The sequence below is a fragment of the Actinoallomurus acanthiterrae genome (assembly GCF_054775715.1).
The window spans coordinates 4,917,998-5,033,340 of the sequence record NZ_BAAHCO010000001.1; the positions used below are offsets into that span (position 1 = coordinate 4,917,998).

Below are 115,343 nucleotides of genomic sequence, written 5' to 3' on the forward strand. Positions count from 1 at the left end.
TCGTTCCGGCGGACCTGCCCGGACGTGATGTTGTCCGCGACGGTCTCCGCCTGGTCGAGGGCGTTGCCCCAATGCTCGAAGGAGACCGGGCCGACGTCGAACCTCGGATGCCGCCAGTGGGCCACGTCGCCGGCCGCGTACACGCCGGGCACCACGCGCCCTCCGGCATCGAGCGCGCGGCAGGCCGCGTCGCACAGGACGCCGCGCTCGTCCGCGATCAGGCCGCTGCCGCGCAGCCACCCGGTGTCGCGCACCGAGCCGGTGGCCACGACCGCGACCCGCACGTCCAGCGTGGTGCCGTCGGACAGCCGTGCCCGCCGCAGCCGGCCGGACGCGTCCGCCTCCAGGTGTCGCACCGTGGTACGCACGCGCAGGTCGACGCCGTGCGCCCGTTGCCGTGCGCCGATCGCGGCGCCGACCAGGCCGCCCAGGGCGCCGGCGAGCGGCGCGGGCCCGCGCTGCGCCACGGTCACCGGCAGGCCGAGGTCACGGCAGCTCGACGCGACCTCCGACCCGGTGAAGCCACCCCCGACCACAAGCACCCGGCCGCCGGTCGCTGCGGCCTCGGTCAGGTCGGCGCGCAGCCGGTCCGCGTCGTCGCGACCGCGCAGCAGGTGCACCCCGCGCAGCGCGGCCTCGGTCGGCACCGGCCACGGACGGGCACGGGCTCCGGTGGCGATCACCACCCGGTCGAACCCGACGGCGCGGCCGTCGGCCAGTGCCACCGTCCGGGAGCGGAGGTCCAGGCCGGTCGCGGGCACGCCCAGGAGCCAGTCGGCGTCCAGATCGCGCGTCCGGGGGAGCGGCAGCCGGTCGGTGCCGAGCCGGCCGGACAGCACCGTCTTGGACAGCGGGGGACGGTCGTAGGGTTCGTACGGCTCGTCGCCGACCAGCGTCAACGTTCCCGTGAACCCGCCCCGGCGCAGCGCCTCGGCGGTGCGCAGACCGGCCAGCGACGCGCCGACGATGACCACCCGCTCAGCGGTGGCGGTGTGCAGAGTGATCGCCTGGACCGGGCAGGCGAGCGCGGCGCGACGCACGGCCGCCTCCGATGCCGCGCCGGGAGCATGGTCGTATTCCAGCGATTCTTCGCCGCGGAAATGGAACACCTCCGGTGCGGCGAACACGCACTGCCCGTAACTTTGGCAGCGATTCAGGTCGACAACGATACGCACGACGGCCTCGCAGTCCTCGGTTGACTCGATACGGGGTGAAACGGATTCCGGACCGGCGGCCCTGGACTCGCTTCGTCGGCGACGCTATGGCCTGCACCGATGAGCTGTCGTGGGGCGGCAGCCCCAACGCGGGTGGAGAACTCCTCCACCCGCGAATACGGCGGACGCCGCACGACGATCCGACGCGATTCTCGTAGCTTCGTGGGCAGTGGAATTCCCTCCACATTTGCAGCTCCATCGGCGAAAGGAAAAATCCGTGGGTTACGTGCGAGGCTTTCTTCCCTGGATCGCGTTCGACGCGGTATCGCTTTTCGGGTCGCAGTGGGCCGCGTTGGTCGCGCTCGTGATGAGCGCCTGCTTCCTGGTGCAGGACCGCCGGGCGGGGGTGACCGCGGACGCGCAGATCCTCGACTTCGGCACGATCGTCTACTTCGGCATGCTGACCGCGGTGGCCTTCGCCGATCCGCACTCGCCGTTGCTGAACTACGAGAGCGGGCTGTCGTCGGCGTGGCTGGCGCTGATCGCCGGGGTGAGCCTGCTGGTGCGGCAGCCGTTCACGCTGGGCATCGCCAAGCGCCGTACCCCGCCCGAGATCTGGCGCACCCCGCGTTTCCGGCGCACCAGCACGGTCATCGCGCGGGTCTGGGCGATCAGCTTCGCGGCCGGCGCGGTCGGCACGCTCGTCTGTGAGGCGACCGGCACCGGCCAGGTGGTCCGTGCCGTCATCCAGGTGCTCGCGTTCGGTGTCCCGGCGACCTTCACGCACCAGTACGTCAAGAGGGTCCGTGCCCGGAACGCGGCCACTGTCACCGCCGGCACCACCGCGAGCGTCCCGGCGGCCGGCGAATGACGGCCGCCGCAGCACCGTGCCGGACTCGGCCGATGCCGTCGACCAGCGCCCACGTGCGGGCGGCGTCGCCGTCCACACGGCCCCCTGCCGGCGCCCCGCGGGCCACGTCGCCCGGGGCGTACGTCCGACCCGGGCGCAGACGGTTCTCCACCCGGAGATACGGCGCTCGCCGCACGACGGCGACGCCGGCCGGCCGTAGTTTCCATCGCATCGGAACGAACGTCCTGAGCGGAGGCGAATCCAGATGAGCGGACCCGTGGAGATCGTGTTGATCGTGGCCGCGGTCGGCTATGTGCTGGTCCGGCGCCTGATGGGGGAGCCCGCGCAGGCCAAGCGGATGCTGGTCCTGCCGGCCGTGTTGAGCGTGATCGGGCTGTCCGACGTCTCGTCGCAGGTCAAAACGCCGTTGTCGCTGCTGTTCCTCGTCGCCACGGTCGCGATCAGCGTCGTTCTCGGTCTCCTGCGCGGCGTCAGCGTGCGGATCTCCGGCCGTGACGGCCTGGCCTTCGTCCGGTACACCTGGGTCACGGTGGTGTTGTGGCTGGTGAACCTGCTGATCAAGTTCGGCGCGAACGCCTGGCTCGCCGCGGCCGATCCGAAGGACGGCGGCGCGGTCGGCAACAGCCTGCTGTTCACCCTCGGGCTCGGCATCCTCGCCGAGGGTCTCGTGGTGCTCTACCGCGCGCTGCGCGCCGGCCACACCGTGATGTGGGCCCAGGGTCAGGATGGCGCCCCACATCGGATGTCCCCGTTCCTGGACGACCTGCGGCGCGGCCTGAACGACCGCGGCGACGGCCCCTACGATGACCGTGCGGCCGCGTGGAACAGCCGTCCCGGCCGGACGCGCGACCGCCGTCGATGATGATCGGATCCCCGGAACCATGACCACGCCGCAAGAGCGGTCGGCGGCTCGACCCGAGTTCTTCCGGGACGAGCTGATCCGGCCGTTCGTCACGCTCGCCGCGCTCGGTGTCGCCGTCGTCCAGTGGCCGCAGACGCAGGTCCTGTGGCCTGCGGTCGCGGTGCCACTGTTCGTCCTCGCCTCGATCGCCGCACTCGGCGCGCTGTTGCCGTGGACACGGCTGACCGGCCGTCAGCGGCTCGGCGCGGCGACCGCCTCCATGCTGCTCGGCGCGTTGTTGCTGCCGCTCGCGCACCACACGGCGACCACGTCACTGTTCCCGTACGTCGCGGCCGCCACGGCGGGCGCCAAGCTGGCCTCGCGCAAGGCCGCCGCCGGCGTCGCCGTGGCCGGTTCCCTCGTCGCGGCGGGCGCGACGTGGGTGGACACGTCGCTGGCACCGGGATCGGAACAGTGGCCGTGGTGGCTCGCGCTGACCGTCGGCCTGCCCGTCTACGTCGGCATATCGCATCGCGATCGGCTCGAAGCCCTGCGCAGCGCCCGGCACGCGGCCGAAGAGGCCCACCGGGCCAGGGAGGCCGAGGCGCGGGAGGCGGCGCTGATCGAACGCGGCCGCATCGCGCGCGAGATCCACGACGTGCTCGGTCATTCGCTGTCCGGGATCGCGCTGCAGTTGGACATGGCCGACGCACTGCGCGACAAGGGCCGTGACGAGGAGGCCACGGCGGCGATCCGCAAGGCCCGCGCGCTCGCCGTCGACAGCATCGGCGAGACCCGCCGCGCCGTCCACGCCCTGCGCGAGGACACCCTGCCGCTGCCCGAGACCCTGCGCCGGCTCGCCGACCACGGCGAGGTCGCCTTCGCGCTCACCGGTGAGGTGGCCCCGGTCGGCGCCGAGGCGGCGCACACGATGGTCCGGACCGCCCAGGAGGCGCTGACCAACGCGGCCAAGTACGCCCCGGGCGCCGAACGCACCCTGCATCTCGCCTTCACCGCCGACCGCGTCACCCTGACCGTGCACAACGGGCCGGCCACCCGGGCCCGCCGCGCCGATCTTGCCGGCGGCACCGGCGTCGGCCTCGTCGGCCTGCGCGAACGCGCCGCCCTGCTCGGCGGAGCCCTGCGCGCCGGGCCGGCGCCCGAGGGCGGCTGGACCGTGGAGATGGAGCTACCCCGATGACCGAGAACAGCCCGATCACCCTGGTGGTCGCCGACGATCAGGCGACCGTCCGCGAGGCGCTCGCGGTGATGCTCGACCTGGCCGACGACGTGACCGTCGTGGCCACGGCGACGAACGGCGCGCAAGCCGTCGAGGCCGCCGAACGGCACGGCCCCGACGTCCTGCTCATGGACCTCAATATGCCCGTCATGGGCGGGGTGGAGGCGACCAGGCGGATCCACCAGGCCGGTCCGGGCACCGCCATCCTCGTGCTGACCACGTTCGACGACGACGAGTCGATCCTGGCCGCCCTGCAGGCCGCGCCGGCGGCTACCTCACCAAGGACGCCGACCGCGACACGATCCTGAACGCCGTCCGCACCGCCGCCCAGGGCCAGACCGTGCTCGCCCCCGCCGTCCAGCGGCGCCTGCTCGCCCTGGCCTCCCGTTCCGCGCCGGCCGCAGCGTCCCACGACGACGGCCTCGGCCTGACGCCTCGCGAACGCGAGATCCTCGGGCTGATCGGCGAGGGCCTGCGCAACCCGGAGATCGCCAAGAAACTGGTGATCAGCGAGGCCACGGTGAAGACCCACATCAACAACCTGTTCACCAAGGCCGGATTCCATTCCCGCGCCGACGCCGTCCGCTACGCCCTGCGTCACCAGCCCTCCGGCGACCGGCGCTAGCGGCTCGAATCGAAGAATCGCGGATGATTCGGCCGGGGCTACGCCGACGGCCTTTGTGGTCCGCCTTATCCCGTTCCTTGCACCCCTGGGGAGCCGGTGTCGCCAGAGATCATCTTCACCTTTGATGATCGGGTCCGGGCTCTCAACGGCGCCTGCATGCTCGGCCCCGGAGTGATGGCCATCGCCGACTGCTTCGCCGGTCTGATCTGGCGCGTCGACCTGGCCGCCGATATCCGTAGCGCCACGGCACGGGTCTGGCTGGCCCACGACACCATGGCCTTCGACCCCGACAGCGGAGTGGCGCCGCCGCCCCAGCCGGGCGTCAACGGGGTCCGTTACGGTGCGAGGACCGGCTACCTGTACTACACCTCTACCGCGCAGAAGGTGTTCATGCGGGTCCCGGTGGATCCGGTGAGTCTCGATGCGGTCGGTGACGCGCAGGTCGTCGCCGCGATCAGCGACGGCGACGATTTCTGCCTGGATGAGGACGCCGGGTTCGCCTACGTCACCCGGCACCGCGCCAACACCCTGGACCGGGTTCCGCTGGAACCGCGGCGTGGCAGCCAGGTCCGGCATCTGGTCGGCGACCCGTTCGACCCTGTCCTGGCCGGCCCGTCCAGCGCCGCCTGGGGTCGCGGGCCCGGCGAGCACGGCCGGGTCGCCTACATCACCACCGATGGGGGCACCACCGCGCCACCCGACGGAATCGTCCGCAAAGCAGCACTGCTGCGCGCCGAACTACACCCGGCCGGGACGCCGTCATGACCCGGCGCGGCCAGATCGTCACCGTCGGCCCGGTGGCCGTCGAGACATATGCCGACGGAGACACCGACGGCCTCGACGTCGTCCTCCCGTCCTACGGCCGCGATGGCGGGGAGGATTTCGACCGGTTCGCCGCGGCCCTGGCCGGTGCCGGCCACCGTGTCCTGCGGCCCCGGCCCCGTGGCATCACCCGCTCTGCCGGGCCCGCGACCGGTGTCCCTGTTCATCCCGCCCCGCCACAGCGTCAGCGGTGCGTACGGTCGGGAGATGGCCGTTGCCGCCGCGAGAACGAACGGCACGAGTAGGAACAGCCCAGGCACCGAGCACGCGGCACACGCCTACGGGAACGAGCCACCAGCTGGTCGCGGCCGTGGTGATGCGGGAACGGACGCGCGTGCCGTTCGCGCCGCGCGGCTCAGTCGAGTGCGGCGATCGCGGCATGGAGTTCGTCGAGTGCCTGGCGTGCGAGGTCGGCGAGCGTGTGCTTGTCGGCCGGGTCGGACCAGTGGTCGAAGGCGCGGTGGAAGGCGCGGACGCCGAGTTCGGCGGCGAGACTCGCGGTGGGGTCCGGCACGCCGCGTTTGTGGAGTGCCTCCGTCAAGGCCTCGGCCAGGGTGGCGCGCTTGGACGCCGCGCGTTCTTGCAGTTCGGGGTTGGCGGCGATGACCGCTCGGACCTGGGCGCTGAACTCGCGGCGGTCGTCCGTGAAGCCGGCCGTGAGGGCATCGAGCGCCGACGCGACCGCCTGAAGGGGAGTGGCCGAGTCCGGTGCCACCGCGACAGCGTCGGCTATAAGCCGGCTGTGGACCTCCTGCCCGGCGAACAGCACCTCCCGCTTGTCGGAGAAGTGGCGGAAGAAGGTGGTCTTGGTCAGGCCGCCGGCACGCTCGGCGATCTGGTTCACGGTGGTGGCGTCGTACCCCTGCTCGGCGAACAGGTCGATCGCGGCACGCACGAGCCGTGTCCGCGCGTTCGGTTCCCATCGACCCATGGGGACAGCATAGGTGATGTGACTCGGTCACGTCACGCTGCTACAGTGACGTTACCAAGTCACATCACGCCCACCCCGCGCGGCGGGGCGGACGCCTTATCCCGGGAGAAGTGCTCATGCGTGTCTTCGTCACCGGCGCCAGCGGCCATATCGGCTCTGCCGTGGTGCCCGAACTGCTCCAGGCCGGGCACGAGGTCGTCGGCCTGGCCCGATCCGACGCCTCGGCCGCCGCTGTCAAGGCCATGGGTGCCCAGCTACGCCGCGGCGATCTCGACGATCTGGACGGCCTGCGCAAGGCCGCGGCCGAGGCCGACGCGGTCATCCATCTCGCGTTCGACCACGGCGCCGTCGCGGCGGGGAGGTTCGCCGACGCCGTGGCCGCCGACCATGCCGTCGTACGTGCCTTCGGCGAGGCGCTGGCCGGCAGCGGCAAAACCTTCATGGGCATCGGCCTGGGGGAGACCGGTGACGCGCAGCGCGATGCGGCGATCAACGCCAACCCCCGCTCTGCCGTCGCGCGCACCATCGCCGGGTTCACCGAACGCGACGTACGTGCCGTCCTCGTCGGGATCCCGCCGGTGACCCACAGCACGCGGGACCGGCACGGCTTCATCCCCATGATGATCGGGATCGCGCGTGAGACGGGCGTGTCCGGCTACGTCGACGACGGCGCCAACCGCTGGCCCGCCGGTCATGTCCTGGACGTCGGCAGCCTCTTCCGGCTCGCGCTGGACAAGGCGCCGGCCGGGGCCCGGCCGATCGCCGCGGCCGAAGTAGGCGTGCGGGCGCGTGAGATCGCCGAGACCATCGGACGCCACCTGGGGATCCCCGCCGTGAGCGTCCCGGCCGAGCGCGCCGCCGACCACTTCAAGGGATTCCCGTTCGCCGCGCTCGACATCACAATGTCCAACGAGGACACCCGGCGGCTACTGGGCTGGGAGCCGGTCCACCCCGGCCTGATCGCCGATCTCGAGCTGGGCCACTACTTCACCACCGGCTGACCCCCGCCGAGGGACCTCCCTGGTGACCGGCGCACGCGTCCCCGGCGCCATAGCCGACAACGCCCACCATCGGGCGCCTTCGCCTGCGGTGCGCCGTCGGCAAAGGCGCGCGATGAAGGGCCTCCTCCTGCCGATCGGGCCGGGATGCGCGGGGCGGCGCCGCTCGGCGAGGCTCGACCGCCGGCGACCGCGGCGGAGGACGAAAGCGGCGAGGGCCTGGAACTCCGGTGGGGCATCGCGGCGGTCAACACGAGACTGCCACGCGGACCGAGGAGAGCCTGGGCGTCAACATCGAGGGCCTGGACCTCGCCGGTCGCCGCTGTCTCGTCCAGGCCAAGGGCGCGCACCAGGGACCCGCCACCGCGGCCAGGCACGTAAGACCACGTGCTGGAGACCGTGTGGCGCAGAAACCGATGCACATTGAGCGACAGCCGGGTCGACTCGGACGCGTCCTCATGGCCGGTGCCGCCCGTGACCGGACTGCCACCCCCGGCTCGACCCAGACGAGATCGCCCAGGCCGCCGCCTGGCTCCTGAGCGACCGCGCCTCCTACGTGAACGGAACAGCCCTTCCGGTCGACGGCGGCATACAGGCATGAGGATCTCCCGGTGCCCGTCGGCGTTCACCCCGGTCGCGACCAGCACGTGAAAGGAGTCCGATTTCGTGGCGCGGGTCAACAGTCTGGCCCGGGCCGGTACGCGACCGGGCGCTGCCAGAGGAAGGCCGGCGACGCCGACCTCCTAGCGGATCAGCCGGCCGCGATGGCTTCTTGACGAACGCGCAGCCGGTAGCGCCGCGGTGCCTCGCCAACGACCCGTTTGAAGGCGGTGCTGAAGGCGCTCTCCGAGCCGTAGCCCAGCTCGGCGGCAAGCGTCGCGACGCGGACGTTGTCGTCGCGGAGCGCCCGCTGCGCCAGCAGCATCCGCCAGTGGCTGAGATAGGTGAGGGGCGGTATTCCGGCCACCTCCCGGAAGTGCTCGGCGAACGTCGTCCGCGACATGGCCGCCGCCCGCGCGAGCTCGACCAACCCCCAGGCCCTTCCTGGCTCGGCGTGGATCAGCTCCAGAGCGGGCCGGAGCCGCTCGTCGGTGAGCAGCCGCAGCCAGCCCGGCGGAAGATCGACCTGGCCGACGTATGCGCGCAGCGCATCGAGCAGCAACAGTTGACCGTACTGTCGGATCGCGAACGCCGAGCCGATCTGGTCACCGGTCACCTCGTCGAAGAGCCGTAGTAGGTCGGCCCGCAACGGCTCGGCGCCGGAGACCGATGCGCGCACGTGCGCCACCGGCGGGAGAGCGCCGAGCAGCAGTGCCCGGCCGGCCTCGTTGACGTCGACGCAACCGCCGATGAGCACGTCGTCGGTGTGATGATCGGCGCCGACGAACTGGGCCGCGGAGAAGTCGGACTCCGGCTGGACCTCATGGCGAGGCTCGTCGCCCGCCTCGAAGGCCACATAGGACCGCCCCATCAGGATCGCCACGTCACCGGGCTCGAGCTCGACCGGGCGGTCGACACCGTCCGTCGTGAGCCGAGCTCGGCCGCTGACCATCGCGAAGAACTTCACCGGGTCCACGAGCGATCCGCGCGACCACCAGCCACCGCGCGCCGCGATGCCACCAGTCAGGACACTGCGCACCTGGACCAAGTCGAAAATCTGCGATAGCCGATCAATCGCCATGTTCGTACTCTCGCGCAATAAATCCGAACGGACAAGTATTCATAGTACGCCGCTGGGGGCGCAGGCTGGGAGCGACACTGACGGAGAAAGAAGGAGCCCATGCGCTACCGCAGCCTCGGTCGGACCGGCATCAAGGTCAGCCCCTACGCTCTGGGTGCGATGATGTTCGGCGCCATTGGTAACCCCGACCACGACGAGTCGATCCGGATCATCCACAAGGCGCTCGACGCCGGGATCAACTTCGTAGACACCGCCGATGTGTACTCCCACGGCGAGTCGGAGGAGATCCTCGGCAAGGCGCTCCGGGGTCGCCGCGCGGACGTCGTACTCGCCACGAAGGCGCGGATGCCGATGAGGGACGAGCCCAACCACCAGGGCGCGTCCAGGCGCTGGCTGATGCGCGCGCTGGAGGACTCGCTGCGCCGCCTGGAGACCGACTACCTCGACCTGTACCAGATTCACCGGCCCGACCCCGACACCGACATCGAGGAGACGCTCTCAGCACTCACCGACCTGCAGCGCGCAGGCAAGATCCGCGCGTTCGGGACCTCCTCACTGCCCGCCTCGGAGATCGTCCGTGCCCACTGGGTGTCCGAGCGGCGCGGTCTGGCACGGCTGCGCACCGAGCAGCCGGTCTATTCGATCCTCAACCGCGGGATCGAGCGCGAGGTGCTCCCGGTCGCGCAAGAGTTCGGCATGGGCACACTCGTCTGGTCCCCGCTCGGCGGCGGGCTGCTCACCGGTCGGTACCGCAAGGGAGAGCAGGCCGCCACGCATCGGTCGCGGTACGGCTTCCAGCACCTCAGGGACGACCAACGCCTCGACGTCGTCGAGCAGTTGATCCCACTCGCCGACGAGGCGGGACTGTCGCTGACCCACCTGGCAATGGCGTTCGTCCTCACCCACCCGGGGGTCACCTCCGCACTTATTGGTCCGCGGACAATGGAGCAGCTCGATGACCTGCTCGCCGGTGTCGAGGCCGCCGTTGGCGACGACGTCCTTGACCAGATCGACAAGATCGTGCCGCCGGGCGCCGACGTCGGCACCCTCGATATGGCCTACCAGCCGCCCGCGGTTCTCGTCTCGACTCTGCGTCGACGTCCGCACGGTGAGCGCTCAGCCGCTTGATCGGATGCCGTTGTCCGTCGCGGGTGTGTACAGCCACTAGTGCCGCATCAGGCAACGTTCGCCCTGTTGACGACCTCGCGTAGGCGTTCGTCGGCGGAGGAGACGAAGGCGACGTCGCCGGACGCCACGGCGGATTCGAGGGCATCGATGGCGTCGCGTAGCGGCGCGAGGTGTGGGTGCCGAAATCGTGGGCCGGATCGGTGGCCGTCCTGGCCCGTGCTTGGGGTAGATCCGGCGCCGTTTCACGAGGTCGGCATGCCAGCGTGGGGGCGTCCGCGGTGTGATGAACAGGCGATGTCGGGGGAGTAGCCGCGCGAGCGCGGAAAGGATCGCCGAAAGAGTGACAGAGCAGTTAACAATCTGGACAGACCCCGCCAGGGGCGGCGGCCCGGGTTCACAGGCTCGGTATCAGCGAGTAAATTTGAACGTACAAATTCTGAGGTCACCCTGCCGGGCCGAGCCGGGGCCGTCGGCGGTGAATGGCGAGGACCACAGGGGATCGGGAGAGGGAAACGAGGAGAGCGTGGCCGAGAGGGGACAGTGGCAGGGGAAGTCCGATCCGGGGCAGTCCGATGCTGCGGATGCCATGGGGGCGGCTGCTCCGACGCTCATCGACGTCGCCAGGGCGGCGGGGGTTTCCCGGCAGACGGTCTCCAACGTGCTGCATGCGCCCGACCGTGTCCGCCCGGTGACACGGGAGCGGGTCGAGAAGGTCATCGCCGAGCTCGGCTATCAGCCGAACCGCCTGGCGCAGGCGCTGCGCGCCAACGCGTCACGAATGATCGGCTATCGCATCAAGCCCCTTGCGCCGGGCGCACTCGCCTCGTTCCACGACCGTTTCCTGCACACGCTCGCCGAAGTCGGCCTGAGCACCGACCGCCGTCTGCTGCTGTTCACCGCCGACGATCCGGAGTCCGAGGTCGCCTCCTGCGCGCGGCTGCACCGCAGCGGCGAGGCGGACGGCTTCGTGCTGTACGACCTGACGGCGAACGATCCACGGCCGCAGGCTCTGCTCGAACTCCGCGTGCCCTTCGTCGCGTTCGGCCGCACCTCGGAGGGGACGGACGGGTATTCCTGGGTCGATGTGGACAACGCGTCGGGTACTGCTGCGGCGGTCGACCACCTGATCCACCGCGATCACCGGCGCATCGGCTTCATCGGCTGGCCTGCCGGCGACACCATTGGCGACCGTCGCGCCCAGGGCTGGCACACGGCGATCGACCGGCATGGGTTGGGCGCCGATTGCCGTGCCCTCGACGTGCGGGGTGACGACTCCGTCGGTGCTGGCGCCCAGATGGCGCTCGCCCTGCTGGGACGGCCGGAACCGCCCACGGCGATCGTCACCGCTACGGACACGCTCGCGGTGGGTGTGCTGCGCGCCGCCCAGCAGTGGGGAGTTGAGGTCGGCCGGGACCTCGCCGTCGTCGGCTTCGACGACACACCCACGGCAGCGGCCCTGGACCTGAGCAGCGTCCGTCAGCCCATCGAATTGGTGGGGCAACGCGTCATGGCCGCGCTGCTCGGCAGTCCTGCGGGCCTTCCGGCGGACGTCCGGGGCCGGCTGAACGGCGCGAGTGACAATCGCGTTGAGGCCGGCACGCGCGGTGAACTGCTCACGCCGCAGCTCGTCGTACGGTGGTCGAGCGCCAGCCCTGCACCGCGGACCCGTCCCAATTCGCTCAACGGTCGCTGAACCCGATCGGGATCGGCGATCCCGCTGACCGGCACGCCATGTTCCCCGCCGCCCCGATGAGGCCACCGCACGACTTCGAGATCGGCCGCTCAACCAAAAGACCGTGTTCAGCGAGCTCGCCGACGAGTGAAGATACCTTCGTGCGGCACCGCACAGTCAGCTCGGACGGTCATAGCGGGACAGCATGACCCGCCCAGCTCACCTGCGTCAATACCTCGATAAGAGCTCATGCATTCGTTTTATGAACGTTCCAATAGCAGTGAGTGGCCATATTGACACTTAGTGCAATATTTTGCGGTATGGTCAGCCGACGGAACCTCCAGCGGGGACCGAGCTGTATCGGCGGCGGCCGACTGCGTTGACGGTCGAGCAGGGCCGCAAGCGCGTCGTCGTGGCGAATCTGATCTCTGTGTGCGTGCATCGCCATCTCGTCTGAGCAGGTCAGCCCGCTTTTGGGCGCATCACCGCCGGGCGATTCGTGAGGCTGCAGACAAGAGCGGATTTCGGGCGAGTTCTAACCATGCTCTTGATTTGCACGTTCAAATATGTCATCAATCACGTACCCGCCGGACTGCCGGTGGCGACGGTCCTTCCCCCAAGGAGTGACATGAGACGACGACGCAGCAGATTGCTGCTGGTGGCGAGCGCGGTGCTCGCCTGCGCCAGCGGCTTGGTCACGGTGACCGCGGTGACATCACAGGCGAGCGCGACGCCTGCATCTTGTGTTGTCGGCGTGCTGTGCGAGGCCGAGCAGGCCACGCTCACTGGGGCGGTCGGCACGGGGTCCGACCACAACGGGTACACGGGCGCCGGGTTCGCCGCGGGGTTCACGGCGACGGGCGCCGCCCTGACCGATGGCCTGGACGTGGCGACGGCAGGCACGTACGAGCTGCGGGTGCGGTACGCCAACGGGACCGGCGGTGACGGGCAGCACGCCACTCGCACGCTCAGCGTCTCCCTCGACGGCGGCGCGCCCACCACGGTCACGCTGCCGACCACACCGAGCTGGGACGACTGGGCGATCGCCACCGTCCCGTCATTGACGCTGACCGCCGGCAAGCACACGCTGGTGATCACCCGCGGCAACAACGACTCCGGCAACGTCAACATCGACAGCTTCGCCGTCACCACCCCAGGCATGCCATATCCCACCCCGCCCCCACCTCCCAGTTACATCTGCGGCAGCACGACCAACTCGGAGTGGGCGCACGGCACCACGGCCTCGGCAATAGGCTGGGCCGGCAACCATCAGGGCGTCGTCGCCTGCCTCGCCGGCAGTTTCGTTGTGAAGAACACTCAGCAGCTCTACGGGTATGGCGTCTACAACAAGACGACCACGACCTGGAAGAACGCGGAGGGCTACCTGCCCGCGCTGATCACCAGCTTCAAGGCAGACGGCGCCAAGGTCAGCATCACCAACTTCGGCGACAAGGTCACCATCGGCGGCAAAGACTTCGTCGCCGTCTACAGCCGAGTGGCCGTCACGAACAACAGCACATCCACGATCACGGTCGACCCACAACCCACGCCGGGCCTCGTGGCGTTGAACAACGCCTCGAACGACGTGCCGGCCGGGCGGACCGTCGTCCACGACTACGCGGTGTTCTCCGACGAGTTCGGCGCCACCGTCCCCTACCCCTCGGATACGCAGCTGCGCGCCGCCGGTGGCTGGGCCCAGCACTACGCCCACATGCGCACTTACTGGAACAAGCAGTTGCGTGGCATCGCCGAGATCAAGGAGCTACCGGACCGCACGCTCATCGACGCGTACAAGACAGGGTTCATCTACACCCAGATAACGCGAGACGGCCCCGTGCTCAAGACTGGTGTCAACGGCTACGACAAGGAGTACAGCCACGACGTCATCGGCATCGTCGCCAACATGCTCACGCAGGGTTTCCAGCGCGAGGACTCGCTGACCGCGCTGGACCTACTGCTGCGGTTGCGCGACGTCGTCGGTCCGCAGGCGCAGTACGACGACGGCATCTGGAAGTACGCCTGGCCGTGGGCGATCTACCTGCAAAAGACCGGCGACCTGGCCGGCGTCAAGGCGAACTTCGCCACGCCGGGGCCGGCCGGGGACGCCGCACAGCCAAGCATCAAGGCCACCGCCCACGCCATCGCCGCGGCCCGCACCGGACCAGGCGGGATCATGCACATGACCTCTGACATCGACTCCAACGGCTACTGGACGATCGACGACTACTCGGCGCTGATGGGGCTGGCGGCCTACCGCTGGCTGGCGGAGCAGGTCGGCGACAAGACCGAGTCGCAGTGGGCGACTAACGAGTACACCAGCCTGCTCAACGCGGTGAACACCACGCTGACCAGTACGATCACGAAGTACCACTTGAATTACCTGCCGTGCTCGATGGTCGAACCCAACGACAAGAACCGGTGCTCGAACCCCAAGGACGCCAACTGGGCCGCGCCGTTCCTGTTCGGCCGCTGGGCCTGGGACGGCTACCTCTTCGGCGCCCCGATCCATGGTCCCGGCAAGGATCTCATCGACGCGACGTACGACTATGGTTTCGGGCGGCTGGCCGGGATCCTGCCGCCGAACACCTTCGGTGGGTACGGCAGCCAGGACTACACGACCGCCTACAACGCCGGCTACGGCGAGTGGGGTCTGGCCGGCAACGCGCACCGTGACCAGAGCATCCTCAGCTACCAGTTCATGATCGCCAACGCGCAGTCCGGGCCGTACTCGTGGTGGGAAGAGATGAGCGGGCCGGACCCGAAGTCGCCGTGGGTGGGCAACCACCCCGCAGACGGCGGCGGTTCCTCCCCGCACGCCTGGGGTGCCGCGGACGCCAACATGGCGCTGCTCGACTCGCTGGTCGTCGAGCGCGGTGACGGCACCCTGATCGTCGGACGGGGTGTGCCGAAAGCCTGGATCGGCAACAGCCGTAAGCCGATCACGGTGGACAACATGCCGATCACCGGCGGCAAGCGGCTCGCCCTCTCCATCGTCAGCCGCGGGAAGCAGGTCGTGCTGACCCTCAAGGGCGACCCCAGCGCCGGACCGATCCTGTTTCAGCTGCCGGCGTTCGTCGGCAACATCGAAGGGGCGAGCACGGGCAAGGTCGACGCGAACTCCGGCACAGTGACCCTGCCGGCCGGCACGCGGTCCGTCGTGGTGACCCTGAACCACGTGACGTCCTAAGCCGTCACGAACAGGTGCCTGTGTGCCGTCACGTTCCAGAGTGACGGCACACAGGCGCCTTCTCAGCGTTGATGTCGGCGGCTGCACCGTGCGGGAACGGTGCGGGCGATGGGCTCGACATCAACACCGAGTGGGTCTCGTTCTTGACCTACGATGGCTCCGCGATCCCATCAACCCGCCCGCCACCAAGCTTCTCCGCGGATTCCGCCAAAACGGGGGACGCTACTTCAACACCGACGAACGCGACTTCGTCGCCGTCTACAGCCGTTAGCCTTGCACGAATTCGTAGGTGTAGAACACCAGGCCGTCACCGATCTTTCGTGTGTTGACCAGGTGCATCGGCTTCTTGTCGCTGGTCTCGTCGAAGATACGCAGCCCGGCTCCCAGCACGATCGGGAAAGCTACCAGCCGTAGTTCATCAGCCAAGTTGTGTTCTATCAGTGTGCGAACGAGTTGATAGCTGCCGTAGACCAGGATTTCCCCGTCCACTTTCCGCTTCAGCTCCGAGACCTCTTTCACCATATCGCCGCCCAGGACCGTGGCGTTGCTCCACTGAGGATCCTCGAGAGTCGACGACACGATGTACTTGGGGAGGCTTCTCACTCTGTTCGCCCATTCGGGGCTCACGCGGCCTTCCGCTTCATTGCGCGCAATCATCCGGTCCGCGAACCACTCACTGGTCCGCCCGCCCAGCAGTAGCGCCTCGGCACCCAGCGCTTCCTGCGTCTCGCGGGCGACCCAGTCTTCGAGGTCGTTGGCCCCCACGTACTGGTGGAACCAGCCGCCCCGCTCGAAGCCCTCCTCGCCGTCCGGGTCCTGCACCACGCCATCGAGTGTGACATTCGAGGTGATGACGATCTTTCCCATTTCCGTACTCCTTTGACAATGTTGTCGGTCATTACTGGTCTCGACGGTGCGCCGTCGATGCGGTCATGGCGTCGCTCACGAGGCGGCGGTTTCCATCGCGGGGCCGACTTCGACCCCGCCGCCGACCCGCAGCACCGGGCAGTCCTTGGCCAGCGCGAGCGCGGAGTCCATGTCCGCTGCGGACACCACCGAGTGGCCGATCATTCGGGAGCCGCTGCCGCCGACCTCGCCGAGCGAGGCGTAATCGGTCACCGCGTGGCCGATGTCCACCAGGGCCGCGCCGAGCCCGCCGAACCAGGCTTGCCAGTCGGCCGGTGTCCCGGCGTTGGGCCTGTAGCCGGAGGGCACGCGGTAGGAGAAGACGTAGTTGGCCATGATCTGTGGTCCTGTTCTGTGTCCGGGGCCGCGCCCCGGGACTGGGACCGCCTCCAATCAGGTAGACGCCGGCGCGGCCATGAATTTGGGCGCGGAGACACCGCCCAATTCGCGGGCTCGACGGCGTCAGTATCGGTATGCAAGCCGAACGCGGCGCTGCGGAAAGTAGAAGTGCGAGGATGCGTGCCGATGGAGATGGACACCACGGATCTGATCGCTCGGGCTCGAGCCGGCGACCACGACGCGTTCCGCGACCTGGTCCAGGGCCACTCCCACGAGTTGCAGGTGCACTGCTACCGCATCCTGGGATCCCTGCAGGACGCCGAGGACGCGCTCCAGGAGACCCTCGTGTCCGCCTGGCGTAACCTCGGCGAGTTCGGCCAGCGGTCCTCGCTGCGGACGTGGCTCTACAAGATCGCGACCAATCGGTGCCTGGACATGTTGCGCGCCGACAGCCGACGCCCCCGCATCGCGCCCCCGCTGCCCGAGGCCACCCTGCCCGAGCCCACCGGTGCCGGCGACCCTGCCTGGTTGGAGCCCTACCCCGACGTCCTGCTCGACCACCTCGTCGACCAGCGCCCTGGACCGGAGGCCCGCTACGAGACGACCGAGGCCATCTCCCTGGCCTTCATCACCGCCCTGCAACTGCTGCCCCCGCGCCAGCGCGCCGCGCTCGTCCTCCGCGACGTCCTGGGCTACCACGCCGCCGAAGTCGCCCAGATGCTCGATGCCACCCAGGAATCGGTGCAAAGTGCCCTCAAACGCGCCCGCGCCACCGTCGACAACCACCTCGCCGACGACGGCAGCACCGGCAGTGGCAGGCCTGCGCGCCAACCCGACACCGCGGCCGAACACCGGCTCGTCGCCAGGTTCACCGACGCCCTGGAACGCGCCGACCTGGACGCACTGATCGAACTGCTCGTCACCGACGTGAGACTCTCCATGCCCCCGGTCATGCTGGAATACCGCGGTCTCGACTCAGCTCAACGCCTCTTCTCCGCCGTCGTCTTCCGCCCCGGCCGCACCTACCGCGTGGTACCCACCCGCGCCAACGGACAGCCCGCCTTCGGCGTGTACCTGGCCGACCCCCACGCCGGCGTCTATCGCGCCTACACCCTCCTGGTCATCACCACCGCCGGCGACACCATCACCGCCATCACCGGCTTCAGCAACACCAACCTCATGACGCGCTTCGGACTGCCCCGAGCCCTTCCCCAAACAGACTGACGGACTTCTGCGGGGCGCCACGCCGTGGCGTCTGTTCACTGGGGTATCGATTGATCGGATAGACAGCCAGCCTTGCTCCGGCAGCGCCGGGCACCGAACCCCGGCGCGGCCGCGATCCACCCCGCAATCGGCTACCCGGTTCGATCAAGGAAGGAACGAGGTTATGCGGAAGGTAATCGAGTACGTTCTGGCCTCGGCGGATGGCGTCACCGAAGACCCCGTGGCCATGGGGGTCGGCAACTACCAGGATGAAGCCTACCTGCGGGATGGCCTCGGTCTACTCGAGTCGTGCGACGCCCTGTTGTTGGGCCGCAGCAGCTATGAAGCCTTCGCCAACCTGTATGGCGGCGGCGGTACTCACAAGCCGATGTGGGCCGACCGGCTCAACGAAATCCCGAAGTACGTGTTCAGTTCCACGCTGGACAAGGCTGACTGGGGCGACCCCACCATCATCCGAGGCGACGCCGTCGCCGAAGTGGCACAACTCAAGCAGCAGGACGGAAGAAACCTGCTCATTCTCGGCCACGGCCGGTTCGGGGAAGCATTGCTCCGCGAACGGCTAATCGACGTGATCGACCTCACTATCTATCCCTTGTTGGTAGGCAAAGGACAGCAGCACTACTTCCGCGCCGGGCAGGACGCCGCATTGAAACTCGCAGCTGTGAAGGCTTTCTCACAGGTTGTCAAGCTGACCTACGAGGTGCAGTGATAACCGACCGGCAAGCCGCGATCACGTCACCTTCGAAGAAGACCGTCTCGGCGCCGAGCCAGTACACCAGGTAGGTGAGGGTCCGGATGTTCTTGGTGTAGTCGGGTCGGCTTTCTAGCTGGTAGCGGCCGAACTCCTCCACCAGGCGCTGGGCGGCTCCCGTCAGCGGAAGTTCCTTGAAAGACATGCTTCGCTGGTTCGTCGCCCGCCGGGAACACCGGCATCGGCCCGCCCTTGCCGGTCGGCAGATCGAGCATCAGCTGCATGGCTCTCCTCATGGCGGGCCTGGCTTCGTCGAGCAGGCGGTACGGATGGCAGTCACGGCAGCGGCCTTCAAACGCTCCGCCGTGATCGCTCTCAGCCAACGGCCGGGGGCAAGGACGCCTTTGACTTCAACGGCGGCGTGAAGGCCGGCTTCTTCACCGCGGTCAGCACCGCGGGTGCGGTGGCCTGCACGGCTGGGGTGGTCAGCCAGTTCAGCTGGTCATCCTGCGCAGCTCCGCGACCGGCTCCAGCGGCCCGTCCAGGTCCCCGCGCATCCGCCCTGTGAGCAGATGGCCGACTCTCTGCGAGGCCAACGCGCCCGCGTCGGTGGGGGTTGCTCCCGCAGTATCCATCAGCGCGAACAACCCCGGCCAGATCACCTTGGTCGACGAGGTGTACCCCCTGGTGCGGCGGCGTCGTCCGGACTCGGGCTGATCCGGCCGGACGGCTGCGGCGTGACGGCGGGGCGGGTCAGCGCAAGATGTTCGGTTTCGTGCGGGGCTGGTTCCAGATCTGGAGGAGGCACCCGGACGGCTTCGTGTGGAACCGCAGGCGGTAGTCGCCGTGGCCCGCGGGGAGCGGCGGCAGGGGCAGCCTCCGTCCGGCGAGTTCGTGCAGGACGGCGTGGCCCGTGCCGAACCGGCAGCTCAGCTCCACGATCCGGTCGTAGGACCGGTCGGGTTCTGGGGGTGTCGGGGAGATCGTCACGGACAGGGCTAGCTCGCCGTCGTGGATGGGCGGCCAGAACAGCGCCGAGCCCGGAACGGCGTCGATGAGGTCGGCGGACTCGGCGTAGGCGGGGACGGGGAGGATGTCGCCCACCGAGCGGGTGCGGTCGAGCAGGGCGAACTGGCCGGCCCGGATCCGGAGCGTGAGGTCGAGGTGCTCGACGTACGCGGTGGTGCGCCGGTCGGGGGCGAAGTCAGCGGGGACGCCGCCGGGGAACCCGCGCGCGGCGATGAAGGCCGTGAGTTCCGAGTCGGTCACCTGGAGGGCGCGTTCGGCGAGGCCGGGGACGTCGCCCGGTTCTGGTCGCTCGAAGGTGGACATCACGAGGAAACCGCGGGTGCCCGGCTCCGGGGGCCGCCAGCGGCTGACCTGGATCATTCCGCATCTCCGGCACGCGGTGCGGTTGATGTTGACGGTCCGTCCGTCCTCATCGGTGTCCGTGGCGGTCACTTCCAGGCGGTTCTCGTCGGGGATGTCGTGGTCGTGGCCGCAGGCGCGGAGGATCTGCTCCATCGCCACGTCGTCCCGGTTCGGGAAGGGCATCATCGGTGGTCACCTCGCGGGCGGGAGAGGAGAGCCCGGCGGCGCTCGGGGGTGAGGGCGGCCGCGACGGCGGGGTCGGCGAGCAGGGCGACGGGCGCGATGTGGTCGGCGCTTCGCGGCCGCCAGTGAGCGAACGCGGCCTCGACGTCCCGCCAGAGGGCGTCGGGGTCATCGCCGTGCTCGTCCACCGCGGCCCTGACGAGGGCGTCGAACTCGGGATTGCCGTACGTCATGTGGGGCTCACCGCTTCGGAGGCGGGCCTGGTACTCGCCGATGAGCAGGTGGAAGTCCGGACGGTCGGCGATCATCGCTGAGTGGAGGACCGAATTGGTGTTGGGGAAGGTGTTCTGGGCGTGCTGGGCGAACAGCAGGGGCAGGAACTCCTCGGTGAACAGCGGATCGGTCAGAAAGCCGTCGAGCATGAAATGGGGAGACACCAGCCGGCCGAGCGACTGCCCGGCGGGATGGTCGAGGAAGAGCTGGAGCTGGGCGCGGAGCGCGGTGGCGCGGTCGCTGCCGAACTCCTCCGCCTTGGCCAGGGTCTCCTCGACGCCGTCGACGCGGCCCGCGAGGGTGTCACGGCGCGCCTGTTCGACCGTGGCGTCCCACGCGTCCCGGACCTCGCCCTCCGGTTTGCGCATCCGGTGGAACTCGGCGTAGAGGTCCTCCATCAGCGCGTAGAAGGACCCGAACCGCTCCGGTGGTGCGGCCTGCCAGGAGAACAGGCTGTAGGCGGCCCATTCGCCATCCTCACCGGCGTCGCCGGGATCGAGGAACAGGATCCCGGCGTCCGCGTCCCGGGAGATCAGCAGGCCGCGGGAGAGACAGGTGCCCTCCTGCGGATCATCGTCGCAGAGCTCCGCCCAGCTGTCCGCCCAGAAGGGCTCGATGTCGCGGAGCCAGCCGATGTCGGACGTGTCGCGCATCCGCCAGACGAAGATCCCGGCGTCGCGCCAGCCGTCCGTCGTCAGGAGGAACTCGCGGTAGGACGGGGGCAGCCGCATGCCGATCCGCTCCTCGGCCGCGGCGACGGCGTCCTCGGTGGCGGGATCGAAGCCGAGCCAGCGGGTGCGCGTCACCTCGGGGTCGGGTTCGGTGTCGGCGCTCCGCACCCATTCCTCGCTCCAGCGCGTCAGCCACGGTCTCCATTCCATGGCGGGCATCCTGCCGACCGCGTACGACATTTCCAGCGAGTATGGGCGGCCACCTGGCGGTGGTGGTGAGCGGTCACGGTTCTGGCAACCAACGGTCGTCGGAACTGGCGGTAGGCGGCCAAGCCGATGTGGTGTGTGGGTGCGGGCAGTGCAGCGTGTACGTCGGCGGTGAAGGCGATGAGGGCATCGGTGCGGGGGTCGTTCGGGGCGAGCATGCTGCTGACCAGGTATTGGCCTTCCCGCAGGGCCCGGGCGTTGCCGGTGGTGTAGGCGCTGGGCCGGCAGTGCAGGACGTGTCCGTGCCCGGTCATACCGTCGATGTGAAACGACGGCGCGGCGATGTACTCCTCCACCATCCACTCGTCGGGCCGCTTGTCGAGTGCCGGCGCCGCTCCAGATGAGCATGACATCACCCTGCTTCATGTCCGCGCCGTTGCGCGATACGAGTGGACATTCACCGGCGACAACCCCTAAGTTTGCGGCTCCTTTAGGGGTTCCGACGGTCGTTCCGGCGCGATATGAATGGCGTTGAGCGGACTAAGAAATCGGTGCGGGAATGACGTTGGGCAACGAGAACGCGAACCTCGTCTGGCAGCTCATTGAGGCTGCGAACCTGAACGACGAGGAGATCCTCGGAGTCGCCCACCGACTGCCGTACGGGAACGCCTCGGAGGTGTCGTGTAAGGAGCTGTTTCTCGACATCCTCCCGCAGTACCTGATACCTGACTATCCGGTCCCGAAGGGCTCCTCGCCCATTGATGAGACGACATGACCAGGCGGGCGTTGATCACTGGCATCCGTGGCCAGGATGGCTCGTACCTTGCCGAGCATCTGCTCGCCGAAGGCTACGAGGTGTGGGGACTGGTTCGCGGGCAGATCGAGCCGCGGATGCCACTCGCTCCCCACCTGGGTGACGAGGTCCACCTGGTCCGCGGTGACCTCCTTGATCGGGACAGCCTGATACGGGCGATCGAGCAGTGCGAGCCGGACGAGGTGTACAACCTGGGCGCGATCTCGTACGTGCCGCTGTCCTGGCGGCAAGCGGAGATCACCGCCGAGGTGACGGGTGTCGGCGTGTTGCGGATCCTCGAAGCGATTCGGGTCGTCTCCGGCGCGCGCGGCTCGCAATCGACCACTGGGCGGCAGATTCGCTTCTGCCAGGCGTCTTCGTCGGCGATGTACGGCAAGGTGCGGGAGACGCCGCAGAACGAGCTCACGCAATTTCACCCGCGTAGTCCGTACGGCGCCGCGAAGGCGTACGGCCATTACATTACGCAGAGCTATCGCGAGTCGTACGGTATGCATGCCTCGTCCAGCATTTTGTTCAATCACGAATCACCGCGGCGGGGTCGAGAGTTCGTGACCCGCAAGGTGTCCCTGGGCGTGGCGCGGATCAAGCTCGGCCAGGCTACCGAGCTTCGGCTGGGCGACCTGGACGCACAGGTGGACTGGGGTTTCGCTGGTGACTACATACGTGCGATGCACCTGATGTTGAGCCAGGACGTGGCGGACGACTATGTGGTCGGCACCGGGCGCATGCACAGCGTTCAGCAGTTGGTGGAGCTTGCGTTCTCGTGCGCCGGGCTGAAATGGCGCGACCACGTGCGCGTCGACCCCGAACTCGTGCGACCAGCCGACGTGGTTTTGCTGTGTGCCGACTACAAGAAGGCAGAGCTCAAGCTGGGCTGGCGGCCGTCGATGTCCTTCGAGGACCTGGTGGCGCTGATGGTGGAGAGCGACCTGCGACTGCTGTCCACGACATGACGAGTACGGGCGAGAAGGAGCTGCGCGGGGTGAAAGGGCTCAACGAGATGAACTGTCAGATCTGCTCTAGCAAGGCGCTCGTACACGTCAGCTCGCTCGGGCATCATGCGCTGCCAGACGTGTTTCTTACACCACGCCAGGCGACTGAGTCATTCACGGTCTACCCGCTGGACCTGTACGTTTGCAGCCAGTGCTGGCTCGCACAGATCGGCTACACCGTCGATCCAAGTCTTCTCTTCAGGGACTTTGTCTACACCACGGAGTCCAACCCGGCTTCGAAGCCGCATTTCGAGGGGCTGGTCAAGTCGTTCATCGAGCGCTTCCAGCTCGGCCCGAACGATCTCGCGGTGGATCTCGCGAGCAACGACGGCACCCTGCTCGAGCAGTACGGGAACGCGGTTAAGATCCTGGGCGTAGACCCCTCGTCGGCGGCGGAGAGAGCCATCGCAAAGGGTCTGCCGACAATCGTAGATTTCTTCACCGAGGACACAGCCCGGCAAATCTTGGCGACGCATCAGCCGGCCAAGATAGTCACCACTATGAACGCGTTCGCCCACATCAAGGAGCTGGATGCCTTCATGGGCGGCGTGCTGGCGCTGCTCGCCAAGGACGGTGTCTTTGTAAGCGAGTCTCACCATCTTCAGAACGTCATCGCCAAGATGCAGTACGACCTAATTCACCATGAGCACCTCCGATTCTATTCCTTGAGGCCGCTGATGGTGCTATTTGCTCGTTATGGACTCGAGATCTTCGATGTTGAAGAGAATGAGATGCAGGGCGGGTCTATTCTGGTCTATGCCGCCCGTAATGGCGCCTATCCGGCCTCTGCGAACGTCGCGAGGATGCTCGAGCAGGAAACGGCCGCCGGCCTCTATTCGGCCGTGACCTATGAGACCTGGGCGCTTCGACTGATTCAGTCGAAGCAGCGGCTCATGTCTCTCTTGTACAGTCTCAAAGCCAAGGGAGCGAGGATCGCCGGTATCGGGGCGTCTGCCAAGGGAAATACCATCATCAACTACTGTGGCATTCGACCGGACATACTCGACTTCATCACAGAAATCTCCGAGCTGAAGTTGGGGAAGCTCGCTCCTGGTTCGCTGATTCCTGTGGTTGCTGACCAGGAGCTCCTGGAGCGGCAGCCGGAATTCGCGCTGATCCTGACGTCGAACCTGAAGGATATCGTCATTCGGAAGCTGAGAGAAAGAGGGTACAAAGGTAAGTTCATTGTTCCTGGTGACGTGCCTTCTATCGAATAGAAGACCGCATGGGCCTGAGAGGATCAACATGAAGAGGGCTCTGATTACCGGCATCGCCGGGCAGGATGGCAGCTATCTGTCGGAATATTTGCTGTCCAAGGGCTATGAAGTCTGGGGTATCGTTCGGCGTAACTCGGTTCCGGAGAATCAAAGCTCCAGAATTGGCTCGCTCGGCGAGCTTCATATCGAGTACGGGGACCTGCTCGACGTCTCATCGCTCGAGCGGTGCATGCGGCTGGCGTCGCCAGACGAGATCTACAATCTCGCGTCCCAGAGTCATGTCCGGATCAGCTTCGACATCCCGCAGTTCACGGTTCAGGCAAATGCCGTGGGCCTGCTGAATTTGCTGGAGGTCTATCGAAGGCTCGCGCCCGAGGCCCGCTTCTACCAGGCGAGCTCATCGGAGATGTTTGGAAACTCGGTGGACTCGGATGGGTTTCAACGCGAAACGACTCCCATGAACCCGGTGAGTCCGTATGGGTGCTCCAAGGTCTTTGGCTACAACATGGTTCGCAACTATCGAAACAGCTTCGATCTCTTCGCGGTCAACGGCATCCTATTCAATCACGAGAGCCCTAGACGAGGGTCGAACTTCGTGACGAATAAGGTGGTGAAGTCTGCCGTTCAGATCAAGTACAAGCTCGCGCAGCAGTTGGTCCTCGGCAATCTGGATTCGTACCGAGATTGGGGTCACTCAAAGGACTATGTGCGCGGGATGCATATGATCCTCAATCATGACCTGCCGGGTGATTATGTGATCGCCACTGGGCAGACACACTCGATCCGAGAGCTCTGTGAGTACGTCTTCGGCCGGCTGGGGATGGACTACCGAGAATATGTCGTCCAGGACGCCAGGTACATGCGCCCAGAAGAGCTCACGTATCTGCGAGGCGATTCGTCCCTCTTCCGGAAGACGTTCGGATGGGAGCCCGAGTACACCTTCGAGGCGTTGCTCGACGAGATGATCGAGCACTGGGAGTCGGTCCTCGGGACATCCCGACACGCCTGGAGGAGAACGGACTTCCGGCAGGGGCAGCGCTTGTAGGCGGGTCCGTTCATTTGCTGTGGTTCCGTGAGTGGTCGCGCGTGCTGCCGGCTGTCGGACTGATCGCCGGTCCGCGGTAGGCCGAGCAGGCACAGCACGTCGGCGGCCAGGATCCGGACGCCTCGCTCGACCCGGATGGTGCCGGTGGGCTGGAAGTCGCCCCGGTTCCCGCATCCCGAGCAAGTCATCGACCGCCAGTCCACACCGCGCGGGCCAGCACGGACACCACCACCCAGAGAAACGCCCTCCACCCGGCCGCTTCCAGGCCCGCCCAGGTCAGGGGCCAGATTCGGCTGCCCAGATCACGGGTGACCTGCCGCCGGTACGGGCCGAAGGACGGCTGACGGGCCGGGGCCCGGCCCGTCAGCCGTCCTTCGGCCCGGCCACGGTCTCCTGGCGGAACAGCGTCAGCTCGGGGCCGAGCCGGTCGCGCAGGGCGTGGTCGGTCACGCCCAGGCCTGGCTCCGGGCTGAGGCAGCGGATGCCGATCTTGCCGACATGGGCGTTGCGCTGCACCGCGCGCACCCCCTCCGCCGCCTCGTCCAGCGGATAGGTCATCGACAGGGTGGGGTGCACCCGCCCCGCCCGGATCAGCTCGTTGGCGCGCCATGCCTCCCGGTAGTTGGCGAAGTGCGTGCCGATGATCCGTTTCAGGTTCATCCACAGGTAGCGGTTGTCGAAATAGTGGTCGTAACCGGTGGTCGACGCGCACGTCACCACCGTTCCGCCACGCCGTGCGACGTAGACGCTCGCCGCGAACGTGTCCCGGCCCGGATGCTCGAACACGATGTCGGGGTCGGCGCCGCCGGTGAGCTCGCGGATCTGGGCGCCCAGGCGACGCCACTCCTTGCGGTTCGGGGTGTGCTCGTCGATCCAGAAGTCGTAGCCTTCTTGGCGCCGGTCGATGACCAGGTCCGCGCCGAGCGCCCGGCACAGGTCGGCCTTGCCGGGCGAGGAGACCACGCAAACCGGCGTCGCGCCGCCGTTGAGCGCGAACTGCGCCGCGTGTGAGCCCAGCCCGCCGGCGCCGCCCCAGATGAGCACGACGTCACCCTGCTTCATGTCCGCGCCGTTGCGCGATACGAGCTGCCGGTACGCGGTCGAATTGACCAGCCCCGGAGCCGCGGCCTCCTCCCAGGTCAGATGGGCCGGCTTGGGCATGAGCTGGTTGGCGTTCACCAGCGCCAGCTCGGCCAGCCCGCCGAAGTTGGTCTCATACCCCCAGATTCGTTGCTCGGGATCCATCATCGAGTCCTCATGCCCGGCCGGATCCTCCAGCTCTACCGACAGGCAGTGCGCGACCACCCGGTCGCCGGGCTGCCAGCGCCGGACGCCGGGACCGGTCCGCAGCACCACGCCGGACATGTCCGAGCCCAGCACGTGGTAGGGCAGGTCGTGCCGGGCGGCCGCGGGCGAGCGCCGCCCGTACCGCTTGAGGAACTCGAACGTGGGTACCGGCGCGAAGATCGACGACCACACGGTGTTGTAGTTGACGGAGCTGGCCATCACGGCGACCAGCGCCTCACCGGGCCCGAGCTGCGGGGTTGCCACCGGTTCGACGTGCAGCGACGTGTGCGGATCGCGTTCCTCGGCGGGAACGCCCTCGAAGACGTTCACCTCGTCGGCGTGGATGGTGAGCGCGCGATAGGACTCGGGCACCGGCAGCGCCGCCCAGTCCCGTGCCGACAGGTCCTCGGCGTCTACCGCCGCGAGGATATCCCGCATTTCATTCCCCTCCGGTCGCGGTGTGTTCTGCTTGTGTGTCAGATGAGGCCTGGCTCTTCCGTGCCACCGGCTCGTCCGGGGTGGCCCAGACCGAGACCGCCAGCATGAGCGCGGAGACCGCCGTCACCGCGGCCGCGGCCCACAGGACGGCCACCGCGCCGTGACCGGCCAGCACGATGCCGCCGACCAGGCCGGACAGCGACGTTCCAATGAACATGCTGCTGCTGTTGAGTGCGACGACCTCGTTGCCCGCCGGCCCGGCGAGCTTCAACAGCCGGGTCTGCAACGGCGGACCGAGCGCGCCGCCGAAGATGCCCCAGCCGACCAGCAGGACACCGACCAGCACCACCGGCACCCGCCCGGCGGCCGTCCAGCCGCTGATCCCGAGCAGGACGGTCGCCACAACCTGCAGAGACAGCGCGGCGACGATGGTTCGGCCGGGACCGATCGCGTCGGCGACCCGCCCGCCGACGATCGCGCCGACCGCGGTCGCGATGCCCATCACCGACAGCAGCCCGGACAGGCCACCGGAACCGGTGGAGCTGAGCTTGTCGGTGATCGGGGCGATGTAGGAGATGGTCATGAAGTTGCCGGTCGCGCCGATCACGAGGGCGAGCAGGCCGACCACGACCGGGGTACGGCTGAGCGGGGACAGCCGTTGCCGCAGCGTCAGCGGCGGCGTGCGCTCCAACTTCGGCAGCAGGAACATCAGGCCGAGGGTCACGAGGGCGGCGAGCGCCGCCACGAACAGCAGGGTCGCCCGCCAGTTGAAAAGCGCACCGAGCCACACCCCGATCGGCACGCCGATCACCAGGGCGAGGGCCTGCCCGAGCATGACCAGGCCCAGGTAACGGCCGATGCGTTCCCGGGGGGCGAGCGTCACGGTCACGGTGAACGCGGCCGGGGTCAGGGTCGCCGCCGCGATCGCGGCCAGTACACGGAACACCATCAGGACGGGGAAATTGGGTGCCAGCGCGCCGCCGACGTTGGTGGCCACGAACACGGCCAGCGCAAGCAGCAGCACCGCGCGGCGGGGGAGTCGCGACGTCCACACCGCCATCAGCAGGGCGCCCACCGCGTACGTGATCGAGAACGCCGTGATGAGCTGACCGATCACCGCCTCCGGCTGGTGCATCGAGCCGGAGATGTCCCGTAGGACACCGGCGATCACGTAGTTGTCGGTGCCGGTGACGAACGCCGAGAGCGCCAGGCACAGCAGCCACAGCGGCAGCCGCGGGCGGGCGGCGGCCGCGGAGGTGGGCGATGACATCGAGATCCTTTCTGTGAGTTCGGGAATCGGATCGGAGCGGGTCACCGAACGCTGCGGATCGGCCACACCGTGACCGCTCCCGCGACCGCGAACCCGGCCGCGATGAGGAACAGGACGGCGTACTCGTCGGGGCCGCCGAGAAGGAGGACGGCGGACGCCAGCGCGGGCGCCAGCGACTGCGGCGCCGAGTTGGCGATGTTGAACACGCCCAGGTCGCGCCCGGCCGTGCGGCGACTCGGCAGTACGTCGGCGGCGAGCGCCAGGTCGATCGCCATGTAGCCGCCCAACGCCAGGCCCATCACGGCCACGCCTAGCAGGAAGTGCGAGAAAGACGAGGCGAGCGCCACCAGGACCAGGCCGGCACCGTAGGTCAGCCCGGCGGCGAAGACGAACACCTTGCGCCGCGCGACACGGTCGGACAGCAGCCCGGACAACTGGCTGCCCACCACCGTCGCGGCGGACTCCACCAGCAGCCCGACGAAGATGAGCCGGGGCACCTGGTCGCGGTGGACACCGAGATGATCGGTGAGGTAGAAGCCGCGGTAGGAGACGAACGTCGCCGTGCCGGTGAGGATCATGAACCGGCTCAGCCAGGCCCAGCCGAAGTCGCGGTGCCGCACCGGGTTGACCCAGAAGCTGCGGAAGAACTCGCGCGTCCCGTACGGCGGCGGCGCGGTGCCGCCCAGCCGGCGGTCGCGCAGGCGCAGGGCCAGCCCGAGGATCGACACGATGCCCACGACGGCGGGCGCGAGGAACATGACCGGTGCCGACCTCGGCACCGCCTGCACGATGAACGAGCCGGCGAACGTCGCGAGCGGCGCGCAGATACCGAGCGCGCCCGCGACCGTGCCACGCTGCGTCGGCGGTACCTGGTCGGGCAGTACCGCGACGAGCGCGGCCAGTACCGCGTTCCACGCCGCCTGCGTCAGGCACCAGCCGACCAGCATCAGCGGTACCGTCGGCGCGACGGCGGTGATCAGCAGTCCGGCGATTCCGCCCACCAGGCCGCCGATCATCCACGGCCGCCGCATGCCGAACCGTGAGCGGGTGCGGTCGCTGAGCGCGCCGAACAGCGGATTGGCCACGAGCGCCACCAGCGAGCCGACGCCGAACAGCAGCGACAGGCCGGACGCCTTGCCGGCGGGGTCGACGGCCTGCACCTTCACGGCCAGCGTCACGACGATGGGCGTCGTCAGCGACACGTACGTGCCGAAGTACGCGCCCGCGTACAGCACGATGAACCCCGCGCCGACCCGGGTGGGCTCCTCGGCCTGTACGGAGGGTTTGGTGGTGTCCACCATGGCTAGACCGCCCCGTTCCCGCCGGCGCCGCGGAGCGCGCCCACGTACGGATGGGGCCGTATCGCTATGCCGCGCGCGCGGCACACGACGACCGGCGGGTCGAGCGGTTCGGCTCGGCTGGGGCCGAGGTCGGGGCGCGCGGCGATGACCTTGCGAGCGGTGAACTCGATGGTGCGGCGCAGCGGGCCCCGGCGCACCAGCCGCGCCTCCGCCTCGACGTAGTCGCCGACCTGCACGGGGGAGGTGAACCGTACGCCGGTGTACTCCGACAGCAGTCCCTCGTCGCCGTCCAGGCGGATGGTGATCTCCGTGGCGAGGTCGCCGAACAGCCGCAGGATTCGCGCGCCGTCCACCAGGCCACCGCCGTAGTGGCCGTCCGCGCCGCCCATCCGCGCCCGGAGCATGACCGTCAGTTCGCCGGGCTCGGCAGTCTCCGCCGGCTCGGTCACTTCAGCCGTCTCGTCATCCGACATGACCGCCTCATCTCCGCAACCTCCGATGGCCGAGGTGGCCCGCACCGGGCCGCCCGCGTTCGCCAGCGCGACCGCGACGACCAGGTCCCGCTTGTGCGTGATGGACACACGCACCGACTCCAGGCCGCGCTCGTGCGCGCGCCGGGCGGCCGGGCCGGTCAGTTCTACCGTCGGCGAGCCGTCCGCGGCGCGCGGCACCCCGATGTGGCACGGCCGGATGCCGCCGCTCCAGCCCGTGCCGAGCGCCTTGCCGATCGCCTCCTTCGCGGCGAACCGTCCGGCGAGGAACTCCCGGCGGCGGCTCGACCCGAAGGAGGCGGCCTCGGCCAACTCGGCGTCGGTGTAGGCGTAGCGCCGGAACCAGTCACGGGCGAGCAGCCGGTCCAGCTCACCAACGGTCAGCACGTCGACACCCAGCGACATGCCGGCGTCACTCCCGTACCGGGTTTCCCCCGCAGCGCAGTACGGCGACGTGCCCGTCGCCGGTGCGGGGGTCGACGTCGGTGAGCACCACGCGGCGGTACGTGCCGCTCCACTGCCGCCAGGCCCGGGCGAGCTCCAGCCACACGCTGGTGCTGTAGGCGCCGGGCGCGGCGCGTTGCACGGTCGTGCCCGGGGGCAGGCCGGGGTCCTCGGCACCGCCGGGGCCGGACGGGCCGCAGACCACGAGCGTGCCGTGCGGGTCGGATTCGGTGAACGTGCGCAGGTCGTCGAGGACGGCCGCGCCGGAAGGCAGCGTCCGCACCCGTTCGACGATGAGGTCTCCGGAGCGCGCGAAGACCAGCAGGACCCCCGAGTCCACCAGGCCGCCGCCGGCGTCCACGAGGGGATGCGGGGTGGGCAGCGTGGTCTGTTCCAGCACGGCGACCGCCGCCCGGTCGGCCTTGCCGGCCGCCTGATACGCGGCGATGATCCGCAGTGCCGTGAATGGCGCGGCGAGTCCCTGCCCGGAGATCGCGAAGCTGTGCGCCTGCTCGCCGAACCGCAGGTTCAGGTGCGAGGCGTTGGCGGCGAACGGCAGCAGGTCGGGCAGCCCGTGCGCGACGATCACGAGGTCCGCCGGGTCCAGCGCGGCGCCGGCCGGCAGCAGCGCGTCCAGCAGGTCCCGGTGGCTGATCTGGGTGCCTGCGCGCAGCCGCTCCTCATCGAGCCGCTGGTCGAATGGTTCGAGCAGGTCGCCGAAGAACCGCAGCGACTTGGGGTCGTCCTGGTACGGACGAGGCTTGGGGGCGATCACGGCGGTCGCCGACTCCAGGAACGTCACGACTGCTCCCGTGCGGCGAGCAGGAACGTGGTGAACGATCCGACGGACTTGAAGTCGTCCATGTCCAGCGTCTCCGGATCCACCACGAAGCCGATGCCGTCCTCCAGGGAGATCAGCAGCTCCATGATCGACGTAGAGTCCAGGTGCAGGTCCTCGAAGAACCGCATCTCCTCGGTCAGTGGCGGTACTTCCCGCTCCAGAACCTCGGCGAGCGCCTCTTCGATCGCACTGACCACTTCCGGCCGGTCCATGGCCTCGCTCCTTCTCCGTGCTCCCGTGTGTCCGGGTGCGGTCGCGGGGCGCGCCGCACCCTCCTGCCCGTCGGTGTTCTCGTCCGCGCGTCAGAACGCGATGAGCCGCTGTTTGGCGAGCAGGTCCTCCACCCCGTCGCGCTCGCGTACCAGGTGCGGAGTGCCCTGGTGCACCAGCACCTCGGCGGGGAACCCGTGGCTGAGGAACAGCCCGGGCGAGGCCGACGGTCCGTACGCGCCGGACCGCTCCACGCCGAGCAGATCCCCCGGTTCGACCGGTGGGAGCCGCACCTTCTTGCCGATCACGTCGTTCGGTGTGCACAGGGGGCCGGCCACGGTGTAGACCTGGGTCGGCTCGCCCGCCGGCCCGAGGGTGCGGATCGGGAAGTCGCGTTTGACGAAGCTCCCGATCCCGACCGCCGCCATGTGATGGTTGGTGCCGCCGTCGACGACCACGAAGGCGCGGCCCATCGACTCTTTCGTGTACAGGGTCCGTACGACGTAGGTGCCGGCGGCGGCGGTGAGATAGCGGCCCAGTTCGAGGATCAGCCGGCATTCGGGGTGCCGGCCGGTGAACCGGTCCACCTCCGTGTTGATCCCGGCCACGGTGGCGGCGACGTCCAGGTCGTCCTCGTTGTCGAAGTAGGCGACGCCGAACCCGCCGCCGAAGTCGACCGTTTCCAGCGGGATCTCCAGCTCGTCGGCGAGCGCCTCGGCGGTGGCCAGGATCTCCCGCGTGTTGTGGACGATGTCGGCGTGGGCGAGGAACCGGGTGCCCATGTACGCGTGGAACCCGCAGATCCGCAGGTGGTCCAGTTTGCGAAGGGACTCGGCGTGCGTGCGGAGCACATCGGCGTCCATCCCGAACTGCCGTGGTTTTCCGCCCATCGACAGGCCGGAGCCCTTGCTGGCGAAGTCGGGGTTGACCCGCAGGATGACCGGCAGCGGGTCGCCGCCGCGGGCGGCGGCCAGCCGATCCAGCGCCTTCAGCTCGTCGAGGTTCTCCACCACCACGGCGTGCAGCCCGGCGTCGGCGCAGGCCGCCAGCTCCTCGATGGTCTTGCCGGGGCCGAGGAAGATCGTGTCCGAGCCGGCGACCCCGGCCCGCTGCGCGGTGCGCAGCTCGACCAGTGAGGACACCTCGGCACCGGCGCCGAGCCGGGCGAGCAGGCCGCAGACGCTCACGTTCGGGTTCGCCTTCAGCGACAGCAGCACGTCCACCGCCGGGTGCAGGGCGTCGCGCAGTTCCCGGTAGGTGTGCTCGAGCACGTCGCCGTCGTACACGTACAGCGGGGTCCCGAACTCGGCGGCGATCTGGGAGATCGGGATCCCCTGGACGGTGAACTCACCAGTCGTCACGACATCATTCCTCACGATGCGCTCGCCACGCCGTCGAGACGGCCCAGCTTCTCGGTCAGGTCCAGGTCCAGCCGGTGCAGCGCGTCCCGGTCGGCGGCGAACAGCACCGTGTACAGGCGACCCTCGAACTCCGTGCCGTCGTCGGTGGCTTGCGCGTTGAGGGTGCCGAAGCAGGTGATGACGGCACCGTCGTCCACCTCAGGCGCGGTGACGGGTTCGCCGAGCGCGTCCCGGACCTCGGCGAACGGCAGCGGTCGCGTGGCGCGCAGCGTGTAGTGCCGCGCGAGCGCGCACCCGCCGGGGCCGTGGAACCGCTCGGTCACCCGCTGCTGGAACGTGGACATGTTGAGCCGCGCGTTGATCTCCACCACCGGGTAGACCAGCCCGTCGTCGGCGAGCAGCGCGTCCACGCCGACGACGCCGAAGAATCCGTCGGCGTGCAGCGCCGCGCCGATGCGGTCGGCGGCGTCGGCGATCTCCGCGCGCTGACCGGCGGTCAGCGTGGCGGGCATGAGGTGGCCGCCGTGCACGCCGCCGCGGACCAGCGCCTGCTTGATGAAGTCGAGCCGTACGGTGCCGCCGCGGTCGACGGTGAACTGGTAGTTCAGGTCGAACCGTTTGTCCAGCAGCCGCTCCACCACGACGTCCAGGTCGGGGTCGCCGGTGCGCCGGGTCCGGGCGTCGACCATCCGCATGACCCGCTCGGCCTTGCGCGGGCCGTCCACGACGACCAGGCCCTTGCCGGACACACCGTAGGAGTCCTTGATGATCGCCTGACCGTAGCGGGACACCACCGTGTCCAGGGCGTCGCGGAGCTCGCCGGCGTCCGCGCAGCAGAACCCGGGGATCGCGCGCAGTCCCAGGCGCTCCACGAGCCGCCGGCTGTAGGCCTTGCTGTTGACGCGCTCGCACACGTCCGCGGGCGGTGCGGCCAGGGTGAGCCCGGTGGCGTCGGCGATCCGCTGCTCGCGGACGGTGCAGCCCATCGGCATCAGGTACGCGTCGTCCGCGGCCAGCTCCTTCAGCCGGGCCAGGACGGACGGCGACGCCATGACGGCCTCACTGGTGGATCTGTCCGGGGCGTCGGTGGCGACCAGCCGGGACGCGATCGCGAATCCGATGTCCTCGGCGTACCGCCGGTAGTCCTCGTCCAGCGGCCGGCCGAGCAGCAGCACGTCGCCTGGGTCGGCGAGCAGCGTGCCGAGTTCCTCCATACGGCGGACGATTCCGTCGGTGGCCGACAGCCGCACGGCGGGCATTCCGGTGTGCCCGACGGCCCACTGGTTCTCCGCCTCCAGGTTGCACACCCAGACGAACGTAGCGTCCCGCCGTCCGGTGAGTGCCTGCTTCAGATCGCCGGTGCTGCCGGTGCCGGTCACGCGGTCACCGTCCACGGTGGGTGAAGACGAGCGCCGTGAACGTCGTCCCGATCCCGACCGCTGCCATGCAGTAGTGGCCTCCCGGTACCAGCCGTCCTTCCTCGGCGAGTGTCGCGTAGTTGACGAAGAGGTCAGAGGTGAAACAGTGGCTGGTCTTCGGGATGTTGTTCATGAACACCCGGCTGCGGTCGATCCCCAGCGCCTTGGCGACCTCCCGCCAGGACTGCGCGTTGACGTTGTGCGGGATCACCAGCTCGATGTCGGACAGCTTCAGCCCGGCGCCCTCGAGCGCGTCGTGGATGACCCCCACGAGGCCGGGCGTGTACTGCTCGCCCATCTCGGGGGCGAGCGCGTAGTCCATCCGCAGGGCGCCGGAGTAGCGGCCGAGCGTGCGAGCCGCGTACGAGAGCACCTCGTCGCCCGGCCCGCCCACGCCGACCAGGCACGCGCCGCCCGCCTCGCCGAACACGGTGGTGTCGCGGATCAGGTGGATCTCCGGGGTGAATGGCTTCTCGCCGGTGACCACGAGCGCCCGGGCGTCCGGGTCGCCGTCGGCCCGCAGCAGGTGCCCGGCGACGTCCACGGCGGAGATCGCGCCGGCGCAGTTCTGGTGCGTGAGCGAGAACGCCTGGGCGTGGTCGAGGCCCAGCTCGCGCTTGATCACCTGGGCGGCGTCCAGGTCCGGCGGGGTGACCGCCTGCGTGGCGTGCACGTAGATCACGTACCGGATGCACGACGGGGCGCCGGCCGCCACGACCGTCCGGCAGGCGGCCGGAAGCACGAGGTCGAACAGGCTCGACTCGGGGTCGTAGTGCAGTTCGCGCAGGCCCTGGATCCGGGTGAGGACTTCCACGTTCGCACGCTTGAGCCCCAGCTGCTCGGACAGGTCGGCAATGGTCACCGTCGGTTCGGGGAGGAACGACTCGATGCGTTCGAGGGTGGTGGCGCCGGTGAGCATCAGCATCTTTCCGGTTGTGTGGCGGAGCAGGGGGTCAGGTTCGGTTCCAGGTGACGGGGAGCTTGTGGACGCCGTAGAACGCCATCTGCTCGCGCATCGGGATCTCCTCGGGCTCGACGGCCAGGCGCAGCGTCGGGAAACGGCGCAGGACCTCCGGGAACGCGATGCGCATCTCCGTACGGGCGAGCTGGTGGCCGATGCAGAAGTGCGGGCCGTGCCCGAACGCCAGGTGCCCCTCCATCGCGCGTCCGGGGTCGAACCGGTGGGGGTCGGTGTACTCGCCGGGGTCGCGGTTGGCCGCGCCCAGCGACAGCGTGAGGGTCTCGCCCGCGCGGATGAGCCGCCCGCCGAGCTCGACGTCTTCCAGGGCGGTACGGCACGGACCGATGTGGATGACGGTCAGGTAGCGCAGCAGCTCCTCCACGGCCGGGGCGACCAGCTCGGAGTCGCCACGCAGCCGCTCCGCCTCCGCCGGGTGGACCAGCAGCGTGTACATGCCCAGCGCCAGCATGTTCGCGGTCGTCTCGTAGCCCGCGCCGAACAGCAGGAACGCGACGCCGCGCAGCTCCTCGTCGGTCATGTCGCTGTCCTGGGCGAGTGCGCTGAGCAGGTCGTCAGCGGGGGCGGTGCGCTTGTCCTGGACGAGCGCCCGGACGAATGCGTCCACCCCGACGGCGGCGGTGGCGCGGTTCTCCATGGTCGCGTTCATGTCGAGCAGCGTGGTCGTGTTGCGCTGGAACTCCGCGCGGTCGTCGTACCGGATGCCGAGCAGCTCGCAGATGACCAGCGACGGCAGCGGCATCGCCACCTGCTCGAAGAAGTCCACCGGGGGTTCGAGGCCGGCCATCTCGTCGAGCAGATCGCCGGTGACCCGCTCGATCCACGGTTCGAGGTTCCGGACCTTGCGGGTGGTGAAGTGGCGGGCGAGCGGGGCGCGGTACCGGGTCTGCTCCGGTGGGTCCATGCGGATGAACAGGCCCGGCTCGGCCGGTTCGCGGGACTCCTGGACGGGCCCGTCGAGCGGCGGGTGGTGCAGTTCGCGGCGCGCGCTGAACCGCGGGTCCGCCAGCACCGTACGGGCCTCGTCGTACCCGGTCACCAGCCAGCCGACGTGGCCATCGGCGTACTGCATGCGGCTGACCGGCTCCCGCTGCTGCAGAGCCAGCAGTTCCGGCGGCGGGTCGAGAGGGCGGTCCCGTTTGGTGGGCAACGTCCTCGGCAGGACCTCGGTCAATGTCGCCACTTCCGTTCTGGTGGAGATCGGGCCTGCTCGGGACCGTAAGCGCCCGGTTCGGCCGCTGAACAGAGAAGCGCGCGGCAGTAGGGGCGGTCGCGGGACACACATAGGGGTTGCCCCGGACAGAAAGTGGGGGGGCGGTAGGGGTTCGCTGGGGTGGCCCGCCGCGGCTGACGCCTTCGACGATCAGTTTGTTCCGAAATGATCGGCTCGGCGAGGAGCTCCGCACAATGGCGCACGGAACCCAGCCGTACGACGGCAGGAAGGGTGTCTTCGTCTTTCCCGGCCAGGGCTCACAGTGGCCCGGTATGGCCACCGGGCTGATGGAGGAATCACCCGTCTTCCGGGCCCGGATGGACGACTGCCGTCAGGCGCTCGAACCGTTCGTGGACTGGTCGTTCGACGACGTTCTCCGCCCTGGCGCGGACCCCGGCCTGCTGAATCGGGTGGACGTCGTCCAGCCGCTGCTGCTCGCGGTCATGGTGGCGCTGGCCGAGTTGTGGCGGGCGGGCGGCGTGGAGCCGGCGGGCGTGCTCGGGCACAGCCTCGGCGAGATCGCCGCGGCCGCGGTCGCCGGGGCGCTGTCGCTGGACGACGCGGCACGCGTGGCCGCCCTGTGGAGCCGTGAGCAGGCGACGCTCGCCGGGCGCGGCGAGATGGTGTCGGTCCTGGCCACGGCCGAGGATGTGGAACGACGGCTGGAACGCTGGGCGGGCGGCTGGTGGTCGCCGCGCGGAACGCGCCGTCCGCGACCATCGTGTCCGGTGACGCCGACGCCGCGGAGGAACTGCTCGGCGTGCTGGACGAGGCGGGCGTGCGGGCGCGGAAGGTCGCCGTGGGCGTCGCCGCGCACTCCCCGCAGATCACCGCGATCCTGCCCGCCATGCGCGAGCACCTCACGCCGGTGCGGCCGGTCCCGCCGCGGGTGCCGTTCTACTCCACGTTGCTGGGCGCTCCGCTCGGTGACACCCCGCTCGACGTGGAGTACTGGTGCCGCGCGCTGCGCGGCGAGGTCCGTTTCGTCGCGGCGACGCGGGCGATGCTCGACGACGGGTACCGGCACTTCCTGGAGCTGAGCCCGCATCCGGTACTCACCGCGGCGCTGCAGGAGACCGCCGCGGACGCCGGGATCTCCATCGCGGTGCACGGGACGCTGCGGCGCGGACAGGGGTCGCTGAGCCGGTTCGAGCGCACACTACGCGAGGCGACCGCCCCGGCCGAGCCGCCGCGCGCCGGGAGCGACGACGCGGACTACCTGGACGTGGTGCTCCGGGAGATCGCCGGCGTTCTCGGCTACGACTCGCCGGACGCGGTCGACCGGGCCAGGCCGTTCCGCGATCTCGGGTTCGACTCGGTCACGGCCGTGGAGATCCGCAACGGCCTGGTCGCGGTCACCGGCGTCGCGCTGCCCGTGACGGTGGTGTTCGACCACCCGACCCCCGAGCGGCTCGCCGAGCACCTGCGGCACGTCGCGTCCGGTACGGACGCCGAGCCCGGCGACGACGACCTCGTAGCGCCCGCGGATGACGACGAGGATCCGGTCGTCATCGTCGGGGCCGGGTGCCGCTACCCCGGCGGAGCCGGCGACGCCGAGGGCCTGTGGCGGCTGGTCGCCGACGGTGTGGACGCCGTCGGCGACTTCCCGGCGAACCGCGGCTGGGACATCGGCGGCGCGTACGTGGATCGGTCCACGATGGGTGACCGCCGGGCGCGGTACTACCAGCGGCAGGGCGGGTTCCTGTACGACGCCGACCAGTTCGACGCGGATCTGTTCCGCATCAGCCCGCGCGAAGCGGAGGCGATGGATCCGCAGCAGCGGCTGCTGCTCGAGACCGCCTGGGAGACGTTCGAGGACGCCGGTATCGACCCGACCGCCGTGCGCGGCACCCGCACCGGGGTGTTCGTCGGCGTGATGGCCCTGGGCTACGGCCCGCGCCTGGACGCCGGCTCGCCGCTGGAGGGGCACGTGCTCACCGGGACGCTCGCGAGCGTGGCGTCCGGGCGGGTGGCGTACGCGTTCGGGCTCGAAGGCCCGGCGGTCACCGTGGACACCGCCTGCTCGTCGTCGCTGACCGCGCTGCACCTCGCCGCGCAGGCGGTGCGGCGCGGTGAGTGCGGGCTGGCGCTGGCCGGAGGCGCCACCGTCATGCCCGGCCTGGGGATGTTCGTGGAGTTCTCCCGGCAGGGCGGGCTGGCGCCGGACGGCCGCTGCAAGGCGTTCGCCGACGCCGCCGACGGGTTCGGTCTCGGCGAGGGCGCGGGCCTGGTCCTGGTGGAACGGCTGAGCCGGGCGCGCCGACTGGGCCACCGGGTCCTCGCGGTGGTGCGCGGTTCGGCCGTCAACTCCGACGGCGCGTCCAACGGCCTCACGGCGCCCAGTGGCCCGGCCCAGCAACGGGTGATCCGGCAGGCTCTGGCCGCGGCAGGCCTGGTCGCGGCCGATGTGGACGCGGTGGAGGCCCACGGGACCGGGACGCTGCTCGGCGACCCGATCGAGGCGCAGGCGCTGCTCGCCACGTACGGCCAAGACCGGACGGACGGTGCCCCGCTGTGGGTCGGCTCGATCAAGTCCAACATCGGGCACTCTCAGGCGGCGGCGGGCGTCGCCGGGGTGATCAAGCTGATCATGGCGTTCCGGCACGGCGTCCTGCCCCGCACCCTGCACGTGGACCGGCCCAGCCCGGAGGTCGACTGGGCGTCCGGTGGCGTCCGGCTGCTCACCGAGCAGGTCGCGTGGCCGCGCGGCCCGCGCCCGCGTCGTGCGGGCGTGTCGTCGTTCGGCATCAGCGGCACCAACGTCCATCTCATCCTGGAGGAACCGCCAGAGCCCGAGCCGGAGTCCGAACCGGAACCGCCGGCGGGTGGGGTCACCGCGTGGGCGCTGTCCGGCGCCGACCCGGCGGCACTGCGCGGGCAGGCCGCGCGGCTGCGTGAGCAGCTGCTCGACCGTGACGACCAGGCCCCGGCGGACGTCGCGCACTCGCTGATACGGACGCGGGCGGCGCTCGGGCACCGGGCGGTGGTCGTCGGTGAGGGCCGGGCCGAGCTGACCGAGGCGCTCGGTGCCCTGGCCGCCGGTGAGCCGTCCCCCGCGGTCGTCACGGGCGCCGTCGGCGCCGGGGCGCCGGGGCGTACGGCCTTCCTGTTCACCGGGCAGGGCGCGCAGTACCCGGGCATGGGGAAGGACCTCTACGCCGCCTACCTTCCGTACGCCGAGGCCTTCGACGCGGTCTGCGCCGCGTTCGACGCACACCTCGACCGTCCGCTCCGCGACCTGATCCTGTCCGCGGACGGCGAGGACGCGGCCATCCTGGATCAGACCGGCTTCACCCAGCCCGCGCTGTTCGCCGTCGAGGTCGCGCTCTTCCGGTTGCTGACGTCCTGCGGGGTGCGGCCCCGGCTGCTGCTCGGTCACTCGATCGGCGAGCTGGCCGCCGCGCACGTGGCGGGGGTGCTGACGCTGCCGGACGCGGCCGCGCTCGTGGCCGCGCGCGGACGGCTCATGCAGGCGCTTCCCGGCGGCGGCGTGATGGTGGCGGTGGACGCCGGCGAAGAGGAGGCCGTGGCCGCGCTCGCCGAGGCCGGCACCGGTGTCGACGCCGGGATCGCCGCGGTCAACGGGCCCCGGTCGGTCGTGCTCTCCGGTGGGCGGGACGCGGTGGAACGCGCGGTGGCGCCGCTGCGGGCATCCGGTCACCGGACGCGGCGGCTGCGTGTGTCGCATGCGTTTCATTCGCCGCTGATGGACCCGATGCTGGAGGAGTTCCGCGCGATCGCGGCGGGCCTGGACCTCCGGCCGCCGGAAATCCCGATGATCTCGACGGTCACCGGAGAGATCATCGCGGAGGAGGAACTCCGCTCGCCCGGATACTGGGTGCGGCAGGCCCGCGCGAGCGTCCGATTCGCCGACGCGGTCCGCTGCGCGGAGGGCGCGGGCGCGCGGGCGTTCGTGGAGGTCGGGCCGGACGCGGTGCTCACGGGCATGGCCCAGGAGTCGCTCGCCGGCCCGGACGCGACCGTCGTCGCTCCGCTGCGCCGCGACCGCGACGACCGGCGGACGCTGCTGTCCGCGCTGGCCGGCCTCCACGTACGCGGCCACGCCGTGGACTGGGCCGGCGTCCTGCCGGAGGGACGTACGGTGCCGCTGCCGGCGTACGCGTTCCAGCACCGCCGGTACTGGGCGGCGCCGAGCGAGGCACCGGCGCGTGACGAGCGCCGATACCGTACGGAGTGGACGCCGCTGACGGAGGCGCCCGCGCCTGCGCCCGCGGGGGCGTGGGTGCTGGCGGTGCCGGAGGGCCTGGACGGGCCATGGCCGACCGCGCTCGCGGAGGCACTGGAGAGGCGCGGCGCCACCACCCGCCGGCTCACGCTGTCCGCTGACGACGACCTCGGCGACCTGGACCTGCCGTCGCCCTGCACCGTGCTGTCGCTCGCCGCGCTCGACACCGCGCCCGACCCGCGTCACCCCGGGCTGTCCCGGGGCCTGGTGCGCAATATCGCGCTCTACCGGGCGCTGGAGTCCCAGGAGGCGGAGAGAGCCCGGTTGTGGTGCCTCACGCGTGGTGCCGTAGCCGTCGCGTCACCGGATCCGGCGCAGGCGATGACCTGGGGCTGGGGCCGCGTCGTCGCGCTGGAGAGCCCGGAGCGCTGGGGCGGGCTGCTGGACCTGCCCGGCACACCCGACGACGACCTGGTGGCGCGTGTCCTCGGCCGGCTGTGCGCCGGCGACGAGGACCAGGTGGCGGTCCGGCCCGGCCGTACGCTGCTGCGCCGGCTCACCCGGCCCCAGACGTCCGCGCCCGCCGAGCCCACGACCGGCCGGTGGGCCGGGCAGACCGTCCTGGTCACCGGCGGTACCGGGGCGCTGGGCCGGCACGTCGCCCGCTGGCTCGCCGAGGGCGGCGCCGAGCAACTGGTGCTGGTCAGCCGGCGCGGCGAGTCCGCGCCGGGCATGTCGGACCTGCGCGCCGAGCTGCACGACCGCGGGACCCGCGTCACGGTGTGCTCGTGTGACGCCGCCGACCGGGCCGCGCTGGCGCGGGTGCTCGCCGCGCACCCGGTGGACGCGGTCGTCCACGCCGCCGGGGTGCTCGACGACGGGACGGCCGCGACGCTCGGCCCGGAGCGGTTCACCGGCGTACTGGACGCGAAGGCCACCGCGGCGCGGCACCTGCACGAGCTGACCCGCGAACGTGACCTGTCGGCGTTCGTGCTGTTCTCCTCGGTCTCCGGGGTGCTGGGCACGCCGGGGCAGGCGAACTACGCGGCGGCCAACGCCGCCCTGGAGGCCGTGGCGTACCTGCGGCGTAGCGAAGGCCTGCCCGCGATCTGCGTGTCCTGGGGCCCGTGGGCGGGATCCGGTATGGCGGCCGGGGACGTCGGCGACCGGCTGTCGCGGCACGGCCTGGACAGCCTGGACCCAGGAGCCGCCCTGGCCACGCTGGACCGTGCCCTGGATGCGGACGAGACGTCCGTCATGGTCGCCGACGTCGACTGGGCCCGCTTCGCCCCTGCGTACACGGCGGCCCGGCCCAGCCCGTTCATCGCCGACCTGCCCGAGGTCGGCGACCTGCCGGCCGCCGGCACCGACGGGGACGGGGCCGCGCTGACCGAACGGCTGGCCGGACTGTCCACGGTCGCGCGCGAGCGGGCGCTGCTCGAACTCGTGCTCGCCCGTACCGCCGTGGTCCTCGGCCACCGCTCCACCGACGCGCTCCCCGCCGATCGTGCCTTCCGCGACCTGGGCTTCGACTCGCTGACCGCGGTGCAGCTCCGCGCGCAACTGTCCACCGCGACCGGGCTCACCCTGCCCGCCACCACGGTCTTCGACCATCCGTCGCCCACCCGGCTCGCGGCCCACCTGAGCGCGCTGCTGGACGACAGCGGTACGGAGGACCACCCGGCCCTGGCCGTACCGGTGGCCGTGGACGCCGGGGATCCGGTGGTGATCGTGGGGATGGCGTGCCGGTTCCCGGGTGGGGTGGGTTCCCCGGAGGAGCTGTGGCGGTTGCTGGCCGACGAGCGCGACGTGATCTCGGGGTTCCCCGAGGATCGTGGGTGGGACCTGGAGGGACTGTTCGATCCCGACCCGGAGCGTCCCGGTACGTCGTATGCGCGTGCGGGTGGGTTCTTGTCCGATGTGGCGGATTTTGATGCGGGCTTGTTCGGGGTGTCGCCGCGTGAGGCGGTGGCGATGGATCCTCAGCAGCGGTTGTTGCTCGAGGTGTCGTGGGAGCTGTTCGAGCGGTCCGGGATCGCTCCACGGTCGCTGCGCGGTACCCCCACCGGGGTGTTCATCGGCACCAACGGCCAGGACTACGCCCCCGACCTGCACACCGCCCCACCGGAACTCGCCGGGCACCTGCTGACCGGTAACGCCGCCAGTGTGGCGTCGGGCCGGGTGGCGTATGCGTTCGGGCTCGAGGGTCCGGCGGTGACGGTGGATACGGCGTGTTCGTCGTCGTTGGTGGGGTTGCATTTGGCTGCGCAGGCGTTGCGTGCGGGTGAGTGTGATCTGGCGCTGGCCGGTGGGGTGTCGGTGATGGCGACGCCCGGTGTGTTCGTGGAGTTCTCCCGGCAGCGGGGGTTGGCGGCGGACGGGCGGTGTAAGCCTTTCGCGGCGGCTGCCGACGGCACCGGCTGGTCTGAGGGCGTGGGGCTCGTGCTGGTGGAGCGGCTGTCGGACGCGCGCCGCCGTCGGCACCCGGTCCTGGCGGTGGTGAAGGGTTCGGCGGTCAACCAGGACGGGGCGTCGAACGGGTTGACGGCGCCGAACGGGCCGTCGCAGCAACGGGTGATCCGGCAGGCGCTCGCCTCCGCCGGCCTGACCCCCGGCGACGTCGACTCGGTCGAGGCGCATGGCACGGGGACGACGCTGGGTGATCCGATCGAGGCGCAGGCGGTGCTGGCCACGTATGGGCAGGGCCGGCCGGAGGATCGTCCGGTGTGGTTGGGGTCGGTGAAGTCGAATCTGGGTCACACGCAGGCTGCGGCCGGGGTGGCGGGTGTGATCAAGATGGTGGAGGCGATGCGACGCGGTGTGCTGCCGGCGTCTTTGCACATCGATGAGCCGTCACCACATGTGGATTGGTCGTCGGGTGCCGTCGAACTGCTGCGCAAGCCCGTGACCTGGCCTGAGACGGGGCGTCCGCGGCGGGCGGGGGTGTCGTCGTTCGGGGTGAGTGGCACGAACGCGCACGTGATCATCGAGGGTGTCGGGCCGGAGCCGGAGCCCGAGCCGGCGCTTGTTGAGGGGCCGGTGCCGTGGGTGGTGTCGGCGGCGAGTGCGGAGTCGCTTCGGGACCAGGCCGGACGGTTGGCGTCCTCGGCTGCGGGCGCGTCTCCGGTGGATGTGGGGTTCTCGCTGGTGGCGGGCCGGGCGCGGCTGGAGCACCGCGCCGTGTTTCTCGGCGGCGACAAGGCGGGTGCGTTGAAGGCCCTGGCCGCGGGGGAGACGCGCCCTGATCTCGTGCGGGGCCGGGCACGTCCTGGCGCCGCGTCGTCGGGTGTGGTGTGGGTGTTCCCCGGTCAGGGGTCGCAGTGGGCGGGCATGGCCGCGCCGTTGCTGGAGTCCTCGCCCGTGTTCGCCGAGCGGTTCGGCGAATGCGCTGCCGCGTTGGGCGAATTCGTGGACTGGTCGCTGTGGGAGGCGGCCAACGACGCGGAGCAACTCGAACGCGTCGACGTCGTACAGCCCGTGCTCTGGGCGGTCATGGTGTCGCTCGCGGAGGTGTGGCGCACCTGGGGTGTGGAGCCGGCCGCGGTGATCGGGCACTCTCAGGGGGAGATCGCTGCGGCCTGCGTCGCCGGGGGTCTGTCGCTGCGTGATGGCGCCCGGATCGTTGCCCTGCGCAGTAAGGCGATCCGCCGACTGGCCGGTCAGGGCGGGATGGTGTCGGTCGCCGAGCCGGTGACCGAGGTGGAGCGCCGAATCGCCCGGTGGGACGGGCGCGTGACCGTGGCAGCCGTGAACAGCCCCAGAGCGGTCGTGGTCTCGGGTGATCCGGAGGCGTTGGCGGAGTTGGTCGCCGAGTGCGAAGGGGATGGGGTGCGGGCCCGCCGTATCCCGGTGGACTACGCGTCGCACTCGGTTCACATGGACGAACTCCGGGAGGAACTGGCCGAGGTGCTGGCCGGGGTCGAGCCGCGTACGAGTGAGGTGCCGTTCTACTCGACCGTCACCGCGGACCTGCTCGACACGGCGGGTCTGGACGTGGGGTACTGGTTCGGCAACCTGCGGAACCAGGTGCGCTTCGCCGACACCATCCGCGTGGTCGCCGACACCGGGCGTTCGACGTTCCTGGAGGTCAGCCCGCACCCCGTCCTGACCGTCGCCATCGAGGAGACCCTCGACGACACGGACGCCGTCGTGGTCGGCTCCCTGCACCGTGGCCACGGCGAACTGGACCGCCTTGCCACTTCGGCGGCCGAGCTGTTCGTCACCGGGGTCGACGTCGACTTCCGGCCTCTCCTGCCCGGCCGCCATGTCGACCTCCCCACCTACGCCTTCCACCACCACCGCTACTGGCTCGACCGGCCCAGGACCACGGGGGACGCGCGGTCGATCGGTCTCGACGCCCTGGCGCACCCCTTCCTCAGCACCGCCATCCCCCTCCCGGACGGCGACGGCCTGGTGTGCACCGGGAGGCTGGCCGCGAGCTCGCACGCGTGGCTCGCCGACCACGTGGTCGGAACGAGCATGCTGTTCCCGGGCACCGGCTTCGTGGAGCTCGCGCTGACGGCGGGGGAACGGGCCGGCGCACCGGATCTCGCCGAGCTCACCCTGGAGAACCCGCTGCCGCTGCCCGACGACGGCGCCGTGCAGCTCCACGTCCGGGTCGGCGCCGCCGACGACGCCGGCCACCGTCCACTGCGCATCAGCTCCCGCCCCGAAGGCACGGGGGACTGGACGCACCACGCGACCGGCCTGCTCACCACCGACCAGGGCGCCGCGCCGGTACGGCCCGATGAGCCGCCGGGCGACGCCGAGCCCGTCGACGTGGCGGACCTGTACGAGCGTTTCGCCGACGCCGGCATGCACTACGGGCAGGCGTTCCGCGGCGTACGGGAGATCCGCCGCGACGGTGACGGTGCGCTGTACGCCGACGTGGAACTCCCCGAGGACCCGGGGGGCTTCGGGATGCATCCGGCGCTGCTCGACGCCGCCCTGCACGTCGCCGGGGTGGCGACGCTGACCGGAGACGCGGCCGTGCTGCCGTTCGCCTGGTCCGGTGTGCGGCTGCACGCGGCGGGTGCGTCGTCCGTACGGGTGCGCGCCGCGGTCACCGCGCCGGACACCATCACGCTCGAGGTCACCGACCCGGCGGGCACCGCCGTGCTGTCCGTCGGGTCCCTGCGCGTACGGCGGCTGGACCCCGAACGGCTGCCGGCCCCGGCGACCGGTGCCGCGCTGCACCACGTCGCATGGCGACCGGCCCACCCCGCCCCACCCGACGGGGAGCTCAATGTGCTCGACTGCCGCGCACCCGGCCCGCCCGCCGGGGATGTCGCGGCCGCGACCCGGGCGCTGACCGAACGCGTCCTCCACGCGCTCCAGGCGGACGACGCGGCCGGCCTGGTCGTGGTGACGCGCGGCGCGGTCGCCGCCCGGCCCGGCGAGGACGTCACCGACCTGCCGGCCGCCGCGGTCTGGGGACTCGTACGTTCCGCACAGGCCGAACACCCCGGCCGGTTCCTCCTTGTCGACACCGACGACGACGCCGGCCTCGACCTCGCGCTGCTGAACCGCGACGAGCCGCAGCTGGCGCTCCGGGACGGCGTGCCCCTCACCCCCCGGCTGACCCGGGCACCGTCCCCGGAGAGCGGGGGCATCACCTGGGACCCGGACGGGACCGTGCTGGTGACCGGGGGAACCGGCACCCTCGGTGGCCTGGTCGCCCGCCACCTTGTGGAACGGCACGGCGTACGGCACCTGCTGCTGCTCAGCCGCGGCGGACCGGAATCGCCCGGCGCGGCCGACGTGGCGGCACTCGACGCCGACGTGCGGATCGCGGCCTGCGATGTCGGCGACCGTGACCAGCTGGGTGCCGCGATCGCGGCCATCGATCCGGCGCATCCGCTGCGCGGCGTCGTCCACGCGGCGGGCGTGCTGGACGACGGCGTCGTCTCGGCGCTCACCCCGGAACGGCTACGCGCCGTGCTGCGCCCGAAGGCGGACGCCGCGTGGCTGCTGCACGAGCTGACCTGCGGGTACGACCTGTCGGCGTTCGTGCTGTTCTCCTCGGCGGCCGGGGTGCTCGGGCGTCCCGGGCAGGCGAATTACGCGGCCGCCAACACCTTCCTCGACGGACTCGCGCAGCACCGCCGGGCGAACGGCCTGCCCGCGCACTCCCTCGCCTGGGGCCTGTGGGAGACGGCAAGCGACCTGACGCGGCGGCTCGGCGAGGGCGACCGCAGACGGCTCGGCCACGACGGCGTACGGCCGATGGCCACCGGCGACGCGTTCGCGCTGCTCAACGCGGCGCGCGACCCGCTGAGCGTGCCGATGCGGCTGGAACCGCGTGGCATCACCGCGCCCGTCCCGGCGTTGCTGTCCGAGCTCGTACCGGCCGCGCGCCGACGCGCCGAGCCGTCCGCCCAGGCCGCGGCGCTCACCGAGTCAGGGCTGCTCGACCTGGTACGGGAGCAGGCCGCCGCGGTGCTCGGCTTCACCTCGGCCGCGCAGGTCGACCCGCAGCGGCCGTTCCGGGACGTCGGCTTCGACTCGCTGATGGCGGTCGAGCTGCGCAACCGGTTGAGCACGCACACCGGACGTCGGCTGCCCGCGACGTTGGTGTTCGACCACCCCACCCCGGCCGCCGCGGCCGATCGGCTGCGCACCGAACTGTTCGGCACCGTACCCGAGGTGCGTACCGCGACTCCGGCCGCCGTGGACGCCGACGATCCGGTGGTGATCGTGGGGATGGCGTGCCGTTTTCCGGGTGGGGTGGGTTCGCCGGAGGGTTTGTGGCGGTTGCTGGCCGCGGAGCGGGATGTGATTTCGGGGTTCCCGGAGGATCGTGGGTGGGATCTCGATGGTCTCTATCACCCGGATCCTGAGCATTCCGGTACGTCGTATGCGCGTGCGGGTGGGTTCTTGCATGATGTGGCGGATTTCGATGCGGGGTTGTTCGGGGTGTCGCCGCGTGAGGCGGTGGCGATGGATCCTCAGCAGCGGTTGTTGTTGGAGGTGTCGTGGGAGGCGTTCGAGCGGGCGGGTATTGATCCGCGGTCGTTGCGTGGTAGCCGGACGGGTGTGTTCGCCGGGCTGATGTACCACGACTACCTGGGGCGTCTCGACCATGTCCCGGAGGAGGTCGAAGGGCACCTCGGGACTGGTAACGCGGGCAGTGTGGCGTCGGGTCGGGTGGCGTATGCGTTCGGGCTCGAGGGGCCGGCGGTGACGGTGGATACGGCGTGTTCGTCGTCGTTGGTGGGGTTGCATTTGGCTGCGCAGGCGTTGCGTGCGGGTGAGTGTGATCTGGCGTTGGCGGGTGGGGTGTCGGTGATGGCGACGCCGGGTGTGTTCGTGGAGTTCTCGCGGCAGCGGGGGTTGGCGGCGGATGGTCGGTGTAAGCCTTTCGCGGCGGCTGCCGACGGCACCGGCTGGTCCGAGGGCGTCGGGATGCTGCTGGTCGAACGGGAGTCCGATGCGCGCCGGCGTGGGCATCGGGTGTTGGCCGTCGTGCGGGGTTCGGCGGTCAATCAGGACGGGGCGTCGAACGGGTTGACGGCGCCGAACGGGCCGTCGCAGCAGCGGGTGATCCGGGCGGCGTTGGCGTCGGCGGGTCTGGGGCCGTCCGAGGTGGACGCCGTGGAGGCGCACGGTACGGGGACCCGGTTGGGTGATCCGATCGAGGCGCAGGCGGTGCTGGCCACGTATGGGCAGGGCCGGCCGGAGGATCGTCCGGTGTGGTTGGGGTCGGTGAAGTCGAATCTGGGTCACACGCAGGCCGCGGCCGGGGTCGCGGGTGTGATCAAGATGGTGGAGTCGATGCGACGCGGTGTCCTGCCCGCGTCCTTGCACATCGACGAGCCGACCCCGCACGTGGACTGGACCTCCGGCGCCGTCGAACTGCTGCGCAAGCCTCTGACCTGGCCTGAGACGGGCCGTCCGCGCCGGGCGGGGGTGTCGTCGTTCGGGGTGAGTGGCACGAACGCGCACGTGATCATCGAGGGTGTCGAGCCGGAGCCGGAGCCGGAGCCCACGCTCGTTGAGGGGCCGGTGCCGTGGGTGGTGTCGGCGGCGAGTGCGGAGTCGTTGCGGGGGCAGGCGGGGCGGTTGGCCTCGCTGGCCGGGGAGCTGCCGCCGGTTGATGTGGGGTTCTCGCTGGTGTCGGATCGGGCGCGGCTGGAGCACCGGGCGGTGGTGCTGGGGGCGGATAGGTCCAGTGCGTTGATGGCCTTGGCCGCGGGGGAGACGAGCCCTGATGTCGTGCGGGGCCGGGTGCGACCGGAGACCGCCTCGGGCGTTGTGTGGGTGTTCCCGGGGCAGGGGTCGCAGTGGGCGGGCATGGCCTCGGAGTTGCTGGAGTCCTCGCCCGTGTTCGCCGAGCGGTTCGGCGAATGCGCTGCCGCGTTGAGCGAGTTCGTCGACTGGTCGCCGGCCGAGGCCGCCGAGGATCCTCATGCGCTCGAGCGTGTGGATGTCGTGCAGCCGGTGCTCTGGGCGGTGATGGTGTCCCTGGCCGAGGCGTGGCGATCCTGGGGAGTGGAGCCCGCCGCCGTTGTCGGGCACTCCCAAGGCGAGATCGCCGCGGCGTGTGCCGTGGGTGGCCTGTCGTTGCGTGATGGTGCCCGGATCGTTGCCTTGCGCAGTAAGGCGATCCGCCGGCTGGCCGGTCAGGGCGGGATGGTCTCGGTCGCCGAGTCCGTGGAGAACATCGAGCGGCGGCTGGCCGCGTGGGATGGCCGGGTGACGGTGGCGGCGGTGAACAGCCCGGGATCGGTCGTCGTCTCGGGTGACACGGAGGCGCTGGCAGGACTGGTCGCCGCGTGTGAGGAGGATGGGGTTCGAGCGCGGCAGATCCCCGTGGACTACGCCTCGCACTCGGCCCAGATGGATGAACTCCGCGAGGTACTGGCCGAGGTGCTGGCCGATGTCGAGCCGCGTACGGGTGAGGTGCCGTTCTACTCCACGGTCACCGCGGGCCTGTTGGACACATCCCGGTTGGACGCGGGGTACTGGTTCGAGAATCTGCGGCGGCAGGTGCGGTTCGCCGACACGATCCGCGCGGTCGCCGAGGCCGGGCCCACGACGTTCCTGGAGGTCAGTCCGCATCCCGTATTGACGGTCGGGATCGAAGAGACCCTGGATGCCGCGGATCCGGTGGTGGTCGGTTCGTTGCAGCGGGACCGCGGTGATCTGCACCGCCTGGCCACCTCGGCGGCCGAACTGTTCGTCACCGGCACCGACGTCGACTTCGGCCCCCTCCTGCCCGGCGGCCGCCACGTCGACCTTCCCACCTACGCCTTCCACCACCATCGCTACTGGCTCGACGCGGCGCCCGCCGAACGTACGCTGATCACCGAGCGAACACGGCTGGCCGACACCGGCGGTGCGCTGCTGTCCGGACGCGTTTCGACCCGGACCCATCCCTGGCTGGCCGACCACGCGGTACGAGGCGCCGCCGTGTTCCCCGGCACCGGGTTCGTGGAGCTCGCCGTTCAGGCCGCCGACCTCGTCGGCTGCGGATACGTCGCCGAGCTGGACCTGCAAGAGCCGCTGCTCCTGGGCGACGGCACCGCCACCGACCTCCAGGTGCACGTCGGCCCGGCCGACGACGCCGGGAACCGCGCCGTCACCATCCACGCCCGGCCGGCCACGACGTCCGGCGGCGCCGCGTGGACGTGCCACGCCTCCGGCCGCCTCGCCCGTACGCCGGCGCCGGCGGCGGGCACCGGCCGGCCGCGGACGCGACACCGATCGACCTCGACGACGCGTACGCGCGGCTGGCCGCCACCGGCTACGACTACGGGCCCGCCTTCCAGGGGTTGCGGTCCGTCCGGCGGGGCGCCGACGGCGACCTGTACGCCGAGGTCGTCCTGCCGGGGGAGGCCGGCCCGGTGGAGGACCACACGCTGCACCCCGCGCTGCTCGACGCCGCCTTGCACGCGATCGGCATCGCCGGCGACGACGCGGGACTGCGGCTGCCGTTCAGCTGGGCCGGAGTCACCGTGCACGCCGCCGAGGCCACCGAGGTCCGCGTGCACATCCACCCGGTCGGGGCGGACACGTACGCCGTCGAGCTGACCGATCCCCAGGGGCTGTCGGTGGCGTCGGTGGCGTCGCTGTCGGTACGGCCCATTCCGGCCGACCGGCTGGCGGCGCCACGGCCGGCGCACCACGGACACCTCCTCCGGCTCGGCTGGGTACCCGCCGGCGATCGGGGCGCACCGGTGCCCGCCGGCGATCGGGGCGCACCGGTGCCCGCCGCGACGCTGGACTGCGCCGACGTGCCCCGTACCGGGAGCGTTCCGGCCGACGTGCGGGCCGTCACCGCGCACGTGCTCGACCGGATCCAGGAGCACACCGCGGCCGACGGTCCCGCCGACGCGCCGCTTCTCGTGGTCACCCACGGCGCGGTTGTCACCGGGCCCGGCGAGCCCGTCACCGACCTGGCCGGAGCGGCGGTCTGGGGACTGGTGCGGTCGGCGCAGTCCGAACACCCCGGCCGCATCGTGATCGTCGACGCGGACGCGCCGTTCGACCCGGCGGCGCTCCCGTCCGGCGAGCCGCAGCTGGCGCTCCGGGACGGCCGCGCGCTGACCCCCCGCCTGGCGCCGGCAGCCGACGCCACCGCGACCGATGCCACCGGGCCCGCGTACGGGACCGGAACCGTCCTGGTCACCGGCGGTACCGGGACGCTGGGCGGCCTGGTCGCCCGCCACCTGGTCGCCGCGCACGGTGTCCGTCACCTGCTGCTGGCCAGCAGGCAGGGCGCGGACGCGCCCGGCGCGGCCGACCTTGCCGCCGAGCTGGACCGGTCAGGTGCCCGCGTCACGGTGGCCGCGTGCGACGTGGCCGACCGGGGCGCGCTCGCCGACCTGCTCGCCGGTATCGACCCCGCGCGGCCGCTGACCGGCATCGTGCACACCGCCGGGGCGCTGGACGACGGGCTGATCTCCGCGCTGACCCCGGACCGTCTCGACGCGGTCCTCGCCGCCAAGGCCGACGCCGCGTGGCACCTGCACGAGCTGACCGCGGGCCACGACCTGGCCGCGTTCGTGCTGTTCTCCTCCGCGGCGGGGGTGCTCGGCCGGGCCGGTCAGGGCAACTACGCAGCCGCCAACGCCGTACTCGACGCGCTCGCGCAGCACCGCCGGGCCAACGGCCTGCCCGCGCACTCCCTCGCCTGGGGCCTTTGGGGCCCGGCCAGCGGTCTGACCGAGCGGCTCAGCGCCGCCGACCGCCGGGCGATGGCCGGCGAAGGCGTACGGGCACTGTCCACCGGCGAGGCCCTGGAGCTGCTCGACCGGGCGGTCGCGACGGCCGAACCGGCCTGGGTGCCGGTCGGCCTCGACCTCGCCGCGCGCAACGCGGCCGAGCCGCTCCCGCCCGTCCTGCGCGACCTGGCGCCGGCCGCCCGGCGCGTCGCAGCCCGCACCGGTGGCCCGTCCGACCTGCGAGAACGCCTCTCCCGACTCGCCCCGGAGGAACGCGAACGGACCCTGCTGGAACTCGTACGAGAACACGTCGCCGCCGTACTGGGGTTCGACTCGCCGGCCCGCGCGGACGCGCGCCGTCCGTTCCAGGACCTCGGCTTCGACTCGCTGTCCGCCGTCCGCCTGCGCAACGGGCTGAACGCGGAGACCGGCCTGCGGCTCCCCGCCACCCTGGTGTTCGACCATCCGACGCCGGCCGCCGTGGCCGGGTACCTGTCCACCGAGCTCGCCCCGGACGGCGACGCGCCGGACCCGTCCGCGATCCTCACCGGACTGCGGCGGCTCGAGTCCCAGCTCGCCGCGGCGGAACTGGACGAGATGACCAACGCCGCCGTCGCCCGGCAGCTACGCGATCTGCTCGACAGGGTCGGCGACGGCACCGGCCCGGCGGACGCCGGGCACGCCGAGCGCCTGGCGGTCGCGACCGACGACGAGATCTTCGAACTCATCGACCGCAGGCTCGGTCGCGTCGGTACCGACGCCGGGCCGGCCCAGCCGAGTGACGGGTGAACCGCATGTCCAACGAAGCGAAGCTGCGCGAGTACCTTCGGCGCGTCACCGCCGAGCTCGCCGACACCACCGACCGGCTCGACGCCCTGGAGGCGCGGGACCGCGAACCCATCGCGATCGTGTCGATGGCCTGCCGGCTTCCGGGCGCTCGCAGCCCCGAACAGCTGTGGGAACTACTGGAGTCCGGACGCGAGGCGATCGGCGAGTTCCCGACGGACCGGGGCTGGGACCTCGGCGGATTCCACGATCCGGGGTCGGCGCGCGCGGGTACCAGCCACGCCCGCGAGGGCGGGTTCCTCTACGACGCGGCCGACTTCGACGCCGGCCTGTTCGGCATCTCCCCGCGCGAGGCCACGGCGATGGACCCGCAGCAGCGGCTGCTGCTCGAGTCGTCCTGGGAGCTGTTCGAACGCGCCGGTGTCGACCCGATGGCGATGCGCGGCACCCGCACCGGCGTGTTCGCGGGCCTGATGTACCACGACTACGCCGCCCGCCTGCCCGGCATCCCCGAGGAGGTGGAGGGCCACCTCGGGAACGGGAACGCCGGCAGCGTCGCGTCGGGCCGGGTCGCGTACACGTTCGGCCTCGAAGGCCCGGCCGTGACCGTGGACACCGCCTGCTCGTCGTCGCTGGTGGCGCTGCACCTGGCCGTACGGGCGCTGCGCGCGGGCGAGTGCTCCATGGCGGTCGCGGGCGGTGTGACCGTGCTGTCGGTGCCGGACGTGTTCGCGGAGTTCTCCCGCCAGCAGGGCCTGGCCGCCGACGGGCGCTGCAAGCCGTTCGCGGCTCGCGCCGACGGCGCGGGGTTCGGTGAGGGCATCGGGCTCGTGCTGCTGCAACCGCTGTCGGACGCCGTACGCGACGGCCGCGACGTCCTGGCCGTCGTCCGTGGCTCGGCGATCAACTCCGACGGCGCGTCCAACGGGCTCACCGCGCCGAACGGGCCGGCCCAGCAGCGGGTGATCCGGCAGGCGCTCGCCTCCGCCGGCCTGGCCGCCGGCGACGTCGACGCCGTCGAGGCGCACGGCACCGGCACCACCCTGGGCGACCCCATCGAGGCACAGGCGCTGCTGGCCACGTACGGCCGTGACCGGACGGACGACCGCCCGCTGTGGCTGGGGTCGATCAAGTCGAACCTGGCGCACACCCAGGCCGCGGCCGGGATCGTCGGCGTCATCAAGATGGTCCTCGCGCTCCGGCACGGCGTCCTGCCCGCGACCCTGCACGTGGACGCCCCGACCCCGCACGTGGACTGGTCCGCGGGGCGCGTGGAGCTGCTGACCGAACCGGTTCCCTGGCCCGCCCGGCAGGATCGAGTACGGCGGGCCGGCGTGTCGTCGTTCGGCATCAGCGGCACCAACGCGCACGTCATCGTCGAGCAGGCCCCGACGCCCGAGCGGGCCCCGACGCCCGAGCGGGCCCCGACGCCCGAGCGGGCCCCGACGCCCGAGCGGAAGTCGGGCGGTGGGCCCGTACCGCTGGTGCTGTCCGGCCGGGACGCCGCGGCGCTGCGGGCCAGGGCCGCGGACCTGCGCGCGCACCTGGAGGCCCACCCCGGGCACGCCCTGGAGGACGTCGCGCACGCCCTGCTGACCACCCGGTCCGCGCTCGAGCACCGCGCGGTCATCGTCGCGACGGACCGTGACGCGGCGCTGGCCGGGCTCGACGCGGTCGCGGCGGGCACCCCGGCGCCGCATGTCGTCACCGGCACGGTGGCCGGCGACGACGCCGGCCGGGTCGCGTTCGTGTTCCCCGGCCAGGGCGCGCAGTGGGCGGGAATGTGCGGCGCCCTGCTCGACGCCTCCCCGGTGTTCGCCGCCCGCATCCAGGCCTGCGAACAGGCACTGACAGGGCTGGTCGACTGGTCTCTCACCGACGTACTGCGCCGGGCCCCGGGCGCACCCGGCCTGGATCGTATCGAGGTGCTCCAGCCGGTGCTGTTCGCCGTCATGGTCGGCCTGGCGGAGCTGTGGCGGGCGCATGGCGTGCGACCGGACGCGGTGGTCGGTCTCAGCCAGGGCGAGATCGCCGCCGCGTGCGTGGCGGGCGCGCTCGACCTGGACGACGCGATGCGGCTCGTGGTGCTGCGCAGCGACCTGTTCGCCGAGCGGCTGACCGGCAAGGGGGCCATCGCCTCGGTGGCGCTGCCCGCCGCCGAGGCGGCCGGGCTCCTCGACCACCGGGACGGCCGGCTGGCGCTCGCCGGGGTGAGCGGCCCCCGGCTGGTGACCGTCGCCGGGGACCTGCCGGCGCTGGAGGAACTGGTCGCGGACTGCGAACGGCGCTCGGTGTCCGCGCGGATCGTGCCCACCACGGTGGCATCCCACTGCGCGCAGGTCGAGCCGCTGCGCGAGCACCTGCTCGCCGCGCTCGGCGACATCACGGCGGCCGACTGCCCCACCGCCTTCTACTCGACCGTGCGCGGCGAGCCGATGCCCACCGCCCGGCTGGACGCGGAGTACTGGTACGCCAACGCCCGCGAGCCCGTACGATTCGAGGCCGCCGTACGATCCCTGCTGGACGCCGGGCACCGGGTGTTCGTCGAGGCCAGCGCGCATCCGGTGGCGCTGCTCGGGCTGCAGGAGACCGCCGAGGACCACGGCGTTCCGGTGGTCGCCACCGGGTCGTCGCGGCGCGCCGACGGCGGCCTCGACCGGTTCGTGCTGTCCCTGGCCGAGCTGTACGTACGGGGGGTCCCCGTCGACTTCGCGCCGCTGCTGCCCGCCGGCGCGCGGCGCGTCCCGCTGCCCACCTACCCGTTCCAGCGCGAACGGTACTGGCTACGCGGAGAGGCCCCGGCCCGGCCGGGTGACGGCGGGGCGGACACCGACTTCTGGGTGGCGGTCGAACGCGGCGACGTCGACGGGCTGTCCGCCGAGCTCGGGCTGTCCGACCCGGAGCCGCTCGGTGCCGTCCTGCCGCACCTGGCCGTGTGGCGCGCCCACCGGCGCGACGACCGGGCGCTGGACGCGCTCCGGTACGAGGCCGGCTGGGACCTCCTGCCCCCGGCCGCCCGCCCGGACCGGGCCGGTTCCTGGCTGCTCGTCGTGCCGCCCGAGCCGGACGAGGCGTGGCCGGCCGCGTTGGCCGGCGCGCTGCGCCGCTGCGGTGCCACCGTCACCACCGTCACGTACGACGCCACCGACGGCACGCCACCGGACCTGACCGGGCCCGGCCTCACCGGCATCGTCTCGCTGCTCCCGATGGACGAACGGCCGGCACGCGGCACCGTGTCCCGCGGTCTGCACGGCACGCTGCTGCTGCTCCAAGAGCTGGTCACGGACGGGTCGCGGGTGCCGCTGTGGTCGGTGAGCCGCGGAGCCGTCACCGCGCATCCCGCCGACGCCGCACCCGCGCCTGAGCAGGCTGCGGTCTGGGGGCTCGGCCGGGTCGCCGCGCTCGAACACCCCGGCGTCTGGGGCGGCCTGCTCGACCTGCCCGCCGCGGCCACCGAGGCGGCGGCCGACCACGTCGCGGCCCTGCTGACCGATCCACGAGGCGAGGACCAGATCGCCGTGCGCCGATCCGGTGCGTACGGCCGCCGCCTCCGGCACGCCACGCCCGCGCGAGCCGTACGGCGATGGCGGCCGCGCGGCACCGTGCTCGTCACCGGCGGCACCGGCGCCCTCGGCGGGCACGTCGCCCGCCGGCTCGCCGAATGCGACGTCGACCACCTCGTCCTGACCAGCCGGCGCGGCCCGGACGCGCCCGGCGCCGCCGACCTCAGCGCCGAACTCGAAGCGACCGGTACGCGGGTCACGGTCGCGGCGTGCGACGCCGCGGACCGCGACGCACTCGCCCGGCTGCTCGCCGAGCACCCGGTGGACGCCGTCGTCCACACCGCCGGTGTCGGGGACGCGGCCCCGCTCGCCGGCCTCGATCTCGACGCCCTTGCCGCGTCGGCGGCGGCCAAGGCGGACGGGGCCCGCCACCTCGACGAGCTCACCCGCGACCGGGAACTCGACGCGTTCGTCCTGTTCTCCTCCGGTGCCGGCGTGTGGGGCGGCAGCGGGCAGGGCGCGTACGCGGCCGCCAACGCCTACCTGGACGCCCTGGCCCACCGCCGCCGCGCGGAGGGCCGTACGGCGACGGCCGTCTCCTGGGGGCACTGGGCCGGCCCGGGCATGGCCGGCGGTGACGCCGGAGAGCAACTCGCCCGATGGGGGCTGCGCCCCATGCCCGCCGACCGGGCCGTCGCCGCGCTGTGGCACGCCCTCGACCGGGACGACACGCACGTCACCGTCGCCGACATCGACTGGGCCCGGTTCGCGCCGATGTTCACCGTCGCCCGGCCGAGCCGGCTCATCTCCGGCGTCACGGAGGTCGCGCGGCCGGCCGTGGAGGACCGGCCCGCGCCGACCGCCCTGGCCGGCCTCACCGATACCGCCGCACGGGAACGCGCACTGCTCGACCTGGTCCGTACCCAGAGCGCCGCGGTCCTCGGGCACGCCGACCCCGACGCGGTCGACCCGGTGCGGGCGTTCAAGGAGCTCGGCTTCGACTCGCTGATGTCGGTCGAGTTGCGTAACCGGCTCGGCGCGGAGACCGGCCTGACGCTGCCGACCACCGTCGTCTTCGACCACCCCACCATGCGGAGCCTGGCCGCCTACCTGTCCGGGGAGCTGTACGGGACCGCGGCCGAACCGGCGGCCACCGATCCGGGTTCCGCCCCGGCCGACGACGATCCGGTGGTGATCGTGGGGATGGCGTGCCGTTTTCCGGGTGGGGTGGGTTCGCCGGAGGGTTTGTGGCGGTTGCTGGCCGCGGAGCGGGATGTGATCTCGGGGTTCCCGGAGGACCGTGGGTGGGATCTCGATGGTCTCTATCACCCGGATCCTGAGCATTCCGGTACGTCGTATGCGCGTGCGGGTGGGTTCTTGCATGATGTGGCGGATTTCGATGCCGGCTTGTTCGGGGTGTCGCCGCGTGAGGCGGTGGCGATGGATCCCCAGCAGCGGTTGGCGTTGGAAGTGTCGTGGGAGCTGTTCGAGCGGTCCGGGATCGATCCGCGATCGCTGCGCGGCACCCCCACCGGCGTGTTCATCGGCAGCAACGGCCAGGACTACACCGCCGGCTTCGGCGCCATCCCCGAGGAGGCCGAGGGCCACCTGCTGATCGGTAACGCGGGCAGCGTGGTGTCCGGCCGGGTCGCGTACACGTACGGGCTCGAAGGCCCCGCGGTGACGGTGGACACGGCGTGCTCGTCGTCGCTGGTGGCCCTGCACATGGCGGTCCGCTCCGTCCGTTCGGGGGAGAGCGCCATGGCGGTCGCCGGCGGCGTCACCGCGATGTTCAGCCTGCGCGCCTTCGTGGAGTTCTCGCGGCAGCGGGGTCTCGCCGCGGACGGCCGGTGCAAGGCGTTCGCGGCGGCTGCCGATGGCACCGGCTGGTCCGAGGGCGTGGGGCTGGTGCTGGTGGAGCGGCTGTCGGACGCGCGCCGTCAGGGCCATCGGGTGCTGGCCGTCGTGCGGGGCTCGGCGCTGAATCAGGACGGGGCGTCGAACGGCCTGGCGGCGCCGAGCGGACCGGCGCAGCAGCGGGTGATCCGGGCCGCGCTGGCCGACGCGGGCCTGGAGCCGGCCGATGTGGACGTGGTGGAGGCGCATGGCACGGGGACGACGCTGGGTGATCCGATCGAGGCGCAGGCGGTGCTGGCCACGTATGGGCAGGGCCGGCCGGAGGATCGTCCGGTGTGGTTGGGGTCGGTGAAGTCGAATCTGGGTCACACGCAGGCTGCGGCCGGGGTGGCGGGTGTGATCAAGATGGTGGAGTCGATGCGACGCGGTGTGCTGCCCGCGTCCTTGCACATCGATGAGCCCACCCCGCACGTGGACTGGACGTCCGGTGCCGTCCAACTGGCGACCGGTACCCGGGCGTGGGAGGCCCCGGACCGCCCGCGGCGGGCGGGGGTGTCGTCGTTCGGGGTGAGTGGCACGAACGCGCACGTGATCATCGAGGGTGTCGAGCCAGGGCCCGAGCCCGAGCCTGCGCTCGTTGATGGGCCGGTGCCGTGGGTGCTGTCGGCGGCGAGTGCGGAGTCGCTGCGGGACCAGGCCGGACGGTTGGCGTCCTCGGCTGCGGGCGCGTCTCCGGTGGATGTGGGGTTCTCGCTGGTGGCGGGCCGGGCGCGGTTGGAGCACCGGGCGGTGGCGCTGGGCTCGGACAAGATCGGCGCGTTGAAGGCCCTGGCCGCCGGTGAGGTGAGTCCCGATGTGGTGCGGGGCCGGGTACGGGCGGGTGCCGGGGAGTCGGGTGTCGTGTGGGTGTTCCCGGGCCAGGGTGCGCAGTGGGCGGGCATGGCCGCTTCGCTGTTGGAGTCGTCGCCGGTGTTCGCCGAGAGGTTCGGTGAGTGCGCGGCGGCGTTGAGCGAGTTCGTGGACTGGTCGTTGTGGGAGGCCGCCGGGGACGCCGATCAGCTGGAACGCGTCGACGTCGTGCAGCCGGTGCTGTGGGCGGTGATGGTGTCCCTGGCCGAGGTATGGCGCTCGTTGGGCGTGCGGCCTGAGGCCGTCATCGGACACTCCCAAGGCGAGATCGCGGCTGCCTGCGTCGCCGGCGGCCTGTCCCTGCGTGACGGCGCCCGCATTGTGGCGTTGCGGAGCAAGGCGATCCGCCGGCTGGCCGGCCAGGGCGGCATGGTGTCGATCGCCGAGCCGGTGGCGAAGGTCGAGCGGCGCTTGGCCGCGTGGGATGGGCGGGTGACGGTGGCGGCGGTGAACGGCCCCGCTTCCGTGGTGGTCTCGGGTGATTCGGAAGCGCTCGCGGAGCTGATGGCCGGCTGTGAGGGGGATGGGATTCGGGCCCGGCGGGTCCCGGTGGACTACGCCTCGCATTCCGCCCAGGTGGAGCAGCTGCGCGGGGAACTGGCCGAGGTGCTGGCCGATGTCGAGCCGCGTACGGGTGAGGTGCCGTTCTACTCCACGGTCACCGCGGACCTGTTCGACACCGCTCGGCTGGACGCCTCGTACTGGCTGGACAACCTACGGCGGCAGGTGCGGTTCGCCGACACGATCCGCGCCGTGGCCGAGACCGGGCGCACCACCTTCCTGGAGGTCAGCCCCCACCCGGTCCTGACCCCCGGGATCGAGGAGACCCTCGACGGGGCAGAGGCCGTCGTGGTCGGTTCGCTGCACCGTGATGACGGTGACCTGCACCGCCTGGCCACCTCGGCGGCCGAACTGTTCGTCACCGGCACCGACGTCGACTTCGGCCCCCTCCTGTCCGGCGGCCGCCACGTCGACCTCCCCACCTACGCCTTCCACCACCGCCGCTACTGGCTCGACCGGCCCAAGGCCACCGGCGGATCCGGCGACCACCCGCTGCTCGACACCGTGACCGAGCTGGCCGGCTCCGGCGGGCTCGTGCTCACCGGCCGGCGCGGTCCGCGAGCACGAATGGCTCGCCGACCACCGGGTCGGCGGTGTCGCCGTGTTCCCCGGTACCGGCTTCGTGGAGCTCGCGCTCGCCGCCGCCACGCGCGTCGGCGCGGGCGGCCTCGACGAGCTGACCGTGCAGGCGCCGCTGCCACTGCCCGAGGACGGCACGGCCACCGTGCAGGTGGCGGTGGACGGCGACCGAGCCGTACGGATCTACTCCCGGCCGGACGACGACGCGCCCTGGACCCTGCACGCCGAAGGCACTCTCACCGATCGGCCGGCCGCGGAGCCGCCGGCCGATCGGCGGGCGTGGCCGCCGCCCGGGGCCGAGCCCTTGAGCCTGGAGGGGTTCTACGAGCGGCTGGCCGACGACGGATACGGGTACGGCCCGGCCTTCCAGGGTCTGCGCCGTGCGTGGCGGGACGGCGATGACCTTTACGCGGAGGTCGCTCTCGACCCGGAGCCCGCGGCCCAGGCCGACCGGTTCACCGTGCACCCCGCGCTGCTCGACGCCGCGCAGCACCTGCTGGGCCTCAGCGCCGCCGGCACCGGCGAGCCGGCGCTGCCGTTCGCCTGGAGCGGCGTACGGCTGCACCGCCCGGGCACACGGGAGCTGCGGGTACGGCTGCGCGACGGAGCGTTCTCCATCACCGACCCCACCGGCGCCCCCGTCGCGGAAATCGCGTCCCTGGCCCTCAGGCCGGTCGGCCCCGAGCAGCGCGCCGCCCTGCGCATCGCCTCGGCCGACGCGCTCCACGAGATCACCTGGACCGCGGCGCCGCGACGCGAATCGGCCGTCGACGACCTCACCCTTCTCGACTGTCCGCCGTCCCGCGAGGGCGAGGACGTACCCGCTGCGGTGCGGTCCGCGCTCACGCACGTGCTCGCCGCCCTCCAGGACCGGCTGGCCGCCGACCGCCCGGACAACGCGCGGCTCGTCGTGGTCACCCATGGCGCGGTCGCCACCGCGACCGACGACGAGATCACCGACCTGGCCACGGCCGCCGTCTGGGGCCTCGTACGCTCGGCGCAGACCGAACACCCCGACCGGTTCGTGCTGCTCGACACCGACGGCACCGTCGATCCGCGGACCGCGGCCGGGTCCGGGGAGCCCCAACTGGCGGTCCGTGACGGCCGCGTCCTGGTGCCCCGGCTCACCCGCCGCCACGGCCGGGCCGCCCCGGGGCGACCACGCGAGGCGTGGCCGCCGCGGCACCGTACTGATCACCGGGGGGACCGGTACCCTCGGCGCCGCCGTGGCCCGGCACCTCGTCACGGAGCACGGCGTCCGGCGGCTGCTCCTGGCCGGCCTGCGCGGCGCCGACGCGCCCGGCGCGGCCGCCCTGCACGCCGAGCTGGCCCGCCACGGCGCCGACGTACGCATCGCCGCCTGCGATGTGACCGACCGGGACGCGCTCGCCGGCCTGCTCGCCGGAATCGACCCCGGCCATCCGCTGACCGGTGTCGTGCACGCGGCCGCCGGCCTCGACGACGGGGTGCTCACGTCCCTCGACCCCGATCGCCTTGACGCGGTGCTGCGTGCCAAGGCGGACGCCGCCTGGCTGCTGCACGAGCTCACCCGCGACCACGACCTGGCGGCGTTCGTTCTGTTCTCCTCTGCGGCCGGCGTGCTCGGCTCTCCGGGCCAGGCCAACTACGCGGCCGCCAACGCGTTCGTCGACGCGCTGGCCCGGCACCGGCGCGCGCTCGGCCTGCCCGCGCAGTCCCTCGCCTGGGGCTGGTGGGCGCCGGAGAGCGAGCTCACCGGACGGCTCGACGCGGCCGACCTGACGCGCATGCGCGACGACGGGGCGCGGCCCCTCGGCACGGCCGAGGGCCTGGCGCTGTTCGACACCGCCGTCCGGCTCGGCGACCCGAACCTCGTCCCCATCGGCCTGGACTCCCGCGGACGATTCACGCACCCGATGCTCGCCGGGCTCTCCCCGCAGCGCCGTACCGGTACGGCCGCCCGCCCGCCCGCACCGGACATCGGCGACCGGCTCGCCGGTCTGGACGCGGACGCGCGCCTCGGCGCGCTCACCGACCTGGTCGCCGCCGAGGCCGCGACCGTACTCGGGTACACCGTGGCCGCGGACATCGACGCGGCACGCGCGTTCAGCGAACTCGGCTTCGACTCGCTGACCGCCGTACAGCTCCGCAACCGGCTGGGCGCCGCGACCGGGCTGCGCCTGCCCGCCACCCTGGTGTTCGACCATCCGACCCCCGCCGCGCTGGCCGCGCACCTGCACACGCGGCTGACGCCCGCCGGTGAGCCGGACCCCGCGCCACCGGGCGACCCGGACGAGCGGATACGCCAACGGCTCGCCGCCATCCCCGTCAGCCGGCTGCGGCAGGCGGGCGTACTGGACCTGCTGCTGCGGCTCACCGACCCCGACGCCGCCGATCCCACCGACGCGGCACCCGCGTTCCCGGGCGGCGGCATCGACGACCTCGACGCCGAGGCGCTGCTGCGCCTCGCCACCGGGGACGGCCTGCGGGAGGCGGAACGGTGAGCACGCAGGGCAACGCCGCACCCGAAGAGTTCGTCGAGGCGCTTCGGTCGTCGCTGAAGGAGGTCGAGCGCCTCCGTGAGCAGAACCGGCGGCTGATGGCCGCGGCGACCGAGCCGATCGCGATCGTCGCGACGGCGTGCCGCTTCCCCGGCGACGTCGCGTCCGCCGCCGACCTGTGGCGGCTCGTCGAGGACGGCCGCGAGGCGCTGACCGGCTTCCCCGACGACCGCGGCTGGGACATCGGCCGGGTGTACGACGGGCTTCCCGGCGGCGACGGGCAGAGCCGGGCCCGGCAGGGCGGGTTCCTGACGGACGCGGCAGGCTTCGACGCCGCGTTCTTCGGCATCTCCCCGCGCGAGGCGACCGCCATGGACCCGCAGCAGCGGCTTCTGCTCGAGACCGCGTGGGAGGCGATCGAGCGCGCGGGAGTCGACCCGCGGTCGCTGCACGGCAGCCGTACCGGGGTGTTCACCGGCGTCATGTACCACGACTACGCGCCCCCGCTCGGGGCGGTGCCCGACGAATTGCGGCCGTTCATCGGCAACGGTACGTCCGGCAGCGTCGCCTCCGGCCGCATCGCGTACGTGCTCGGGCTCGAGGGACCCGCCGTCACAGTGGACACCGCCTGCTCGTCGTCGTTGCTCGCCCTGCACCTGGCCGCGCGGGCCCTACGCGTCGGCGACTGCGACCTCGCGCTCGCCGGCGGGGCGACCGTGATGGCGACACCGGGCGTGTTCGTGGAGTTCGCCCAGCAGGGCGGGCTCGCGACGGACGGCCGCTGCAAGGCGTTCGCGGCCGCCGCCGACGGCGCGGGATTCGGCGAAGGGGCCGGCCTGCTGCTGCTCGAGCGCCTGTCCGACGCGCGGCGGCACGGGCATCCGGTCCTGGCGGTGGTGAAGGGTTCGGCGGTCAACCAGGACGGGGCGTCGAACGGTCTGACGGCGCCGAACGGGCCGTCGCAGCAGCGGGTGATCCACGCCGCGCTGTCCGACGCGGGTCTGAGCCCATCCGAGGTGGACGCCGTGGAGGCGCACGGGACGGGAACCCGGTTGGGTGACCCGATCGAGGCGCAGGCGGTGCTGGCCGCCTACGGGCAGGGCCGTCCGGAGGATCGTCCCCTGTGGCTGGGGTCGATCAAGTCCAACCTCGGTCACACTCAGGCCGCGGCCGGGGTCGCGGGTGTGATCAAGATGGTGGAGGCGATGCGGCACGGCCGGCTTCCGGCGACCCTCCACATCGACGAGCCGACCCCGCACGTGGACTGGACCGCGGGCGCCGTACGGCTGCTGACCGAGGCCGTACCGTGGCCGGACACCGGCCGCCCGCGACGCGCCGGGGTGTCCTCGTTCGGCGCCAGCGGCACCAACGCGCACGTCATCCTCGAACAGGGCGACGACCCCGCCGGGCCGGACGACGAACCGGAGCCGGAGGCCCCGCGCGGCGTACCGGTGGCCTGGCCGGTGTACGGGGCCTCCGCGGACGCTCTCCGGGCACAGAGCGCGCGGCTGCGCGCCCACCTGGACGGCGACCGGAGCTGGAGTCCACCCCGCGTGGCGTACGCCCTCGCCACGACCCGTGCCGGCCTCCGGCACCGGGCCGTCGTCACGGGCCGGACGGCACCGGAACTGCTGGCCGGGCTGGACGCGCTCGCCGACGGCACGGCCTCCGCCGGGGTCGTCGAGGGTGCGGCGCGGACCGGGAAGACCGCGTTCCTGTTCACCGGGCAGGGGGCGCAGCACCCCGGAATGGGCGCGGCCGCCCGCGCCGCCTTCCCGGCCTTCGACGACGCGTTCGCGGAGGTACTCGCGCACCTCGACCCGGCGCTCGGGGAAGCGTTGGCCACCGAGGACCTCCACCGTACCGAGCACACCCAGCCCGCCCTGTTCGCGCTCGAGGTCGCGCTGTACCGGCTGCTGGAGTCCTGGGGCGTACGGCCGGACATCGTGGTCGGCCACTCCGTCGGCGAGCTCGCCGCCGCGCACGTCGCGGGCGTGTTCTCGCTGGCCGACGCGTGCGCGCTGGTGACCGCGCGCGGCCGGCTCATGCAGGGGCTCGCGGCCGGCGGCGCGATGGTCGCGGTGGAGGCCACCGAGGAGGAGGCCGCCGAGCTGTTCGGCCGGCCCGGTGCGGACATCGCGGCCGTCAACGGGCCCCGGTCGGTCGTGCTGTCCGGCGACGAGGAACCGGTCGAGGCAGTCGCCGCGCGGCTGCGGGACGCGGGCCGCCGCGTGCACCGGCTGCGGGTCTCGCACGCCTTCCACTCGCCGCGGATGGACCCGATGCTGGACGCCTACCGCCGGACGGTCGAGCGGACCACCCGGCACGAGCCCCGCATCCCGATCGTGTCGACCGTCACCGGGCGTCTCGCCACGGCGGCGGAGCTGACCGACGCCGACCACTGGGTCCGGCACGCGCGCAGGTCCGTACGCTTCGGCCCGGCCGTGCGCGTCGCCGCCGAGTGGGGCGTGTCCCGGTTCGTCGAACTCGGCCCGGACGCCGCGCTGTGCGGCATGACCCGCGACAACCTGCCCGCCACCGGCGAACCGGCGGTACTCGTCCCCACGCTGCGCGCCGACCGGGACGACCCGGAGGCGCTGTTGACGGCCGTGTCGACCCTGCACGTCACGGGCGCACCGGTGGACTGGACCGCGGTGCGGCCCGACCCGGGCGGACCCGCCGTCGACCTGCCGACGTACGCGTTCCAGCGCGAACGGTACTGGCTGCGGCCCGCCGCGCCGCCGGCCACGCCGCCCGGCCCGCAGCGATACGCGGTCGGCTGGACACGGCTCGCCGAGGAGACCGCGCGCCCCACCGGCACCTGGCTCCTGGTGGTCCCGGACGCCCGCGTATCGGCGGCCGAGCGTACGGCCACCGCCGCCCTCGCGCCGCAGGCCCGGGTGGAACGCGTGGTGATCGATCCGCTCGGTGACCGGACCGGCGAGGCGCTCTCCGCGGCACTGCGGAAGGTCGGCGATCAGGCTGGGGACGTGACGGGGATCGTCTCGCTGCTGGGCCTGGACGAGCGGCCCGTGCCCGGCGCCGAGGTCGTGCCCGCCGGGCTGGCCGCGACACTGCGAATGATCCAGTCGACCGAGGCCCCCGTCTGGTGCCTGACGCGCGGCGTGGCCGAGCCCGTACGGCCCGCGCAGGCGATGCTCTGGGGTCTTGGTCGCGTGGCCGCCCTGGAACACCCGCGCCGGTGGGGCGGGCTGGTCGACCTGCCGGAGGCGCCCGACGCGGCCACGGCCGACCGCCTCGCCGCGATCCTGGCCGGCGGCACCGGCGAGGACCAGGTCACGCTGGCCCCCGGCGGTGCGTTCGCCCGGCGGATCCAGTACGCGCCCCGGCCTCCCGAAGGCGGCGAACCGTGGCGCCCGGCCGGGACCGTCCTCGTCACGGGCGGCACCGGCGCGCTCGGCGGGCACCTCGCCCGCAAGCTCGCGGTCACCGAGCCGGCCACATCATCCTGCTGAGCCGCGGCGGGCCGGACACGCCCGCCGCCCGCGCGCTCGCCGAGGAACTGACCGACGTCCGGTTGGAGGTCGTGGCCTGCGACGTCGCCGACCGGGACGCGCTGGCCCGGGTACTGGCCGGGCGGACGGTCGACGCCGTGTTCCACGCGGCTGGCATGGCCGAGGACGGCGTGCTCGACGGACTCGGCCTCGACCGGCTCGCCGCCGCGCTGCGCGCCAAGGTCGCCGGTGCGGCCAACCTGCACGAGCTCACCCGCGACCGGCCACTCTCGGCGTTCGTGGTGTTCTCGTCGCTCGCGGGTGTGATCGGATCCGTGACGCAGGGCGCGTACGCCGCCGCGAACGCCTATCTCGACGCGCTGATCCACCAGCGCGCCGCCGCCGGGCTGCCCGGCCTGTCGGTCGCGTGGGGCCCGTGGGAGGGCGCCGGCATGGCGGCGACCGTGACCGAGCGCGTCACCCGGCACGGACTGCGGCCGCTGCCGCCGGACACGGCGCTCGACGAGCTGTACCGGGCGCTCGGCGCGGCGGATCGGGTCGTCGCGGTCGCCGACGTCGACTGGCCCGTGTTCGCCCCCGCGCTCACCACGGCACGCCGGCTGCCGTCGCTCGCCGGTATCCCGGAGGCGGCCGGGTACGCCGACGGTCCCGCGGCCGAGGCGTCCGGCGGGCTGCGGGACCGCCTCGCCGGCACCGACGCCGCGAACCGGCGCGCGGTGCTGCTGGACTTCGTCCGAACGCAGATCGCCGCCGTCCTCGGCCACCGCGGCGCGGACCAGGTGCCACCGGACATGGCACTGCGGGACCTCGGATTCACCTCCTTCACCGCCGTGGAGCTGCGCAACCGGCTGGAGGTCGCCGTCGGGCTCGGCCTCCCGGCCACGCTCGTCTTCGATCACCCCACCGCCGAGGCCATGGCCGCGTACCTCAGCGAGCGGTTCGGCGGCGAACCGGGCGCGGACGCGCTGACCGCGGCGCTGGACCGGCTGGCGGACGCGCTGGCCACGACCCCGGTGGACGAGGCCGGACGGGCGGCCGTGACGGTCCGGCTGCGCGACCTGCTCGACCGGTGGAGCGGCGTCACCGCGGATGTCACCGACGACACCACGGACGGCCTCGACTCGGCCACGGACGAGGAGGTCTTCGCGCTCCTCGGCCGGGAGTTCGGCATCTCAGATGAGGAGTTCCCATCATGACGGGCGACAACGAGACCCGCCTCCAGTACTACCTGCGCCGGGCCACCGCCGAACTGCGCGACACCCGGTCCCGCCTGCACGAACTGGAGGAGACGGCACGCGAACCCGTCGCGATCGTCGGCATGGCCTGCCGGTTCCCCGGCGGCATCAGCGCGCCGGAGGACCTGTGGGCGCTGCTCGAGGCCGGCGAGGACGTGCTGACCGGCCTCCCCACCGACCGCGGCTGGGACCTCGCCGCCCTGTACGACCCGGAACTCTCCCGCCCCGGCACCACCTACGTCCGCACCGGAGGGTTCCTCGCCGCGCCCGGTGACTTCGACGCCGGGTTCTTCGGCATCTCGCCGCGCGAGGCGCTGGCCATGGACCCGCAGCAGCGGCTGCTGCTGGAGACCGCGTGGGAGGCGTTCGAACGCGCCGGCATCGACCCGTCCACGGTGCGCGGCAGCCGTACCGGGGTGTTCACCGGCGTGGCCTACGCCGACTACGCGGCCCGGCTGCGGCCCGCGCCGCCCGAGCTCGAGGGCTACCTCGGGGTCGGCAACGCGGCGAGCGTGGCGTCCGGGCGGCTGGCGTACGTGTTCGGCGTCGAGGGCCCGACGATGACGGTGGACACGGCCTGCTCCTCGTCCCTGGTCGCCCTGCACCTGGCGGTGCGGGCGCTGCGGGGCGGCGAGTGCGACCTGGCGCTGGCCGGGGGAGCGTCAGTGATGGCCACGCCGGGGGTGTTCGTGGAGTTCGCGCGGCAGCGCGGCCTGGCCCCCGATGGCCGGTGCAAGGCCTATGCCGCGGGCGCCGACGGCACCGGCTGGTCCGAGGGCGCCGGGATGCTGATGGTCGAACGGCTGTCGGACGCTCGCCGCAACGGCCACCGGGTGCTGGCCGTGGTGCGCGGATCGGCGGTCAACTCCGATGGCGCGTCCAACGGACTGACCGCCCCGAACGGCCCGTCGCAGCAGCGGGTCATCCGGTCGGCGCTGGCCGCGGCGGGGCTGGCGCCCGGCGAGATCGACCTGGTGGAGGGACACGGCACCGGGACCCGGCTCGGCGACCCGATCGAGGCGCAGGCGCTGCTGGCCGTGTACGGACGGGAACGGCCCGGTGCGCCGCTGTACCTGGGCTCGGTGAAGTCCAACCTCGGGCACACGGCGGCCGCCGCCGGCGTGGCCGGAGTGATCAAGACCGTGCAGGCGATGCGGAACGGCGTCATGCCCCGCACCCTGCACCTTGACGCCCCGACCCCGCAGGTCGACTGGTCCTCCGGCGCGGTCGAGCCGCTCGCCGAGGCCCGGCCCTGGACGGTGGACGGCCGGCCGCGCCGCGCCGGCGTGTCCTCGTTCGGGTTCAGCGGCACCAATGCCCACGTCATCCTGGAGGAGGACGACGGTACGGAGCCGGAGTCCGCGCCCGCCGCCCCGCTCACACCGCTCGTGGTCTCCGCGCGGACCGCCGAGGCGCTCCGTGACCAGGCCGTCCGCCTGCGGAACCGGCTCCAGGCCGAGCCGGACGCCCCGCTCGGCGACGTCGCACGCACCCTGGCGGGCAGGCGCGCGCGATTCCCGTACCGGGCCGTCGTGGTCGGCGGCGACCACGACGAGCTCCTCGACGGCCTGGGCGCCCTCGGCCGCGGCGCGCGCGCCGCCAGGGTGGCCACCGGTACGGCGGCGGCCGGCCGTACCGCGTTCGTGTTCGCCGGGCAGGGCGCCCAGCGGCCCGGGATGGGGAACGAGCTGGCCGACCGCCACCCGGAGTTCCGTGCGGCGTTCGCGGAGGTCTGCGCCGTCCTCGACCCGCTGCTCGACGTGCCCGTCCGTGACGCGAACGACGGGGGATCGCTCGACCGTACGGGACACGCCCAGCCCGCCCTGTTCGCCTTCGAGGTGGCGCTGGCCCGCCAGCTCGCCGCGTGGGGAATCCACCCGGACGCGGTGGCGGGGCACTCCCTCGGCGAGATCGCCGCCGCGCACGTCGCCGGCGTGCTCGACCTGCCGGACGCGGCCCGGCTCGTCGCCGCCCGCGCCCGTCTGATGGAGGCGCTCCCCGACGGCGGCGCGGTCCTCGCCGTCGAGGCCACGCCGGAGGACGTCGCGCCGCTGCTGTCCGAACAGGTCGCCCTCGCGGCCGTCAACGGTCCGCGCGCCGTCGTCCTGTCCGGGGACGGCGAGGAGATCGACCGGATCGCCGGGGAACTGCGCGGCGCCGGGCGGCGGACCAGCCGCCTGCGGGTCTCGCACGCGTTCCACTCGCCGCTGATGGAGCCGATGCTGGAGCCGTTCCGCGCGGTCGTCGCGGACCTGGACCTGCGGCCGCCGCGCATCCCCCTGGTGTCGAACCTGACCGGCCGGGTCGCCGGGGACGAACCGGCCACCGCGGACTACTGGGTGCGGCACGTACGCGAGACCGTGCGGTTCGCCGACGGAATCCGCGCGCTGCGCGCCGCCGGCATCACCCGGTTCGCCGAGATCGGCCCGGGCGCGGAGCTGTCCGTGATGGTCTCCGGCTGCCTGGACGCCGCGGACGACGACGCCGACACCGCCGTCGTGCCACTGCAGCGCAAGGACGCGCCGGAGAGCCTGAGCCTGCTCGCCGGCGTGGGGCGGCTGCACGCCACGGGAGCCGACACCGACTGGACCGCGGTACTCGGTGGCGGCACGGGCCGGCTCACCGACCTGCCCACGTACGCCTTCCAGCGGGAACGGTACTGGCTGGACGCCCCGGACGGCGCGAACGATCCGCGCGGAGCGGGGCTCGTCCCCGCCGAGCACCCGCTGCTGACAGCGGCGGTCACGCTCGCCGACAATGACGGCGTGCTGCTGACGGGCCGGCTGTCCGTCGCGGCGCAGCCGTGGCTGGCCGACCACGTCGTGGCGGGCGCGGTGCTGTTCCCCGGCACCGGGTTCGCCGAGCTGGCGCTGCGCGCCGGAGACCAGGCGGGCTGCCCCGTGCTCGACGAGCTCACGCTCCAGGCCCCGCTCGTCCTGCCGGACGACGGCGGTGTGCGCGTCCAGGTCGCGCTCGGGCCGGCCGACGGCTCCGGCGCGCGTACCTGCACCATCCACTCCCAGCCGGACGGCCCAGACCACACCGAATCGGAGCCGTGGACCTGCCACGGCACCGGCCTCGTCCGGCCCGGGACCGCCGCCGACCCCGCCCCGCCCCCCGGGCCGGCCGCGTGGCCGCCGCCCGGGGCACGACCAGTGGACGTGCGCGACCTGTACGAACGGTTCGCCGTCGTGGGGCTCGGCTACGGGCCCGCGTTCCGCGGGGTGACCGCGGCGTGGCGGACCGGCGAGGACCTGTACGCCGAGGTGGACCTGCCCGGCGACGCGGGCGGGCGGGCGTTCGGGCTGCACCCGGCGCTGTTCGACGCGGCCCTGCACCCGGTGGCGCTGGGTGCCGACCCGGCCGGGCCGACCCGCCTGCCGTTCGCGTGGAGCCGGGTCCGGCTGCACGCCACCGGCGCCACCCGGCTCCGGGTGCGGATCACCGCCTCCGCGCCGGACGGTCTCACGCTGGAGGCCACCGACCCGGCCGGGCACACCCGTCGTCTCGGTCGGGTCGCTCACGTTGCGTCCCGCACCCGCCACCCCGGTGGCCGGCCGCCCGGCGCCGTTGTTCGCGCTCGACTGGGTGCTCGCCGACCTTGCCCCGGCACCGCCGTCCACCAGCGGCAGGCCGGGCGACGCCGTACTGGACTGCACCGGGCCCGGGGACGCCGCCGACCCGGCCGCCCGGACGCGCGCGCTGACCGCGCGGGTCCTCGCGGCGCTGCAAGAACACCTCGCGGCCGGTGACGACACGGGCCGCCTGATCGTCACGACCCGCGCGGCGGTCGGCGCCGACCCGGATCCGGCGGCCGCGGCCTTGTGGGGACTGGTCCGCGCGGCGCAGGCCGAGCACCCCGGCCGGTTCGTCCTGGTGGACCGGGAGGACGACGGAGAGCTCGACCCGTCCGCGCTACCGGACTCCGAACCGCAGCTCGCGGTGCGCGACGGCCGGTTCCTGGTGCCCCGGCTGCGCCGCGTCCCGGCCGCCGGCGAGACGCCACCCGAACGCCCGTGGACCCGCGGGACCGCCTTGATCACCGGCGGTACCGGGACGCTCGGCGCCACGGTCGCCCGGCATCTCGCCCGGAAGCACGGCGTACGGCGGCTGGTCCTGGTGAGCCGCCGCGGGCTCCAGGCGCCAGGCGCCGCCGCCCTGGTCGACGAGCTGACTGGCCTCGGCGCGGACGCGCGCGTGCTTGCCTGCGACGTCGCCGACCGCGGCGCCGTCGAGCGGGTGCTCGCCGGCATCCCCGCCGAGCACCCGCTCACCGCCGTCGTCCACGCCGCCGGCATCGTCGATGACGGGGTGCTGACGTCCCTGACCCCCGATCGGCTCGACGCGGTCCTCGCGGCCAAGGCCGACGGCGCCCGGCACCTGCACGAGCTCACCCGCGACCGCGACCTGGCCGCGTTCGTGCTGTTCTCCTCGGCCACCGGCGTGCTCGGCGGCCCCGGCCAGGCCAACTACGCCGCGGCCAACGCCTACCTGGACGCCCTGGCCGGCCACCGGCGCGCGCACGGACACGCGGGACTGTCTCTGGCGTGGGGCCTGTGGGCGGAACGCAGCGAGCTCAGCAGCGGGCTGTCCGACACCGACCGCCGGCGCATGGCACGCGGCGGCGTACGCCCCCTCACCACCGAGGAGGCGCTCGCCGCGTTCGACACCGCCCTCACCCGGCCCGAGGCGTTGCTCGTACCGATCGGCCTGGACCCGGCGGCTCTGCACACCCGGACGGGGCCGCTTCCCGCGCCGCTGCGCGGTATCGCCCCGCCCGCCCGCATTCCGGTCGCCGCCGATGCCGCGGCCACGGCGGACGGGCCCGTGGGCATGGCCCTGCGACGGCGCCTCGACGGGCTCGCCCCGGCGGCGCGCCGGCGTGCCGTCGAGGACCTCGTACGGCGCCACGCCGCCGCCGTACTCGGGCACGCGTCCGCCGAGCGGGTCGACCCGTCCCAGGCGTTCAGCGATCTCGGGTTCGACTCGCTGGCCGCGGTCGAGTTGCGCACCGGCCTGGCCGAGGAGACCGGGCTGCGGCTGTCCCCGACGCTGGTGTTCGACCACCCCACGCCGCGGCTGCTCGCGGCCATGCTGGAAGCGGAACTGCTCGGTGACGGCGCGGGCGCCGCGGCGACCGCCACCGGGACCGGATCCGCGCCGTCGGCCGTCGACGACGATCCGATCGTCATCGTCGGCATGGCCTGCCGGTACCCCGGTGGCGTGGCGGCGCCCGAGGACCTGTGGCGGATGCTCGCCGAGGAACGCGATGTCGTGTCGGAGTTCCCCGTCGACCGCGGCTGGGATCTGGAGGGGCTGTTCGACCCCGATCCCGAGCGCGTCGGGACGAGCTACACGCGTGCGGGTGGGTTCTTGCATGATGTGGCGGATTTCGATGCGGGGTTGTTCGGGGTGTCGCCGCGTGAGGCGGTGGCGATGGATCCTCAGCAGCGGTTGTTGTTGGAGGTGTCGTGGGAGGCGTTCGAGCGGGCGGGTATTGATCCGCGGTCGTTGCGTGGTAGCCGGACGGGTGTGTTCGCCGGGCTGATGTACCACGACTACCTGGGGCGCCTCGACCATGTCCCGGAAGAGGTCGAAGGGCACCTCGGGGCCGGCAACGCGGGCAGCGTCGCCTCCGGCCGGGTGGCGTACACGTTCGGACTCGAGGGGCCGGCGGTGACGGTGGACACGGCGTGCTCCTCCTCACTGGTGACGCTGCACCTCGCCGCGCAGGCGCTGCGGGCCGGCGAATGCGATCTGGCGCTGGCCGGCGGGGTGGCCGTGATGGCGACGCCCGGCGTGTTCGTCGAGTTCTCCCGCCAGCGGGCACTGTCCCCCGACGGGCGGTGCAAACCGTTCGCGGCGGCTGCCGACGGCACCGGCTGGTCCGAGGGTGTCGGGATGCTGCTCGTCGAACGCGCGTCGGACGCGCGCCGCAACGGTCATCCGGTACTGGCCGTGGTACGGGGTTCGGCGGTCAATCAGGACGGGGCGTCGAACGGGTTGACGGCGCCGAACGGGCCGTCGCAGCAACGGGTGATCCGGGCGGCGTTGGCGTCGGCCGGGCTTGCTCCCGGTGATGTGGACGCGGTGGACGCGCACGGTACCGGGACCCGGCTGGGTGATCCGATCGAGGCGCAGGCGGTCCTGGCCACGTACGGGCAGGGCCTGCCGGAGGACCGTCCGCTGTGGCTGGGGTCGATCAAGTCGAACCTGGGGCACACGCAGGCGGCGGCCGGTGCGGCCAGCGTGATCAAGATGGTGGAGGCGATGCGGCGGGGCGTGCTGCCCGCGTCCCTGCACATCGACGAGCCGACCCCGCACGTGGACTGGACCTCCGGCGCCGTCGAACTGCTGCGCAAGCCCGTGACCTGGCCCGAGACGGGCCGACCGCGCCGCGCCGCCGTGTCCTCGTTCGGCATCAGCGGCACCAACGCCCACGTCATCCTGGAATCCCCGGAGCACGAGCCCGCGCCCGAGGCACCGACCGTGGACGGCCCCGTCCCCTGGGTCCTGTCGGCCGCGACCGATGAGGCCCTTCAGGAGCAGGCAGGACGGCTGGCTTCGCCGGCGGGGGAGCCGTCGCCGGTCGATGTGGGGTTCTCGTTGCTGTCGGGTCGTGCTCGGTTGGAGCACCGGGCCGTGGTCCTGGGCTCCGACAAGGCCGGCGCGCTGAAGGCCCTGGCGGTCGGCGAGGCGTGCCCTGGTGTAGTGCGCGGACGGGCGCGGCCGGAGACCGTGTCGTCGGGTGTCGTCTGGGTGTTCCCAGGTCAGGGGTCGCAGTGGGCGGGTATGGCATCGGAGCTGTTGAGGTCGTCACCGGTGTTCGCGGAGAGGTTCGGTGAGTGCGCCGCGGCGCTGGGCGAGTTCGTCGACTGGTCGCCGGCCGAGGCCGCCGAGGATGCCGAGCAACTGCAACGCGTCGAGGTGGTGCAGCCCGTCCTGTGGGCGATGATGGTGTCGCTGGCCGAGGTGTGGCGCTCTTGGGGCGTGGAACCGGCCGCCGTCATCGGGCACTCCCAAGGCGAGATCGCCGCCGCCTGCGTGGCCGGCGGACTGTCCCTCCGCGACGGCGCTCACATTGTCTCCCTGCGCAGCCGGATGGCGCGGCACATGCCCGAACACGGCGGGCTCATGGCCGCCGCCGAGTCCGAAGGACGCATGCGCGCCCGCCTGGCCCGCTGGGGCGACCGGGTGACCATCGCCGCCGTGAACAGCCCCGGCTCGGTCGTCGTGTCCGCCGAACACGCGGTCCTCGACGAGCTCATGGCCGCCTGCGTCGACGACGGCGTACGGGCGCGGCGCATCCCCGCCACCTTCGCCTCCCACTCCCCGCACGTCGAAGGGATGCGCGCCGAACTCGCCGAGGCCCTCGACGGCCTGGATCCGCGTACCGGTGACGTGCCGTTCTACTCCACCGTCATCGCCGGCCCGCTCGACACGGCGCGGCTGGACGCGGCGTACTGGTACGACAACATGCGCCAACCGGTCCTGTTCGAGCGGACGGTCCGAGCCCTCGCCGACGCCGGCCACACCACGTACCTGGAGATCAGCGCGCACCCCGGCCAGATCTTCGGCATCGAGGAGACCCTCGACGAACTCGGCGGCGGTGTCGTCACCGGATCGCTGCGCCGGGGCGACGGCGGCCTGGACCGGCTCGCCGCGTCGGCCGCCGAGCTGTTCGTAACCGGTGCCGACGTCGACTTCCGGCCCCTGCTGTCCGGCGGCCGTCGTGTCGACCTGCCCACGTACGCGTTCCAGCGGCGCCGCTACTGGCTGGACCGGCCGTCGGCCCCGGCCGGTGGATCCGGCGGCCACCCGTTCGCCCGGACCGTGACCGAGCTGGCCGACTCCGGAGGCCTGGTGATGTCCGGCGAGCTGTCCGCGCGCGAACCCGCGTGGCTGGGTGACCACCGCCTGGGCGATTCGGCCGTGTTCCCCGGTACGGCGTTCCTCGATCTGGCACTGTACGCCGCGGACCGGCTGGGCTGTTCCGGGGTGGAGGAGCTGACGCTCGTCGCGCCGCTGTCGCTGCCCGAGGACGGCAGGGTCACGGTGCAGGTGGCGGTGGATGGCGAGCGTCGCGTACGAATCTTCTCCCGGCCGGACGAGAGCGCGGCCTGGGAGCCGCACGCCGAGGGCCGCCTCGCCGCGGATTCCGACGAGCCGCCCGCCGGCGGATGGGCGTGGCCGCCGCCCGGGGCGGAGCCGGTGGCGCTGGACGGGTTCTACGGCCGGTTGGCCGATGACGGGTACGGGTACGGCCCGGCGTTCCAGGGGCTGCGCCGGGCGTGGCGGGACGGCGACGACCTGTACGCCGAGGTCGCCCTGGACCCGGAGTCCGAGGCCACCGCGAGCGCGTACGGCCTGCACCCGGCGCTGCTCGACGCCGCCCTGCACACGCTCGGCGTGGCCGGGCCCGGCGACGGCACGGTCCGGCTGCCGTTCGCCTGGTCCGGTGTCCGCCTGCACGCGGCCGGAGCCACGTCGCTACGGGTCCGCGTCCGCCTCGGCGACACGTTCACCATCGAGGCCACCGACCCCGCCGGCCACCCGGTCGTCACCATCGACGGCCTCGCGGTCCGCCCCGCCACCGGCGTCGGCCGGTCCGGGTCGCTGTACGCCATCGAGTGGGAACGGCTCGCCCCGCCCAGTGCTGCCACCGGCGAGGTAGCCGTACTCGACTACCGGGACCCCGGCGACCTGCACGAGCACGTCACCCGCGCGCTCACCGACCTGCAACGCGAGCTCGAGGCGTCCCCCGATTCACGGCTGGTCGTCCTCACCCGGACCGCCGTCGTCGCCGCGCCCGGCGACGACCCGAACCCGGTGGCCGCGGCCGTATGGGGGCTGGTACGCAGCGCTCAGTCCGAACACCCGGACCGCCTGGTCCTCGTCGACGCCGGCGCCGCCGGCGACATCGACGCGACCGGCGCCGCGGTACGGTCCCTGGCCGGCGCCGCCGAGCCGCAAGTCGCCCTGCGCGGCGACACGGTGCTCGTCCCCCGCCTGGTCCGCGCCGCCCCCGGTGAGGCCGCACCGCCGTGGCGGCCCACCGGTACGGTCCTCGTCACCGGCGGCACCGGAGTCCTGGGCGGCGCCGTGGCCCGGCACCTGGTGACCGAGCACGGCGTCCGGCACCTGCTCCTGCTCAGCCGCCGCGGCCCCGAGGCGCCCGGAGCCGGCGACCTCCGCGACGAGCTGAGCGCCGCCGGCGCCACGGTCGAGATCGCCGCCTGCGACGCATCCGACCGCGACGACCTCGCGCGCGCCCTCGCCCGGATCGACCCCGGCCACCCCCTCACCGCGGTCGTGCACGCCGCCGGCGCGCTGGACGACGGCGTGCTCACCGCGCTCACCCCGGAACGGCTCGGCCGGGTGCTCGCCGCCAAGGCCGACGCCGCCCGGCACCTGCACGAGCTCACCCGCGACCAGGACCTGGCGGCGTTCGTCCTGTTCTCCTCGGCGTCCGGTGTGTTCGGTGCGCCCGGCCAGGCCAACTACGCCGCCGCCAACGCCTACCTCGACGCCCTCGCCGAGCACCGCCGCGCCCACGGCCGTCCCGGCACCTCGCTGGCGTGGGGACTGTGGGCGCAGACCAGCGAGCTCACCGCGAACGTGGACACCGCGGCCGTGGCCCGCGGCCCCGTACGCGCGCTGTCCACCGACGACGGCCTCGCCCTCTTCGACGCCGCGCTCGCCGCCGACCGTGCCGCGGTCGTCCCGGTGCAGCTCGACCTGGCCGCACTCCGCGCCCAGGTCGACCAGGTACCGCCGCTGCTGTCCCGGCTGATCACCCGACCGCGTCGCGTCACCCGCGCGGCCGGCGCCGCCTCCGAGCCGGGCGACCTGCGGGCACGGCTGGCGGCCGCGGCGCCGGACGAGCACGAGGAGATCGTCCTCGACCTGGTCCGCCGCCACGCGGCCGCCGTGCTCGGCCACGACTCCCCGGAGGAGGTGGCGGCGCACCACGGGTTCCTGGAGTCCGGGTTCGAGTCGCTGATGGCCACCCGCCTGCGCAATCTGCTGAACCAGTCGACCGGCCTGCGCCTGCCCACCATGGTCGTCTTCGACAACGCCACCCCCGCCGCGCTCGCCCGGTACCTGACCGCCGAACTCGCTACGCCGGCCGGTCACCCGGAGCGGACCGAGGACTCCGAAACGTTGAGCGGGCTGTTCCGCGCCGCCGTCGGCGCGGGCCTGCGCGACTCGGGATTCGCCTTGCTCAAGGCCGCCGCCGCGCTGCGCCCGGAGTTCGACGCCGGAACGCCCGCGCCCGCCTCCTTCATCACCCTGGCGCAAGGTCCGACCGCGCCCCGGCTGGTGTGCCTGCCGTCTCCGATGGGGATGGGCGGGGCCCACCAGTTCGCGCGGTTCGCCGGCCACTTCCGCGACGCGCGGACCGTCGAGGCCGTCGGCCTCCCGGGCTTCGCCGACGGCGACGCGCTGCCCGCCTCGCTGGACGCCGCCGTGGCGGCCATGGTCCCACCGGTCACCGCGGACCCGCGGCCGTTCGCCCTCGTCGGCTACTCCTCCGGCGGGCTGTTCGCGCATGCGCTGGCCCGGCGCCTGTCCGAAGAGGGACGCCCGCCCGACGGCCTGATCCTGCTGGACACGTACCTGCCGTCCAGCGAGGCGATGGAGGCCTTCGTCGGGGCGATGCTGCGCGGGCTGCTGGACCGGGAGGAGCAGTTCGGTCCGTTCACCGCCACGCGTCTGTCGGCGATGGGCCGCTACCTGGACCTCATCGCGCAGTGGCCAGAGGACGAGGCCGGGAGTTCGCCCGCGCCGGTGCTGTTCGTCCGCCCGCAGGGACCCGAGGAATGGCGGGCCACCTGGACCGGCGCCGATTCGCGGGAGATCACCGGCGACCACTTCACCATGCTGGAGGACCGCGCCTCCGAGACCGCGCACACGGTCCAGGAGTGGCTGGTCCGCCTCGCCGACCCCACGCCCCCAGGAGGCACGTCATGAGCGTTTCACCGGCCCGGCCCACCGCGCCGCTGCCCGGGCCGGACGCCCGGATCCTGTTCGCGTCCGTACCGAGCTCCGGACCGATCAACCCGCTGCTGGCCATGGCGCGCGAGCTGAACGAGCGCGGCGTGCCCGGCCTGTGGTTCGCCTCGGGCGAGGAGCGCCGCGCCGACATCGAACGCATCCCCGGCCACGGCACCGTACGGTTCGCGTCGTACGGGCCGTCCAAGCCCGAGCTCGACCCGGCCGCCTGGGACGATGCGACGATCGCGGCGATGAGCTCGCCGTCACTGCTGCGCAACCTCGTGGCCTTCTGGGACACCAACACCGACCACGCGTACGCGGCGCGGCAGTACGAACGGGCGCTGGCCGTGGTCGACGAGGTTCGGCCGGACTTCGCCGTGATCGACCTGTGCACCCCGTGGGCGATCGACGCCGCCGCCAAGCGCGGTGTCCCGTATCTGCTCAGCGTCCCGGTGCCGGTCAGCGCCGCCTACATGGACCGGCTCTCGTGGAGCTACCCGACGCCGTTCTCCGGCCTGCCGCGCCGGATGACGCCGCGCCAGCGCGTCAGGAACGTCGCATTCCGGCTGGGCGCCATGGGTGTCTTCGCACGCCCCCGGATGCTGCTGCCCGCCGTCGCGGCCACGCGCCGCAGAAAGGCCCTCGGCATCGCGAACCCGTCCGGTGCGCCGTCGCGGTACGCCGACGGCGCGTCCGCCGTCCTCGGGTACTCGGTGTTCGGCATGGAGTACCCCTTCCAGGCCGCGCCTGACCACCTGAAGATGGTCGGCGCGGTCGTCACCGAGGAGGCCGCCGGCGGCTCGGGTGACGACGAGCTCGACGCCTGGCTCGACTCCCACGACTCCGTCGTCTACATCGGCTTCGGTACGGTCATGCGGACGACGCGGCGCCTGGCCGAGGTGCTTCTCGAGGCCGCACGCCGGCTCGGACCGGACGTGGGCGTGCTGTGGAAACTGGCCGGTTCGGCCCGGGAGTGCCTGCCGGACGAGCTGCCGCCCAACATCCGGCTCGTGGAATGGGTGCCCTCGCAACTCGGCGTGCTGGCCCACCCCAACGTCCGGGTCTTCTTCAACCACGGCGGCGGCAACGCCGTCCACGAGGGGCTGATGTTCGGCAAACCGGGTCTGGCCCTGCCGTTCTGGATGGACTGCCACGATGTCGCCGCCCGGCTGGTCGACTCCGGCGCCGGCCTCGCGGTACGGCGGGAGCCGGACGCGGACGAGGTGGTCGCGAAGCTGAGCCGCCTGCTGACCGACGACCGCTTCACCGAACGGGCGCGGCTCTGGAGCGCGAGGTTGCGCGCTGCGGGCGGAGTGTCCCGTGCCGCCGACATCGCCATGGAGCAGTGGCGAATGGCGCGTGCTTCCGCGGCGAAGGTGGACCGGTACGCGACGACCGGCCCGGATGAAAGCCGGTACGGCACGTGAGCACGCGCGCACTGATCAAACCGGCCAGGACCGCTCGTATCCCTGGCCGAACACCTGCCCGCCCAGGGACACGAGGTCTGGGGGCCTGATCCGGGGCCAGGTCAGCGCGCTCGGAGGGGGATCGGTTTGAGGTTAGGAGAGAATAAACGATCTTGCATCGATATCCGAAGGATTATAACTTGATTTCGTCCTGACAACGGGGGTTGGGCTGCATGGCTGGCCGCATTCCGGCTCCAAGACGGATGAGGGGGTAGCGAGCCAGTGACTCTTTCCGAGCGTGCGTGCCAACGTGAGTTCCTCAACCAGCGATTCGCGGACAGCCTGCGTAAATCCGCACAGGTGGTACTCGTGAGCGGTGCCGCCGGAAGCGGCAAGACCCAATTTCTGCACGCGTTTGGTGAGCAGGTCGGTGCGCAGGGTGCTCAGGTGCTGTCCGCGCTATGCACCGAGGCCGAACGCGATCTGCCACTCGGTGTACTCGGCCAGCTGCTCGCCCGGTTTCCCGAGCCGGGGATGTCCCCAGATCCGCCCGCAGCGCAGACGGCGGGGGGGCGGATAACGACCCGGGACATGGAGCGATTGGTCCAGCGAATCTCCCTGGCCGCCACCGAGCGCGCGATGGTGATCTGCGTCGATGACATTCAGTACGCCGACGCCGCGTCGCTGGAATTCCTGCAGTACCTCATGCTCCGGATCCGGTTCGTGAAATTGATGCTCGTTTTTAGCGAGTCCGAACACCAGCCGGACTACGCCCCGTCCTTCCGCGTGAGCCTGCTCCGCCATCCCCAGTTTCACCGAATTCGCCTGGACCTGCTCACCCAGATCGAGGTGCGGCGGCTGGTGGACGAGCGGCTGGGGCCCGGCCCGGCCGCCGAGCTGGCCACGAAATGGTGGGCGATGAGCGGCGGCAATCTGCTGCTCGTGCATGCGCTGATGGACGACCACATCACCGCGGCCGGCGAACCGGACAGGCCCGTCGGCAGCGCGTCGTACGGTCAGGCCGTGCTGGCGTGCCTGCACAGCGGCACGGCCGAGATGCGGGACGCCGCCCGTGCGCTGGCCGTGCTCGGCGACGCCGGCTCCCCGGCGTTCGGGCGGCTGTCGGGCTCTGATCCCGACGCGATGGCGCGCGGTGCCGAGCAGCTCGCGGCCGTGGGGCTCGTCGTCGACGGCCGGTTCCGGCACCCGGCCATCGGGACCGTGGTCTTGTCCGAGCTGCCCGACGACGAACGGCGCCGCCTGCGCGACGACGCCGCCCGCCTGCTGTACGAGAGCGGTGCACCCGTGACGGACGTGGCCGGTCAGCTCGTCGCGGCCGAGCACACCGACGCCGGCTGGGCCCCGGAAATCCTGCGGATGGCCGCCAAACAGGCGCTGGGCGAGGATCGCCACCAACCGGCCGTGACGTACCTGAACCTCGCGCTGCGCGCCTGCCGCAACACCGGGGACCGCGCCGCCACCAGGGCCGAGCTCGCCCTCGCCGAGCGCCGCCTCAACCCGGCGTTCATGGTCCGCCATCTCACGAGCCTGATCGAGGCGATGCGCCTCGGCCTGCTCTCCCCGCAGTGCTGCGCCGGGCTGGCACGTGCCGCACTGCGTCACGGGCGCCGCGACGACGCCCTGACCGTGCTGGAGGTGTTGCGCGAACAGGTCGGCCGCGGCGACATCGAGGCCGCGGCGCAGCTTCGCGTGCTGTCCTCCTGGACACGGGTGCAACGCCCGGGCACACCCGTACGGGTGGCGCCGCCGAAGGACGACTTGACCACCGACCTGCTGGCGCCCGGGCAGCGCGCCGCGGACGTACTGCTGGAGGTGCTCACCCGGGGCGGGAGCGAGCGGGCGGTCGACCACGCCGAACGGATCCTCCGGAGCACGTACCTGGACGACACCACGATCGAGACGATCGAGTCGGCACTCCTGTCCCTGATCTACTCCGACCGGTGCGAACAGGCCGCGCAGATCTGCGACGCACTGCTGGACGAGGCCGCGATGCGGCGCGTCCCGATGTGGCAGGCGGTGCTCGCGGCGGCGCGCGCGGAGATCGCGTTCCGGTTGGGCGACCTGCGCCAGGCCGAGACGCACGGGCAGATGGCGCTGGGGCACATCTCGCACCGCGGGTGGGGAGTGGACGCTGGATGGCCGGTCGCCACGGTCGTCCTCGCCCAGACGGCGATGGGCCGGTTCGACGCCGCCGAGGACATGCTGGCGATCCCGATGCTCGACGCGCTGTTCGAGACCCGCGCGGGCCTGCACTACCTGTACGCGCGGGGCGTGTTCCGGCAGGGCCGCAACCACCTGGATTCCGCCTTGGCGGACTTCCTGGCCTGCGGTGACCTGGTCATGCGCTGGGGCCTGGACGTACCAGGCCTGGTGCCCTGGAGGTCGGCGGCGGCCAGCGTCCTGCTGCGCCTCGGCAACGCCGCACGGGCCCGCGCGCTGATGGAGGAACAGCTCACGCGCTCCCGGCCACGCCACCCGCGCTGCCGAGGGATGACGCTGCGCGTCTACGCCAGCGCCGGCGAGCCGCAGCGCCGCCCCGCGCTGCTGCGCGAGGCCGTAGAGGCGCTCGGCGTGTGCGGCGACCAGCTTGAACTCGCGCGTGCTCTGGCCGAGCTCGGCCTGTCGTATCGCGAACTCGGCGAGCCGACCCGCGCCCGGGCGCTGCTCGACCAGGCGTCTCAGCTCGCCGACCGGTGCGCCGCGAAACCGATGCGGCGCCGCCTGATCCGCGTGCAGCGTGGTACCGCGAACGAGCCGCGACCGGTACTGAACCCGAAGAGCGTGCCGTCCGGCGAGCTCGAGCACTTCACCATGCTGACCGGCGCCGAGGGCCGGGTCGCCCAGCTCGCCGCGCTCGGATACACCAACCGCGAGATCGCCGCCAAGCTCTTCGTCACCGTCAGCACCGTTGAACAGCACCTCACCCGCGTCTACCGGAAGCTGCGGGTGAACCGCCGTACCGATCTGCCGATGGTCCTGCAGCCGGCCGCGGCGGAGCCTTCCTGATGGGGCGGCCAAGTCTCCCGAGCCACCGACGGCGACCGCGTGACGGCCACACCCGGCATCCCCCGGGCGAGCCGACCCCACGAATGGCCCAGCCCGACCCGTTCAAGAAGATAGGACCGCATGACGAACGCCCACAGCAGCACCCGCAGCGTTGACAGCGACCCGTGGCTACGCCGGTTCGCCACCGAGCGGGACGCGCCTCACCAGCTCGTGTGCTTCCCGCACGCGGGCGGGTCGGTCACCTTCTTCAGCCCGCTCGCGCGCGCCCTGTCGGGCAGGTTCGAGGTCTGCGGCGTGCAGTACCCCGGGCGCCAGGACCGGCGCGCCGAACCATGCCTGCGGACCATCACGGAGATCGCCGACGGCGCCTTCATGGCGCTGCGGTCCAGCGGCGCGGCATCGCCCGTACTGTTCGGGCACAGCATGGGGGCGGTCGTGGCGTTCGAGGTCGCACGACGGATGGAGGAACACGGCACCACGCCCCTGGGTCTGGTGGTCTCCGGCCGACGCGCCCCATCCACGATCCGGGAAGAGGCCGTGCACCGCCGTGGTGACAACGCGCTGGTCGACGAGATCCGCAGGCTGGGCGGCACGGACACGGCATTCCTCGACGACCCGGAACTGCGCGCCATGGTCCTCCCGGCCATCCGCGCCGACTACGCCGCGGTCGAGACCTACCGGTACGTCCAAGGCAGCCCGCTGTCGTGCGGCATCGCCGCCATCATCGGCACCGGCGATCCCCGGGTGACGCAAGCGGAAGCCGAGGCGTGGCGTGCGCACACCAGCGGCGACTTCACCCTCCAGACCGTCCCCGGGGGGCACTTCTACCTGCGCGATCACGAAGACGCGTTCCTGAGCGCGCTACTTCCGTGCCTGAGCGCCTTCACCGGCGAGCCGCTCGCCCCCGCCGGGCCGGGGGAGGGCTGACAGGCCCGGTCCCCGGCCCGGCGGTCCCGGCCCGTCAGCCGTCCAACTCGGCGAGTACCGGCGGCAGGTCACCCCCGTGCACGACGGTCAGGCGGCGCGTCGCACGGGTGATGGCCACGTACAGGTCGTGGCCGCCTCGCGGCGACTCGCCGAGGATCCCGGCCGGGTCCACCACGACCACCGCGTCGAACTCCAAACCCTTGGACTCCTCGGTGGTCAGCACCACCACCGGCGAGTCCAGCGCCTCGGGTGTCGCGCCGATCGCCGGACCGTACGGCACGCCCCGCGGGTGCGCCGGGTCAGGCTCGGCCAGAGCCGCCACCACGTCGCCGCGCTGCGCCCGCGAGGTGATCACCGCCAGCCGTCCCTCCCCGGGCCGGCCGGTATCGATCTCCGCGAACGTCTTCCGCAGAAGCTGCGGAAGCCGCGACGGGTACTCCGCTGCCGGGATCCGCTCCGCGTCCGGCGGCGCGCCGTCGTCACGGACCGACTCCGGCGGGATCTCCTCTGGCGCGACCTCGGCCAGCACGGTCGCGGCCAGCTTCATGATCGCCGCAGGGGTCCGGTAGTTCACCATCAGCCGCTGTTCGCGCCAGCGGCCCGGTACATACCGGTCGAGCATCTGGCCCCAGGACCGGGCTCCCGCGGCGTTGCCGGTCTGCGCGATGTCCCCGACAACGGTCATCGACCGGGTGGGCACCCGGCGCATCACCGACCGCCACGCCATCGCCGAGAGTTCCTGCGCCTCGTCGACGATCACGTGGCCGTATGCCCACTCCCGGTCGGCCAGCGCCCGCTCCGCGGTGGTCCGCACCGGCCCATCGTCCCGATACCGCTCGGCCAGCTCCGCGGCGTCGACCATTTCCGCGTTCTCGACCGAGGCCAGCACCTCACGCGCGTACCGCTCCTCCACGGCCCGCTCGGCATCCTCGGTACGCTGCCGGGCCCTTTCGGCGGAGTCCACGGCGGCCTCGACGCCCAGCCATTCGGCCGCCTCGTCCAGCAGCGGGACGTCCGAGACCGTCCAGGGTGCGTCCTGCGGCCGGAGCAGCGTGTCACGCTCGGCGTCCGACAGTCCCGCCTCCGCGGCCGCGACCGCCAGCGCGTCGGGGTCGGCGAACAGCTCCGACAGCAGGCGCCGGGGGGTCAGTTCTGGCCACAGCTCGTCGATGGCCTCCTTCACTCCAGGGTCTGCCCACAGGTCCTCCTTGGCCAGCCGCATGTCCGTCTCGTCGAGCAGCGGCTGCTCATCGTCCTCCTCGTCCATGAGCTCGGACAGCCACTCGGGCATCTCGCCGTCCGCGGCCATCTGCTCGAGCGGCTCGTCCATGATCGAGTTGAACTGCTCGGCCCGGTTCGTGGCCAGCCCTTCGAGCACGTAGTGCACGAACTGGCGCCGTTGCACGTTGTGCGGCGCGCGGATCGACCGCGCCCGGTCACGGGCGCGGACCAGCGCCTCCCCGTCCACGTTCAGCGTTATCTCGTCGAACGTCACCTGCAGACCCTCGCGCGGCGCCCGCTGGCGCTCCTGGACGGCCGCCGCGATGAGGTAGGGCATGCGTAGATCGCCCTTGACGATCGCGGCCTCGTCGGACTCGGTCGCGGTGGCGTGGAGGCCGGGGTAGAGCTGGCCGGGGGTCACCATGGCGACGTCCGTCTCGCCGAGCCCCGGCAGCACCTGCTCGATGTAGCGCATGAACGTGGCGTTCGGGCCGACGACGAGCACGCCGCGGCGCTCCAGGACGTCTCGGTAGTTGTAGAGCAGGAACGCGGCACGGTGCAGCGCCGCGACGGTCTTGCCGGTGCCCGGCCCGCCCTGGACGACCAGCACCCCGTGCAGGCCCGAGCGGATGACGTCGTCCTGCTCGCGCTGGATCGTGGCCACCACGTCGGTCATCCGCCCGGTACGGCCGCGCCGCAGCGTGGCCAGCAGCGCCGCCTCGCCCACGATCGAGGAGCGGTCCTCGTCGCCCAGCGCGTCGAGGTCGAACACCTCGTCGTCGATGCGAACCAGCTCACGGTTCCGCAGGTGCAGGTGGCGACGGCGCGCCAGATCGCCCGGGTCCGACGGGGTGGCCGTGTAGAACGGGCGCGCCATCGGGGCGCGCCAGTCGATCAGCAGCGGATCGCCGTTCTCGTTCCTGAGCCCGATCCGCCCGATGTACAGCCGGCCCACGTCGTCGGTGCCGGCCGCCCGATGGTCGATGCGGCCGAACACGAGCCCGCGCTCCACTTCGTTCAACGAGCCCAGCCGGCGCGCCGCCTCCTCGGTCGCCACGGTGCGTTCCATCTGCGCCTGGAACGCGCTTCCTCCACCGGCGGCCGGCGCCTCGCGCAGAGCCGCCCCGGCCCGTACGCGTTCGTCGTCCAGCCGGGCGTACATCCGCGACACGGCCGGCTGCTCGGCCGCCAGTGCGGCCTGCAGCACCGGATCGGGATGGGATTCGCGGGTTCCCGAGGTGCCTTCGGCGAAAGACGGATCGGCGGCCTTGACTTGACGAACTCCCATTCGCCTGCTACTCTCTATAGTAATTTGGATTTTTGTGTGCTAGCTTCAAGGTTAGCAGCCGCGTGTTCGTATTGCTGCGCGATCCGCGTGCTTTCTTCATCACCTCGTTCCTCACTCACTGCCACGTCAGTTCGCCCGTGCCGCGAACCGTGTCCGAGTGAGCACTCCGATCGTCCCGACACCCCGAAGCCGTCCCGAACCGTCAGGACGGACCGTGAGCGTGCGGCTTTCGAAGTGCCCGTCCCCGCCGCACCGCATCCGCCCGTCAGCGGTGGGTTCCACGCCGAGCAGCCGCAGGTAGGCCAGCAACGGCTGAGCGTGGCTGTGCAGGTTGGCGACCGGGTACGCCTGCATCGCGACGCCGAGCGCCGGGAGGGCCCACGTCTCCCCGGGACGATCGCTCTCCGGAGCGAGGTAGGCGTCCGGGCCGGAGAGCGTGCCCGCCCACGTGCCGGGATAGGCCGCCGAATGCGAGTGCAGGGTCATGCGCCGCCATTCGTCCCACGCGAGGTCGGGATCGTGGCGTGCGGCCGCCCAGATCAGGGTCATGTTGATGGAGAACCACACAGAACCGCGATCCCCCTGGCGGGACGGCGGGCGGACCCGCGCGCCGAGCGGTGACCCTGCCCGGCACGTCTCGTCGATCGTGGTGAGCAACGCCCGTGCCCGCGCGGAGTCCGCCGCACCGCACAGGATCGCCCACGGCTGCACCTCCAGCCAGAGGTCGTTGTCGCCGACCGGGTCGGCACCGGGGCCGTACGCGCGCCGGAACCAGCGGCCGTTCCACTCACTCGCGACCCGCTCACGAAGGTCGGCCGCGTACGCGCGGGCCTCCACGGCGGTGGCGGTGTCACCGAGCCGCTCGGCCAGTCCCGCGTACACCGGAAGCACCCATGCGGCCATCGCCGAGTTGAGCACGGACTCGCCGTGCTCGATCATCGCCTCCCGGTCGATCCCGGTCTCGCCGAGCGCGAGGTCGTTCCAGTCCGCGTTCAGGATGCGCACGTGACCGTGCTCGCCCACGCCCACCTCGTCGGTGAAGAACCGGAACTGCCGCCGGAGGTTCTCCTCAAGCGGTACCGGATCGGCGCGATGGCAGGGGTGATACGGCACCGGCCGCGCGAAGGCCTCGAGGTCTCCGGTCGCCGCGGCGTACTCGGCGGCAAGCCACAGCGCCCACAGGTTCTGGTCGGACGGCCGGAACAGATCGGTCCAGGGCCGTTTCCGACCGTCGAGCGCGTAAGGCAGGTCGCCGTCCGGGCTTCCCCATGCGCAGGTGTTACGAAGCACCGACAGGGCGAGGTCCGGTTCGATGTAGACCAGTGGCAGCGCGTGCTGCAGCGGGTCCCGCGCCGCGCCGTTGAAACCGTGCCGGAACGAGTACGCCGAGCCCTGGTCGAGAGTGTGGCCTCCGAGGACCCCGTCGACGCATGCTCCTCCGGTGAGGAGGGCCGCGTGCCACGGAACCTCCGCGGCCGCCTCCGGTGCCCGCCTCGCCGCCGCCGACGGGAGCCGTTCCCGCAACGCGGTCAGGCTGCCGGAGTACAGCGCGGCGGGGTCCGTGGGCGAACACCCGTCGTCCAGCCCGAACCGGAACCACAGCGTCCGGCTTCCGCCCGGCGGCAGATCGACCTCGACCGTCAGGGCCAGCGGTCCCGATCCGGTGGTGACCCGCTCGCCGCCGATGTTCTCGAGCAGCACGGCTTGGCCTTCGGCCTCGGTGCCGCCGCGGCGCGGGCCGAACTCCAGGTCGACCAGGCGTGGGCGCACCACCCACTCCTCGGTCAACGTGCGGCGCATCACCGCGTCGTTCTGGTTGACGACCTCGATGCGGATCAGCACCCACGGCGCCTCGCCCTCGGGGCACAACACGGTGCGCTCCAGCGTCGCGTCCTCGTCCGCCACCCGGACCCGGGAGAAGGCCGGCCCGAACACTCCAGTGCGTGCGCCTTCGGTGGACAGCCCGCCCAGCCGGGACACCCCGGTCCGCTCGGTGATCCACCGGCATCCCGTGTGCTCGTCCCACAGGCCGCTGCGCCCCTCAGTGTCCGCCGCCAGGGTGATCCGGCGGTTGCCCAGGTGCACCCGGTGCCCGATGGCGGGCGGGTCGATGATCGGGTCCCAGGTCATGCCGGCGTCTCGGTAGGCGAAGGCGGGGAGGCCCTCGGCTCGCGTCCAATGCCCGAACACACTCACTTCTTCTTGCCTCCCAAGGACAGGACGGGGGTCTGGTGCGCAGCCCTCGCGCCCCTTCCGATGATCCGATAGAGAGATCGACTCTGGACACCTCTTAGGGCAAGTGATTTGATGACTTAATCACTAGCCCCGAGGTGACGATGAGCGGCGAAGTGGCCCGACCGACCCTGTCCGACGCACTCACGGCGCAAATCCTTGAGCTGATCCGTACGGACGGTCTGCGCCCCGGCGACCGGCTGCCCTCCACCCGTGAGCTGTCACAGCGATTCGGGGTGACCGTTCCGACGCTACGAGAGGCACTGCGACGGCTGGAGGTCACGGGCGCCATCCGGATGCGGCACGGGTCGGGCATCTACGTCGGCACCGACCTGGACCGCGTGGTACTGCCCAACCCGAACGTCCGGGACCTGCGCGGTGACCGAGTGATGCAACTCCTGGAGACACGCCTGCTCATCGAGCCGCAGGCGGCCGAGCTCGCGGCCCGCCGTGCCGAGCCCGAGGCCGTGGCCCGGATGCGGGCCGTCCTCGCCGAGGCCGGCAGGCACCTGTGCGACGAGGACGCGGAGCTGCATCTGGCCAATATGGACTTCCACCGCGCCGCCGGCCTGGCGGCCGGGAACGGCGTGCTGGCCGAGGTGCTCGACTCACTGCTGTCGGTGCACGCGGTGGAGCAGCGGGAAATACTGCGACTCTTCAACGACCGCGCCCGCGACTTCGCCGAGCACACCGCGATCCTCGAAGCAATCGAGCGCGGAGACGCGAAAGCCGCGCGCGACCTGATGTACCGGCATCTGCAGGACGTGAAGTCCATCGTCGAACAACGCCTCACTCCCTGAAACCCTTCGCACCAATACGACACCCCACCTCCTGAAGACCTCCGCACCCAAAAACGCCTCACCCCCGATAACGGAGACGTCACCATGAGAATCCATGGACTGCGGACAGCTTCCCTTTGCGCGGCCGCGACGCTGTTCGCGATCGCGGGCTGCTCCGGCGGCGCTGCGAAGAAGAACGAGCTGAAGCTCTACAACGACAAGAACGCCTGGACGCCCTTCTTCAACGATCTCGGCGCGCTGTCCAAGCAGCAGACCGGGCTGAGCATCAAACCGGTCGGCTACTCCGATGAGCGCTCGTACGACGCCTTCATCACGGCGTCCTTCCGAACCAAGATCAAGCCCGACCTGTTCACCTGGCAGACCGGCTCGAAGCTGAAGGACATCGTCGACCTGAGGCAGGTCGCCGACACCTCGGCCATCTGGCAGCAGGCGATCAAGAACGGCGACCTCAGCCAGGACGTCGAGAAGTACTTCACGATCGGCGGGAAGCAGTACTGCGTGCCCACCAACGTCGCCTACTGGGGCATGTTCTACAACAAGAAGATCTTCGCGAAGTACGGCCTGCAGCCGCCCGCCACCTGGAACGACCTGATCAAGGCCGCGGACACGCTGAAGCAGCACGGCCAGAAGGCCTTCTTCACCCAGGCGACGCCGAACCTGTTCACCTTCACCTGGTTCCAGCAGTTGCTGGCCGGCTCCGACCCCGCGCTGTACGACCGGCTCTCGACCGGCCAGGCCAAGTACACCGACCCCGGCGTGGTGGCCGTGATGACGCGCTGGAAGTCGATGCTGGACGCCGGATACTTCAGCGACCCGGCCGACACGAGCGATCCGGGCGACGTGTTCAAGAGCGGCAAGGCCGCCATGGTGAACTACGGCACGTTCTTCGCGACGAGCCTCACCCAGCGCGGCATGAAACCCGGTTCGGACTACGGCTTCTTCGTGATCCCGAGCGTCGCCCCGTCGTTGCCCAAGACCCCGCTGATCTTCGAGACGGGCCCGCTGTGCTCGCTCAACAAGGCCGCCGACCCGGCTGCGAACAAGAAGTTCCTGAGCTGGTGGGTCACACCGGCGGCGCAGGAGAAGTGGTCGGCCAGCCGGGGCGACGTGTCCGCCAACCCGAGGGTGAAGGTCTCGAATCCCGAGTTCGCCCCGGTCTCCAAGGACGCGGGCACCGGCAAGTACCAGCTCGTACAGCGGTACTTCGAGGCGACCCCGGCGCCGATCCTCGCGGCGGCGCTCGACGGGTTCAGCGGCTTCCTCGCCGACCCCGGCTCGTACATGAAGGTCCTGCAGACCATCCAGAAGGCCGCGGACGGCTACTGGAGTCAGCACAAGACCGGGAGCTGACCGGGTGGCGACTCGCAAGGCGCCGCTGCTCGGCCGGTTCCGGCTCGGTTACGTCTCCCCGGCCGTGCTGTTCGTCGCAGTCCTGCTCTACCTGCCGTTCCTGTGGACGGCGTACCTGAGCCTGACCAAGTACGACGGGCTGACCTCGCCGGAGTTCGCCGGCCTGAAGAACTTCGGCGCCCTCCTCCACGACCCCGCGCTCCTCACGTCCCTGCGCAACACCCTGCTCTGGGTGGTCGGCACGCTCCTCCTGCCGGTCGGGATGGGGCTGCTGGTCGCCGTCCTGTCGTACGACGTGAAGGGCGGGACATGGCTCCGGCTGCCGTTCATGCTCCCGTACGCCCTGTCCGGAGCGGGGCTGGGCCTGGTGTGGAGCTTCATCCTCACCAAGGACGGTGTCGCCAACCAGCTCCTGGGCGCGCTCGGCCTGCCGGGCGGGCACACGTCGTTCCTGCAGTACGGGCCGGGCAACACCGTCGCGATGGTGCTCGTCTGGACGTGGCAGCAGCTCGGTGTGAACACCTTGCTGTTCGTGGTGGGACTGCAGTCGATCCCGAAGGCGCCGATCGAGGCCGCCAGGATCGACGGAGCGTCGGGCTGGCAGCTGTTCCGGCACATCATCTGGCCACTGATGCGGCCGCTCACCACCGTGGTGGTCGGTCTCGCGCTGGTGGCGAGCCTGAAGACGTTCGACATCGTGTGGGTGCTGACCCAGGGCGGTCCGGGCCGATCGTCGGAGACCCTCGGCGTGACGATGTACCGCGACACGTTCGTGGCGAACGACTACGGCTACGGCTCGGCCGTGGCGGTCTTCCTCACCGTCGTGACGGGCCTGGCCTCGTTCCTCTACCTGCGGACCCAGGTCCGGAAGGAGGACGTCCGTGCGTAGGGTGATCCTGGTCCTGCTCGGACTCGTCTGGCTGCTGCCGACCTATCTCCTGGTGGTGAACGCCTTCCGGCCGGCGACCGCCTACGATCCGGCGAAGGCCTGGGTGCCGTCCGGCCACATCGCGATCTGGGGCAACGTCGTCAAGGCGTGGCACAAGGCCGACCTCAGCGGAGGTCTGGGCAGCACGCTGCTCTACAGCACCGTCTCGCCGGCCATCGCGTTGGTGATCGCGGCGTTGGCCGGGTACGGCATCGTCGTGCTGCGGATCCGTGGCGGCTTCTGGTGGTTCATGCTGATCTTCGGCGGCACGATCATCCCGAACCAGATGATCCTGGTCCCTCTGTTCGTCCGGTACAGCGACGCGAATCTGTACGACCACCGGCTCGGGATGATCATCATCTACACGGCGATCAGCGTGCCGCTCGCCGCGTTCGTGATGCGGAACTTCTTCACCGGAGTGGCGTTCTCGATCTTCGAGGCGGCGCGGATGGACGGCGCCTCGACTCTCCGGATCTTCTGGCAGATCTACCTTCCGCTCTCGCGAAGCGCCCTGGCGGCGATCTTCATCCTCGAGTTCACCTTCGTTTGGAACGACCTTCTCCTGGGCCTGACCCTGACCCAGAGCCCGAGCGTGCGGCCGGTGATGACCGCACTGGCCGCGCTGCAGAACGACGTGTACGCGGGCACTCCCATCCCGATCGGTCTCGCCGCCGGGCTCGTGGTCTCACTGCCCACGGTCGTGCTCTTCCTCGCGACACAACGGCTGTTCGCCAAGGGACTGACGCTCGGACAGGCATAAGTGCGGGACACACGGCCGATGAACGAGGAAGGAAACGGATGACCAGCCGGTTGCTCCAGGCCAGCCTGGGATCACCCGACTATGACGGGATCCGGGACGCGCTCAGGAACGACACCTCGACCGAAGTGCTCTCCATGCGGGGCCTCGGCGTGCGTGTCGACGTGCCGCCGCTGTTCCGCCGGGACGAGAGCGGCCGCCTGCTCCAGGCGGTGCGCGTCACGGTCACCGGTGAGACCCCCGGCGACCTGGAGTTCGTCCTCAAGGACGGAGACACCGAGGTCGCGTCGAGCACCGGTGGCGTCCTTCTCGTCCCCGAGGTCACGGAGCCACGGCGCCTCACACTGGAGGTCCGCGACGGCGCCGGCGTCGTCGGCGCCGCGCCCGTCACCGTCACTCCACAGCGCAAGTGGAACGTGTTCGTCGTCCACCACTCCCACCTCGACATCGGCTATACCGATCCGCAGGCGACGGTGCTGCGCAACCACCTGGACTACGTGGACGCCGCTCTCCGGCTCGCCGCCCGAACGGACGGCTGGCCGGACGACGCGCGGTTCCGCTGGACGGTCGAGTCGTCACTGCCGGCGCTTCGGTGGCTGGCGGAGCGGCCCGCCGAGTCGGTGTCGGAGTTCGTCGGACGGATCCGCGAGGGGACGATCGAGGTCACCGCGTTCCCGTTCCAGTTGCACACCGAGGCGTGCTCCACCGACGAGCTGTACCGCCTGCTCCGCCACGTCGCAGACCTGCGAGACCGCTACGGCGTCGAGACCCGTTCGGCCATGCACACCGACGTGCCCGGTGCCGTCGTCGGCGTGGTCGACGCGCTGACCGCGGCCGGCGTACGGTACCTGGCCGCAGCGCACAACTGGGCCGGCCGCTCGGTGCCGTACCTCGTCGGCGGCGACCGGCTGTCCCGGCCGTTCCGCTGGCGTGCGCCGAGCGGCCAGGAACTGCTCGTGTGGTTCACCGACACGCCGCACGGCATGGCCTACATGGAGGGCAACACCGTCGGCCTGGTCGACGGGTACGACCTCGCCCTCGACCTCCTTCCGCGCTACCTCGACTCGCTGGCACACCGCCCGTACCCGTACGGCCCCGGGACCTTCGGCTGGCTCGGCCCGGACGTGCCCAAGGACCCGTACGAGCTGGACGCCGTGCACCTTCGTGTGCAGGGCGCGCACGCCGACAACGCCGGGCCGAGCATCATGCCGGCGCTGATCGCGCGACGCTGGAACGAGGAGTGGGCGTATCCGCGCGTGCGGATGGCCACCAACACCGATTTCTTCACCCACGTCGAGGAGCACTACGCCGATCGCCTCCCGGTACACGAGGGGGACTGGACCGACTGGTGGGCCGACGGCCTCGGCTCCGGCGCCCGCCCGCTCGGGTACGTACGGCGTGCGGAGAACATGCTGCGCGCCGCCGAGACGGTGAACGCCATGGCCTACACGCGTGACGGCGAGGACGATCACGAGGTCACCGAGGCGGTCGACGCCGCCTACGACAAGGCCGCGACGTTCAACGAGCACACCTGGGGTGCGGCGAATCCGTGGGAGGACGCCGAAGAGGCGGGCGACTCCGGCGGGCTGCAGTGGACCCGCAAGTCGGCGGTGGGGTACGGAACGTACGACGACGCGGCCGATCTGCTGCACGCCGGGATACGGCGGCTCGGCGCGAGTGCCGCCGGTGGGCCGGGAGCGCTCGCCTCGTTCCTGGTCGTCAACACGGGCACCGTGCGGCGCACCGATGTCGTGACGGCCTTCCTGCCGCGTGATGTGGTCGCTCTGGACGAGCCGGTCGCCCTGGTCGACGCGCGGACGGGGAGGCGCGTGCCGCACAACGAGACCATCGTCGACCCCGATGACTGGCCGAGCCGTCCGATCGGCCGCAACCTCGAGGCCGTCGTCTCAGCCGTACCGGGAACCGGTCAGGTACGGCTCGACGTGGTCCGCGCCGAGGAGGCGGCGCCGGCAGCGGTCGAGTTGGGCAACGCCGGCGTCATCGAGAACGAGTTCTACCGGGTGGAGTACGACATCCGGGAGGGGCATCTCCGGTCGATCTTCGACAAGGTCGCCGGCCGGGAACTGGTCGACACGGAGGCCGTCGCCGGCTTCGGCCAGTACATCTACGACCGGTACGCCACGGCTCCGCATTTCAATCACCTGTCCGGGCACGTGCCCGCGTCCGACAAGACCCTGCTCGGCGACCGGGCGATCGCCACGGGCGCCGTGATCACGAAGGCCGAGCGCACGGCCACGGGCGAGCGTCTGGTCGTCGAGGCGAACGGCAAGGGCGTCGACTGGATCCGCACGACGATCGAGCTGTTCGCGGGCGTGCCCAGACTCGACATCCGGATCCAGCTCGCCAAGCAGGGGGTCTCCGGCAAGGAGGCCGTCTTCTTCGCGTTCCCGTTCGCGGTGTCCGGACCGCCGACCGCCTGGGAGCTCACAGGCGGCGTCGGCGGCACCGACATCGCCCAGGTCCCGGGCTCCGCGCGACACATGCTGCCGATCCGGCACTGGATCGCCTTCGAGGACCGGGATCTGTCCGTGGCGTGGGCGACGCTGGAGGCCCCGCTCGTCCAGCTCGGCACGATCCACATGCCGTACGCGCCGTTCCCCCCGACACTCGACCGGGAGCCGGGAACGATCTACTCCTGGGCGCTGAACAACATCTGGGACACCAACTTCCCCTCCCAGCAGCAGGGCGAGACGACCTTCCGGTACGCCATCGCCTCGGCGGCCGGCGTGCCCGCGACCCGTCTGGGGAGCAGCGCCGCGGCCGGCCTCACCGATCCGCTGATCGCGGTGCTCACCACCGGCTCCGCCGTCGTGCCTCCGGTGAGCGAACTCGTGACGGTCGATGCGCCGGACGTCCTCATCACCTCCGTGGGCGGGGGCCGCCGCGGCGACGATCTCGTCGTACGGCTCCAGTCGATGGCGGCCGACCCGGTCGAGGCCGGGCTGCGCGTCTCCGGGTTGAGGCGGGCGTACCAGAGCGCCGGGCTCGAACAGGATCTGCGAGAACTCGGTGTCCGCGACGACGCCGTACGAGTCACGCTGCCGGCTCGCGGAGTCGCCGCCGTATTCATCGAACTCGAGGGAGCCGAGTGAAGATCTCCGACATCCGTGCCACGACGGTCGCCGTGCCCCTCGAGGCGCCTCTCCGGCACAGCAACGGCGCCCACTGGGGCCGGTTCATCCGCACGATCGTCGAGGTCGAGGCCGACAACGGCCTCATCGGGCTCGGGGAGATGGGCGGGGGAGGGAGCGGTTCCGAGGCGGCCTTCCACGCGCTGTCCTCATACCTCGTCGGACACGATCCGTTCGAGTTGGAGGCCCTCCGCTTCAAGATCGCCAACCCGACGGCGTCGCTCTACAACAACCGGATCCAGTTGCTCGCCGCGATCGAGTTCGCCTGTCTCGACCTGATCGGCCAGCAACTCGGCGTGCCCGTCCACGACCTGCTCGGCGGGAAGCTCCGGGGCACGGTGCCGTTCGCCTCGTACCTGTTCTACCGCTACCCCGACCCTCGGCACGACGCCCCGGAGATCCGCACGCCCGAGCAGCTCGCCGCGCACGCGGTCGCGCTCAAGGAGGCCCACGGGTTCACGGTGCACAAGTTCAAGGGCGGGCTGTACCCACCGGCGTACGAACTCGAGTGCTACCGGGCCCTTGCCCAGGCCCTGCCGGACGACCTGCTCCGCTACGACCCCAACGGCGTGCTGAGCCTCGCCGAGGGCATCCGCTTCGGCAAGGCGATCGAGGGGCTGAACAACGACTACCTCGAGGACCCGGTCCTCGGCCTGGAGGCGATGAGGGAGGTACGCGGCCGGGTCCGCGTACCTCTCGCCACCAACACGGTCGTGGTCAACTTCGAGCAGCTCGCCACCAACGTCCTGCGCCGCAGCGCCGACGTGGTGCTGCTCGACACGACCTTCTGGGGCGGTATCCGCCCGTGCGTGAAGGCCGCCGCGGTGTGCGAGACGTTCCAGGTCGGCGTCTCCGTGCACTCCTCCGGCGAGCTGGGCATCCAGCTCGCCACCATGCTGCACCTCGGCGCGGTGCTGCCCAACCTCACCTATGCCGCGGACGCCCATTATCACCATCTGATGGACGACGTCATCGACGGCGGCAAGTTCCGCTACGAGGACGGCCGGATCGCCGTCCCCAGTGCGCCGGGCCTGGGCGTTCGTCTCGACCGCGACAAGGTCGAGAGGTACGCGGAGCTCTATCGCGAGCTCGGCTCCTATCCCTACGACCGCGATCCAGGACGCCCCGGCTGGTACCCGCTCGTGCCCAACGACCGCTGGGACGACCCGGAGGCCGAACTGTCCCCGATCGGGTGACCACGTCGCAGCGGCGTCGGTTCAAGACACCGGCCCGCTCCCGCATCCCTTGCGAAGAGACTGTCGTCGAAGACGTGCGTTCAGTCCTCCGGGAGTGCGGCGGGGTTGCGGGCGAGCAGGCCGCCGTCGACCTTGTGCTCGGCTCCGGTGATGAAGGACGAGCGCGGACCGGCCAGGAAGGCGACGACCTCGGCGACCTCCTCGGGCCGTGCGACCCGGCCGAGCGGGTGCGCCCGACCCCACTCGGCGACCTGCTCATCCTGGCTGAGTTCGCCCCGGAACTTGTCCGCCGCCCAGCGCAGCATCGGCGTGTCCACCGAGCCCGGGCAGACGACGTTGGCACGGATCCCGTCCGGCGCGTGGTCGAGCGCCATGGCCCGGGTCAGCCCATTGATCGCGGCCTTGCTCGCCGTATAAGCGGCGACGCGCGTCTGTGAGGCGAACGCCTGCACCGACGACACGTTGACGATCGACCCGCCGCCACGCCTGCGCAGCTCAGGTACTGCCGCCTTGCAGACCAGGAAGATCCCTTTCAGGTTGACGGAGAGGACTTCGTCCCACAGCTCCTCTGTCGTGTCCACGACCGTGCCGTATCGCTGGATGCCCGCGCAGTTGGCGACGATGTCGAGGCCGCCGAACCGGGCCACCGTCTCCGCGACGAGGTCGCGCATCTGCCCGGCGTCGGTGACGTCGGCGACGACGCCGTGCACGCGGTCACCGGTCGGGCCAGGTTCCCGGCCGCAGTACACGACGGCCGCGCCGTCGGCGGCCAGTCGTTCGACCACGGCCCGGCCGATCCCGAGCGATCCACCGGTCACCAGGGCGACCTTGCCGTCCAGTTCCGTCATTAGTCCTCCAACACCGTCGCCCGCAGCCACAGGCTGCGGGCGGTTCCGGCCGGCACGCGCAGGGCCGAGCCGTTCTCGACCGCCTCGGCCAGCCCGTTCGTCGGGAAACTCGAGAACGGTTCGAGCCCGACCACGTACGCGCGGCCCCACCAGGGATAGTCGCGCCAGGCGCCCAGCTCCTGCCACATCCACACGTACGGCAGGACGGTCGCGTCCCACTCCACCCGCAGGGCATCCGCGACCTCGTACCATCCGTCGGTGAAGCCGGTCAGGTAGACGATGTCACTCGGTGTACCCGGCTCGGGTGCGACGCTGAGGTCGGTGGTGCCGTCGGGCACCGGCCAGGGTCCGGCCTCGCGGACGCGTCGCTCGGGCGGATTGATCGCGGTCTCGTGGGGGATCACGCGTATGCCCTCGGGCATCCGGATTCTTGCCCCTGGCCGCAGAAACGGCGCGCCGAACACGATGTGATGACCCCACATCACGTCCAGGTCCACGCCGGACTCGTTGTGCAGTTCCTCCTCGATGATCAGCGTGGGTTCGCCGGAAGTCAGGCGGAACGTCTTCGTCAGCCGGAAGGGAAGACGCCGGGTGCGCACCGTGAGCCGTACGGCGACCTCACCCGGGTCGTCCTCGACGATGACAGCGTCCCAGGGAAGGCCCGCGACCTCCCCATGCTGGGCGAGAGCGGCACCGCGGTACGTGCTCGGGGCGCCACCGTTCGGGAAGACCTCCTGCCATCCGCCCTCGTACTGGTCGTGGAAGAGCGCCGCGTCATCGGCCGCACCGCCGGCGACGTCACGCGGATCGCGCAGGCCCGCCGGTGCCAGCCAGGCGAAGTCCAGGTCGCGGGGCTTGTGACAGAACTCCACGACGTCCCCGCCCTTGTCGGCCAGGACGGTCACCCGCAGCAGTTCGTTCTCCAGCACGATGGCACGCAGCCCCGCGAGGGTGATCTCGTGGACTCGGCAACCCCAGTTGCGTCGGTACATCAGTTGAAAGAAAGGTCCAGGAAGCGGGCCCGGTAGATACCGGCGTCGGCGTAGAGGTCCTTCGGCTCGAAGCTGTTCACGTTGTAGGAGACGACCAGGTCACCGCCGGGCGCGGCGATCTCCGGATGAGCGTGCGCGTTGTACGTGAACACGTTCGCGTCGTGGTAGGAACCGTCCGCCCCGGTCTCGGGGGTCGTGTAGACGTGCGTCTTGTCGACGAACGGGCCGTACGGAGTGCACGAGTAGTACGTGACGATCTCGGCGCCGAGCCGTTGTGTGGTGTCGTGGGTGACCAGCACATAGACCCTGCCATGACGGCTCACGCTGTATTCGTTGGCGACGCCGTCCATCACACGCGCGGATTCCTGCTCGGACGCCGACCACGTGCCGTTCCCCGCGTAGTACTCCCATGTGCCGAGCAGGCTCTCGCCCCGCACCCTCGCGATGTGCATGTACTTGGTGGCGTCGTGGTCCTCCACGCCATAGATATAGGTGAACCCCCCGACGCGCCGTAGCGCGGACGCCCAGGCGATCTGCCGGCCCGACGGCAGCGGAGTGACGCTGAGCGGCTTCGACAGTCGTTTCTGCGAGAACCGGGCGACGACGTTACGGCTCCAGCGCCAGTCCCACGCCCCCGGGCCGAACCGCTCGTACTCCTGATATGTCACCTCGACCTTGTCGCCCGCCGTCGTGCCGTCTCCCGCCCAGTACCAGTGGTTCTTGTCCGGCGGGGGCAGGAGGGCCGTCGGATTCTTCGCGGTGCCGCCGTGCTCCGTCGTGAGCCGGCGGCCCTTCTGGACGATGAAGCTGTTGTTGACGAACGGGGTCGTGCCGCCGTCATCGACGGTCGGCGGCCGTGTGCCGTCCTTGTTCACCCTCCCGAGAAAGGTGTCGGAGTAAATCCAGAGGTCCCGACCGTCCGAGAGCCTCACCGAATACGTGCCGTCGGCGCCGGTCCAGTCATCCAGTCGGCGATTGCTGTTGCCATAGCTCGTGAACATGCCGTTCAACCGGCTGTCCGGCCGTACGGCACGCAGCTTCGGAGCGGAGACGCCGGCGCAGACCTCCGCGCCGGCGGCGGGGGTGGCCGCGGCGGGGGCGGCGCCGGCGGGGGCGAGCAGGCCGGCCGTCAGCAGGCCCGCGGCGATCAGGGGGATGCCGGGCGTCAGTGATCTCAACCGAGTCTCCTGGGGGTACGGATCCGTCGCCAGAGTTCAAGTCATTAGATCACTTGTGCTGCGTCGTTTCCAGAACACCCCACGACGATCGGCCAGAATCACCGGGGCGAAATCAAGCCGGTGGACCCGGGCTCAGCGGTGCGAGCCGACCCGGGTGCCGTCGTAGCCGGCGCTCAGATGGCGTCAGGTGTAGACGGGACTGCACTCGGCCGCTGATCGGGTAGTCAGGTCCTGTACACAAACCGCGTCCTGGAGCACGATGCCGCTGTCGGTTGCCCCGTGCCACCACGTGGGGGTGTCGGCGCCGGTGTTGGGTGCGTAGGCGTCGGCGGTGCTGGTGGAGTCGGGCCACTCGGCCGGCTCGGTTGATTTCCACTGCGCGATGTAGATCTGGCAGTCGTCGTTGGCGTGGTCCCAGGTGTGCCCGGTGACATGATGGGCGTCCCAGGTCGTCCAGCCGAAACAGTTACCCGACCAGCGCGACCAGTTCAGGTCATCGGCACGCGCATTCGGCGCGGCGAAAAGGCCGGCAGTCAGGGCCGCGACCATGGCCGCCATGAAAGGTCGTCTACTGTGGCACTTCAGCGCCTGCAGAGCATGCAAGGAATCACCTTAGGGTCGTATTGCGGAGTCCAGGTTGATGAACGGCATGCGCCTTTCCTGTCGCAGCCGCGCTCAGCAGTTACCGCTACCGTCATAGTTGGTGTACGCCTGCCCGTTGTCGAAGTCCCAGGTAAGGCTGGTCCGCTCCAGCGAGCAGCCGTTGTAATACCAGAGGAGGTCGGCGGTGAAGTATGGCGACCCGTTCCGTCCGTAAATCGAGGAGGACGCGGAATAGTAGTCGGCGTAAGAGGTGTTGTTGGGGTACGGGGTTGATTCAAGGCCGGACGTGGTGAATGTTCCGTTGAATCCGCCGAGAAGGTCCATCGTGACGTTCCAGCCTGAGTGGCTTGCGCGCCATGAGGAGTCGGTGTGGAAATGTGCCTCTGTCCTGCGGCAGCCCGGGTCGTACAATAGTTCGACATACCCGACGTAGCCCTGGCCGATATTGATGTTCTGAGTGCCGAGCCGGTCCCAGTAGTTACAGCTGTCGGCTCGTGCGGTCGCCGGGACGCCGAGTATGCCGACTGTGCCGGCCGCACTCAACGTGGTGCACACGAGTGCGAGGAGGGCCTTGATGCGATTGCTCGGGCGAGTGGAGGTCATCTCGGATTCCTAGTGGCTCGGCTGTCAGTGCCACGGGGTGCAGCCTGAGACCCCGTTGACGTTGATGCAGGCGCGGCTGACGTAGGGAGGCCCGTCGTAGAGCCCGACCCCGGGGTCCGGTGTCCAGAGGGTGCTGTTACCGATGTTCCACTCGGCCGCGATCCAGCCTTCCCAGGTCTTACCGCCATCGGATGACCTGTCCAGGTAGGCCTGGAACGCCGGGGCGTTCGAGCTCGCCTTCGCTGACGCGTACTCGTGGTGGTCATCGCTGTGGATGGTCGTGGCCATCCTGATCGAGCCCCAGGAGAAACTGGTCTGCCAGCAGTAGTACGTACCGTCCTCGTCGCAGTTGCCCGAGGAGGCGTGCGCCGGCGTGGTCGAGCCGAGGAGAGCCGCGCCGGCCAGGACGGCCGTAGCCAGAGCGGCGAACCTGCGCATGAGACCTCTTGGACCTGGGTGAGCCACCATGGGTCTGCTGCCTTTCTGAAACTTCATCTCTTCTCCCGTCGCTCGGACAAAAGCGACGCTATGGACATGGGTCCGTCGGCCGTCCTAGATTCGTCCTAGTGCGAGGTCGGCCGGGGGATCGGCGCTGGTCGTCGAGTGCCGGGGGGGACATGAGATTCGGCGTGCTGGGGCCGTTACACGCGCAGATCACCGGGCGTGAGGTCCGGTTCGACGGACCGCGGCAGGCCAAGATGCTGGCCGCGCTTCTGGTCGACGCCAACAACCTCGTCGCCACCGAACGGCTCGTCGCGGTGATGTGGGACGGGAAAGCACCTGCCACCGCGGTCCGTCAGGTTCAGGACGCTGTCTCGGGGCTGCGCCGCAACCTCGCCGCGTGCGGAGCACCCCGCTCGTTGATCAGCACGCGGCGTGGCGGCTACCAGATCCACCTGACCCCGGATCAGCTCGACCTGCTGGAGTTCGACCACGAGCGGCACCTCGCCGAACGGCACGAGGTCCCGTTCGAGACGGCTGTGGCGCTGCGGCGCGCGCTGACCTGCTGGCGCGGTGACGCCCTGGTCGACATCTCCAGCCGGGTCCTGGAGCTCGATGCGGCACGGCTGAACGACAAGCGCGCGGCCACGCACAAACGGTGCCTGAGCATCGAACTGGACCTGGGGCGTCATCGTGAGGTCGTCGAGGAGCTGACCGCCCTGTTAGGCGAGCATCCCTACGACGAGCAGGTCGCAGAACACCTGATGGTCGCCCTCTACCGGTGCCGGCGACAGGGCGAGGCGCTGCAGGTGTACGAGCGGCTGCGCCGGACACTGGCCGGCGAACTCGGCGTCGACCCCACCCCGCCGATCCAGGCGTTGCATCTGCGCATCCTGGCCGCCGATCCCGCCCTGGCGGTCCCTGTCCCGGTGAGCGCTCCCTCGGACACACGACCGGAAGGTCCTACCACGGCGGCCACCGAACCGGTCATGGCGATGCCAGTGCGCCAACTGCCGCTCGACGTACCCGACTTCGTGGGTCGAGCCGACGCGCTGGCCGAGGTCGCCCGATTGCTCGACGGGTCGGCGCCGAACCGGGCCCCGGTGGCCGTCATCGTGGGCGGTCCCGGTGTCGGCAAGTCCTGTCTGGTGACGCACGCCGCGCGGCTGGCGAGCGCCACCTTCCCCGACGGCCAGCTCTACCTCAACCTCGCCGCGACATCGGATGAGCCGCGAGACCCGGCGCTGATGCTGGCCGAGGCGCTGCGTGCACTTTCGATCGCCGGCAGCGCGATCCCGAACGGCCTGTCCGAACGGGCCGCGCTCTACCGTTCGTTGCTGGTGGACCGCCGGATGCTGGTGGTGCTGGACGATGCCGGTCACGCCGATCAAGTGCTGCCGTTGCTGCCCGGGGCCGACGGCTGTGCCGTGTTGATCACCAGCCGCACTCTGCTGACGCAACTTCCCGGCGCCCGGCACATCGACCTGGACGTGCTGAGCCCGGCAGAGGCGCGGGAGTTGTTCACCCGCATCGTCGGGCGGCAGCGGGTCGAGCGGGAACCGGCGGAGGCCGACGCGATCCTCGACTGCTGCGGCAACCTGCCGCTGGCGATCCGGATCGCCGGCGCCAAGCTCACCGGCCGCCCGGCCTGGTCGCTGCGGGTGCTGCGGGAACGGATCGAGGATGAGTCCCGGCGGCTGGCCGAGCTGAGGATCGGGGATCTCAGCGTGCGAACCAGCGTCGAACTGAGCTTGCGGCTGCTGCCGCCCGACGCGGTGCGCGCGCTGAGCCTGCTGGGTCTGCTCGGCGCCTACACCCTGCCCGGCTGGGTGGTCGGCCCGCTGCTGGACCGCTCGGACGCCGAGGAGGTGCTGGACACCCTCGTCGACGCCAGCCTGGTGCGGCTCACCTCCACCGACGCCATCGGCCAGCCGCGCTACCGGCTGCACGACCTGATCAGGACCTGTGCGGTGGAGATCGCCGCCCAGCTGCCGGCGACGGACAAGCGGGACGCGATTGTCCGGGTGCTGTCAGTCTGGCTCGATCTGGCCGGGCGCGGCACCGATCGGCTGCCGGCCGGGCTGCTGGTCGGCGAGCCCGGTTCGGCGCCGCGCCTGTCGCTGCCCGACGCGGTCGTGGACCGGCTGATGGCCGACCCCTTCGGCTGGTTCGACGCGGAACGCGACACCCTGCTCGGCGCGGTGAAACTGGCCGTGGACTGGGGACTGGACGAGTTGGCCTGGGAGCTGGCGGCCGGCCCGGTGACCTACTACGACCACCGGTGCCTGTATCAGGACTGGGAGCACGGGCACCGGCTCGCGTTGGACGCGGCCGAGGCCGCCGGCAACGTGCGCGGCGCATCGGTGCTGCTGCGCGGCCTTGGCCAGCTGCACATCTACCGAGACGAGTTCGGCGGGGCGACCCGTGCCCTGGAGTCCTCCGTCGGGCTGTGCCAGGACGGCGGGGACAAGCGCGGCGAGGCGTTGTCGGTGGCGATGCTGGGCACGGTCAGCCGGGTGCAGGGCCGTGACGACGAAGCCGTCGAGCGTATCGAGCAGGCGTTGGCCATCGCGGTCGGTCAGGGCGACCGGCACCTCGAAGCGCAACTGTTCTGTTCGATGGCCGTGATGCGGCTCATGCAGGGCGACCTCGACGAGGCGGAGTCCTGGTTCGACGAGGCCTTGCGCCAGGCCAGGGCGCTCGACGACGGGCATCGGGTGGCGGTCGTGCTGCGGCGGTTCAGCCGGCTGCACGATCGGCGCGGTGATCCGGACGAGGCGCTGCGCTGCCTGTGGCAGGCGTTGGCCACCTTCGAGAAACTGGCCGACGAGCGGTGCGCCGCGTACACGCTGCTGGAAGTCGGCCGCGTGTACGCCGGTCAGCATGACCGGGACCGGGCGAGCCCGGCGTTGGAGCGCGCGGCGGACCTGTTCCACCGGCACGGCGACCGTCAGGACGAGGCCACGTGCTGGCAACTCATCGGCGACCTGGACGCCGCCGCCGGCGTCGACGACCTGGCGCGCCGGCACCGAGGGCGGGCGCTGCGGCTGTGGCAGACGATCGGCGACATCAACCAGACGAAGGCTCCAGCGCGACCATCATCGCCGTGACCTGGTGCGGTGAGTCCGGCAGCCGAGGTAACCCGAAACTTCTTCTGGTATTAGGGTGCAATTGGGGATTGGCTGTCAGTGTCGAGGGCCGGTGAGGCGGTGGAGGGAACGCGATGCTGAAGCGTTTGCTGATGGCGTTGGTCGTGGTGGCGGCGGCACTGGCCGGGGTGACGTCCGCGTCCGCGGCGACCAGTTCGCTGAGCCTGGACAAGAGCTCGTACGTGCAGGGGCAGGCGATCGTCGCCTCCTACACCGCGGCCCAGGTGAGCTCGACGAACTGGGTCGGGATCTACAAGCCGGGCCAGACGCCGGGAAGTGTGGCGTCCACGATGTGGAGTTACGCGCCGAACGCGTCGGGGAGTGTCAGCTTCGCGACCGATTCGCTGGCGACCGGCAGCTACGTCGCCTACCTCCTCTACAACGACGGGTACACGGTCCTCGCGGGGCCGCAGCCGTTCACCGTGACGGCTCCCTCCGGCGGCACCAACCTGATCGTGAACGGCGACGCCGAGTCGGGTGACCCGTCCACCAGCGGGTACGACAGCGTGACGCTGCCCGGTTGGACGGTCACCGGAACCCCCACGGCGGTCTCGTACAGCGTCGGAGCGGGCTTTCCCACCTCCTCCACGCCCGGCCCGTCCAACCGGGGCGGCGCGTTCTTCGCGGGCGGGCCGGTGGGCAGCGGATCGCTCACCCAGACCGTGGACGTGTCGAGCGCCGCGAGTCAGGTCGACGGCGGCGGCGTGACGTACTCGCTGTCCGGCTGGCTCGGCGGCTACGCCGGTGAGACGTCGTCGGCGACGGTGAAGCTCACGTTCCGGAACGCGGGCGGATCGTCGCTCGGCACGGGTCAGATCGGGCCGGTCACCGCCTCGGACCGCGGTAACGCGACATCCCTACTTCAGCGCGCGGCGTCCGGTGGCGTGCCGTCCGGAACCCGGAGCATCGCGGTCGTCGTCGCGCTCACCGGCGATCCGGCGCGCGACACGGCGAACAAGTACAACGACGCGTACGCCGACAGCCTGTCCCTCAGCCTGACCGGCGCCTCGGTCACTCCGGGCACGCTCACGCCACCGCCGTCCAGCGTCCCGGGCTTCGACCACGTGTTCTTCACCGTTCTGGAGAACCGGGCGTACGACCAGGTCATCGGCAACGGCGCCGCCCCCTACCTGAGCGGCCTCGCGGGCGACAACGTCACGCTCGCCCAGTCGTACGGCGTGGTGCACCCGAGCGACCCGAACTACATGGCCGTCGCGGGCGGCAGCACGTTCGGCTACACCAGCAATCCGTTCCCGTCCGACATCGGCAAGATCGATGCCCCGCACATCGGCGACCGGATCGAGAGTGTCGGCAAGACGTGGCGCTCGTACGTCGAGGACATGGGGACGCCGTGCAACTCCACCAAGAACGGCAACTACGACCCCGACGACGTGCCGTTCTGGTTCTTCAAGGACCTCATGCCGGTGGGCGGCACCCGGTGCCAGGACAAGATCCAGCCGATCACCAGACTCTGGACCGACCTGGGATCGGCCGCGACCACGCCGAACTTCGTCTGGTTCGAGCCGAACAGCTGCAACAGCATGCACAACTGCGACACCGCGACGGGCGACACCTGGTTCCGGAACAACATGTCGAAGATCTTCAACTCGCCGGCCTGGACCCAGCAGCGCTCCCTGCTGATCATCACGTTCGACGAGGACGACGACGCGCACGCCCAGCGCATCCCGACGATCGTGGTGGGCTCGCCCGGCACGACCAGGACCGGGTATCGGTCCGACGTCCACTACACGCACTACAGCATGCTGCGGACGATGGAGAGCGCGCTCGGCCTGGCCACCCTGACCAGGAACGACAAGTACGCCGTACCGCTCAACGACGTGTGGCGGTGACACCAGGGCGGCCAGAACACATCAGCATCTGGATGCGTGGGTGAAGTCCCGGATGAGCTGAGCGAGTATCTCCGGCCGGTCCAGGGGGATGAGGGTATAGGCGTCGTCCACTTCGACCAGTTGTCCTTGCGGGAGGAGTTCGGCGAGGCGGCGGCCGTGTTCGGGTGGCATCACGCGGTCTTCGCTCGCCCAGACCACGAGGGCGGGGCGGTCGAAGCCCGGCAGGCGTTCGGCCGCGCCGAGCAGGAAGTCGGCGTCTGAGGCCGCCGCCCGCAGTGTCCGCACGGCGTCGCGGCGGATCTCGGGCTGTGTCATGACCGGCTTCATCCACCGGGCGGTGGCGGCGTCTCCCCGTTTGGTCAGCCATCCGAACGCGATCGGGAGCCGCCGCACCGGCCGGAGCCGCATCTGCTGCATGAACAGCCCGAACATCCGAGGCGGGAGCTTGCCGGTGAGCACGAGCGTCTTGCCTGTCAGCCCTGGCGGGAAGTTGTCGAACGCGTCGCATGAGGCGAGCACGACCCGTCCGACGCGCGCGGCACCGTCACACATGAGCAACTGGGCGAGCGCCCCGCCCGTGTCATTGCCGACGAGGGTGACGTCATGCAGGTCGAGACGGTCCAGGAACTCCGCGACCAGCCGAGCCGTCCCGGGCAGTGACAGGTCCGCGTCGGGGCGCATCGCGTGACGATGCGCCCCGAGCGGCAGCGTCGGTGCCACGCACCGGTGATCGGCGGACAGATCGGCGATCGGCCCGTCCCACAGCGAGGCGTCCATCATCAACCCGTGCAACAGCACGAGCACGGGCCCATCGCCGCCGGTGTCCTCGTATTCGATCGTCCCAGCGGACAGCTCGATCTCTTTCACCTTCCCGCGCCTCAGTGCCGCGCGGAATCAGCGTGCGCGGGGCGATCCACTCGCGCGGGATCGAGCAGGTGCCGGCGCAGGAAGGACAGCTGGGCCTCGACGGCCTGCTCGTGCTTCTCCAGGAATGGGGCGTAATGCCGGCCGGATATCCGGACGAGCTCCCCGCGGGGAGCGCGGCTCGCCGCCCGGACGCATGGCTCGACGGGCGATACCTGATCCTGGTCGCAGACGAAGACGAGCAGCGGACACCGCACCTTGGACACGTCGCGGCCGGGCCGGTAGAGAGTGAGGCGGAGCGCGGAACGGGCGGCGACCATCTTTGTCCAGTCCGGGTACCTGTCCGCACGCAGCGCCCGATCACCGTCGAGGGTGTCCGGTGTCGAGAGCATCACGACGGTCCCCGGTTTCCCGGTAAGCGGCACCAGCCGCGGAGGGCGCCCCACGAGACTGCCGAGGGCATCGAGAACGGCCCGGCCGGTGAACCGCAACATCGCGAGTGGCTTCTGGTGACGTACGGCGTTGCGGCCGGCGGCCGAACCGTCGGGGTTCGGTGTCTGCGCGATCGCCGCGCCAAGCTGCGGGTTACGCGCCGCGACGCGGAAGACGTGACCACCGGAGGCGGAGAAGGCCCAGACCGCGAGCCTGGCCCGATCGACTCCCGGCAGAGTCCCGGCGAAGTCGATCGCGGCCTGCCAGTCCCCGAGCTGATCCCGCACAGGGAAGACCAGGCGCGGCTCCCCGCCACTCTCCCCAAGACGGCGGTAGTCGAAGGCGAGGACCGCGAACCCGGCATCGTTGAATCGCTTCGCGAACAGGTCGGTGGCCGGCCCCTTGGGTACCGCGAACCCCCCGGCCATGATCACGCAGGCACCGTTGGTGCCCGGGTAATACCAGGCGGCGCACTCGGTGTCGCCGCTGGTGAAGCGAACCTTCTCCCGCTCCACGGACTTGGTCGCGTGTTGTTCGGTCATCTGGGGTCGTCCTCCTTGCTCATGGGCGCCTTCCCGATTCAGCCGGTCGAGCGGACCCGTATCGTGAGGCACCACTCAGGTTCGTTGATTCGGACTGTAGCACCAACATGAGGCACTCCTCACTATCGGCTAAGTGAGGGGTGCCTCACATCGATATCCTGGGATCATGTCGCCATCCGCCGAAGAGCCCGCCGCCCTGGCCAGACCGCGGCGTCGTGATGCGCAGCGCAACCGGGAACGCTTCATCGCCGCCGCTCAGGCCGCGTTCGCGGAGCACGGCGTCGACGCCTCCCTGGAACAGATCGCCCGCGACGTCGGCCTGGCGATCGGCACGCTGTACCGGCACTTCCCCACACGCGTCGATCTGCTACTGGCGGCCTTCGAGCCCAAGCTGCAGCAGTTCGTCGAGACCGCCGAACACGCCCTGGCCATGGACGATGCCTGGGAAGGCTTCTGCGTCTTCCTCGAATCGCTGTTCGGGATGCAGGCCGGCGACCGCGGATTCAACGACCTGGTCTCGATGCGCTTCCCGGCCAGCGAACGCACCGAGGCAATGCACGACCGGCTCTACCACCTCATCGAGAAGATCCTGCGCCGCGCCCAGCAGTACGGCGACGTGCGCTCGGACCTCACCGAGGCCGACATCATCACCCTGGTCTGGGCAAACGGCCGCATCATCGAGGCCACCCGCCACACCGCACCACAAGCCTGGCGGCGCAACCTGCATCTCATGATCGATGCGTTCCGGGCCGCGAACCGGCACGAACTGCCGGAACCTCCGCTGACAGGGGAGCAGCTCTACGCGGCCATGGTCCACCTGAGCGGCTAACAGAACGGCCAGGTCGACGGCGCCACCCGCCTCGACCGGCAGACATCCCCGGCCGCCGCTGCCGGGCGTTGGAAGGAGCCGACGGCTACGGCGCCGGTCTCGCCGCGTTCTGGGACGCCGCCCGGGAGGTTCCGCTCTCCGGCGCGAGTGTCAGCAGGGAGTCGCGCTTGACCGCGTCCAGGGAGAGCGTCTTGTAGCCGATCTCCTCGAACAGCACGGTGATCCGGTCGGGTTCGGCGCGCATGACCGTCCCCGGACCCCACGCCTTGTGCACCACCTCGGAGTGGACCGGGAATGGACCGTCGACCCGCGTCGTGTCGACCGCCCCCGCGACGCAGTTGTCGCAGTTGTCGCAGGTCTTCGTCGTACGGGGCTCGCCGAAGTACTCCAGCAGATAGCGGCGGCGGCACCCGGTGGTCTCGGCGTAGCCGCGCATCATGTCGATACGCGAGTCGTCCACCCGGCGGCGGCTCTCGTCCAGCTCCATCGCGTCGGCGGCGGCCTGCTTGGGAGCGGGCCCCCGCTCGGCGTACCGCAGGTCTCCCCGGCCGCTCACCTCCACCGCCTTGGTGTGCTGGAGCAGGTTCACGAGAGAGGTCAGCTTGGACGGGCCGATGCCCAGCGTGTCGCGTACGGCGAGCGGCTTCACGGTGCCGCCGTGCTCGTGGAGCAGGACGGCGAGCCGGAGCAGCATCTCCTCGTCCGGCCGGCCGCTGGCGAAGAACCGGCGCAGGCCGAGGTCCTCCGACCGGTAGTACAGGACGGCTTCGGCCGGCTCGCCGTCGCGGCCGGCCCGGCCGATCTCCTGGTAGTAGGAGTCCGGCGACTCGGGCGGGGCACTGTGCAGGACGTAGCGCACATTCGGCTTGTCGATCCCCATGCCGAAGGCGGAGGTGGCCACGACGACGTCGAGCCCGTCCTCGGAGAACAACGTGTGCACCCGCTCGCGTTCGGACGCCTTCATCCCCGCGTGATAGGCCTCCGCGTGCAGCCCGGCCTCGGTCAGCTCTTTGGCGTACGCCGTGGCGTCGCGGCGTGTCGCGACGTACACCAGGCCGAGCCCGGACCGTTCGGCGGCGTCCGCGACGAGCGCGCGCCTCTTGGTGCTCTCCTCGGCGAACCGGCGGACCCGCAGCGCGATGTTGGGCCGGTCGAAGCCCCGGATGACCTGGTGGACGTCGCGGAGGCCGAGTACCTCCACGATGTCCTCGCGTACGGGCGGCGACGCGGTCGCGGTCAGCGCGATCACCGGGGGGTGGCCGAGGAGTTCGATGACCCGGCCGAGCCCGAGGTAGTCGGGCCGGAAGTCATGCCCCCAGGCCGAGACGCAGTGCGCCTCGTCGATCGCGATCAGCGAGGGTCGCGCCGCGGCGAGCCGGTCCACGACATCGGGCTTGGCGAGCTGCTCGGGGGAGAGGAAGACGTACTCGGCCTTACCGGCCCGGATCTGCTCCAGAGAGGCCTCGCTCGAGCCCGCGCGCTGCGCGGAGTTGATGACGACGGCGCCGCCCGCGTTCCGCTCGGCGAGCGAGAGCATCTGGTCCCGCTGCAGGGCGATCAACGGTGAGATCACGATGGTCGGGCCGTCGAGCAACTGGGCCGGGACCTGATAGGTCGCGGACTTGCCGCTGCCGGTCGGCATGACGACGAGTACGTCGTGCCCCTGAAGGAGGGGCTGCATCGCCTCCGTCTGCCCGGGCCGCAGCCGCCGCCAGTCGAAGACCTCCCTCGCCGTCCGCTGAAGACGCCGCCGAGCCGTAAACCGGCCCAACCCATTGCGAATTCCCATCCAGCGCCCTCCCTGACGGCACGTGTCGTTCGGCCCCCAGGACCGCGGCTCGATCATCCAACCAGGTCCGTACGACGGCCGGTGCCCGCTTTGCCGGTGTATGTGCGTCTCAACCGTGCCGCGCCCTGTCGGGCCGACGTGGAGGCTCTTCGAGAATCCGGACGACGGCCGCGGCGATGGTGGTCCCGGCGCCGAACCCGACCATGAGCAGATGGTCACCCCGGGCGAGCCGCCCGGTCTCGAGGAGGTGGTCAAGGGCGACGAACTGGTCGGCGGCGCCGAGGTGGCCCACCGTACGGCCGAACTCCCAGGTCGACTGGGACATGCTGAGGCCCAGCCAATTGACCCCACGCCACTCGATGTCGTCGCGGCGGACGTGCGGGAACGCCACCCGCTTGACGTCGCCGAGCGCCACGCCGGCCTCCGTCAGGGTCTGCTCGACGACCTCGAGCATCGCCTTCTGGACCGTGAACAGCGGTCCCGTCCCCTGGTTCGCAAGCAGCTCTTGACGGAATCGCTCGTTGCGGGCGCCGAAGTCCAGCTCCCTGCCGATGGTCGCGTCCGGAGGGAACAGCGGATCGCTGCCCTGGTTGACCGCCTCGGCCTCGGGGACCGTGACCAGATTGACCGACAGCAACTCCGCGAACCCGGGTTCGGTGCCGAGAAGGGCGGCGCACGCGGCGTCTCCCATGACGACCCCGGGGATCATTCGCCATCGGTTCACCAGTCGCGTACCGAAGTTGTCGGCGGAGACCAGCAGCGCCGTCCGGCGCGCCGAGTCGGCGCGCAGATAACTCGCCGCGAGCTCGAGGGAACTGAACATCCCGCTGCACCCGTGCTTGACCTCGACCGCGAGAACGTCGCCACCGACGAGATGCTGCTGCAGGTAGTACTGCGGTTGCCAACCCTCCGGGCCCTGGTGCCAGACATCGGAGTACAGCAGCAGGTCCAGGTCCGTCGGGCGCTCCGCACAGCGCGAGAACGCATCGCGCGCCGCCCGCAGGGCCATCTCCGGTGCCGGGACGTCTCCGGCGACCGCGGCGCCGGCCACCTGGAAGACCTCAACCTCCTCGGCCGGGTACAGACCGCGTTCGACGGCGGTTTCGATGCTCACCGTCTCCGGCAGATACACCCCGATGCTTCGCAGAAAAAGTCCATTCGTGCGCATGGCGTCCTCTCGGCAGGCGTGCTCACACCGCTTCGTGGCCGACGGTCCGGGGACGGTCGGAGACTCCGGTGATGTGCAGGAGTGCGTCCCGGAGGGACCTCCGCGGATCGGGCACTGCGCCGCGCCCCCGCCAGGCGACGAAACCATCCGGGCGGATCAGAATCGCGCCGTCGTCCTGGATCCCGCAGCGTGCGGTCCACGCGGTCCGGCCGTCCGGATCGGCGATGCCCCGGATCTGGTGCGTGGAAAGGGGGATCGGGAGTTCTCCGGCGATCCGCTGAGCGGCGTCCGCCCAGCGCGAGGTCGTCGCGCGGGATGTCAGAAGCATGAAGCCCCGGCCGACCAGGTCCAGAATCGGTTTCCTGCCGCTTGGATGCGACACGACGATATTCGGCACTCGGGTTCCGGGTTCTCCGCTCGGCGACTCCAGCCCGTCTGGCGCGAGGTCTCCGCACTCGGCGTCGGGGATGACCGCGTCCGATCGATAGCGGTAGTAGCCGCCGTAGAGCGCCGAGATGTCGCGTTCCATCGCCTCGTCGCGCCGGCCGCTGAAGAAGGCCCGCATCCGGTCGGCGGAGATCCGCACCGTCCGCTCCGCTACCGGGCGGCGCTCGGCGTCATAGGTCGCGAGCAGCGAAGCGGGAGCCCAGCCGTTGGTCACCGCGGCGAGCTTCCAGGAGAGGTTGTCCGCGTCCTGAACACCGGTGTTGCCGCCGGACCCGGCCCAGGGCCCCATGAGATGGGCGGCGTCCCCGGCCAGGAACACCCGGCCGCGCTGGAGGACATCCGCCGCCAGTGCCTGGTCACGCCACGGCACCGCCGTCACCAGGTCGATCCGCAGATCCGGAAGGCCGGTGGCCAGGCGCACCAGGTCGCGGCATCCCGCCTCGGTGAAACTCTCAGGCCAGCGGACGGCGCCGTCGTCGCAGGACACGTTGAGCTGCCAGCGCCGGTCGTCGCGGGCCGTGAGATGCCCGCCGACCGTACGGAGAAAGCATGACGTCACGCGGCGGTCGCGGAGTGCCGGGCGCAGATCGGCACGGAAGACGATGCTGACGTTCAGCCCGAACTCGCCCGGGCCGCTCAGGCCGATATCGAGCACCTCGCGCACCCGGCTCCGCGCGCCGTCCGCGCCCACCAGGTAGGAGCCCCTCAACGTGCGACGTTTCCCGGTCACCCGATCCCGGACGGTCGCGGTGACCGAGCCGAAGTGTTCCGTCAGCCCGACGAGTTCGGTGTTGTCGTGGATCCGTACGCCCAGGCTCTCGGCATGCCGCCGAAGGAGCGGCTCCAGCCGATCCTGATCGACGATGCAGCCCTCGATCGGACTCACGCCCTCGATGGCGGACCGCTCGTGCGTGAAGTACACCAGATTCAGCTCGTCGTCGGACAGGGTGTCGGCATCGCCCAGGCCACCGGACTGGAACGTGTGCTGGGCCAGCGCCCGGATGTCACGCTCGAGCCCCGCCGCCCGAAAGATCTCCATGCTGCGGGGTGACAGGCTGCGCGACCGCGGAAAGGGAGCGGTGCCCGCGTGTTTTTCGACCACGACGCACGGCACGCCCCAGCGGCCCAGCAGTACAGCCGTGGTCAGGCCGGCGAGGCCGCCGCCCGCGACAAGGACCGGGAGCACGGGGCGCATGTCCCTCTCGGACGTCACCAGGTCACCGGCAGTTCGTCGACGCCGAAGGCCACTCTTCGGCCGTACGTCGTGATCTGTTCGGGTGGTGCCGCCAGGCGCAGGTTCGGGAACCGGGCGAACAGGGCCGTCAGGCCGATCCGCAACTCGGCACGGGCAAGCTGCTGACCGATGCACTGATGCACGCCGTGGCCGAAGGCCACATGTCTGACGGCCGAACGGGTGAGGTCCAGCGCGTCCGGTTCGGGGACGCACTCGGTGTCACGGTTGGCGGCGGGCAGGGACAGCACGACGGTCTCGCCGGCGCTGATGATCCGGCCCGCCAGCTCCACGTCGACGAGAGCGGTCCGGCGAGCGTCGAACTGGATGATCGACAGATAGCGCAGCAGCTCCTCCACCGCACTGTCGGCGAGCGCCGGGTCGGCGGCGAACGCGGCGCGCTGGTCCGGATGGCACAACAGCGCATATGTCGCGAGCGCCAGCATGCTCGTGGTCGGGATGAGGCCGGGCGCCAGCAGCACCAACCCAACGTTGGCGATCTCCTCCTCGCTCAGCTCGCCGTCCGCCAGCAGAGCGCTGAGCAGGTCGTCGGCCGGTTCGGCCCGCTTGCGCGCGACCACCTCACGCATGTACGGAACCAGGGCCGCCATCGCGGCGTTCACCTGGGCCGTGGTGGTGTCGAAGTCCTGAAGTACGCCGATCGGCGACTGGAAGCGCCGACGTTCCTCGGACGGCACGCCGAGCAACCGGCAGATGATCACCAGGGGGAGCGGGCCCGCGAACGCCGCCACCAGGTCGGCCGGTGCTCCGGTTCGCGCCATCTCGTCGAGATGTTCCTCTGCGGCCTGCCGTATCCGCGGCTCCAACCGCTGTATCCGGCGCGTGCTGAAGAAGCCGCCGAGTAGCCGCCGGTACCGCGAGTGGTCTGGAGGATCGAGATGGATGAAGATCCCTGGTTCGGCAGGAGTCAGCTCCTGCCGCGCGCGCTCCCCGCCGACCGGCAGGTGCAGCAGCTCCTTACGCGCGCTGAAGCGTTGGTCGGACAGTACGGCACGCACCAGGGAGTGACTGGTCACCAGCCACCCGAGATGCCCGTCCGGAAACGCCAGCCGGCTCAGTGGCCGCCGCTCACGAAGGGCGCCGAACTCCTCGGGCAGGACGAACGGACTGGGGCGGACCAGGGGCAAGAACGGGGAGGCGTCAGTCGGCATTCTCATTTGCATCCTCCTCAGAACGCGAAGTTCAGACCCATGAAGGGGTCTCGAGGATCTTGACCACGGCGCTGGAGACGATGACGCCGGGTCCGGTGCCGAGCAGCAGAACGTGATCGCCGGCACGCAGTTCGCCCGTCTCGAGCAGATGGTTCAGCGCGATGATCTGATCGCTGGCGCCGCAGTGACCGACAGTTCGGCCGAACTCCCAGGTCGACTTCGACATGGGCAGGTCCAGTGCCGCCATGCAACGCTGTTCGACGATCTCGCGCGAGTAGTTCATAAAGGCCACGCGGGCGATGGCATCGACCGTGATCCCGCTTTCGGACAGGACCTGATCGATGATCGCCATCAGCTGACGCTGGATGTCCAGCAGAGCCGCGGTGCCACCGCCCTCGGCGATCGTCTGGCGCCGGAACTCCGCATTCCGGGCGCCGAAATCAAGAGATCGGCCGACGGTCACGCCAGGCGGAAAGAGAGGTTCTCCGCCGCGATGCAGTTGTTCCGCCTCGGCGACGGTACTCGAGCAGACCGACAGCAACTGGGCGAAGCCCGGCTCTTTGCCGAGAACGAGGGCGCTGCCGGCATCGCCGCCGACGAACCCCGGCCCCATCCGCCATCGATTCATCAGAGGAGTTCCGTAGTTGTCGGCGGAGACCAGCAGCGCGGACCGTCGCTCCGAGGTGGCTCGCAGGTAGCTCGCCGCGAGCTCGAGCGCGGTGAACATGCCGTTGCAGCCCTGCCGTACCTCTACCGCGAAGACATCGCCGCCGGTCAGGTGGCGCTGCAGATGAGCGTGCGGCGGCCAACCGTCCGGTCCCTGATGCCAGGTGTCCGCGTACAGCAACAG

General features: G+C 71.3%; 71 protein-coding genes and 6 pseudogenes (2 of these 77 running past the window's edge). 42 read left to right on the forward strand and 35 right to left on the reverse strand.

Annotated features, from left to right (window positions below; all coding sequences use genetic code 11):
- Positions 1-1,175 carry the 5' portion of an FAD-dependent oxidoreductase gene (locus ACYVF7_RS23670; RefSeq protein ID WP_460344546.1) on the reverse strand. Its footprint begins 319 nt before the window's first position, so the window shows 1,175 of its 1,494 coding nt (coding positions 1-1,175); it begins with the start codon at positions 1,173-1,175; its stop codon lies off the left edge, out of view.
- A 256-nt stretch (positions 1,176-1,431) separates the two neighbouring features.
- Here ACYVF7_RS23670 and ACYVF7_RS23675 point away from each other — a divergent pair, with 256 nt between their 5' ends.
- The 7 genes from ACYVF7_RS23675 to ACYVF7_RS23705 all read left to right on the forward strand — a co-directional run bounded on the left by ACYVF7_RS23675 (position 1,432) and on the right by ACYVF7_RS23705 (position 5,798).
- The gene (locus ACYVF7_RS23675) at positions 1,432-2,025 is read left to right on the forward strand and encodes a hypothetical protein (protein WP_460344549.1); all 594 of its coding nucleotides are present in this window, start codon (positions 1,432-1,434) and stop codon (positions 2,023-2,025) included.
- A gap of 244 nt (positions 2,026-2,269) precedes the next feature.
- A complete protein-coding gene (locus ACYVF7_RS23680; protein WP_460344551.1) occupies positions 2,270-2,887 on the forward strand; it encodes a hypothetical protein in 618 nt (205 codons plus the stop codon).
- Between the two features lie 19 nt (positions 2,888-2,906).
- On the forward strand, positions 2,907-4,067 hold the full coding sequence (locus ACYVF7_RS23685; RefSeq protein WP_460344554.1) for a sensor histidine kinase: 1,161 nt from the start codon (positions 2,907-2,909) through the stop codon (positions 4,065-4,067).
- Positions 4,064-4,414: a response regulator gene (locus ACYVF7_RS23690; protein WP_460344557.1), complete on the forward strand. Its 351-nt coding sequence runs from the start codon at positions 4,064-4,066 to the stop codon at positions 4,412-4,414. The genes ACYVF7_RS23685 and ACYVF7_RS23690 overlap by 4 nt, the downstream gene beginning before the upstream one ends.
- Positions 4,415-4,446: 32 nt before the next feature.
- Positions 4,447-4,731, forward strand: a complete 285-nt coding sequence (locus ACYVF7_RS23695) for a response regulator transcription factor (protein WP_460344560.1) — start codon at positions 4,447-4,449, stop codon at positions 4,729-4,731.
- Between the two features lie 96 nt (positions 4,732-4,827).
- Positions 4,828-5,496 (forward strand): hypothetical protein, encoded by a 669-nt coding sequence (locus ACYVF7_RS23700; protein ID WP_460344563.1) that lies wholly within the window; start codon positions 4,828-4,830, stop codon positions 5,494-5,496.
- A complete protein-coding gene (locus tag ACYVF7_RS23705) occupies positions 5,493-5,798 on the forward strand; it encodes a hypothetical protein (protein WP_460344566.1) in 306 nt (101 codons plus the stop codon). Before ACYVF7_RS23700 ends, ACYVF7_RS23705 begins: the two co-directional genes overlap by 4 nt.
- Before the next feature lie 110 nt (positions 5,799-5,908).
- On the opposite strand, the gene ACYVF7_RS23710 is transcribed toward ACYVF7_RS23705, so the two are convergent.
- Entirely contained in the window at positions 5,909-6,484 is a 576-nt protein-coding gene (locus ACYVF7_RS23710; RefSeq protein ID WP_460344569.1) for a TetR/AcrR family transcriptional regulator, read from the reverse strand.
- 116 nt (positions 6,485-6,600) lie between these two features.
- On the opposite strand from ACYVF7_RS23710, the gene ACYVF7_RS23715 reads away from it, so the two are divergent.
- Positions 6,601-7,485, forward strand: coding sequence for an SDR family oxidoreductase (locus ACYVF7_RS23715; protein ID WP_460344571.1), 885 nt, complete (start codon positions 6,601-6,603; stop codon positions 7,483-7,485).
- Between the two features lie 505 nt (positions 7,486-7,990).
- Positions 7,991-8,083 (forward strand): annotated as a pseudogene (locus ACYVF7_RS23720) (SDR family oxidoreductase); the annotation flags it as partial.
- A 150-nt stretch (positions 8,084-8,233) separates the two neighbouring features.
- Here ACYVF7_RS23720 and ACYVF7_RS23725 read toward each other — a convergent pair.
- The gene (locus ACYVF7_RS23725; protein ID WP_460344574.1) at positions 8,234-9,163 is read right to left on the reverse strand and encodes an AraC family transcriptional regulator; all 930 of its coding nucleotides are present in this window, start codon (positions 9,161-9,163) and stop codon (positions 8,234-8,236) included.
- A 99-nt stretch (positions 9,164-9,262) separates the two neighbouring features.
- On the opposite strand from ACYVF7_RS23725, the gene ACYVF7_RS23730 reads away from it, so the two are divergent.
- The 4 genes from ACYVF7_RS23730 to ACYVF7_RS23745 all read left to right on the forward strand — a co-directional run bounded on the left by ACYVF7_RS23730 (position 9,263) and on the right by ACYVF7_RS23745 (position 15,421).
- Positions 9,263-10,291, forward strand: a complete 1,029-nt coding sequence (locus tag ACYVF7_RS23730) for an aldo/keto reductase (protein ID WP_460344577.1) — start codon at positions 9,263-9,265, stop codon at positions 10,289-10,291.
- 475 nt (positions 10,292-10,766) lie between these two features.
- A complete protein-coding gene (locus ACYVF7_RS23735; protein WP_460344580.1) occupies positions 10,767-11,984 on the forward strand; it encodes a LacI family DNA-binding transcriptional regulator in 1,218 nt (405 codons plus the stop codon).
- Positions 11,985-12,591: 607 nt separating this feature from the next.
- Entirely contained in the window at positions 12,592-15,150 is a 2,559-nt protein-coding gene (locus ACYVF7_RS23740) for a CBM35 domain-containing protein (protein ID WP_460344583.1), read from the forward strand.
- A gap of 130 nt (positions 15,151-15,280) precedes the next feature.
- On the forward strand, positions 15,281-15,421 hold the full coding sequence (locus ACYVF7_RS23745) for a hypothetical protein (RefSeq protein WP_460344586.1): 141 nt from the start codon (positions 15,281-15,283) through the stop codon (positions 15,419-15,421).
- On the opposite strand, the gene ACYVF7_RS23750 is transcribed toward ACYVF7_RS23745, so the two are convergent.
- Both ACYVF7_RS23750 and ACYVF7_RS23755 read right to left on the reverse strand, forming a co-directional pair.
- The gene (locus ACYVF7_RS23750) at positions 15,418-16,017 is read right to left on the reverse strand and encodes a dihydrofolate reductase family protein (RefSeq protein ID WP_460344589.1); all 600 of its coding nucleotides are present in this window, start codon (positions 16,015-16,017) and stop codon (positions 15,418-15,420) included. The two genes, ACYVF7_RS23745 and ACYVF7_RS23750, sit on opposite strands and share 4 nt — an antisense overlap.
- A 75-nt stretch (positions 16,018-16,092) precedes the next feature.
- Positions 16,093-16,392 carry a hypothetical protein gene (locus tag ACYVF7_RS23755; RefSeq protein ID WP_460344592.1) on the reverse strand — a complete coding sequence of 100 codons (300 nt, stop codon included), beginning with the start codon at positions 16,390-16,392 and terminating at the stop codon, positions 16,093-16,095.
- Positions 16,393-16,581: 189 nt separating this feature from the next.
- Here ACYVF7_RS23755 and ACYVF7_RS23760 point away from each other — a divergent pair, with 189 nt between their 5' ends.
- Both ACYVF7_RS23760 and ACYVF7_RS23765 read left to right on the forward strand, forming a co-directional pair.
- Entirely contained in the window at positions 16,582-17,619 is a 1,038-nt protein-coding gene (locus tag ACYVF7_RS23760; protein ID WP_460344595.1) for a sigma-70 family RNA polymerase sigma factor, read from the forward strand.
- Positions 17,620-17,782: 163 nt separating this feature from the next.
- The gene (locus ACYVF7_RS23765) at positions 17,783-18,328 is read left to right on the forward strand and encodes a dihydrofolate reductase family protein (RefSeq protein ID WP_460344598.1); all 546 of its coding nucleotides are present in this window, start codon (positions 17,783-17,785) and stop codon (positions 18,326-18,328) included.
- On the opposite strand, the gene ACYVF7_RS23770 is transcribed toward ACYVF7_RS23765, so the two are convergent.
- From ACYVF7_RS23770 to ACYVF7_RS23790, 5 genes are all read right to left on the reverse strand, one after another.
- A complete protein-coding gene (locus ACYVF7_RS23770) occupies positions 18,303-18,515 on the reverse strand; it encodes a hypothetical protein (protein WP_460344601.1) in 213 nt (70 codons plus the stop codon). The two genes, ACYVF7_RS23765 and ACYVF7_RS23770, sit on opposite strands and share 26 nt — an antisense overlap.
- 289 nt (positions 18,516-18,804) lie before the next feature.
- Positions 18,805-18,945, reverse strand: coding sequence for a hypothetical protein (locus ACYVF7_RS23775; protein ID WP_460344604.1), 141 nt, complete (start codon positions 18,943-18,945; stop codon positions 18,805-18,807).
- Positions 18,946-19,063: 118 nt separating this feature from the next.
- Positions 19,064-19,867, reverse strand: coding sequence for a hypothetical protein (locus ACYVF7_RS23780; RefSeq protein WP_460344607.1), 804 nt, complete (start codon positions 19,865-19,867; stop codon positions 19,064-19,066).
- Complete coding sequence (locus tag ACYVF7_RS23785; RefSeq protein ID WP_460344610.1) at positions 19,864-21,018, reverse strand: SMI1/KNR4 family protein; 1,155 nt, start codon at positions 21,016-21,018, stop codon at positions 19,864-19,866. Before ACYVF7_RS23785 ends, ACYVF7_RS23780 begins: the two co-directional genes overlap by 4 nt.
- The gene (locus tag ACYVF7_RS23790) at positions 20,997-21,428 is read right to left on the reverse strand and encodes a hypothetical protein (RefSeq protein ID WP_460344613.1); all 432 of its coding nucleotides are present in this window, start codon (positions 21,426-21,428) and stop codon (positions 20,997-20,999) included. The genes ACYVF7_RS23785 and ACYVF7_RS23790 overlap by 22 nt, the downstream gene beginning before the upstream one ends.
- A 146-nt stretch (positions 21,429-21,574) precedes the next feature.
- Between ACYVF7_RS23790 and ACYVF7_RS23795 the strand changes: the two genes are divergently transcribed.
- Genes ACYVF7_RS23795 through ACYVF7_RS23810 form a run of 4 tightly spaced genes read left to right on the forward strand, consistent with a single transcriptional unit; the run spans position 21,575 to position 25,083 of the window.
- A complete protein-coding gene (locus ACYVF7_RS23795) occupies positions 21,575-21,790 on the forward strand; it encodes a hypothetical protein (RefSeq protein ID WP_460344616.1) in 216 nt (71 codons plus the stop codon).
- Positions 21,787-22,782 (forward strand): GDP-mannose 4,6-dehydratase, encoded by a 996-nt coding sequence (locus ACYVF7_RS23800; protein WP_460344619.1) that lies wholly within the window; start codon positions 21,787-21,789, stop codon positions 22,780-22,782. The genes ACYVF7_RS23795 and ACYVF7_RS23800 overlap by 4 nt, the downstream gene beginning before the upstream one ends.
- Positions 22,779-24,038 carry a class I SAM-dependent methyltransferase gene (locus ACYVF7_RS23805; protein WP_460344622.1) on the forward strand — a complete coding sequence of 420 codons (1,260 nt, stop codon included), beginning with the start codon at positions 22,779-22,781 and terminating at the stop codon, positions 24,036-24,038. The genes ACYVF7_RS23800 and ACYVF7_RS23805 overlap by 4 nt, the downstream gene beginning before the upstream one ends.
- A gap of 28 nt (positions 24,039-24,066) precedes the next feature.
- On the forward strand, positions 24,067-25,083 hold the full coding sequence (locus tag ACYVF7_RS23810; RefSeq protein ID WP_460344625.1) for a GDP-mannose 4,6-dehydratase: 1,017 nt from the start codon (positions 24,067-24,069) through the stop codon (positions 25,081-25,083).
- Positions 25,084-25,446: 363 nt separating this feature from the next.
- Here ACYVF7_RS23810 and ccrA read toward each other — a convergent pair whose 3' ends face one another.
- The 10 genes from ccrA to ACYVF7_RS23860 form a co-directional block, all read right to left on the reverse strand.
- Positions 25,447-26,808 (reverse strand): crotonyl-CoA carboxylase/reductase, encoded by a 1,362-nt coding sequence (gene ccrA, locus ACYVF7_RS23815; protein ID WP_460344629.1) that lies wholly within the window; start codon positions 26,806-26,808, stop codon positions 25,447-25,449.
- 1 nt (position 26,809) lies between these two features.
- Positions 26,810-28,078 carry an MFS transporter gene (locus ACYVF7_RS23820; RefSeq protein WP_460344632.1) on the reverse strand — a complete coding sequence of 423 codons (1,269 nt, stop codon included), beginning with the start codon at positions 28,076-28,078 and terminating at the stop codon, positions 26,810-26,812.
- Positions 28,079-28,119: 41 nt separating this feature from the next.
- Positions 28,120-29,379 carry an MFS transporter gene (locus ACYVF7_RS23825; RefSeq protein ID WP_460344635.1) on the reverse strand — a complete coding sequence of 420 codons (1,260 nt, stop codon included), beginning with the start codon at positions 29,377-29,379 and terminating at the stop codon, positions 28,120-28,122.
- Positions 29,380-29,381: 2 nt separating this feature from the next.
- On the reverse strand, positions 29,382-30,275 hold the full coding sequence (locus ACYVF7_RS23830) for a holo-ACP synthase (protein WP_460344638.1): 894 nt from the start codon (positions 30,273-30,275) through the stop codon (positions 29,382-29,384).
- 7 nt (positions 30,276-30,282) lie between these two features.
- Positions 30,283-31,116, reverse strand: a complete 834-nt coding sequence (locus tag ACYVF7_RS23835; RefSeq protein ID WP_460344641.1) for a hypothetical protein — start codon at positions 31,114-31,116, stop codon at positions 30,283-30,285.
- Positions 31,113-31,367 (reverse strand): acyl carrier protein, encoded by a 255-nt coding sequence (locus ACYVF7_RS23840; RefSeq protein WP_460344644.1) that lies wholly within the window; start codon positions 31,365-31,367, stop codon positions 31,113-31,115. The genes ACYVF7_RS23835 and ACYVF7_RS23840 overlap by 4 nt, the downstream gene beginning before the upstream one ends.
- A 90-nt stretch (positions 31,368-31,457) precedes the next feature.
- Positions 31,458-32,726, reverse strand: coding sequence for an alanine racemase (locus tag ACYVF7_RS23845; protein WP_460344647.1), 1,269 nt, complete (start codon positions 32,724-32,726; stop codon positions 31,458-31,460).
- An 11-nt stretch (positions 32,727-32,737) separates the two neighbouring features.
- Positions 32,738-34,105, reverse strand: a complete 1,368-nt coding sequence (locus ACYVF7_RS23850; RefSeq protein WP_460344650.1) for a preATP grasp domain-containing protein — start codon at positions 34,103-34,105, stop codon at positions 32,738-32,740.
- 4 nt (positions 34,106-34,109) lie between these two features.
- Positions 34,110-35,069: a 3-oxoacyl-ACP synthase III family protein gene (locus tag ACYVF7_RS23855; protein ID WP_460344653.1), complete on the reverse strand. Its 960-nt coding sequence runs from the start codon at positions 35,067-35,069 to the stop codon at positions 34,110-34,112.
- 28 nt (positions 35,070-35,097) lie between these two features.
- The gene (locus ACYVF7_RS23860) at positions 35,098-36,306 is read right to left on the reverse strand and encodes a cytochrome P450 (protein WP_460344656.1); all 1,209 of its coding nucleotides are present in this window, start codon (positions 36,304-36,306) and stop codon (positions 35,098-35,100) included.
- A gap of 317 nt (positions 36,307-36,623) precedes the next feature.
- Here ACYVF7_RS23860 and ACYVF7_RS23865 point away from each other — a divergent pair.
- From ACYVF7_RS23865 to ACYVF7_RS23930, 14 genes and pseudogenes are all read left to right on the forward strand, one after another.
- Positions 36,624-36,926: pseudogene (locus ACYVF7_RS23865) on the forward strand (acyltransferase domain-containing protein); the annotation flags it as partial.
- Positions 36,927-37,021: 95 nt separating this feature from the next.
- Positions 37,022-50,107 (forward strand): annotated as a pseudogene (locus ACYVF7_RS23870) (SDR family NAD(P)-dependent oxidoreductase); the annotation flags it as partial.
- A gap of 44 nt (positions 50,108-50,151) precedes the next feature.
- Positions 50,152-52,476, forward strand: coding sequence for a type I polyketide synthase (locus ACYVF7_RS23875; RefSeq protein ID WP_460358076.1), 2,325 nt, complete (start codon positions 50,152-50,154; stop codon positions 52,474-52,476).
- A 5-nt stretch (positions 52,477-52,481) separates the two neighbouring features.
- Positions 52,482-57,077, forward strand: a pseudogene (locus ACYVF7_RS23880) (type I polyketide synthase); the annotation flags it as partial.
- Positions 57,078-57,170: 93 nt separating this feature from the next.
- Positions 57,171-59,663: pseudogene (locus ACYVF7_RS23885) on the forward strand (type I polyketide synthase); the annotation flags it as partial.
- Positions 59,664-59,904: 241 nt separating this feature from the next.
- Positions 59,905-60,996, forward strand: a pseudogene (locus tag ACYVF7_RS23890) (polyketide synthase dehydratase domain-containing protein); the annotation flags it as partial.
- Positions 60,997-61,108: 112 nt separating this feature from the next.
- On the forward strand, positions 61,109-62,365 hold the full coding sequence (locus ACYVF7_RS23895) for a type I polyketide synthase (protein ID WP_460344658.1): 1,257 nt from the start codon (positions 61,109-61,111) through the stop codon (positions 62,363-62,365).
- Entirely contained in the window at positions 62,362-65,838 is a 3,477-nt protein-coding gene (locus ACYVF7_RS23900; protein ID WP_460344660.1) for a type I polyketide synthase, read from the forward strand. Before ACYVF7_RS23895 ends, ACYVF7_RS23900 begins: the two co-directional genes overlap by 4 nt.
- On the forward strand, positions 65,733-67,034 hold the full coding sequence (locus tag ACYVF7_RS23905; protein WP_460344663.1) for a beta-ketoacyl reductase: 1,302 nt from the start codon (positions 65,733-65,735) through the stop codon (positions 67,032-67,034). Before ACYVF7_RS23900 ends, ACYVF7_RS23905 begins: the two co-directional genes overlap by 106 nt.
- A complete protein-coding gene (locus tag ACYVF7_RS23910; RefSeq protein ID WP_460344666.1) occupies positions 67,031-70,825 on the forward strand; it encodes a type I polyketide synthase in 3,795 nt (1,264 codons plus the stop codon). Before ACYVF7_RS23905 ends, ACYVF7_RS23910 begins: the two co-directional genes overlap by 4 nt.
- Positions 70,800-78,047: an SDR family NAD(P)-dependent oxidoreductase gene (locus ACYVF7_RS23915; protein WP_460358079.1), complete on the forward strand. Its 7,248-nt coding sequence runs from the start codon at positions 70,800-70,802 to the stop codon at positions 78,045-78,047. Before ACYVF7_RS23910 ends, ACYVF7_RS23915 begins: the two co-directional genes overlap by 26 nt.
- Positions 78,044-79,498: a glycosyltransferase gene (locus tag ACYVF7_RS23920; RefSeq protein ID WP_460344669.1), complete on the forward strand. Its 1,455-nt coding sequence runs from the start codon at positions 78,044-78,046 to the stop codon at positions 79,496-79,498. Before ACYVF7_RS23915 ends, ACYVF7_RS23920 begins: the two co-directional genes overlap by 4 nt.
- A gap of 261 nt (positions 79,499-79,759) precedes the next feature.
- Positions 79,760-82,504, forward strand: a complete 2,745-nt coding sequence (locus ACYVF7_RS23925; RefSeq protein WP_460344672.1) for a helix-turn-helix transcriptional regulator — start codon at positions 79,760-79,762, stop codon at positions 82,502-82,504.
- A 120-nt stretch (positions 82,505-82,624) separates the two neighbouring features.
- Complete coding sequence (locus ACYVF7_RS23930; RefSeq protein ID WP_460344675.1) at positions 82,625-83,431, forward strand: thioesterase II family protein; 807 nt, start codon at positions 82,625-82,627, stop codon at positions 83,429-83,431.
- Positions 83,432-83,465: 34 nt separating this feature from the next.
- On the opposite strand, the gene ACYVF7_RS23935 is transcribed toward ACYVF7_RS23930, so the two are convergent.
- Together ACYVF7_RS23935 and ACYVF7_RS23940 are read right to left on the reverse strand one after the other, a co-directional pair.
- Positions 83,466-85,940 carry a HelD family protein gene (locus tag ACYVF7_RS23935; RefSeq protein ID WP_460344678.1) on the reverse strand — a complete coding sequence of 825 codons (2,475 nt, stop codon included), beginning with the start codon at positions 85,938-85,940 and terminating at the stop codon, positions 83,466-83,468.
- 126 nt (positions 85,941-86,066) lie between these two features.
- Complete coding sequence (locus ACYVF7_RS23940; RefSeq protein WP_460344681.1) at positions 86,067-88,130, reverse strand: GH36-type glycosyl hydrolase domain-containing protein; 2,064 nt, start codon at positions 88,128-88,130, stop codon at positions 86,067-86,069.
- 146 nt (positions 88,131-88,276) lie between these two features.
- Here ACYVF7_RS23940 and ACYVF7_RS23945 point away from each other — a divergent pair, with 146 nt between their 5' ends.
- The 6 genes from ACYVF7_RS23945 (at position 88,277) to ACYVF7_RS23970 (ending at position 96,355) form a co-directional block, all read left to right on the forward strand.
- Complete coding sequence (locus ACYVF7_RS23945) at positions 88,277-88,972, forward strand: FadR/GntR family transcriptional regulator (RefSeq protein ID WP_460344684.1); 696 nt, start codon at positions 88,277-88,279, stop codon at positions 88,970-88,972.
- A gap of 84 nt (positions 88,973-89,056) precedes the next feature.
- A complete protein-coding gene (locus tag ACYVF7_RS23950) occupies positions 89,057-90,322 on the forward strand; it encodes an ABC transporter substrate-binding protein (RefSeq protein ID WP_460344686.1) in 1,266 nt (421 codons plus the stop codon).
- A gap of 4 nt (positions 90,323-90,326) precedes the next feature.
- Entirely contained in the window at positions 90,327-91,211 is an 885-nt protein-coding gene (locus tag ACYVF7_RS23955; protein ID WP_460344689.1) for a carbohydrate ABC transporter permease, read from the forward strand.
- Entirely contained in the window at positions 91,204-92,010 is an 807-nt protein-coding gene (locus tag ACYVF7_RS23960) for a carbohydrate ABC transporter permease (protein ID WP_460344692.1), read from the forward strand. Before ACYVF7_RS23955 ends, ACYVF7_RS23960 begins: the two co-directional genes overlap by 8 nt.
- 38 nt (positions 92,011-92,048) lie before the next feature.
- Positions 92,049-95,120 carry a glycoside hydrolase family 38 N-terminal domain-containing protein gene (locus ACYVF7_RS23965; protein ID WP_460344695.1) on the forward strand — a complete coding sequence of 1,024 codons (3,072 nt, stop codon included), beginning with the start codon at positions 92,049-92,051 and terminating at the stop codon, positions 95,118-95,120.
- Complete coding sequence (locus tag ACYVF7_RS23970) at positions 95,117-96,355, forward strand: enolase C-terminal domain-like protein (protein WP_460344698.1); 1,239 nt, start codon at positions 95,117-95,119, stop codon at positions 96,353-96,355. Before ACYVF7_RS23965 ends, ACYVF7_RS23970 begins: the two co-directional genes overlap by 4 nt.
- 80 nt (positions 96,356-96,435) lie before the next feature.
- Here ACYVF7_RS23970 and ACYVF7_RS23975 read toward each other — a convergent pair whose 3' ends face one another.
- The 6 genes from ACYVF7_RS23975 to ACYVF7_RS24000 form a co-directional block, all read right to left on the reverse strand.
- Positions 96,436-97,203 (reverse strand): SDR family NAD(P)-dependent oxidoreductase, encoded by a 768-nt coding sequence (locus tag ACYVF7_RS23975; RefSeq protein WP_460344701.1) that lies wholly within the window; start codon positions 97,201-97,203, stop codon positions 96,436-96,438.
- Positions 97,203-98,195 carry a DUF4432 family protein gene (locus ACYVF7_RS23980; protein WP_460344704.1) on the reverse strand — a complete coding sequence of 331 codons (993 nt, stop codon included), beginning with the start codon at positions 98,193-98,195 and terminating at the stop codon, positions 97,203-97,205. The genes ACYVF7_RS23975 and ACYVF7_RS23980 overlap by 1 nt, the downstream gene beginning before the upstream one ends.
- Positions 98,195-99,373, reverse strand: coding sequence for a DUF5005 domain-containing protein (locus tag ACYVF7_RS23985; RefSeq protein WP_460344707.1), 1,179 nt, complete (start codon positions 99,371-99,373; stop codon positions 98,195-98,197). The genes ACYVF7_RS23980 and ACYVF7_RS23985 overlap by 1 nt, the downstream gene beginning before the upstream one ends.
- A gap of 183 nt (positions 99,374-99,556) precedes the next feature.
- The gene (locus tag ACYVF7_RS23990) at positions 99,557-99,931 is read right to left on the reverse strand and encodes a hypothetical protein (protein WP_460344710.1); all 375 of its coding nucleotides are present in this window, start codon (positions 99,929-99,931) and stop codon (positions 99,557-99,559) included.
- A 117-nt stretch (positions 99,932-100,048) separates the two neighbouring features.
- Entirely contained in the window at positions 100,049-100,579 is a 531-nt protein-coding gene (locus tag ACYVF7_RS23995) for a hypothetical protein (protein ID WP_460344713.1), read from the reverse strand.
- Positions 100,580-100,603: 24 nt separating this feature from the next.
- The gene (locus ACYVF7_RS24000; protein WP_460344716.1) at positions 100,604-101,017 is read right to left on the reverse strand and encodes a hypothetical protein; all 414 of its coding nucleotides are present in this window, start codon (positions 101,015-101,017) and stop codon (positions 100,604-100,606) included.
- A gap of 191 nt (positions 101,018-101,208) precedes the next feature.
- Between ACYVF7_RS24000 and ACYVF7_RS24005 the strand changes: the two genes are divergently transcribed.
- The gene (locus ACYVF7_RS24005) at positions 101,209-104,130 is read left to right on the forward strand and encodes an AfsR/SARP family transcriptional regulator (protein WP_460344719.1); all 2,922 of its coding nucleotides are present in this window, start codon (positions 101,209-101,211) and stop codon (positions 104,128-104,130) included.
- 113 nt (positions 104,131-104,243) lie between these two features.
- Positions 104,244-106,019, forward strand: a complete 1,776-nt coding sequence (locus tag ACYVF7_RS24010; protein ID WP_460344722.1) for an alkaline phosphatase family protein — start codon at positions 104,244-104,246, stop codon at positions 106,017-106,019.
- Positions 106,020-106,040: 21 nt separating this feature from the next.
- On the opposite strand, the gene ACYVF7_RS24015 is transcribed toward ACYVF7_RS24010, so the two are convergent.
- Both ACYVF7_RS24015 and ACYVF7_RS24020 read right to left on the reverse strand, forming a co-directional pair.
- A complete protein-coding gene (locus ACYVF7_RS24015) occupies positions 106,041-106,886 on the reverse strand; it encodes an alpha/beta fold hydrolase (protein ID WP_460344725.1) in 846 nt (281 codons plus the stop codon).
- 11 nt (positions 106,887-106,897) lie between these two features.
- Positions 106,898-107,857, reverse strand: a complete 960-nt coding sequence (locus ACYVF7_RS24020; protein ID WP_460344728.1) for an alpha/beta hydrolase — start codon at positions 107,855-107,857, stop codon at positions 106,898-106,900.
- Positions 107,858-108,023: 166 nt separating this feature from the next.
- Between ACYVF7_RS24020 and ACYVF7_RS24025 the strand changes: the two genes are divergently transcribed.
- On the forward strand, positions 108,024-108,686 hold the full coding sequence (locus ACYVF7_RS24025; RefSeq protein WP_460344731.1) for a TetR/AcrR family transcriptional regulator: 663 nt from the start codon (positions 108,024-108,026) through the stop codon (positions 108,684-108,686).
- An 85-nt stretch (positions 108,687-108,771) separates the two neighbouring features.
- Here ACYVF7_RS24025 and ACYVF7_RS24030 read toward each other — a convergent pair whose 3' ends face one another.
- The 5 genes from ACYVF7_RS24030 to ACYVF7_RS24050 all read right to left on the reverse strand — a co-directional run.
- Complete coding sequence (locus ACYVF7_RS24030) at positions 108,772-110,475, reverse strand: RecQ family ATP-dependent DNA helicase (protein WP_460344734.1); 1,704 nt, start codon at positions 110,473-110,475, stop codon at positions 108,772-108,774.
- Between the two features lie 109 nt (positions 110,476-110,584).
- A complete protein-coding gene (locus ACYVF7_RS24035) occupies positions 110,585-111,589 on the reverse strand; it encodes a ketoacyl-ACP synthase III family protein (RefSeq protein ID WP_460344737.1) in 1,005 nt (334 codons plus the stop codon).
- A 76-nt stretch (positions 111,590-111,665) separates the two neighbouring features.
- On the reverse strand, positions 111,666-113,303 hold the full coding sequence (locus ACYVF7_RS24040; RefSeq protein ID WP_460344740.1) for an FAD-dependent monooxygenase: 1,638 nt from the start codon (positions 113,301-113,303) through the stop codon (positions 111,666-111,668).
- Entirely contained in the window at positions 113,300-114,499 is a 1,200-nt protein-coding gene (locus ACYVF7_RS24045) for a cytochrome P450 (protein ID WP_460344743.1), read from the reverse strand. Before ACYVF7_RS24045 ends, ACYVF7_RS24040 begins: the two co-directional genes overlap by 4 nt.
- Before the next feature lie 25 nt (positions 114,500-114,524).
- Positions 114,525-115,343, reverse strand: partial view of a ketoacyl-ACP synthase III family protein gene (locus ACYVF7_RS24050; protein ID WP_460344746.1) — the 3' portion only. 120 nt of this gene lie beyond the right edge of the window; 819 of the gene's 939 nt are visible here — the last part of the coding sequence; the start codon falls outside the window, past its right edge; its stop codon occupies positions 114,525-114,527.

Excerpts from the sequence above, each read along its gene's own strand:
- ACYVF7_RS23680 (WP_460344551.1), top strand. The coding sequence starts at position 2,270 with ATGAGCGGACCCGTGGAGATCGTGTTGATCGTGGCCGCGGTCGGCTAT.
- ACYVF7_RS23685 (WP_460344554.1), top strand. The coding sequence starts at position 2,907 with ATGACCACGCCGCAAGAGCGGTCGGCGGCTCGACCCGAGTTCTTCCGG.
- ACYVF7_RS23690 (WP_460344557.1), top strand. The coding sequence starts at position 4,064 with ATGACCGAGAACAGCCCGATCACCCTGGTGGTCGCCGACGATCAGGCG.
- ACYVF7_RS23705 (WP_460344566.1), top strand. The coding sequence starts at position 5,493 with ATGACCCGGCGCGGCCAGATCGTCACCGTCGGCCCGGTGGCCGTCGAG.
- ACYVF7_RS23710 (WP_460344569.1), bottom strand. The coding sequence starts at position 6,484 with ATGGGTCGATGGGAACCGAACGCGCGGACACGGCTCGTGCGTGCCGCG.
- ACYVF7_RS23715 (WP_460344571.1), top strand. The coding sequence starts at position 6,601 with ATGCGTGTCTTCGTCACCGGCGCCAGCGGCCATATCGGCTCTGCCGTG.
- ACYVF7_RS23725 (WP_460344574.1), bottom strand. The coding sequence starts at position 9,163 with ATGGCGATTGATCGGCTATCGCAGATTTTCGACTTGGTCCAGGTGCGC.
- ACYVF7_RS23730 (WP_460344577.1), top strand. The coding sequence starts at position 9,263 with ATGCGCTACCGCAGCCTCGGTCGGACCGGCATCAAGGTCAGCCCCTAC.
- ACYVF7_RS23740 (WP_460344583.1), top strand. The coding sequence starts at position 12,592 with ATGAGACGACGACGCAGCAGATTGCTGCTGGTGGCGAGCGCGGTGCTC.
- ACYVF7_RS23750 (WP_460344589.1), bottom strand. The coding sequence starts at position 16,017 with ATGGGAAAGATCGTCATCACCTCGAATGTCACACTCGATGGCGTGGTG.
- ACYVF7_RS23755 (WP_460344592.1), bottom strand. The coding sequence starts at position 16,392 with ATGGCCAACTACGTCTTCTCCTACCGCGTGCCCTCCGGCTACAGGCCC.
- ACYVF7_RS23760 (WP_460344595.1), top strand. The coding sequence starts at position 16,582 with ATGGAGATGGACACCACGGATCTGATCGCTCGGGCTCGAGCCGGCGAC.
- ACYVF7_RS23765 (WP_460344598.1), top strand. The coding sequence starts at position 17,783 with ATGCGGAAGGTAATCGAGTACGTTCTGGCCTCGGCGGATGGCGTCACC.
- ACYVF7_RS23770 (WP_460344601.1), bottom strand. The coding sequence starts at position 18,515 with ATGTCTTTCAAGGAACTTCCGCTGACGGGAGCCGCCCAGCGCCTGGTG.
- ACYVF7_RS23775 (WP_460344604.1), bottom strand. The coding sequence starts at position 18,945 with ATGGATACTGCGGGAGCAACCCCCACCGACGCGGGCGCGTTGGCCTCG.
- ACYVF7_RS23780 (WP_460344607.1), bottom strand. The coding sequence starts at position 19,867 with ATGATGCCCTTCCCGAACCGGGACGACGTGGCGATGGAGCAGATCCTC.
- ACYVF7_RS23785 (WP_460344610.1), bottom strand. The coding sequence starts at position 21,018 with ATGGAATGGAGACCGTGGCTGACGCGCTGGAGCGAGGAATGGGTGCGG.
- ACYVF7_RS23790 (WP_460344613.1), bottom strand. The coding sequence starts at position 21,428 with ATGTCATGCTCATCTGGAGCGGCGCCGGCACTCGACAAGCGGCCCGAC.
- ACYVF7_RS23795 (WP_460344616.1), top strand. The coding sequence starts at position 21,575 with ATGACGTTGGGCAACGAGAACGCGAACCTCGTCTGGCAGCTCATTGAG.
- ACYVF7_RS23800 (WP_460344619.1), top strand. The coding sequence starts at position 21,787 with ATGACCAGGCGGGCGTTGATCACTGGCATCCGTGGCCAGGATGGCTCG.
- ACYVF7_RS23805 (WP_460344622.1), top strand. The coding sequence starts at position 22,779 with ATGACGAGTACGGGCGAGAAGGAGCTGCGCGGGGTGAAAGGGCTCAAC.
- ACYVF7_RS23810 (WP_460344625.1), top strand. The coding sequence starts at position 24,067 with ATGAAGAGGGCTCTGATTACCGGCATCGCCGGGCAGGATGGCAGCTAT.
- ccrA (WP_460344629.1), bottom strand. The coding sequence starts at position 26,808 with ATGCGGGATATCCTCGCGGCGGTAGACGCCGAGGACCTGTCGGCACGG.
- ACYVF7_RS23820 (WP_460344632.1), bottom strand. The coding sequence starts at position 28,078 with ATGTCATCGCCCACCTCCGCGGCCGCCGCCCGCCCGCGGCTGCCGCTG.
- ACYVF7_RS23825 (WP_460344635.1), bottom strand. The coding sequence starts at position 29,379 with ATGGTGGACACCACCAAACCCTCCGTACAGGCCGAGGAGCCCACCCGG.
- ACYVF7_RS23830 (WP_460344638.1), bottom strand. The coding sequence starts at position 30,275 with ATGTCGCTGGGTGTCGACGTGCTGACCGTTGGTGAGCTGGACCGGCTG.
- ACYVF7_RS23840 (WP_460344644.1), bottom strand. The coding sequence starts at position 31,367 with ATGGACCGGCCGGAAGTGGTCAGTGCGATCGAAGAGGCGCTCGCCGAG.
- ACYVF7_RS23855 (WP_460344653.1), bottom strand. The coding sequence starts at position 35,069 with ATGCTGATGCTCACCGGCGCCACCACCCTCGAACGCATCGAGTCGTTC.
- ACYVF7_RS23910 (WP_460344666.1), top strand. The coding sequence starts at position 67,031 with ATGACGGGCGACAACGAGACCCGCCTCCAGTACTACCTGCGCCGGGCC.
- ACYVF7_RS23920 (WP_460344669.1), top strand. The coding sequence starts at position 78,044 with ATGAGCGTTTCACCGGCCCGGCCCACCGCGCCGCTGCCCGGGCCGGAC.
- ACYVF7_RS23930 (WP_460344675.1), top strand. The coding sequence starts at position 82,625 with ATGACGAACGCCCACAGCAGCACCCGCAGCGTTGACAGCGACCCGTGG.
- ACYVF7_RS23935 (WP_460344678.1), bottom strand. The coding sequence starts at position 85,940 with ATGGGAGTTCGTCAAGTCAAGGCCGCCGATCCGTCTTTCGCCGAAGGC.
- ACYVF7_RS23945 (WP_460344684.1), top strand. The coding sequence starts at position 88,277 with ATGAGCGGCGAAGTGGCCCGACCGACCCTGTCCGACGCACTCACGGCG.
- ACYVF7_RS23950 (WP_460344686.1), top strand. The coding sequence starts at position 89,057 with ATGAGAATCCATGGACTGCGGACAGCTTCCCTTTGCGCGGCCGCGACG.
- ACYVF7_RS23965 (WP_460344695.1), top strand. The coding sequence starts at position 92,049 with ATGACCAGCCGGTTGCTCCAGGCCAGCCTGGGATCACCCGACTATGAC.
- ACYVF7_RS23975 (WP_460344701.1), bottom strand. The coding sequence starts at position 97,203 with ATGACGGAACTGGACGGCAAGGTCGCCCTGGTGACCGGTGGATCGCTC.
- ACYVF7_RS23980 (WP_460344704.1), bottom strand. The coding sequence starts at position 98,195 with ATGTACCGACGCAACTGGGGTTGCCGAGTCCACGAGATCACCCTCGCG.
- ACYVF7_RS23990 (WP_460344710.1), bottom strand. The coding sequence starts at position 99,931 with ATGGCGGCCATGGTCGCGGCCCTGACTGCCGGCCTTTTCGCCGCGCCG.
- ACYVF7_RS23995 (WP_460344713.1), bottom strand. The coding sequence starts at position 100,579 with ATGACCTCCACTCGCCCGAGCAATCGCATCAAGGCCCTCCTCGCACTC.
- ACYVF7_RS24000 (WP_460344716.1), bottom strand. The coding sequence starts at position 101,017 with ATGCGCAGGTTCGCCGCTCTGGCTACGGCCGTCCTGGCCGGCGCGGCT.
- ACYVF7_RS24010 (WP_460344722.1), top strand. The coding sequence starts at position 104,244 with ATGCTGAAGCGTTTGCTGATGGCGTTGGTCGTGGTGGCGGCGGCACTG.
- ACYVF7_RS24020 (WP_460344728.1), bottom strand. The coding sequence starts at position 107,857 with ATGACCGAACAACACGCGACCAAGTCCGTGGAGCGGGAGAAGGTTCGC.
- ACYVF7_RS24025 (WP_460344731.1), top strand. The coding sequence starts at position 108,024 with ATGTCGCCATCCGCCGAAGAGCCCGCCGCCCTGGCCAGACCGCGGCGT.
- ACYVF7_RS24030 (WP_460344734.1), bottom strand. The coding sequence starts at position 110,475 with ATGGGAATTCGCAATGGGTTGGGCCGGTTTACGGCTCGGCGGCGTCTT.
- ACYVF7_RS24045 (WP_460344743.1), bottom strand. The coding sequence starts at position 114,499 with ATGAGAATGCCGACTGACGCCTCCCCGTTCTTGCCCCTGGTCCGCCCC.